At 56.0% G+C, this 112002-nt stretch carries 118 protein-coding genes and 6 tRNA genes (2 of these 124 cut by a window edge); 77 read left to right on the forward strand and 47 right to left on the reverse strand.

Annotated features, from left to right (window positions below):
* From ldtA to WFO70_RS02340, 5 genes are all read left to right on the forward strand, one after another.
* A protein-coding gene (gene ldtA, locus WFO70_RS02320; RefSeq protein WP_337014501.1) for a L,D-transpeptidase crosses the window boundary here: on the forward strand, positions 1-908 show its 3' portion. It extends 49 nt beyond the left edge of the window; only the last 908 of its 957 coding nucleotides appear in the window; the start codon falls outside the window, past its left edge; it ends in the stop codon at positions 906-908.
* A gap of 172 nt (positions 909-1080) precedes the next feature.
* Positions 1081-1758: a fimbrial biogenesis chaperone gene (locus WFO70_RS02325; protein WP_337014502.1), complete on the forward strand. Its 678-nt coding sequence runs from the start codon at positions 1081-1083 to the stop codon at positions 1756-1758.
* Positions 1759-1767: 9 nt separating this feature from the next.
* Positions 1768-4302, forward strand: coding sequence for a fimbria/pilus outer membrane usher protein (locus WFO70_RS02330; protein ID WP_337014503.1), 2535 nt, complete (start codon positions 1768-1770; stop codon positions 4300-4302).
* Positions 4286-5242, forward strand: a complete 957-nt coding sequence (locus tag WFO70_RS02335; RefSeq protein ID WP_337014504.1) for a fimbrial protein — start codon at positions 4286-4288, stop codon at positions 5240-5242. Before WFO70_RS02330 ends, WFO70_RS02335 begins: the two co-directional genes overlap by 17 nt.
* A gap of 40 nt (positions 5243-5282) precedes the next feature.
* Complete coding sequence (locus WFO70_RS02340) at positions 5283-5810, forward strand: fimbrial protein (RefSeq protein WP_337014505.1); 528 nt, start codon at positions 5283-5285, stop codon at positions 5808-5810.
* Between the two features lie 60 nt (positions 5811-5870).
* Here WFO70_RS02340 and WFO70_RS02345 read toward each other — a convergent pair.
* Positions 5871-5946 (reverse strand) — tRNA-Asn (locus WFO70_RS02345).
* Positions 5947-6265: 319 nt separating this feature from the next.
* Between WFO70_RS02345 and nac the strand changes: the two genes are divergently transcribed.
* From nac to WFO70_RS02375, 6 genes are all read left to right on the forward strand, one after another.
* Positions 6266-7183, forward strand: coding sequence for a nitrogen assimilation transcriptional regulator NAC (nac, locus tag WFO70_RS02350; protein WP_337014506.1), 918 nt, complete (start codon positions 6266-6268; stop codon positions 7181-7183).
* A 96-nt stretch (positions 7184-7279) separates the two neighbouring features.
* Complete coding sequence (cbl, locus tag WFO70_RS02355; RefSeq protein ID WP_337014507.1) at positions 7280-8230, forward strand: HTH-type transcriptional regulator Cbl; 951 nt, start codon at positions 7280-7282, stop codon at positions 8228-8230.
* 195 nt (positions 8231-8425) lie between these two features.
* Positions 8426-8779: a type II toxin-antitoxin system RelE/ParE family toxin gene (locus WFO70_RS02360; RefSeq protein ID WP_337014508.1), complete on the forward strand. Its 354-nt coding sequence runs from the start codon at positions 8426-8428 to the stop codon at positions 8777-8779.
* A gap of 3 nt (positions 8780-8782) precedes the next feature.
* On the forward strand, positions 8783-9085 hold the full coding sequence (locus WFO70_RS02365; RefSeq protein WP_106993446.1) for a helix-turn-helix domain-containing protein: 303 nt from the start codon (positions 8783-8785) through the stop codon (positions 9083-9085).
* Between the two features lie 114 nt (positions 9086-9199).
* Positions 9200-9457 carry an AbrB/MazE/SpoVT family DNA-binding domain-containing protein gene (locus tag WFO70_RS02370; protein ID WP_337016569.1) on the forward strand — a complete coding sequence of 86 codons (258 nt, stop codon included), beginning with the start codon at positions 9200-9202 and terminating at the stop codon, positions 9455-9457.
* Positions 9458-9790, forward strand: coding sequence for a type II toxin-antitoxin system PemK/MazF family toxin (locus tag WFO70_RS02375; protein ID WP_337014509.1), 333 nt, complete (start codon positions 9458-9460; stop codon positions 9788-9790).
* Between the two features lie 58 nt (positions 9791-9848).
* Here WFO70_RS02375 and WFO70_RS02380 read toward each other — a convergent pair.
* Together WFO70_RS02380 and mtfA are read right to left on the reverse strand one after the other, a co-directional pair.
* A tRNA-Asn gene (locus WFO70_RS02380) sits at positions 9849-9924 on the reverse strand.
* Between the two features lie 100 nt (positions 9925-10024).
* Positions 10025-10822: a DgsA anti-repressor MtfA gene (gene mtfA, locus WFO70_RS02385; protein WP_337014510.1), complete on the reverse strand. Its 798-nt coding sequence runs from the start codon at positions 10820-10822 to the stop codon at positions 10025-10027.
* 93 nt (positions 10823-10915) lie between these two features.
* Between mtfA and WFO70_RS02390 the strand changes: the two genes are divergently transcribed.
* Positions 10916-11005 (forward strand) — tRNA-Ser (locus WFO70_RS02390).
* 163 nt (positions 11006-11168) lie between these two features.
* Here WFO70_RS02390 and dcuR read toward each other — a convergent pair.
* The 3 genes from dcuR to WFO70_RS02405 all read right to left on the reverse strand — a co-directional run bounded on the left by dcuR (position 11169) and on the right by WFO70_RS02405 (position 14714).
* Positions 11169-11894: a two-component system response regulator DcuR gene (gene dcuR, locus WFO70_RS02395; protein WP_337014511.1), complete on the reverse strand. Its 726-nt coding sequence runs from the start codon at positions 11892-11894 to the stop codon at positions 11169-11171.
* Complete coding sequence (locus WFO70_RS02400) at positions 11891-13504, reverse strand: sensor histidine kinase (protein WP_337014512.1); 1614 nt, start codon at positions 13502-13504, stop codon at positions 11891-11893. Before WFO70_RS02400 ends, dcuR begins: the two co-directional genes overlap by 4 nt.
* Before the next feature lie 133 nt (positions 13505-13637).
* Complete coding sequence (locus WFO70_RS02405; protein ID WP_337014513.1) at positions 13638-14714, reverse strand: porin; 1077 nt, start codon at positions 14712-14714, stop codon at positions 13638-13640.
* A gap of 647 nt (positions 14715-15361) precedes the next feature.
* Here WFO70_RS02405 and drpB point away from each other — a divergent pair.
* From drpB to WFO70_RS02425, 4 genes are read left to right on the forward strand one after another with little or no spacing between them, the layout of a single operon-like run.
* Entirely contained in the window at positions 15362-15634 is a 273-nt protein-coding gene (gene drpB / locus WFO70_RS02410; protein WP_337014514.1) for a cell division protein DrpB, read from the forward strand.
* A gap of 41 nt (positions 15635-15675) precedes the next feature.
* Positions 15676-16371: a phosphohydrolase gene (locus tag WFO70_RS02415; protein ID WP_337014515.1), complete on the forward strand. Its 696-nt coding sequence runs from the start codon at positions 15676-15678 to the stop codon at positions 16369-16371.
* 50 nt (positions 16372-16421) lie between these two features.
* Positions 16422-17852, forward strand: coding sequence for a DNA cytosine methyltransferase (locus WFO70_RS02420; RefSeq protein WP_442913344.1), 1431 nt, complete (start codon positions 16422-16424; stop codon positions 17850-17852).
* Positions 17836-18327, forward strand: coding sequence for a very short patch repair endonuclease (locus tag WFO70_RS02425; protein ID WP_337014516.1), 492 nt, complete (start codon positions 17836-17838; stop codon positions 18325-18327). The genes WFO70_RS02420 and WFO70_RS02425 overlap by 17 nt, the downstream gene beginning before the upstream one ends.
* On the opposite strand, the gene yedA is transcribed toward WFO70_RS02425, so the two are convergent.
* Positions 18299-19213: a drug/metabolite exporter YedA gene (gene yedA, locus WFO70_RS02430; RefSeq protein WP_337014517.1), complete on the reverse strand. Its 915-nt coding sequence runs from the start codon at positions 19211-19213 to the stop codon at positions 18299-18301. The two genes, WFO70_RS02425 and yedA, sit on opposite strands and share 29 nt — an antisense overlap.
* Positions 19214-19391: 178 nt before the next feature.
* Here yedA and WFO70_RS02435 point away from each other — a divergent pair, with 178 nt between their 5' ends.
* The 3 genes from WFO70_RS02435 (at position 19392) to dgcQ (ending at position 22369) form a co-directional block, all read left to right on the forward strand.
* A complete protein-coding gene (locus WFO70_RS02435; RefSeq protein WP_337014518.1) occupies positions 19392-20309 on the forward strand; it encodes a DUF808 domain-containing protein in 918 nt (305 codons plus the stop codon).
* A 78-nt stretch (positions 20310-20387) separates the two neighbouring features.
* Positions 20388-20570 carry a YodC family protein gene (locus tag WFO70_RS02440; protein WP_159339547.1) on the forward strand — a complete coding sequence of 61 codons (183 nt, stop codon included), beginning with the start codon at positions 20388-20390 and terminating at the stop codon, positions 20568-20570.
* A 113-nt stretch (positions 20571-20683) separates the two neighbouring features.
* A complete protein-coding gene (dgcQ, locus tag WFO70_RS02445) occupies positions 20684-22369 on the forward strand; it encodes a cellulose biosynthesis regulator diguanylate cyclase DgcQ (protein WP_337014519.1) in 1686 nt (561 codons plus the stop codon).
* Here dgcQ and WFO70_RS02450 read toward each other — a convergent pair.
* Both WFO70_RS02450 and yodD read right to left on the reverse strand, forming a co-directional pair.
* Positions 22354-23166: a mannosyl-3-phosphoglycerate phosphatase-related protein gene (locus WFO70_RS02450; protein WP_337014520.1), complete on the reverse strand. Its 813-nt coding sequence runs from the start codon at positions 23164-23166 to the stop codon at positions 22354-22356. The genes dgcQ and WFO70_RS02450 overlap by 16 nt on opposite strands.
* Positions 23167-23464: 298 nt before the next feature.
* Entirely contained in the window at positions 23465-23692 is a 228-nt protein-coding gene (gene yodD / locus WFO70_RS02455; RefSeq protein ID WP_039032546.1) for a YodD family peroxide/acid resistance protein, read from the reverse strand.
* A 127-nt stretch (positions 23693-23819) separates the two neighbouring features.
* Between yodD and dsrB the strand changes: the two genes are divergently transcribed.
* Positions 23820-24008 (forward strand): protein DsrB, encoded by a 189-nt coding sequence (dsrB, locus tag WFO70_RS02460; RefSeq protein WP_039032547.1) that lies wholly within the window; start codon positions 23820-23822, stop codon positions 24006-24008.
* Between the two features lie 102 nt (positions 24009-24110).
* Here the strand turns inward: dsrB and rcsA are convergent, their stop codons facing one another.
* The 14 genes from rcsA to fliF all read right to left on the reverse strand — a co-directional run bounded on the left by rcsA (position 24111) and on the right by fliF (position 35621).
* On the reverse strand, positions 24111-24734 hold the full coding sequence (gene rcsA, locus WFO70_RS02465) for a transcriptional regulator RcsA (RefSeq protein WP_337014521.1): 624 nt from the start codon (positions 24732-24734) through the stop codon (positions 24111-24113).
* A 293-nt stretch (positions 24735-25027) separates the two neighbouring features.
* On the reverse strand, positions 25028-25813 hold the full coding sequence (fliR, locus tag WFO70_RS02470) for a flagellar biosynthetic protein FliR (RefSeq protein ID WP_191152482.1): 786 nt from the start codon (positions 25811-25813) through the stop codon (positions 25028-25030).
* Positions 25814-25815: 2 nt separating this feature from the next.
* Entirely contained in the window at positions 25816-26085 is a 270-nt protein-coding gene (gene fliQ / locus WFO70_RS02475) for a flagellar biosynthesis protein FliQ (protein WP_337014522.1), read from the reverse strand.
* Between the two features lie 10 nt (positions 26086-26095).
* Complete coding sequence (gene fliP / locus WFO70_RS02480; protein WP_337014523.1) at positions 26096-26833, reverse strand: flagellar type III secretion system pore protein FliP; 738 nt, start codon at positions 26831-26833, stop codon at positions 26096-26098.
* Complete coding sequence (gene fliO, locus WFO70_RS02485) at positions 26833-27207, reverse strand: flagellar biosynthetic protein FliO (RefSeq protein ID WP_337014524.1); 375 nt, start codon at positions 27205-27207, stop codon at positions 26833-26835. The genes fliP and fliO overlap by 1 nt, the downstream gene beginning before the upstream one ends.
* Positions 27208-27209: 2 nt before the next feature.
* A complete protein-coding gene (gene fliN, locus WFO70_RS02490) occupies positions 27210-27623 on the reverse strand; it encodes a flagellar motor switch protein FliN (RefSeq protein WP_106993425.1) in 414 nt (137 codons plus the stop codon).
* Positions 27620-28624: a flagellar motor switch protein FliM gene (fliM, locus tag WFO70_RS02495; protein ID WP_337014525.1), complete on the reverse strand. Its 1005-nt coding sequence runs from the start codon at positions 28622-28624 to the stop codon at positions 27620-27622. Before fliM ends, fliN begins: the two co-directional genes overlap by 4 nt.
* Before the next feature lie 4 nt (positions 28625-28628).
* A complete protein-coding gene (fliL, locus tag WFO70_RS02500) occupies positions 28629-29096 on the reverse strand; it encodes a flagellar basal body-associated protein FliL (protein ID WP_337014526.1) in 468 nt (155 codons plus the stop codon).
* Positions 29097-29208: 112 nt separating this feature from the next.
* Entirely contained in the window at positions 29209-30408 is a 1200-nt protein-coding gene (fliK, locus tag WFO70_RS02505; protein WP_337014527.1) for a flagellar hook length control protein FliK, read from the reverse strand.
* The gene (fliJ, locus tag WFO70_RS02510) at positions 30405-30848 is read right to left on the reverse strand and encodes a flagellar export protein FliJ (RefSeq protein WP_333849025.1); all 444 of its coding nucleotides are present in this window, start codon (positions 30846-30848) and stop codon (positions 30405-30407) included. Before fliJ ends, fliK begins: the two co-directional genes overlap by 4 nt.
* A 20-nt stretch (positions 30849-30868) precedes the next feature.
* Positions 30869-32239, reverse strand: a complete 1371-nt coding sequence (gene fliI / locus WFO70_RS02515; protein ID WP_337014528.1) for a flagellar protein export ATPase FliI — start codon at positions 32237-32239, stop codon at positions 30869-30871.
* Positions 32239-32946, reverse strand: a complete 708-nt coding sequence (fliH, locus tag WFO70_RS02520) for a flagellar assembly protein FliH (RefSeq protein WP_337014529.1) — start codon at positions 32944-32946, stop codon at positions 32239-32241. Before fliH ends, fliI begins: the two co-directional genes overlap by 1 nt.
* A complete protein-coding gene (fliG, locus tag WFO70_RS02525; RefSeq protein WP_156264144.1) occupies positions 32939-33934 on the reverse strand; it encodes a flagellar motor switch protein FliG in 996 nt (331 codons plus the stop codon). The genes fliH and fliG overlap by 8 nt, the downstream gene beginning before the upstream one ends.
* Positions 33927-35621, reverse strand: a complete 1695-nt coding sequence (gene fliF, locus WFO70_RS02530; protein WP_337014530.1) for a flagellar basal-body MS-ring/collar protein FliF — start codon at positions 35619-35621, stop codon at positions 33927-33929. The genes fliG and fliF overlap by 8 nt, the downstream gene beginning before the upstream one ends.
* A gap of 224 nt (positions 35622-35845) precedes the next feature.
* Between fliF and fliE the strand changes: the two genes are divergently transcribed.
* Complete coding sequence (gene fliE, locus WFO70_RS02535; RefSeq protein ID WP_337016573.1) at positions 35846-36163, forward strand: flagellar hook-basal body complex protein FliE; 318 nt, start codon at positions 35846-35848, stop codon at positions 36161-36163.
* A 69-nt stretch (positions 36164-36232) separates the two neighbouring features.
* Complete coding sequence (gene yedD, locus WFO70_RS02540; RefSeq protein WP_262673471.1) at positions 36233-36646, forward strand: lipoprotein YedD; 414 nt, start codon at positions 36233-36235, stop codon at positions 36644-36646.
* Positions 36647-36693: 47 nt separating this feature from the next.
* Here the strand turns inward: yedD and amyA are convergent, their stop codons facing one another.
* The 4 genes from amyA to fliD all read right to left on the reverse strand — a co-directional run bounded on the left by amyA (position 36694) and on the right by fliD (position 40481).
* Positions 36694-38181 (reverse strand): alpha-amylase, encoded by a 1488-nt coding sequence (gene amyA / locus WFO70_RS02545; protein ID WP_337014531.1) that lies wholly within the window; start codon positions 38179-38181, stop codon positions 36694-36696.
* 102 nt (positions 38182-38283) lie between these two features.
* Entirely contained in the window at positions 38284-38643 is a 360-nt protein-coding gene (gene fliT, locus WFO70_RS02550) for a flagella biosynthesis regulatory protein FliT (protein ID WP_166182882.1), read from the reverse strand.
* A complete protein-coding gene (fliS, locus tag WFO70_RS02555) occupies positions 38643-39053 on the reverse strand; it encodes a flagellar export chaperone FliS (protein ID WP_262663647.1) in 411 nt (136 codons plus the stop codon). Before fliS ends, fliT begins: the two co-directional genes overlap by 1 nt.
* A gap of 24 nt (positions 39054-39077) precedes the next feature.
* Complete coding sequence (fliD, locus tag WFO70_RS02560) at positions 39078-40481, reverse strand: flagellar filament capping protein FliD (RefSeq protein WP_337014532.1); 1404 nt, start codon at positions 40479-40481, stop codon at positions 39078-39080.
* 235 nt (positions 40482-40716) lie between these two features.
* On the opposite strand from fliD, the gene WFO70_RS02565 reads away from it, so the two are divergent.
* The 12 genes from WFO70_RS02565 to sdiA all read left to right on the forward strand — a co-directional run bounded on the left by WFO70_RS02565 (position 40717) and on the right by sdiA (position 52048).
* Positions 40717-41688: a flagellin N-terminal helical domain-containing protein gene (locus WFO70_RS02565; RefSeq protein WP_337014533.1), complete on the forward strand. Its 972-nt coding sequence runs from the start codon at positions 40717-40719 to the stop codon at positions 41686-41688.
* A gap of 182 nt (positions 41689-41870) precedes the next feature.
* Positions 41871-42761: a flagellin N-terminal helical domain-containing protein gene (locus WFO70_RS02570; RefSeq protein WP_337014534.1), complete on the forward strand. Its 891-nt coding sequence runs from the start codon at positions 41871-41873 to the stop codon at positions 42759-42761.
* A gap of 177 nt (positions 42762-42938) precedes the next feature.
* On the forward strand, positions 42939-43862 hold the full coding sequence (locus WFO70_RS02575) for a flagellin N-terminal helical domain-containing protein (protein ID WP_337014535.1): 924 nt from the start codon (positions 42939-42941) through the stop codon (positions 43860-43862).
* Positions 43863-44049: 187 nt separating this feature from the next.
* Entirely contained in the window at positions 44050-45033 is a 984-nt protein-coding gene (locus WFO70_RS02580) for a flagellin N-terminal helical domain-containing protein (protein WP_337014536.1), read from the forward strand.
* A gap of 181 nt (positions 45034-45214) precedes the next feature.
* A complete protein-coding gene (locus WFO70_RS02585; protein ID WP_337014537.1) occupies positions 45215-46192 on the forward strand; it encodes a flagellin N-terminal helical domain-containing protein in 978 nt (325 codons plus the stop codon).
* 163 nt (positions 46193-46355) lie between these two features.
* Positions 46356-47075 (forward strand): RNA polymerase sigma factor FliA, encoded by a 720-nt coding sequence (gene fliA / locus WFO70_RS02590; protein WP_191152498.1) that lies wholly within the window; start codon positions 46356-46358, stop codon positions 47073-47075.
* 55 nt (positions 47076-47130) lie between these two features.
* Positions 47131-47682, forward strand: coding sequence for a flagella biosynthesis regulatory protein FliZ (fliZ, locus tag WFO70_RS02595; RefSeq protein ID WP_191152499.1), 552 nt, complete (start codon positions 47131-47133; stop codon positions 47680-47682).
* An 88-nt stretch (positions 47683-47770) separates the two neighbouring features.
* A complete protein-coding gene (gene tcyJ, locus WFO70_RS02600) occupies positions 47771-48571 on the forward strand; it encodes a cystine ABC transporter substrate-binding protein (protein ID WP_337014538.1) in 801 nt (266 codons plus the stop codon).
* A gap of 107 nt (positions 48572-48678) precedes the next feature.
* Positions 48679-49665 carry a D-cysteine desulfhydrase gene (dcyD, locus tag WFO70_RS02605; protein ID WP_337014539.1) on the forward strand — a complete coding sequence of 329 codons (987 nt, stop codon included), beginning with the start codon at positions 48679-48681 and terminating at the stop codon, positions 49663-49665.
* A gap of 21 nt (positions 49666-49686) precedes the next feature.
* The gene (gene tcyL, locus WFO70_RS02610) at positions 49687-50355 is read left to right on the forward strand and encodes a cystine ABC transporter permease (RefSeq protein ID WP_337014540.1); all 669 of its coding nucleotides are present in this window, start codon (positions 49687-49689) and stop codon (positions 50353-50355) included.
* Positions 50352-51104: an L-cystine ABC transporter ATP-binding protein TcyN gene (gene tcyN / locus WFO70_RS02615; RefSeq protein ID WP_191152503.1), complete on the forward strand. Its 753-nt coding sequence runs from the start codon at positions 50352-50354 to the stop codon at positions 51102-51104. The genes tcyL and tcyN overlap by 4 nt, the downstream gene beginning before the upstream one ends.
* 221 nt (positions 51105-51325) lie before the next feature.
* Positions 51326-52048: a transcriptional regulator SdiA gene (sdiA, locus tag WFO70_RS02620; RefSeq protein ID WP_337014541.1), complete on the forward strand. Its 723-nt coding sequence runs from the start codon at positions 51326-51328 to the stop codon at positions 52046-52048.
* A 66-nt stretch (positions 52049-52114) separates the two neighbouring features.
* Here the strand turns inward: sdiA and WFO70_RS02625 are convergent, their stop codons facing one another.
* On the reverse strand, positions 52115-52339 hold the full coding sequence (locus WFO70_RS02625; RefSeq protein ID WP_337014542.1) for a DUF2594 family protein: 225 nt from the start codon (positions 52337-52339) through the stop codon (positions 52115-52117).
* A gap of 472 nt (positions 52340-52811) precedes the next feature.
* Between WFO70_RS02625 and uvrY the strand changes: the two genes are divergently transcribed.
* The 6 genes from uvrY to WFO70_RS02655 all read left to right on the forward strand — a co-directional run bounded on the left by uvrY (position 52812) and on the right by WFO70_RS02655 (position 56354).
* Positions 52812-53468, forward strand: coding sequence for a UvrY/SirA/GacA family response regulator transcription factor (gene uvrY, locus WFO70_RS02630; RefSeq protein WP_337014543.1), 657 nt, complete (start codon positions 52812-52814; stop codon positions 53466-53468).
* Complete coding sequence (gene uvrC / locus WFO70_RS02635) at positions 53465-55297, forward strand: excinuclease ABC subunit UvrC (RefSeq protein WP_337014544.1); 1833 nt, start codon at positions 53465-53467, stop codon at positions 55295-55297. Before uvrY ends, uvrC begins: the two co-directional genes overlap by 4 nt.
* A gap of 56 nt (positions 55298-55353) precedes the next feature.
* On the forward strand, positions 55354-55902 hold the full coding sequence (gene pgsA, locus WFO70_RS02640) for a CDP-diacylglycerol--glycerol-3-phosphate 3-phosphatidyltransferase (protein ID WP_032612063.1): 549 nt from the start codon (positions 55354-55356) through the stop codon (positions 55900-55902).
* A gap of 152 nt (positions 55903-56054) precedes the next feature.
* Positions 56055-56130, forward strand: a tRNA-Gly gene (locus WFO70_RS02645).
* Between the two features lie 51 nt (positions 56131-56181).
* Positions 56182-56255, forward strand: a tRNA-Cys gene (locus WFO70_RS02650).
* 12 nt (positions 56256-56267) lie between these two features.
* Positions 56268-56354, forward strand: a tRNA-Leu gene (locus tag WFO70_RS02655).
* A 146-nt stretch (positions 56355-56500) separates the two neighbouring features.
* Here the strand turns inward: WFO70_RS02655 and WFO70_RS02660 are convergent.
* On the reverse strand, positions 56501-56905 hold the full coding sequence (locus WFO70_RS02660; protein ID WP_337014545.1) for a DUF6979 family protein: 405 nt from the start codon (positions 56903-56905) through the stop codon (positions 56501-56503).
* A gap of 90 nt (positions 56906-56995) precedes the next feature.
* On the opposite strand from WFO70_RS02660, the gene WFO70_RS02665 reads away from it, so the two are divergent.
* Positions 56996-57691, forward strand: coding sequence for a hypothetical protein (locus tag WFO70_RS02665; RefSeq protein ID WP_337014546.1), 696 nt, complete (start codon positions 56996-56998; stop codon positions 57689-57691).
* A 74-nt stretch (positions 57692-57765) separates the two neighbouring features.
* Here the strand turns inward: WFO70_RS02665 and WFO70_RS02670 are convergent, their stop codons facing one another.
* From WFO70_RS02670 to WFO70_RS02690, 5 genes are read right to left on the reverse strand one after another with little or no spacing between them, the layout of a single operon-like run.
* Entirely contained in the window at positions 57766-58110 is a 345-nt protein-coding gene (locus tag WFO70_RS02670; RefSeq protein ID WP_337014547.1) for a cupin domain-containing protein, read from the reverse strand.
* 20 nt (positions 58111-58130) lie between these two features.
* On the reverse strand, positions 58131-59096 hold the full coding sequence (locus WFO70_RS02675) for an ABC transporter permease (RefSeq protein WP_337014548.1): 966 nt from the start codon (positions 59094-59096) through the stop codon (positions 58131-58133).
* Entirely contained in the window at positions 59093-60073 is a 981-nt protein-coding gene (locus WFO70_RS02680; RefSeq protein WP_337014549.1) for an ABC transporter permease, read from the reverse strand. The genes WFO70_RS02675 and WFO70_RS02680 overlap by 4 nt, the downstream gene beginning before the upstream one ends.
* Positions 60066-61547, reverse strand: a complete 1482-nt coding sequence (locus tag WFO70_RS02685; RefSeq protein WP_337014550.1) for a sugar ABC transporter ATP-binding protein — start codon at positions 61545-61547, stop codon at positions 60066-60068. Before WFO70_RS02685 ends, WFO70_RS02680 begins: the two co-directional genes overlap by 8 nt.
* Before the next feature lie 57 nt (positions 61548-61604).
* Positions 61605-62588 (reverse strand): autoinducer 2 ABC transporter substrate-binding protein, encoded by a 984-nt coding sequence (locus tag WFO70_RS02690; protein WP_337014551.1) that lies wholly within the window; start codon positions 62586-62588, stop codon positions 61605-61607.
* A 403-nt stretch (positions 62589-62991) separates the two neighbouring features.
* Here WFO70_RS02690 and WFO70_RS02695 point away from each other — a divergent pair, with 403 nt between their 5' ends.
* The 4 genes from WFO70_RS02695 (at position 62992) to WFO70_RS02710 (ending at position 66605) form a co-directional block, all read left to right on the forward strand.
* On the forward strand, positions 62992-64137 hold the full coding sequence (locus tag WFO70_RS02695; protein WP_337014552.1) for a transglutaminase-like domain-containing protein: 1146 nt from the start codon (positions 62992-62994) through the stop codon (positions 64135-64137).
* Positions 64115-64471 (forward strand): mercuric transporter MerT family protein, encoded by a 357-nt coding sequence (locus WFO70_RS02700; protein WP_225758510.1) that lies wholly within the window; start codon positions 64115-64117, stop codon positions 64469-64471. Before WFO70_RS02695 ends, WFO70_RS02700 begins: the two co-directional genes overlap by 23 nt.
* A complete protein-coding gene (locus tag WFO70_RS02705; RefSeq protein ID WP_156264106.1) occupies positions 64468-64749 on the forward strand; it encodes a heavy-metal-associated domain-containing protein in 282 nt (93 codons plus the stop codon). The genes WFO70_RS02700 and WFO70_RS02705 overlap by 4 nt, the downstream gene beginning before the upstream one ends.
* A gap of 284 nt (positions 64750-65033) precedes the next feature.
* Entirely contained in the window at positions 65034-66605 is a 1572-nt protein-coding gene (locus WFO70_RS02710) for a phosphoethanolamine transferase (protein ID WP_337014553.1), read from the forward strand.
* Between the two features lie 38 nt (positions 66606-66643).
* Here WFO70_RS02710 and WFO70_RS02715 read toward each other — a convergent pair whose 3' ends face one another.
* From WFO70_RS02715 to WFO70_RS02735, 5 genes are all read right to left on the reverse strand, one after another.
* Positions 66644-67360 (reverse strand): ABC transporter ATP-binding protein, encoded by a 717-nt coding sequence (locus WFO70_RS02715; RefSeq protein ID WP_337014554.1) that lies wholly within the window; start codon positions 67358-67360, stop codon positions 66644-66646.
* Entirely contained in the window at positions 67357-68232 is an 876-nt protein-coding gene (locus WFO70_RS02720; RefSeq protein ID WP_337014555.1) for an ABC transporter ATP-binding protein, read from the reverse strand. Before WFO70_RS02720 ends, WFO70_RS02715 begins: the two co-directional genes overlap by 4 nt.
* Positions 68229-69530 (reverse strand): high-affinity branched-chain amino acid ABC transporter permease LivM, encoded by a 1302-nt coding sequence (gene livM, locus WFO70_RS02725; protein ID WP_337014556.1) that lies wholly within the window; start codon positions 69528-69530, stop codon positions 68229-68231. Before livM ends, WFO70_RS02720 begins: the two co-directional genes overlap by 4 nt.
* A 10-nt stretch (positions 69531-69540) precedes the next feature.
* Positions 69541-70455, reverse strand: a complete 915-nt coding sequence (locus WFO70_RS02730) for an ABC transporter permease subunit (RefSeq protein WP_059309089.1) — start codon at positions 70453-70455, stop codon at positions 69541-69543.
* Positions 70456-70555: 100 nt separating this feature from the next.
* On the reverse strand, positions 70556-71677 hold the full coding sequence (locus tag WFO70_RS02735; RefSeq protein WP_337014557.1) for a branched-chain amino acid ABC transporter substrate-binding protein: 1122 nt from the start codon (positions 71675-71677) through the stop codon (positions 70556-70558).
* Between the two features lie 429 nt (positions 71678-72106).
* Between WFO70_RS02735 and WFO70_RS02740 the strand changes: the two genes are divergently transcribed.
* Entirely contained in the window at positions 72107-72775 is a 669-nt protein-coding gene (locus tag WFO70_RS02740) for a YecA/YgfB family protein (RefSeq protein ID WP_337014558.1), read from the forward strand.
* Between the two features lie 78 nt (positions 72776-72853).
* On the opposite strand, the gene tyrP is transcribed toward WFO70_RS02740, so the two are convergent.
* Entirely contained in the window at positions 72854-74065 is a 1212-nt protein-coding gene (tyrP, locus tag WFO70_RS02745) for a tyrosine transporter TyrP (protein WP_337014559.1), read from the reverse strand.
* Positions 74066-74281: 216 nt separating this feature from the next.
* Between tyrP and WFO70_RS02750 the strand changes: the two genes are divergently transcribed.
* On the forward strand, positions 74282-74521 hold the full coding sequence (locus tag WFO70_RS02750) for a YecH family metal-binding protein (RefSeq protein ID WP_337014560.1): 240 nt from the start codon (positions 74282-74284) through the stop codon (positions 74519-74521).
* Between the two features lie 33 nt (positions 74522-74554).
* Here the strand turns inward: WFO70_RS02750 and ftnA are convergent, their stop codons facing one another.
* Positions 74555-75052, reverse strand: coding sequence for a non-heme ferritin (gene ftnA / locus WFO70_RS02755; RefSeq protein WP_337014561.1), 498 nt, complete (start codon positions 75050-75052; stop codon positions 74555-74557).
* Between the two features lie 209 nt (positions 75053-75261).
* Entirely contained in the window at positions 75262-75600 is a 339-nt protein-coding gene (gene yecR, locus WFO70_RS02760) for a YecR family lipoprotein (protein WP_337014562.1), read from the reverse strand.
* Positions 75601-75894: 294 nt separating this feature from the next.
* Between yecR and WFO70_RS02765 the strand changes: the two genes are divergently transcribed.
* Positions 75895-76533, forward strand: coding sequence for an RpiB/LacA/LacB family sugar-phosphate isomerase (locus WFO70_RS02765; RefSeq protein WP_337014563.1), 639 nt, complete (start codon positions 75895-75897; stop codon positions 76531-76533).
* Between the two features lie 42 nt (positions 76534-76575).
* On the opposite strand, the gene WFO70_RS02770 is transcribed toward WFO70_RS02765, so the two are convergent.
* A complete protein-coding gene (locus tag WFO70_RS02770) occupies positions 76576-77997 on the reverse strand; it encodes an MFS transporter (RefSeq protein WP_337014564.1) in 1422 nt (473 codons plus the stop codon).
* 212 nt (positions 77998-78209) lie between these two features.
* Between WFO70_RS02770 and azuC the strand changes: the two genes are divergently transcribed.
* Both azuC and WFO70_RS02780 read left to right on the forward strand, forming a co-directional pair.
* The gene (gene azuC / locus WFO70_RS02775) at positions 78210-78293 is read left to right on the forward strand and encodes a stress response protein AzuC (protein WP_098946254.1); all 84 of its coding nucleotides are present in this window, start codon (positions 78210-78212) and stop codon (positions 78291-78293) included.
* Positions 78294-78390: 97 nt separating this feature from the next.
* A complete protein-coding gene (locus WFO70_RS02780) occupies positions 78391-78642 on the forward strand; it encodes a DUF2766 family protein (protein WP_106993370.1) in 252 nt (83 codons plus the stop codon).
* 80 nt (positions 78643-78722) lie between these two features.
* On the opposite strand, the gene WFO70_RS02785 is transcribed toward WFO70_RS02780, so the two are convergent.
* Together WFO70_RS02785 and WFO70_RS02790 are read right to left on the reverse strand one after the other, a co-directional pair.
* A complete protein-coding gene (locus WFO70_RS02785; protein WP_337014565.1) occupies positions 78723-80066 on the reverse strand; it encodes an anaerobic C4-dicarboxylate transporter in 1344 nt (447 codons plus the stop codon).
* Between the two features lie 170 nt (positions 80067-80236).
* Positions 80237-80740 carry a non-heme ferritin-like protein gene (locus WFO70_RS02790; RefSeq protein WP_337014566.1) on the reverse strand — a complete coding sequence of 168 codons (504 nt, stop codon included), beginning with the start codon at positions 80738-80740 and terminating at the stop codon, positions 80237-80239.
* A 543-nt stretch (positions 80741-81283) separates the two neighbouring features.
* Here WFO70_RS02790 and WFO70_RS02795 point away from each other — a divergent pair.
* The 6 genes from WFO70_RS02795 (at position 81284) to otsA (ending at position 88106) form a co-directional block, all read left to right on the forward strand.
* Positions 81284-81841 carry a DJ-1/PfpI family protein gene (locus WFO70_RS02795; RefSeq protein ID WP_337014567.1) on the forward strand — a complete coding sequence of 186 codons (558 nt, stop codon included), beginning with the start codon at positions 81284-81286 and terminating at the stop codon, positions 81839-81841.
* 314 nt (positions 81842-82155) lie between these two features.
* Positions 82156-83145, forward strand: a complete 990-nt coding sequence (araF, locus tag WFO70_RS02800) for an arabinose ABC transporter substrate-binding protein AraF (protein ID WP_337014568.1) — start codon at positions 82156-82158, stop codon at positions 83143-83145.
* A 70-nt stretch (positions 83146-83215) separates the two neighbouring features.
* Entirely contained in the window at positions 83216-84730 is a 1515-nt protein-coding gene (araG, locus tag WFO70_RS02805; protein ID WP_337014569.1) for an L-arabinose ABC transporter ATP-binding protein AraG, read from the forward strand.
* A 14-nt stretch (positions 84731-84744) separates the two neighbouring features.
* Positions 84745-85725, forward strand: coding sequence for an arabinose ABC transporter permease AraH (gene araH, locus WFO70_RS02810; RefSeq protein WP_337014570.1), 981 nt, complete (start codon positions 84745-84747; stop codon positions 85723-85725).
* Positions 85726-85900: 175 nt separating this feature from the next.
* Positions 85901-86707: a trehalose-phosphatase gene (gene otsB / locus WFO70_RS02815; RefSeq protein ID WP_337014571.1), complete on the forward strand. Its 807-nt coding sequence runs from the start codon at positions 85901-85903 to the stop codon at positions 86705-86707.
* Positions 86682-88106, forward strand: a complete 1425-nt coding sequence (gene otsA / locus WFO70_RS02820; protein WP_337014572.1) for an alpha,alpha-trehalose-phosphate synthase — start codon at positions 86682-86684, stop codon at positions 88104-88106. Before otsB ends, otsA begins: the two co-directional genes overlap by 26 nt.
* A 20-nt stretch (positions 88107-88126) precedes the next feature.
* Here otsA and uspC read toward each other — a convergent pair whose 3' ends face one another.
* Complete coding sequence (uspC, locus tag WFO70_RS02825; protein ID WP_337014573.1) at positions 88127-88555, reverse strand: universal stress protein UspC; 429 nt, start codon at positions 88553-88555, stop codon at positions 88127-88129.
* A 788-nt stretch (positions 88556-89343) separates the two neighbouring features.
* Between uspC and flhD the strand changes: the two genes are divergently transcribed.
* The 6 genes from flhD to cheW all read left to right on the forward strand — a co-directional run bounded on the left by flhD (position 89344) and on the right by cheW (position 94762).
* On the forward strand, positions 89344-89694 hold the full coding sequence (gene flhD, locus WFO70_RS02830) for a flagellar transcriptional regulator FlhD (protein ID WP_337014574.1): 351 nt from the start codon (positions 89344-89346) through the stop codon (positions 89692-89694).
* Positions 89695-89696: 2 nt separating this feature from the next.
* Positions 89697-90275, forward strand: coding sequence for a flagellar transcriptional regulator FlhC (gene flhC / locus WFO70_RS02835; protein WP_333849078.1), 579 nt, complete (start codon positions 89697-89699; stop codon positions 90273-90275).
* Between the two features lie 122 nt (positions 90276-90397).
* Complete coding sequence (gene motA, locus WFO70_RS02840) at positions 90398-91285, forward strand: flagellar motor stator protein MotA (protein WP_333849079.1); 888 nt, start codon at positions 90398-90400, stop codon at positions 91283-91285.
* A complete protein-coding gene (motB, locus tag WFO70_RS02845) occupies positions 91282-92211 on the forward strand; it encodes a flagellar motor protein MotB (protein ID WP_337014575.1) in 930 nt (309 codons plus the stop codon). Before motA ends, motB begins: the two co-directional genes overlap by 4 nt.
* Positions 92212-92215: 4 nt before the next feature.
* Positions 92216-94237, forward strand: a complete 2022-nt coding sequence (cheA, locus tag WFO70_RS02850) for a chemotaxis protein CheA (protein WP_337014576.1) — start codon at positions 92216-92218, stop codon at positions 94235-94237.
* Between the two features lie 21 nt (positions 94238-94258).
* Complete coding sequence (cheW, locus tag WFO70_RS02855) at positions 94259-94762, forward strand: chemotaxis protein CheW (RefSeq protein WP_032611989.1); 504 nt, start codon at positions 94259-94261, stop codon at positions 94760-94762.
* Positions 94763-94858: 96 nt separating this feature from the next.
* Here cheW and WFO70_RS02860 read toward each other — a convergent pair whose 3' ends face one another.
* Complete coding sequence (locus WFO70_RS02860) at positions 94859-96118, reverse strand: dicarboxylate/amino acid:cation symporter (protein WP_337014577.1); 1260 nt, start codon at positions 96116-96118, stop codon at positions 94859-94861.
* Positions 96119-96560: 442 nt separating this feature from the next.
* Between WFO70_RS02860 and WFO70_RS02865 the strand changes: the two genes are divergently transcribed.
* From WFO70_RS02865 to flhA, 15 genes are all read left to right on the forward strand, one after another.
* Positions 96561-97112 carry an SCPU domain-containing protein gene (locus tag WFO70_RS02865; protein ID WP_442913364.1) on the forward strand — a complete coding sequence of 184 codons (552 nt, stop codon included), beginning with the start codon at positions 96561-96563 and terminating at the stop codon, positions 97110-97112.
* Positions 97113-97196: 84 nt separating this feature from the next.
* Complete coding sequence (locus tag WFO70_RS02870) at positions 97197-97676, forward strand: Csu type fimbrial protein (RefSeq protein ID WP_337016576.1); 480 nt, start codon at positions 97197-97199, stop codon at positions 97674-97676.
* Positions 97677-97692: 16 nt separating this feature from the next.
* Positions 97693-98451 (forward strand): fimbrial biogenesis chaperone, encoded by a 759-nt coding sequence (locus tag WFO70_RS02875; protein ID WP_442913345.1) that lies wholly within the window; start codon positions 97693-97695, stop codon positions 98449-98451.
* Positions 98427-100811 carry a fimbria/pilus outer membrane usher protein gene (locus tag WFO70_RS02880; protein WP_337014579.1) on the forward strand — a complete coding sequence of 795 codons (2385 nt, stop codon included), beginning with the start codon at positions 98427-98429 and terminating at the stop codon, positions 100809-100811. Before WFO70_RS02875 ends, WFO70_RS02880 begins: the two co-directional genes overlap by 25 nt.
* Entirely contained in the window at positions 100808-101773 is a 966-nt protein-coding gene (locus tag WFO70_RS02885; RefSeq protein ID WP_337014580.1) for a Csu type fimbrial protein, read from the forward strand. The genes WFO70_RS02880 and WFO70_RS02885 overlap by 4 nt, the downstream gene beginning before the upstream one ends.
* A gap of 83 nt (positions 101774-101856) precedes the next feature.
* Complete coding sequence (gene tar / locus WFO70_RS02890; protein WP_337014581.1) at positions 101857-103512, forward strand: methyl-accepting chemotaxis protein II; 1656 nt, start codon at positions 101857-101859, stop codon at positions 103510-103512.
* Between the two features lie 44 nt (positions 103513-103556).
* Positions 103557-105158 carry a methyl-accepting chemotaxis protein IV gene (gene tap, locus WFO70_RS02895; RefSeq protein WP_337014582.1) on the forward strand — a complete coding sequence of 534 codons (1602 nt, stop codon included), beginning with the start codon at positions 103557-103559 and terminating at the stop codon, positions 105156-105158.
* A 19-nt stretch (positions 105159-105177) separates the two neighbouring features.
* Entirely contained in the window at positions 105178-106047 is an 870-nt protein-coding gene (gene cheR / locus WFO70_RS02900) for a protein-glutamate O-methyltransferase CheR (protein WP_262663595.1), read from the forward strand.
* Positions 106044-107093: a protein-glutamate methylesterase/protein-glutamine glutaminase gene (locus WFO70_RS02905; RefSeq protein WP_337014583.1), complete on the forward strand. Its 1050-nt coding sequence runs from the start codon at positions 106044-106046 to the stop codon at positions 107091-107093. Before cheR ends, WFO70_RS02905 begins: the two co-directional genes overlap by 4 nt.
* A 16-nt stretch (positions 107094-107109) precedes the next feature.
* The gene (gene cheY, locus WFO70_RS02910; RefSeq protein ID WP_032611971.1) at positions 107110-107499 is read left to right on the forward strand and encodes a chemotaxis response regulator CheY; all 390 of its coding nucleotides are present in this window, start codon (positions 107110-107112) and stop codon (positions 107497-107499) included.
* Positions 107500-107509: 10 nt separating this feature from the next.
* Positions 107510-108154, forward strand: a complete 645-nt coding sequence (gene cheZ, locus WFO70_RS02915) for a protein phosphatase CheZ (protein ID WP_142486242.1) — start codon at positions 107510-107512, stop codon at positions 108152-108154.
* A 339-nt stretch (positions 108155-108493) separates the two neighbouring features.
* Positions 108494-108718 carry a hypothetical protein gene (locus WFO70_RS02920; protein WP_337014584.1) on the forward strand — a complete coding sequence of 75 codons (225 nt, stop codon included), beginning with the start codon at positions 108494-108496 and terminating at the stop codon, positions 108716-108718.
* Positions 108719-108796: 78 nt separating this feature from the next.
* A complete protein-coding gene (locus WFO70_RS02925) occupies positions 108797-109360 on the forward strand; it encodes a helix-turn-helix transcriptional regulator (protein WP_337014585.1) in 564 nt (187 codons plus the stop codon).
* 131 nt (positions 109361-109491) lie between these two features.
* On the forward strand, positions 109492-110640 hold the full coding sequence (flhB, locus tag WFO70_RS02930) for a flagellar biosynthesis protein FlhB (protein WP_337014586.1): 1149 nt from the start codon (positions 109492-109494) through the stop codon (positions 110638-110640).
* Positions 110633-112002 carry the 5' portion of a flagellar biosynthesis protein FlhA gene (gene flhA / locus WFO70_RS02935; protein ID WP_337014587.1) on the forward strand. Its footprint extends 709 nt past the window's final position, so the window shows 1370 of its 2079 coding nt (coding positions 1-1370); the start codon lies at positions 110633-110635; its stop codon lies off the right edge, out of view. Before flhB ends, flhA begins: the two co-directional genes overlap by 8 nt.

Below are 112002 nucleotides of genomic sequence, written 5' to 3' on the forward strand. Positions count from 1 at the left end.
GTCAGAGTGCGCTGGCGGTGAGCTATCCGTTGCCACCTGAAGGGAGTCGTCTGGTGGGGAGCCCGCAGGTCATCACCGTTCCGGCTGACAACAAATTGCCGCTGGAAGCCTTTGCCGCGCAGTACGGGCAGGGGTTGAGCAATATGCTGGAGGCTAACCCGGGGGCCGATCCGTTTTTACCCAAATCCGGCTCGCAGCTGGTGGTGCCCCAGCAGATCATTCTGCCGCCGACGGTGCGGGAGGGCATTGTGGTAAACGTGGCGGAAATGCGCCTTTACTACTATCCACCGGGCAGCAACACCGTGGAGATCTTCCCGATCGGCATAGGCGAAGCCGGGCGGGAAACGCCGCGTAACTGGGTAACCGCCGTCGAGCGCAAGCAGGACGGCCCGACCTGGTCACCAACGCCGAACACCCGTCGCGCCTACGCCAAAGAGGGCAAAACCCTGCCTGCCTTTGTTCCCGCCGGCCCGGATAACCCGATGGGGCTGTACGCTCTCTATATCGGCAGGCTGTACGCCATCCACGGTACCAATGCCAACTTTGGCATCGGACTGCGCGTCAGCCAGGGCTGTATTCGTCTGCGCAACGACGATATTAAGTACCTGTTTGACAACGTCCCGGTCGGGACGCGCGTGCAGCTCATCGATCAGCCGGTGAAAGTGACCAACGAGCCGGACGGCAGCCGTTGGGTGGAAGTCCACGAACCGCTGTCGCGTAATCGTGCGGAGTTTGAATCGACCAATAAAGTGCCGCTGCCGATGACGGCAGGATTACGCGCCCAGCTCAACGGATCGGATGTGGATGCCGTGCGGGTCAGCGGCGCGCTGGAGCGCCGCTCAGGAATGCCGGTAAATGTCAGCTTCGGGGGGCACAGTACGCCGCTGACGATGACGTCCGGCCAGTAAGCCAGGCCGTTAAAGCAAAGCCCGCTTAAGTCTCCTTAAGCGGGCTTTGGCGTTTTAAGCAGGTAAAGCCTTTATTTGCGTAAAATCAGGCTGCGTTTTCATTGTTGGCCTCGGCGAAAAGAGAAATACTTTCTTCAGTTAAATATCTGCTTATCAAAGCCACAGGTTTTTTATGCAACGTTTCAGGAATAACCTTTTGCCAGGTTTGCTGGCGTTATTTTGCGTATCGGCAGCCCACGCCGGCGTCAATATCGGCGGCACCCGCGTCATTTATGATGGCGGGAAAAAAGAAGCGGCAATCGACGTCTCAAATCCTGACAACGTTCCTTATCTTATTCAGTCATGGTTTGATAATCAGGACAACAGCAGCGCAAAAATTCCCTTTATTATTACGCCTCCGCTGTATCGCCTGGATCGCGGTCATGAGAATATAATGAGGATCGTTCGCACCGGGAAATTACCGGACAATAAAGAATCTATGTACTGGTTGAATATCAAAGCCATACCTGCAGCGGAGAAAAAGGCAAATTCGCTGCAGATTGCGGTGAAAACGCGCATTAAATTAATTTATCGCCCGGTTTCATTAAAAAGAGATGCTCCCGAGGATTTTGCTAAACAGCTGATATGGAAAATTTCTGCGCATCAGATTTCGGTCAGCAATCCGGGAAAATATTATATGAATTTTAATGAGATTACCGTCGCGGATAAAAAAGTGCCGGAACCGACCTATGTTGCACCGGGGGCGTCGGCATCATTTTCACTCCCGGCGGGCGTCAGCTCCGGACCGATCGCATTTAAACTCATTAATGACTTTGGTGGCGTCGGGCCGACCCATCACGCCGCTATTTAAAAACTTATTATGCGGACGATATTATACTCCTGGTCGCCACCGACTCGTCTGGCCTTTCTTATTGCCCTGGCGTTGTCCGCTGTTATACAGAGCGCCTCGGCAGAGGAGTATTTTAATCCGGCACTGCTTGAAGTGGATAATCCCGCCATGAAAGGGGTCGATCTCTCATCCTTCACGCGCGGCGCGCAGGTTCCGGGTAAATATCGCGTTGAGGTAGTGGTAAACGATCAGTCGGTGGATACCCGGGAAATTGAATTCAGGTCGGTTGCCGCCACCCGGGGCGATACGGCTCTTACGCCTTGCCTGTCGTCAGGTTTGCTACAAAGCTATGGGGTCAAAACCGATCTCTTTCCCGCACTCGATAATAAAAGCGAATGCGTCAATATTGCCGCCATTCCGCAGGCCTCTGCCGATTTTATTTTTGGCGCGCAAAAGCTGCTGTTGAGTTTTCCGCAGGCTGCACTTACTTCTCAGGCGCGCGGCTATGTCGCGCCGGAAATGTGGGATGAAGGGATTAACGCCCTGCTGCTGAACTACAGTATCAGCGGGGATAATACCTGGGGCAGAAACAGCACCACCAACAACAGTCAAAGCCAGTACGCCAACCTGCGCCCGGGAATCAATATTGGCCCCTGGCGTCTGCGCAATTACACCACCTGGCGGCGCGATACCGACGGTCAGGCGCAGTGGGATTCGGTTTACACTTATGTCCAGCGCAACATCGTCTCTCTGAAAAGCCAGCTGACGCTCGGTGACAGCTCTTCTCCTTCCGACGTCTTTGACAGCATTCCCTTTCGCGGCGGTCAGCTGGCCTCCGACGATGAGATGCTGCCGGACAGCCAGAAAGGCTATGCGCCCGTGGTGCGCGGCATTGCGCGTACTAACGCGCAGGTGGTGATCCGCCAGAATGGCTACATCATCTACCAGAGTTATGTTGCGCCGGGCGCATTTGAAATCACCGATATGTACCCGACCGGGGGAGACGGGGATTTAAGTGTTGCCGTTAAAGAAGCGGACGGCAGCGAGCATGATTATGTGGTGCCCTATGCCTCGGTGCCCGTCCTGCAGCGAGAGGGGAGGCTGAAATACAGCCTGACGGGGGGCCAGTATCGCCCGGGTGACAGCCAGGTGGAAAAGCGTTCGCTCATGCAGGGCACCGCGATTTATGGTCTGCCGAAGGGCATCACCCTCTACGGCGGAATCGAGGGATCTCGTCCGTATCAGGCCACGGCCATCGGCGTCGGTAAAAATATGGGGGAGGCCGGCGCGTTGTCCGCCGATGTCACCCAGGCCTGGTCGAGTCCTGAGACGCGGAGCAAAACCAGCGGCCAGGCCTGGCGCGTGCGCTACAGCAAAAACTTTATTGATACCGGAACCCATTTCTCGGCCACCAGCTATCGCTACTCCACAGCAGGTTATTACGGCATGCAGGAGGTGCTGGACGCTGACAGCGAGAGTGATTCGTTGCAGGATCATCGACGCAACCGCGCGGAACTGACGCTGAGTCAGTCGCTGGGGCCCGCCTTCGGCTCCCTCACCGGCAGCGCAATCCGGGAGGCGTACTGGAATGCTGACAAGACGATGAGCTCGTACAGCGTCAGCTACAACAATGCGTGGAACGGCATCACCTGGGGGGTGAGTTATACTTACAGCAACAATGCGAGCGCAGAGGACAGCAGCGGGGAGAAAACCGACGATAAAGATCAGATCCTGGCAGTCAATATCAGTATCCCTCTGGATCGTTTCCTGCGTAATACCTGGGCCAGCTACAGTCTGAATACCAGTAAGAAAGGGGACACCACCCATACGCTGGGTCTGAGTGGCACGGCGCTCCAGGAAAATGCCCTGAGCTGGAGCGTGCAGCAAGGCTATGGCAATGACGGAGCAGGTCATACCGGGAATCTCAGCGCGGATTATCGCGGAACCTATGGCGAAGTCACCGGCGGCTACAGCACCGATGAGAATATGCAGCGCATGAACTACGGCCTCAGTGGCGGCGTGCTGGTTCACGCAGACGGCGTGACCCTGGCGCAGCCTTTTGGTGAAACCATCGCGCTAATTAAAGCCCCGGGTGCCCCGGGCGTGGGCGTCACGGGCCAGACCGGGGTGAAAACCGATTTTCGCGGTTATACCGTCGCCAGCAATGTGTCCCCGTACCGCAAGAATAGCCTGAGCCTGGACACAGAAACGCTGCCTGACGACGTTGAACTGCAATTAACCACCCGGACGGTCATTCCCACTCGCGGGGCGGTGGTCAGAGCGAAATATATTGCCAGCGTGGGGACCCGCGTATTAATGACCCTGACCCGGGGCAACGGGCAACCCGTACCCTTCGGGGCGACAGTAACACGTTCTGCAGATGAAAACTCCGCCGGATTTATTGTCGGGGATCAAGGCCAGGTCTACCTGACCGGGCTGGAAAACAGCGGCACGCTACTGGCGCGTTGGGGCCAGCAGTCGCATCAGCAATGCCGCATTAATTATGTGCTTCAGGGATCGGAAGGTGATTCCGGCGTGGTATTAAGCAATGAAAGATGCAAATAAAATTATCGGCGGGAAAATCGCTGGCGCATTATCGATCGTGGTATTTTGCTGTGCCAGCTTCAATGCCCTTGCGGAGTGCGTATTTGCCGACGGCCAGGGACCCCAGATGCTAAATTTTGCTCCCGGCAACGTTATCGTGCAAAGAGATATACCCGTAGGCTCAGCAATCTATTCAGGTTCATCGGGGTTAGGTCCGACGCTGCTGGAATGCGGCGGTAGCACTAACACTAACGTCTATAAAATGACGTACCTCGGCGGCGTAGCGACATCAATTGCCCATGCCTACGCGACCAATATTCCTGGGGTGGCTATTGAAGTCGATCTTTCGTGGGGATATCTGGACAATCCGCCGTCCACCGATAATACGGGAGCGGGTTCCGTCAACCTCCCTCCGATTCGTTATAAATTATATAAAACGGGCGATATTCAGTCCGGTCAATTAAGTCCGGGACAAATTGGCACCTGGTCGGTGTCAGGCATAACGCCAGTGACCATTAACATGAGCGAGGGGAGTATTACCCAGGTGGCCTGTGCAATAACGACGCCTGAACTCACGTTCCCGATAGGTACGCTGTCGAAAGCGGATTTTGGTACAACGCCAGGCTTTACACCTGCAAAAACCAGCACCCAGAATCTCGGATTAGATTGCGACCGCGCCGCCAATATCAGTGTCACCCTGAATGGCCAGCAAAATCCGGATGTCAGTGATGCCAGCGTTTTGGCGTTAAATAATCAAGGCAGCGCCAGTACCGCAACAGGGGTTGGCGTACAGTTATTATATGAGGGTAAACCGCTGATTATTAATACCCGACTCGCATTAAAAACATCCAGCGGCGGGAAAGAGTCATTCCCTGTGACTGCCCGTTATTATCAAACCAGAAATTCCGTTACCGTCGGTGAAGCCAATACGTCCGCAACGCTGACGCTGACATATCAATAACATTAAGTAATGACTTAATATCATGCCAAGGTGGGCTAAAATGAAAAAACGTTTATGTTATTTAACCGCATCCCTGTCAGCGGCTCTTTTTGCTGGCAATATTTATGCAGGCGATACGGTTAATATCAATGTCACGGGAAAAGTGATTGCTTCTCCCTGTAAAACCCTTAATGGGGGCTCCGACACGTTAAACGTGGACTTAGGACAAGCCATTCAGGCCTCTTCTTTAATGGCGGCCGGTTCGGGTTCGGCAATGACGATGTTTGACTTACCGGTGACCGACTGCCCGGCAAGCACTACTAACGTAAAAGTGACCTTCACCGGCACCCCGGATGCAACAGAGGCTACCATGTGGGCCAACAATGCGGCGCAGCCGGCGGCCAATACGGCCGTTGAGTTATCTCAGCAAAGCACGGGAACCATTTTGAGTAATAACAGCTCATTAATCGGTGCCGTTGACGGGGGTAATACCACCTTTAAACTTCAGGCGCGGGTTTATTCGAAGGCGGGGGTCGCCATGCCCGGGGACGTTTCTTCCGCGATAGTGGCCTCTTTCGAGTACCAGTAAACCCGGTCGGCATCAAAGCAAAAAGCCCGCTTAAGTTTTCTTAAGCGGGCTTCTTTAATTTGGCTCCTCTGACTGGACTCGAACCAGTGACATACGGATTAACAGTCCGCCGTTCTACCGACTGAACTACAGAGGAATCGTGTGAACGGGGCGAATATTAGCGGCGTCGCCTGCACTTGTCAAAGGGTGATCCCACCTGCGTGGATCGTTTGCTGACAAAACCAGCAAAGTGGCGGTTTCCACAACGGTTTGCACGTTTTTGGTGCACCTCTACCTCCAATGGGGCAGATCATAAACCGCTGTTTCATGTTTGAAACCGACGGCAACGATTAGATTTCCTTATTTTCCGCCACTTAGCGGACATATCGGACCTCTTTGCAAAACTGGCAAGCATCTTGCAAAAACCTCAGTACATTCGCGCCGGAACCGGCAATGCATTTCGTACAGGGGGCAAAATGAACTTAAGACGACTGAAATACTTCGTAAAAATCGTCGATATCGGTAGCCTGACCCAGGCCGCTGAGGTGTTGCATATCGCACAGCCGGCACTGAGCCAGCAGGTGGCCACTCTGGAAGGTGAACTGGATCAGCAGCTGTTGATCCGCACGAAACGCGGCGTTACCCCTACCGAAGCGGGCAAGATCCTCTATACCCACGCACGTACCATTTTGCGCCAGTGCGAACAGGCGCAGCTGGCGGTGGGCAATGTCGGGCAGACGCTGAGCGGGCATGTCTCAATCGGCCTGGCCCCGGGAACGGCGGCCTCGTCGGTCACTATGCCGCTCCTGCAGGCGGTGCGCGCGGAGCTGCCGGAGGTGTTGGTCTATCTCCACGAGAACAGCGGTTCAGCGCTGAACGATAAATTGCTCGGCGGACAGCTGGATATGGCGGTGCTTTACGACCGTTCACCCGTGGCCGGGATCACCAGCCAGCCGCTGCTGAAAGAAGATCTCTTCCTGGTGGGGACGCGCGACTGCCCGGGGCAGAGCGTGGATTTAACCGCGGTAGCCGAGATGAATCTGTTCCTGCCGCGCGATTACAGCGCCGTGCGTTTGCGCGTCGATGAAGCTTTCTCCCTGCGCCGTCTGACTGCCAAAATCATCGGTGAGATCGACTCTATCTCCACCCTGACTGCGGCTATCGCCAGTGGAATGGGGGTGACGGTCCTGCCTGAATCCGCAGCCCGCTCGCTCTCCAGCGCTGCCAACGGCTGGATGGCACGGATCTCCTCGCCGTCAATGAGCCTGCCGCTGTCGCTGAACGTCTCGGCGCGCGGTGCCCTGTCGCCGCAGGCGCAGGCGGTAAAAGAGATCCTGATGTCGCTGGTTAGCCGTCCGTCACTGGAGAACCGCGAACTGCAGCTGGTCAGTTGATATTCCATAAAGGTATAAGTTGCGGGTTTTTATTATTTGTTCTCGCGGCGGGCACACTCTAACAATAGCGTCATGTCAGATGCGCCGGAGTGAACCGTGAATTTCCAGCAACTTAAAATTATCCGTGAGGCGGCCCGTCGGGATTACAACCTGACCGAGGTCGCCAACATGCTCTATACCTCCCAGTCGGGCGTCAGCCGCCATATTCGCGAGCTGGAGGAAGAGCTGGGCATTGAGATCTTCATTCGTCGCGGCAAGCGCCTGCTCGGCATGACCGAGCCCGGCAAGGCGCTGTTAACCATTGCTGAACGCATTCTTAATGAAGCCAGCAACGTGCGTCGTCTGGCCGATCTCTTTACCAACGATGCCTCCGGCGTGTTGACCATCGCCACCACCCATACCCAGGCCCGCTACAGCCTGCCGCCGGTGATCAAGGCGTTCCGCGAGCTCTTTCCGGAGGTGCGTCTGGAGCTGATCCAGGGCACGCCCCAGGAGATTGAAGTCCTGCTGCAAAACGGCGGGGCGGATATCGGCATCGCCAGCGAGCGCTTAAGCAACGACCCGCTGCTGGCGGCGTTTCCGTGGTTCCGCTGGCATCACAGCCTGCTGCTGCCTGTCGACCATCCGCTGACGCAGGTCTCGCCGCTGACCCTGGACGATATCGTCAAATGGCCATTGATTACCTATCGCCAGGGCATTACCGGGCGTTCCCGCATTGATGAGGCCTTTAACCGCAAAGGCCTGACGCCGGATGTGGTGCTCAGCGCCCAGGACTCAGACGTCATCCGCACCTATGTCGAGCTGGGGCTGGGGATTGGGCTGGTGGCGGAACAGTCCGGCGGTGAGCGCGAGCAGGGGAGCCTGGTGCGCCTCGATACCCGTCACCTGTTTGACGCCAACACCGTCTGGCTCGGGCTTAAGCGTGGTCAGCTACAGCGCAACTACGTCTGGCGCTTTATCGAACTCTGCAACGCCGGACTCTCGGTGGATGAGATCAAACGTCAGGTCATGGAGCCGGAAGAAGTGGCGATTGACTATCAGATTTAGCCCAACCAACCCCGCATCGCGGGGTTTTTTCTGCGCCGGTTCCGGCGTTGACCACCGTTACATTTCATGATGAATGTTCTTGCGAAGCCCCGTCCCGTTCTCTTCAATCACGCTTTTTTTGTCGCCTGCCAAAAGATATTTTTAATATAGGCTTTAACCTATATAGATTTTAACCTATATTGTCAGGGAGGCACCGTGTGGAAGATTGAAACGACGGACACGTTTGATCGTTGGCTGAGTTCGCTGGATGACCGGGAACGTAGCGGTATGCTGGCTGCGTTAATTGTACTGCAGACGAAAGGGCCGCTACTGCCGCGCCCCTGGGCGGACACCATCAAGCGTTCCCGTTATCACAATATGAAAGAGTTACGGGTGCAGTGTGGCGGTCAGCCCCTGCGGGCATTTTTCGCATTCGATCCGTTCCGTACCGGGATCATTCTTTGCGCAGGTAACAAAGCCGGCAACGAAAAACGCTTCTATGACGAGATGATACCGCTGGCAGATCGCGAATTAACGGCTTATCTGGATAACAAAGAAAGAAAGGAGTGAGGTATGGGCAGAACGCTGGAACAGCTGCTTGCAGAGGAAAAACCTGAAGTAGTGGAGGCCGCCAAAGCCATCGCGGAGGAGATGCTCCTCAACATCCATCTGGCCGAACTGCGTGAGAAAGTGAACAAAACGCAGAACGAAATGGCCCAGGCGCTGGGCTTGAAGCAGCCGACAGTGGCTGGGATGGAAAAGGCCGGGCGCGACATCAAGCTCTCTACCCTCAAACGCTATGTTGAAGCGGCTGGAGGCAAACTGCGCGTCGAGGTCGATCTGCCGGATGGCTCGCATTACGGCTTTGCGCTTTAAACTGCTTTAAACTAGATAAATCATTGCACTAAGGAGAGCGTGATGATCCTGTTTGAAAAATGTACGTCATTACCTCCAGATGTTATATTTAAATATAATATCTGGAGGGATTCTATGTACATAACACGTCTGAAAAAAGTGGGGGGTTCCGTCATGCTGGCCGTGCCTCCCGCGGTTTTAAAAACGCTGGGCCTGCAACCAGACAGCGAGGTCGCGGTGACTATTGAGAAGGGTTGCCTGATCGTTGAACTGCAAAAACGCCCGCACTGTTCGCTGGCTGAACTATTGGCGCAGGGCGATCCGCAGGCCGAACTCAGTAAAGAAGACCGGGAATGGATTGATGCACCTGCTGTAGGCAAGGAGATCCTGTAAATGGACAGAGGGGAAATCTGGCTCGTTTCACTTGATCCTACCGCCGGGCATGAACAAAGCGGAAAACGCCCGGTGCTTATTGTCTCCCCGGCTGCGTTTAATCACCTTACCCGTCTGCCTGTTGTAGTTCCGGTCACCACTGGCGGTAAGTTTGCTCGTACTGCGGGTTTTGCCGTATCCCTGAATGAAGCGGGCTCGAAAACCACAGGCGTGATTCGCTGCGATCAGCCCCGAACTATCGACATGGATGCGCGTCATGGCATTAAACTCGAGCGCGTGCCGGATAGCATCATGAATGAGGTCCTGGCCAGGCTGGAAACCCTGCTGACATGATGAGAAAGGTTAAAAGCAAAAAGCCCGCTTAAGTTTCCTTAAGCGGGCTTCTTAAATATGGCTCCTCTGACTGGACTCGAACCAGTGACATACGGATTAACAGTCCGCCGTTCTACCGACTGAACTACAGAGGAATCGTGTGAACGAGGCGCATGTTAATGGCCCCGCTATTTTGTGTCAACACTAAATTCAACGCGCTGATTCAATTGATTAATTAAGCCTCAGAGTGTTGATTTAGTGTACTTGCGCGGCGGGATCTCCGCCAGGACCGTCATTCTCACGTAACCGTTGCAGCGGGTCCTGCTGGTAAAACTGGCAAAAACGCTGCCACAGCGCCGGGAAACGGGGGGCGAAAAGTTCGGGGGCGCTGAAGAAATATTCTGATAACACCGCAAAGCACTCGGCAGGATCGGTGGCGGCATAGGCGTCAATGCTGGCTGCGCTTTCGCCGACCAGATCGATCTCATCCTGAATGTTGTTCATCGCGGCATGCAGATCGTGTTCCCAGCCAGCCACTTCGCGCAGTGGGATAAAGGGGACGCCGCTGGCGCGATCGCCATTGCGGGTGTCCAGCTTGTGCGCCACTTCATGAATGATGAGGTTGAACCCGGAGGCGTCGAACGAGTCCTGAATGTCGAGCCAGTTGAGGATAATGGGCCCCTGCTGCCAGCTCTGGCCGGACTGCACCATGCGCTGACTGTGCACCAGCCCAATGTCATCTTCCCATTCGTCGTCCACCACAAAGGGCGCCGGGTAGATCAGCACCTCATGGAAACCGTCCAGCCATTCGATACCCAGCTCCAGTACCGGCAGGCAGAAGAGCAGGGCGATACGGGTGCTCTTGCGATCGTCGAGTTCAAAACCCTGTAGCGGGACCAGACGTTTTTGCTGTAAGAATCGCATGGCAAGCTGCACCAGACGCGATTTATCCTCATCCGATAAAGTGGACAGGACGGGGATCGCCAGCGCCTCTTCCCACGGCAGCGCCGCGCTACGGGCGGATTCATTCGATTTCCAGGGCCACTTAATCATCGCTTTGCTCGCAAACTCGTCACTTGAACAAAATTGACCGGTTATGGTCTGTTAAAATGCCAAATTACCCGGCATGATGGCAACCATCAAAACGGAGAGATGCCGGAGCGGCTGAACGGACCGGTCTCGAAAACCGGAGTAGGGGCAACTCTACCGGGGGTTCAAATCCCCCTCTCTCCGCCACTTCATCTCTTCAGTCAGTCTTCCCGCTCGCTTTCTCGTCAGACATCCTGTGCGCTGGGTACCTTATCATTCCGCTTACGGGAAGTAACAGCCCTTTACCGCTGCAAAACAATATATGTGAGCTAAATCAGGATGTTTACCCGAAGAGGTTGTATTGCGGGCGTTACTCCTGGTGACAATATTGCCGCAGCAGGGCAACCTGCTCGGAACGCAGACGATAGCGATACACGGGCCGACCGGTGGCACCATAATGAATACTGGTGTGCAGAATATTGACCTGCGCCAGCCAAATCAGATATTTGCGGCAGGATACCCGGGAAATATTCACTGCATGCGCCAGATCGTCGGTTGAAAACTCCGTCCCCGGATGCGCATCAATCCACAGGCACAGCGTGCGCAGCGTCTGTGGGGTGAGCCCTTTCGGCAGGCGTCGATTGTCTGCCAGCCCTGGGGCACCTCCGCGCAGCAGCCGGTCAACATCGGCCTGATCGTGATACTGGTGCGACGCCATCAGGACCTTTTTCTCACGCCAGCCGTTCAATGCCTCTTCGAAGCGCGGGAACTGGAAGGGTTTGATCAGATAGTCCACCACTCCATAGTGCATGGCAGTCTGAATGGTGGCGGCATCGGAGGCCGAGGTGATCATGATGACATCGGTGTCGCGTCCGGTGGCCCGGATAACCGGTAGCAGGCTCAGGCCATTTTCGCGCTGCATGTAAACGTCCAGCAGGATCAGATCGACCTGCCGGGCAGGGGCGTTCAGCACGTTCCCGGCCTCGGCCAGCGAAGTGGCCACGCCGCAGCAGCAGAAACCGTCCACCCGGTTTACATACTGGCGGTTAAGATCGGCCACCATGGCATCATCATCGACAATCAAAACATGTATCACGAGCTTTTCCTTTCACTGTCCCAGGGGATCTGAACAAAAAACTGGGTAAACACGCCCGGTTCAGATTCGACGGCAATCTCCCCGCCCAGATTCTCAATGTGCTGACGGGCGAGGAACAGGCCCACGCCCCGATTTTCCCCTTTAGTGGAAAACCCTTTGTTAAAAATGGCCTGCAGATGGTCGGGCGCAATGCCGGGACCGTCATCACTCACTTCCGCGCTGAGCCAGCCCTGCTGATAGTGCAGCAGCAGGCCGATCTCTCCCTCGGGCTGCGCGGCCATGGCATCCAGCGCATTCTCGATCAGATTCCCGAGCACGGTTACAAGCCCGGCGACCTGCTGTTCATTCGGATTATCCGGTACCTCGCTGGCATCGGAGAGGGTCAGGCTAAACCCCAGCTCCCGGGCGCGGCTGATCTTGCTCAACAGAAAGCCGGCCACCACCGGCGATTTGACGTTGCGCTGCAGCGTGCCGACATCGCTCTGCCAGGCACTGGCGGTCTGCACGACGTACTCTTCCAGTTTGGCATAGTGCTTCATATGCAGTAGTCCGAGGATCACATGTAGCTTATTCATAAACTCATGGGAGTGGCTGCGCAGCACATCGAGATAACTTACCATCCCGTCCAGGCGCTGCAGCAGCTGGCTAATCTCGGTCTTATCGCGGAAGGTGGTAATAGCACCCATCAGCTGATTCTCGCTTTTGACGGGCAGGGTGTTGCAGAGCAACAGCCGACCGTGACAGTTGATCTCCTGATCCTGACGCGGCTTCCCGGTGTGCAACACCTCGCGCAGGTTCGCCAGCAACGGCGCTTCATGCAGGGCGTGGCTGCTGGCGCGGGCATTCAGGATCTGCCGGGCGGCGTGGTTTATCATCGTCACATGTCCCTGCTGATCCACCGCGATCACCCCCTCGCGCAGGGAGTGCAGCATCGCCTGGCGCTGTTCCAGCAGGGCGGAGATCTGATATGGCTCCAGGCCAAACAGCACGCGCTTCAGCATTCGCACCAGACCCCAGGCACCGAGCGCGCCGAGCAGGGCGCTGAACAGCACCAGCCAGATGGCATCCCAGCGGTTACGGGCGATCTGCTGCTCCACTTTATCCAGGGAGATCCCCACCGCGACGACCCCAATCTGCTGATGCCGGGCGTTATAGACCGGCGTAAACACCCGCAGCGCCTCGTCGAGCACCCCGTGGTTAATGGCGACATTCTCTTTATCCTCCAGCGCAGGTCGAAGATCGTCGCCGATAAAGGCTTTGCCGAGCAGGGCGCTGTTAGGGTGCGAATAGCGGATCCCACGCATGTCGGTGACAACGGCAAACAGCAGGTTGTTGCGTTGCATCACCGCCCGGGCGACAGGTTGAATGAGGTTACTGTCCGGAGGTAAGGACAAGCCGCGGATCACCTCCGGACTGTCAGCCAGGGTACGGGCAACCGCCAGGGCGGTATCCCGCACGCCATCGCGCGTGGCCCGGGTGATTTGCGCAAAATAGAGCACGAAAATCACCACCAGGATCGCGCCCGTCACGCTGTAAACCATCAGCGTGACCAGAGTGTTCAGTTTCATTGGGCGCTGGTGCGTGGGGGGAAGGGGCGGCAAATCGCGCATTGAAACTCCAGGGCATGCGGAAAAGCGGGCATTATCGCTGATGACGCTAATTTGTTAAAGCGATGTAAATCTGGCGGGGGCAGAAAGCAAAAAGCCCGCTTTGCAGCGGGCTTAACGTATGACTGTCAATCGATCAGAACTGATAGACGATACCCAGCGCGAACTGGTCGTCGGCGTGGCCACCGGCTTTAGCCGCGTCGTCTTCATCCAGCAGGTTGAATTTGTACGCGGTGTAGACGTTCATATTCTTGTTGAAGTAGTACCAGGTACCCAGCTCAACATAGTTCACGAGGTCGGCGTTAAAGCCGCGAACGCCTCTGCGTTCAGTCAGATCTTTGCCTGTGGAATAGACGTAGCCCAGGGAAGGGCGCAGGCCGAAGTCAAACTGATACTGCACCACGGCTTCCACGTTCTGGGTTTTGTTGGCGAAACCAACATTGCCGCCTGCCCAGGTCATATTGCGGGTTTCACCGTACATCACTGCAGCGTACAGGTTGTTGGCATCGTATTTTGCCGCCAGCGACCAGATTTCAGCGGTATCGCCATAGCCGTCGGCAGACTGCTTGTTGGTGCGGTCGGACTTGCCGTAGACGCCCACGAAGCCGAAGCCATCAAAGTTGTAGGACAGTGAGGTGCTGTAACCGTCGCCGTTGGCTTTTTTCACCTGGCTCTCGTGGTTTTTACCCTGGTACTGCAGCGCAAAATCCAGGCCTTCAACGGCACCGAAGAAGTCCGAGTTGCGATAGGTCGCCACGCCGGTGGTACGGCCGGTCATAAAGTTATCGGTGTGAACCCAGGAGTCGCCACCCCATTCCACCAGCATATCGGTGTAGGCACCGGCGTCATAAGCCACGCCGTAGTTACGGCCATAGTCAAATGAACCGTAGTCACCGAATCTCAGGCCGGCGAACGCCAGACGGGTGCTCTGTTCCTGTTCGCCTTCCGGTGAGCTGGCGGTCATGTTGTATTCGAACTGGCCGAAGCCGGTCAGCTCGTCGTTGATTTTCGTTTCGCCTTTGATGCCGAAACGGGCGTAGGAGGTATCAGCGTTTTCACTGTTGCTATCGTCGGTTTTGTCCCAGATGTGCTCCCCGACCATCTTTCCGTAGAGATCGAACTTATTGCCGTCTTTGTTATAGATTTCTGCCGCATTTACTGCGCCGGCGCTCAACATAACAGGGACGAGAACTGCCAGAACTTTTCTTTTCATTATATATTCCCTTCAATGTATTTTCTTAATGAATATACGCAACCCTCTCCGGGTTACGGGCTCAATACTATTTCAGGGGATGATTTTACCGTTTAAAAATAAATGTAACTAAATCATTTGGATTATTTCAAAATATTAATAAGAGTGTCGTTATATGTTATTTTTATGAGTTCCTGAATGGCATATTTTTGGTGTATTGATATGTATATCATGTATTTATTATTCTTGAAGAATTATTGATTAGGTTTATTGGTGAGGCAGGGGTAGGAGCATAAAAAAGCCCGATAAGATTATCGGGCGAAAAATAAAGGGGAATGTAAGAGTATTTATGGTGTAACGAAAAAAAGCGCATAACACCGTTATCATTGCACAGTAGTTTTTTTAATAAAATATGTTTTGCGGATAAAAAGAGTGAAATAGGTGTTTCATGTCCTTTACTCAGGTCCAGGATATTTTTGTGGTGCATAAATACGCGACAACGATAAATGTGCTAAATATAAAGTTGCGGAAGAGCACCTTAACGCAAACTGGCAGCGGAAAATCTGCACCGGGAGAGTGCGTTTTATTGAGAAATGTGATTTATTTCACGGTTTGTATTGGCGATGTGAATGCGGCGAGAAAACTGCCGCGACAAGGAAAAGGACAACATGGAACAAAAACACGATCGCAGCCTCGGAGGCAAGCTGGCCCTGTGGGTATTTTACGCCTTTTGCGGCTATTTCATCTGGGCGATGGCGCGCTACTTCTGGATCGTCAGTAAAGTCAGTTCGGTATCAGGGCCGCTGATTGAGGACGATCTCGGCTCAACGTCCGGCAAATGGCTGAGTGCCCTGTGCGGTTTTCTGCTGTTAGGCGCGGTGGGGGCAATCCTCGGGGCCATTGCCTGGTATACCCGGCCACGTGATGTGTCAGAGGACTAAATAATTGCTATTGTACGGCTTTTCACTTCAGGGAAAGCGTTATGGAACTCGTGCAATGGCAGCAACGTTTTGAAGACTGGCTGAAGGCGCATCATGCCACCGATGATACTGCCCATGATATCTCCCATTTTCGTCGGGTCTGGAACACCTCACAGCGGCTGATGAAGGATCAGCCGGTTGAGGCGCTGGTTATCCTGACGGCCTGTTATTTTCACGATATCGTCAGCCTGCCGAAAAACCATCCGCAGCGGGGCCGCTCGTCGCTGCTGGCCGCCGAGAGAACGATGGCCATCCTGCGCGACGACTTTGCCGATTTTCCTGCCCATCACTATGCCGCAATCCAGCATGCCATTGCGGCGCACAGCTTCAGCGCGGGGATAACCCCCCTTACCGCCGAAGCGAAAATTGTGCAGGATGCCGACCGACTGGAGGCCCTGGGTGCCATTGGCCTGGCGCGCGTCTTTGCCGTCTCCGGCGCGCTGGGGGTGCCGCTGTTCGACCCGGAGGATCCCTTTGCCGATGAGCGTGAGCTGAACGACCGGGCCTTTGCGCTGGACCATTTCCAGACCAAACTGCTCCGTCTGCCCGAAACGATGCAGACCACCGCCGGGCGGCAGCTTGCACGACAGAGTGCCGATGTGCTGATTCAGTTTATGGCCCGGCTCAGCGCTGAGCTACGCGGCGATTACGACGGCATCGACGCCGCGGTACTGCAGCGTTTCCGCGACAGTCTGTAGTGCCTTTCTGTGTTACTCTCTTTTCAGTCCTTTTTGGCCCGGTTAAATCTATGCAGGAAAATGTATCAGTGATGGAGTCCGCGCGCGTGCTGGCAGAAAAATCAACGGCGTCAGTCCAGGCGTTATTGTGCCAGCTGCTGGAAATTTACGATGCCAGGACGCTGGCTCATCTTCTGAATGCCCATGGTGACAGCCACTGGAGCCCGGCTATCCTCAAGCGACTGGTGACCAGCGAGCGGGCAGGCCGTCGCCTCAGCGACGGTGAATATGAGGTGCTGCAAAACCTGCTCCCGCGCCCCCCGGCCTGTCATCCACACTATGCGTTCCGCTTTGTCGATCTGTTCGCCGGAATTGGCGGCATTCGCCACGGCTTTGAGGCGATTGGCGGCCAGTGCGTGTTTACCAGCGAATGGAACAAGCACGCAGTGCGCACCTACAAGGCTAACTGGTATTGCGACCCGGACGCGCACCAGTTCAACGATGACATCCGCGAAGTGACGCTCAGCCACCAGAGCGGCGTCACGGATGCTGAAGCAGCGCAGCACATCCGCAACGCCATTCCGGCGCATGACGTGCTGCTCGCGGGCTTCCCCTGCCAGCCGTTTTCCCTGGCCGGGGTATCAAAGAAAAACGCCCTGGGCCGCGCGCACGGTTTCGCCTGCGACACTCAGGGGACGCTGTTTTTCGACGTGGCGCGCATTATCGACGCCCGCCGCCCGGCGATCTTCGTGCTGGAAAACGTGAAAAACCTGAAGAGCCACGACGGGGGCAAAACCTTCCGCATCATCATGCAGACCCTTGATGACCTGGGCTATGACGTGGCAGATGCCGCCGAGAGCGGGCCTGACGATCCGAAGATCGTCGACGGCAAACACTTCCTGCCTCAGCACCGCGAGCGCATTGTGCTGGTGGGCTTTCGTCGCGATCTCAACCTGAAGGGCAACTTCACCCTGCGCGATCTGCCGGGGCTGTGGCCGACACGCAGACCGACGATTGCCGATCTGCTCGAGCCCGTGGTGGACGCAAAATTCATTCTCACCCCGGTGCTGTGGAAGTACCTCTATCGCTATGCGAAGAAGCATCAGGCGAAGGGCAACGGATTTGGCTTCGGGATGGTCGATCCCACCAACCCGCACAGCTTCGCCCGCACCCTGTCGGCGCGCTACTACAAAGACGGGGCCGAGATCCTGATCGACCGCGGCTGGGATAAAGCCCTCGGCGAGCGGGATTTTGACGATCCGCAAAACCAGCGCCACCGTCCTCGCCGCCTGACCCCGCGCGAGTGCGCCCGCCTGATGGGCTTTGAAACCCCGCAGGGGTACCAGTTCCGTATTCCGGTGTCGGATACCCAGGCCTACCGCCAGTTTGGTAACTCGGTGGTGGTCCCGGCGTTTGCCGCCGTCGCCCGCCTGCTGGAGTCGCGTATTCTGCAGGCGGTACAGCAACGCAAGGCTGAGACTGCTGATGGCGGACGTTCATAACAAGGCCACCCGCAGCAAAAACATGCGCGCCATCGGCACGCGGGATACGGCCATTGAAAAACGGCTGGCTGGCCTGCTGACGCAGGTCGGTTTTGAGTTCCGCGTGCAGGATGCCAGCCTCGCCGGACGGCCCGATTTTGTGGTTGATAGCCACCAGTGCGTGATCTTCACCCACGGCTGTTTCTGGCATCGCCACGACTGCTATCTGTTTAAGGTTCCCGCAACCCGCACCGACTTCTGGCTGGACAAAATTGGTAAAAATGTGGCCCGTAACCACCGCGATATTGCCCTGTTGCAGCAGCAGGGCTGGCGGGTGCTGGTGGTGTGGGAGTGCGCGCTGCGCGGCAGGTTAAAGCTGGATGATACGGCGCTCACCGAGCGGCTGGAGGAGTGGATCTGCGCTGGCGGAGAGAGCGCGCAGATCGACACTCAGGGCATTCGCCCGCTCAGGGTTTCTCCGCCTGACACGGCGTAACCACCGGTTTGACCGGTAACAGATACTTACCTAACGTCACCAGCACCACCGCCATAATAATGATCCCCAGCGCCATCCACTCTATCGCGGAAAGCGATTCCCCGCCGAGGCCGGTACCCAGCAGTACGGCGACCACCGGATTGACGTAGGCATAGCTGGTGGCCACCGCCGGTGAAACGTTGCGGATCAGGAACATATAGGCATTAATCGCAATCACCGAGCCAAATATCGCCAGATAGCCCACCGCCAGGAAACCGGACAGGTCGGGCAGGGCGGTCAGCTTCTCGCCGGAGAGCAGCGATGCCACCAGCAGTACGATCCCGGCGGTGACCATCTCAATGGCCCCGGCCATCATCCCTGTGGGTAATTCGATGCGCGAGCCGTATACCGAGCCAAACGCCCAGCTCAGGGAACCGATCAGGATCAGCACGGCTCCCCAAGGGTTGCCGCTCAGGTTACCGCCGCTGTTGAGCAGAATGATGCCCGCCATTCCGATGGCGATCCCCAGCCACTCCAGCTTGCGCGTTTTGATGCCAAACAGGCGGCTGAAGCAGAGGGTGAACAGCGGCACGGTGGCGACCACCACCGCCGCGATCCCGGAGGGCACGTTCTGATGCTCCGCCAGGGTGACAAAGCCATTCCCGACCGCCAGCAGCAGGACGCCAATCAGCGCGGCGTTGAGCAGCGGGCGCAGCGGCGGCAGCTTGTGGCCGCGCAGGAACAGAAACGCCAGCAGCAGCACCCCCGCTGAGAGGAAACGTACCCCCGCCATCAGCAGCGGCGGCCAGCTCTCCACGCCGATCCGGATCACGAAGTAGGTGGAACCCCAGATGATATAGAGCGCAAACAGTGCGCCCGCTAATGGTAAGACTTGCCTGAAACGCATACTCCCTCACGGCGTAATAGAAAGGACCCGTATAGTTAACGTGAAAACGATTACGCTGGCGAGCCCTTTAATTGTTCAACAGTTGTGAATTATTTGTTGACTTAAACGGGATAGTTTCGGGGTTTCGGGTTTTACTCCATACTGTTCAGGTTATTAACAAAAAAGAAGGAACGTAATTTTGGCGGGAAGTAGCTTATTAACACTGCTGGATGATATTGCCACGCTGCTGGACGATATTTCGCTGATGGGAAAACTGGCGGCCAAGAAGACCGCGGGCGTGCTGGGTGACGATCTCTCCCTCAACGCCCAGCAGGTCTCGGGGGTGCGCGCTAACCGGGAGCTGCCGGTGGTCTGGGCCGTGGCGAAGGGGTCTTTACTCAACAAAGTGATCCTCGTGCCGCTGGCGTTGCTGATCAGCGCCTTTATTCCGTGGGCCATTACGCCGCTGCTGATGGTTGGCGGGGCGTTTCTCTGCTTTGAAGGGGCAGAGAAAATATTGCACTCGCTCGAATCGCGTAAAAATAAAGAGAAGGAGAGTCCGGCGGCACGGCAACAGCGTCTGGAGGCGCTGGCAGCGCAGGATCCTGTCACCTTTGAGCGGGATAAAATTAAAGGCGCGATCCGCACCGACTTTATCCTGTCGGCTGAAATTGTGGCCATCACCCTCGGAATCGTGGCCGATGCCCCGCTGCTGAACCAGGTGCTGGTGCTCTCCGGGATCGCCTTTGTGGTCACCCTGGGGGTTTACGGCCTGGTGGGGATCATCGTTAAACTCGATGACATGGGCTACTGGCTGAGTGACAGAACCAGCGCCCTGGCGAAGGCGACCGGTAAAGCCCTGCTGGTGGTTGCCCCCTGGCTGATGAAGTCTCTGTCGGTGATCGGCACCCTGGCGATGTTCCTGGTCGGCGGCGGGATTGTGGTGCACGGTATTGCCCCGCTGCATCATGCCATCGAACACTTCGCCCAGGCGCAAGGTGCTGTTATTGCAACCGTTTTACCTACCCTGTTGAATCTGGTGCTCGGTTTGATCATTGGCCTGATTGTGGTCGCCGTCGTAAAACTCGTGGAAAAAATGCGAGGCCGATCACATTAATAGCTTCCAGCTATACCAGGCATAACTGTTATTCCTCGACTAAATTGATACAGTTTCACACTGATAAAGGAGGCGGTTATGGTCTTTCTGGTCAGCGATGAAGTTAAGCCAAAAAACGGCGGTCCACGTATGGTCGTTACCGGCTATGCAAGCGGAATGGTGGAGTGTCGCTGGTACGACGGTTACGGCATCAAGCAGGAAGCGTTTCGTGAAGATGAGCTTCAGCATGGTGATGGCACCCGGCGACAGGACAAGGCTTAAGTCACGCTACGCCCGGCTATGCCGGGCGTTTTTGTGCACTATAATCGCTTTCAGGCAGTAACATTGCCGTTCCCGCGCATGCGGATGGCGCAGGTGGCTTTCAGGGAGTGTGTGTGCAGCCCGACGATATTGTAAGAAAAGAGGTTTTTTCGGCACGTCATCATTTTCATCCGGGCCGGGTTGTTAATATTTGCTTTATTACCGTCCTCATCTTCTCCACGCTGTTGACCTGGCGCGAAGCGGTGGTGCTGGAAGATGCCTACGCCGCCACTCAGCATACCCATCTCGAAAACGTGGTTAACTCGCTGGATCGCCAGCTGCAGTTCAGCGTCGAAAAACTGCTTTTCTTTCGCAACGGCATGCAGGATGCGCTTGAAACCCCGCTGGCCTCAACGGTGCTGCGCGATACCGTCTCGCGCATCAGCGACCTGCGGGGAAAAACCTTCTGGGATCTGACCTTTGACGCACGGCGCACCTTAACCCTGTATGGCGTCTCCGATGCTTTTGTCGCGCAAACCAACAGCCTGGTCCGCGATGACGACCGGCTGGAGCGGGAGATGAGCGCTGCCTTCGAAATGGGCTATTTGCTGCGGATCAATGCCCCTGCGGCACATGCCCGGCGCGTCGTCTACGTCTCCCGGGCGGGGTTTTACGTTTCGACCGAGCCCCACGAAGGGGAGCGGGACATTACCTCCCGCTACTATCATCTGGTGACCAGCCCATGGTTTACCCGCCAGTCGGAGCGTGACAATCGGGCCCGCAGCGTGCGCTGGTTTACCCACGCGGTGTTATCCGATTTTCAGCGCGAGCAAATCGTGACCGTCAGCGTGCCGGTTGATTATCAGCACTACTGGTACGGTGTGCTGGCCATTGATTTCACCCTCCAGGGGATCAAGGACCTGCTTCAGGAGGCCGTAGACGGTAATGGCGAAGGGGAGTTCCAGCTCTACGACAATGCGTTTAATCTCCTCGCCACTTCCGAAAGCGTTTCCGGAAAGAGTAACCGTTTCGACGCGCGCGAGCGGGCGCAAATTGCCGGTGCCATGGAGAAGGATACCGAAGGCGAACTCCGGCTGGGGAGCCGTTACGTTAACTGGCAGCATCTGAACCACTTCGACGGCGTCCTGCTGCGTATCCACACCTTCAGAGAGGGAGCGCACGGCGACTTTGGCAGCATTACGATTGCCCTGACGCTGCTGTGGCTGCTGTTTACCGGGATGCTGGTTGTCTCCTGGTTCGTGATCCGCCGGATGGTCAGCAACATGTATCGCCTGCAACACTCGCTCCAGTGGCAGGCCTGGCACGATCCCCTGACGCGAATCAATAACCGTGGCGCGCTGTTTGAGCGGGCGAAAGCGCTGGCGAAGCGATGCGAGCAGCAGCAGCAGCCTTACTCGGTGATGCAGCTTGACCTCGACCATTTTAAAAACATTAACGACAGATATGGGCATCAGGCGGGTGACAAGGTGCTCACCCATGCGGCCCGGTTAATCACCAGCACCATACGCGAGGCCGATGTCGCCGGGCGCGTGGGGGGAGAGGAGTTTTGCGTGGTGTTACCGGGGGCCGGTCCTGAAGAGGCGATGCAGATTGCCGAGCGGATCCGCGCGCGCATCAACGATCGTGAAATGCTGGTGAAAAAGAGCCAGACGGTGCGTATCAGCGTGTCGATCGGCGTCAGCAGCGCGCTGGAGTGCGATAATTACGACTTTGAGCAGCTGCAGTCCATGGCTGACGCCCGGCTCTACCAGGCGAAACAGCGAGGACGCAACCAGGTGGTCGGTCAGGACGAGAAGTAGTGATCCAGCCCCTCACGCCAGCCCGCCGGGCCGGGCTGGTGGGTATGGTACACCCGCGCCGGGTCGTCGTTTTTCAGCTGGACGCCCTGGCGGTTAATGCCTTTGACCACCACCGCCAGATCCACGCTGTCCAGCAGCGGTGCGTCGTTTGGCCCGTCGCCCAGCCCCAGGGTGGTGGGCAGCATGCCATCGCGCTGCAGGTACTGCTCGTTGAGCCAGTTGATGGCCTGATCTTTCCCGCCCCGGGCATCAAGGATATGCCAGAAGCGTGCGCCCTGAACGAACTTCAGTCCCAGCGCGTCCAGCGCCGCCGCAAAAGCCGCCATTTTCTCGTCGCTGTCGCGCCAGATCAACGTCGCCGAGGCCTCATGCAGCCGCGCCAGCATCGCTCTGTCGCGGTTTAGCCCGGTCCATTCGCTAATCACCCGGTCGTCGACATCATCAAAGGTAGTGAACTTGTAACCCGCGTCGGCGCGCAGCTGATTGATCACCTGGACGATATCGGCATGAGGGACCCCGTTGATCAGCCGCGGGGCATCGGGATGATCGTTCCAGCGCACGTCCAGCTGGATCACCGCGCCGTTTTCGGCAATAAAGGGCAGGCCATCCAGGCCGAGATCGCTCTGGATCTCCAGCATCTCTGCCGCGGTTTTGCTGCTACAGAGAATGACCGGGATCTGATGATCCTGTAAGGTCTCCAGCCAGCCGCTGGCGGGCTGCCAGTCGTAGGTGTGAATGTCCAGCAGGGTGCCATCCAGATCGCTATAGATGAGCAGCGGGTCTTCAAGTGAAGGCATAGCATCTCCCGTAACGAAACAAGGTTGCCGTTAAGATTTTTCTTAAAAAATTATCGCAATAACGCCAGGCCGTCTGGAACCGATCCCGTTCAGGCCGCGTCCCTGGCGTGTTGGCAATCATAACTAAAACTTTAATTTCGTGTAGCAACTATAAATGTGCAAAATATATTCTTGTCTTACAAAAATTTTGCAGATAATGTCTACCCGACATCAGATTTCCTGGTGTAACGAATTTACAAGTGCTTCTTGCATAAGCAAGTTTGATCCCGGTCACCCCATGACCGGGATTTTTTTCGTCTCAACGGTTCACTTCCGTCACGCTGAAATCATGAATATCGAGCTCAAAGGCCTCAGCCAGCTCGCGCCAGGTGTGGTAGTCCCGATCGTTTACCCTCACCCGGGTGGGGTCATCTTCAATCCGCTTAACTTCGCTCTCGCTGATTTCATTGATCGCGGCGAGCAGGGCATCGACGTCAACATTCACTTCCCGTTTTGCCGTTTCGCTGTACTCTTTTGCGGTCTTCATCACTCACTCCTCATGCAGGGTGTCCATCTGTAAGTATAGACCGTTGATAAAAGCGTCAATCGCGCGGCAACACGCTGCCAGTTTTCACGTTTTGTTCTACACTGGCTCAAAACCAGAGGAGGATTCTATGAATGTTAACGATCGGGTGACAGTCAAAACGGACGGCGGGCCGCGCCGCCCGGGTGTGGTACTGGCGGTTGAGCAGTTCAATGAAGGGACGATGTATCTGGTCTCGCTGGAAGACTACCCGCTCGGGATCTGGTTCTTTAACGAGCTTGGGCACCCTGACGGCATTTTTGTCGAAAGCCAGGAGTAACCTCTGTGTCGGGGTAGCCCGGGCTGGCCCGACCCGCACTGCGCAAAGGGGAAAAATCTCTGGCATAGCCAGAGATCGGGAAACAAGAGAAAAGGGGAGGGGTTAACGCAGGTTAACGTAAATACCGTTGGTCACATTGTCTGTCAGACGAACGACATGATAGATCACTTGCTTATTATGCGTTTTTATCTTCCTTTTAATATTTCCCTTATGTGACGATACGGTCTTGGCTTTGATATTCATCTGATCCGATATCTGAATGGTTCCCTGTCCGGCCATCCACATTCGCAGCATACTGGATTCAGTCCGGCTTAATGATAAAGTCGGAAAATTAAATTCCGCTACATTCTTTATCTCTTTGCTTAAATAATCCCCCACCAGGTCATCCAGTGATTCAGGCTTAATAGATTTCGAACTAATCAGAAGATTCTGACGGACCCGTAAATATTCGTCGAAATGAAGATTAGCAATTGCCATAAATACAATAAACAACGTGCCGGGATGTTGATTAATGATGTGCTTTATTTGCTGACTGTTGGCGGGATCATGAATGAAACAGTCCTCATTAATAAACACCACACCTGGCGACAGGGCTTCACAGGCGGCGGCAAGTTCGTCAACGTTATGTACGTCGTTGATGTCCTTTTTCTTAACCCCTCTGCTGGCCAGATACCCGGTTAACCCTAGCCGGGTGTAACTGCATAAATCCATAATGATCGTTGACATGGCATACCCTCACTCAATGCATAACGATAATTTACCACCTGCCTGAGAGCTCTATAACAGCCATACGGGATGGAATAAATAATTACCTGTGAGCATTACAAGGACTTTCAGGCGAACTCACTATCCCGTAAAGTTACGTATAATTTGCCAGGAAACATCTTAAAGTAAAGTAAATGTTGAATATTGTGAGGTGGGTAAAAACAATCAGGCCGCGCCAGATATATCCTGGTAGATGTTTCGCGTTTCTTATTTTAGGAATATCCTCAGAGAGACAATATAAAACCCAGGGGTAATTACTTCGCGGAGAGTTCGCTCAGGATATTGCTCAGCAGATTAAATACCTCACTGAATAAACGCTCGCAGAACGGCGCAATAAGCGGCATTAACAGGGAAATAAGCAAAATGCCGACGGTCAGAGTGATCGGGAAACCAATTACAAATACCGACAGCTGCGGTGCCATACGGTTCAGCAGACCCAGCGCCAGGTTGACGGTCAGCAGCAGGGTGATGAGCGGCAGCGCCAGCATCAGGCCGTTGAGGAAGATCAGCCCGGCCGCGCGGGTCAGGGCCATAAAGGCGTTGCTGTTCACCGCATCGCCGCCAATGGGCAGAGAGTGGAAGGTATCCACCAGCATCGAAATCAGCCACAGATGGCCGTCAAAGGCCAGAAACAGCAGCAGCGCCAGCAGGTCGATAATACGGGCGATGATCGGCATGTTGAGCCGGCTGCCCGGGTCAAAGAAGGTGGCGAACGACAGGCCCATCTGTAGACCAATCAGCTCCCCGGCCATGCGCACGGCGGCAAAGGCGAACTGCATGGTAAAGCCGATCGCCACGCCAATCAGGATCTGCTGTAGCCCGACCCACAGCGCCGGGGCTGAGAAAATCGGCACGTTCACCGGCGGCAGCGTCGGAGCCACGATAATGGTGATCAGAATGGCAAGGCCGATTTTCACCCGCTTGGGGATCGCCCGTTCACTGAGGATCGGCGCGGTGGAGATCAGGGCCAGAATGCGCAGCAGGGGCCAGAAGTAGAGGCCGAGCCACTCAAGCCATTGATCGCTGGTGATCTGCAGCATGGCTAGCCGATGATGTACGGCAGGTTGGTAAACAGATTACGCATGTAATCCAGCAGCAGGTTCAGCATCCACGGCCCGGCAATAACGATCGCCACGAACACGGCGATAATTTTCGGGATAAATGACAGGGTCATTTCGTTAATCTGGGTGGCCGCCTGCAAAATACTGATGATAAGACCGGTGACCAGCGCCACCAGCAGCAGGGGAGCGGCCACGGAGATCGCCACTTTCATCGCCTCCGTGCCCATCATCATGACCGATTCTGGCGTCATTGCGCGCTCCTCAACTGTAGAAACTTTGCGCCAGCGAGCCGACCAGCAGCTGCCAGCCGTCCACCAGCACAAACAGCATCAGCTTGAAGGGCAGGGCGATGGTTGCCGGAGGCACCATCATCATCCCCAGCGCCATCAGCACGCTGGCGATCACCAGGTCGATAATCAAAAACGGAATGAAAATGGTAAAACCGATCTGGAAGGCGGTTTTCAGCTCGCTGGTGACGTAGGCCGGCAGCAGAATGCGCATCGGCACCGCTTCCGGGCCCTGAATCGGACCGGCGTTAGCCAGACGGGCAAACAGCGCCAGGTCGGCTTCACGGGTCTGACGCAGCATAAATTCGCGCAGCGGCTGCGCCCCTTTCTCCAGCGCCACCTGCATCGAGATTTTGTCTTCGCTGAACGGCTGATAAGCATCGACATAAATCTTGTCGATCACCGGCGACATAATGAAGAAGGTCAAAAACAGGGACAGACCGAGCAGCACCTGGTTTGGCGGTGCCGACGGGGTGCCGAGGGCGTTACGCAGCAGACCAAACACGATGATGATACGGGTGAAGCTGGTCATCATCAGCAGGATCGCCGGGATAAAGGTCAGCGAGGTGATAAACACCAGCGTCTGAACCGGCAGGGTCCAGCTCTGGCCGCCACCGGCCATCGGCGTCGAGATCAGGCCTGGCAGTTGGGCGTACACGGCGGGAGCGAACAGGCCAACGCCTGCAAGCGCAAGGGATAAAACACGGCGCATCACGATCTCCCGGAACGCTTAAGCAAACTCTTCATCACGGACTGAAAATCCGGTGGAACCTCTGTACCGCTCTCCTGAGAGACCGGCGCAGGCGGCAATGTATGCAGCAGTGAAATGTTCGAGGCGGTCACCCCCAGCACCAGCCGGGCGTCTTCCACTTCCACGATCACCACGCGTTCGCGTGGCCCCAGCGAGGTGCTGGCCGCAAGCTTTAGCCCGCGCGCCCCGGCGGTTTTGCCCGCCAGGCCAACGCGTTTTGCCAGCCAGGCGACAATCAAAATAAAGGCAATGATCCCCAACAGCGCACCGCTGACCTGAAGCAGCGGCGAGCCTGGAACGGCCGAGGGTTGTGAGACGATTGCCTGGGTTTTCATGCTTAGCGGCTCAGACGACGCATACGTTCGGACGGGGTAATGATGTCGGTGATACGCACGCCGTATTTATCGGCGACCACCACCACTTCACCCTGGGCAATCAGGTAGCCGTTGATCAGAATATCCAGCGGCTCACCCGCCAGACCATCCAGTGCTACCACGGAACCCTGGGTCAGGCGCAGCAGCTCTTTGATGGTCATCCGGGTACGGCCCAGCTCCACGGTCAGCTTGACCGGGATATCCATAATCAGATCGATATCCTGCAGCGTGCCGCTGACGTCACCGCCGCCCAGCTGCTGGAACACCGCATCGGCGACGCTTTTGCTGGCCGGTGCCTGTTGTTCGTTTAACGCCTCAGCCCACAGATCGTCCAGTGCTCCGTTGTTGTCATCGGACGGATTGTTCATATCACTCATTTGGGCTGTTCCTCATTCAGAGAATTCAAAATCGGGTTAATCAGGTGCTCAACGCGTAAGGCGTATTGATTGTTCACGGTGCCATACTGGCTGGTCAGCACGGGCACGCCATCCACATGGGCAATGATGCGATCGGGTTTTTCGATCGGCAGCACGTCACCGGGTTTTAATTTTAAGATCTGCGACAACCGCAGCGGGACGTCGGCAAAGTTCGCCACCAGCTCCAGCTGGGAGTGCTGCACCTGGCGGACCAGGTTCTCGCGCCAGTTCTGGTCTTCATGGCGGGAGTTTTCCAGCGGCGGGTTCACCAGCACTTCGCGCAGCGGCTCAATCATGCTGAACGGCAGGCAGATATTGAACTCACCGGTCAGGTTGCCGATCTCCACGTGGAACGGGGTGTTAACCACGATGTCGTTTGGCGAGGTGGTGATGTTGGTGAACTTCACCTGCATCTCGGAACGGACATACTCCACGTCCAGCGGGTGAATCGCTTTCCACGCGTCGCTGTAGCCCTCAAGGGCCAGCTTCAGCATGCGGTTGATTACGCGCTGTTCGGTATGGGTAAACTCGCGGCCTTCTACTTTGGTCGGGAAACGGCCATCGCCGCCGAAGAGGTTATCCACGGCGATAAACACCAGGCTTGGCGAGAAGACGAACAGGCCGGTGCCGCGCAGCGGTTTCAGATGGATCAGGTTGAGGTTCGTCGGCACCGGCAGGTTACGGGCGAACTCATGATACGGCTGAATGCGGATCGCACCGACGGTGATATCCGGGCTACGACGCAGCAGGTTAAACAGCCCCATACGGAACTGACGGGCAAAACGTTCGTTGATGATCTCCAGCGCCTGCAGACGCTCGCGCACCACGCGACGCTGGGTATTGGGATCGTAGGGGCGAATGTTGCTGTCGCCCGCCGCACCCGGTTTTGGTTCGTCGGATTTATCGCTGTCGCCGTTGAGCAGCGCATCGATTTCCGCCTGAGAAAGAATACTGTCGCCCATGTCGTTACCGCAGAATGAAAGCTGTATACAGAACGTCAGTGACTTCCTGCTTAGGTTGACCGCTAATCAGAGGTGCGGCCAGCGTTTGCTTAATGTCAGCCACCAGTTTTTGTTTACCTTCATCGGTAGACAACTGCGCGGCATCCTGGCGAGAAAACAGCAGCAGCAGACGGCTGCGCACTTCCGGCAGATATTCACTCAGACGGGTACGGGTGGCGTCGTCTTTCAGACGCAGCGTAATGCCCACGTAAAACACGTGCTCGGCATCACCCAGGTTAACGGTAAAGGTATCCAGCGCGAAAAAGACCGGGGCCGCCGGCGGTGGTGGCTCCGCTTTGGCTGCGGCTGACGGTGCTTTATTCATGCGCCAGTAGCTGTAACCTGCGGTAGCGCAGGCGGCGAGCGTAATTAACACCAGAAGCGGGATCCAGATGGAACGCTTACTTTTCTTGGTGATGGCGGAGTCAGTCATCTGATTCGTGCTTCCTGTTTCGGAACTGCTGATGGAGATGATTATCCCGTGTCCGCTCGCCGTCAAAGGGTCGAAAAGACGGGGATAATCACGCTACCTCTGGCGTTTAGGTTTAGGCGAAGATATCGACAGCGTTGTTTCCACGTGCCGCGGACTGCAGGGAGGCAGGCACCGCCAGCAGCTCGTCGCTCTCTTCATCAAATCCAGCGGCATTGCCGGAGCGGGAGGCCTGCTGCTGATGCTGAGAAGACGCCTGCTGCTGACCGTTGAAGTTTTCACTGCTGATGCTGCTTTGCGTCAGCTCAATGCCGTTTTCCGCCAGTTGGGTACGCAGCACCGGCAGGGCCGCTTCCAGCGCCGCACGCACGTGGCTATGGCCGGAGATCATCTGCAGCTGCGCCTGGTTATCATCCAGTTTCAGGGAGATCTGGACCTGGCCCAGATCTTCCGGGTGCAGACGCAGCTCGGCGCTCTGCTGGCCCTGACGGGTGAACAGGGTGATGTGCTGGCTGATGGTCTGCTGCCATTCGTTGCTGCCCAGCTGGGCGCTGACCACCGGCGCGGCGGCCAGGGTCGGCTGCACCGAGGTGTGGTTGCTGACAATCGGTCCCAGGGCGACGGTCGGCCCGGTCGGTGACGACGTGCTCTCTGCTGCTTGACGGGTGGCCGTCGCGGCAGCGGCTGGCGTCAGCTGGGTGCTGGAGGCCAGCCCGGCATCTTTATCTTCCACCACGGCTTTGGCAGTGCGCAGGGCATCAGTGTCCAGCGCAGGCTGACGGCCAGGGTCGCGGGCCAGGGAGGCCTTAACGTCAATGCCGCCGGTGCTCACCGGCTGAGGCGCGGCGGCAGTGGCGGTCTGCTGGTGGGGCAGCATCGCCATCAGGGCGCTGAGTCCTGCCAGCTCTTCCTCGGTGAGATCGGTTTTGCTGTCGGCCTCTTTGGCCGCCTGGGTCAGGCTCTTCAGCACGTCGCCTTTGACAGCAGGCAGCAGCCCGGAGGTCAGGCCTGGCTGGGTGAGCGTTTCATCGGTGGCGGGGAGATCCTGACGCGCCAGCAGTTCGGCCAGTTTTCCGGCGTCGGTGTCGGCATCTAAATCGGTCGCGTCGGCTTTCAGCGCCACGCTGGCCCGCTTGCCGCCCGCGGTCTGCAGATCGTTCAGCGTCAGCCCGGCCTCTTTGCCCTGGCCTTTGGCATCGCCTAGCGCCCCTGCCAGCAGGGCAAGAAAGTCCTGCGCGCCGTCGGCCGCTTTTCCGCCCCGCGCGCCACCCGTAAGCTCGGTGTCGGTCGAAAGCAGTTGTTGAAGGGTGATCATTCCGGTGTCCTCATTGTTGCGCGCTGGGCAAATTCATCCATTTTTTTCTGATCGAGACGGCTTTCCGCCAGATTCGCTGCGGCAAGCTGGCGATCCTGCAAGGTTTGCCAGGCCTGTAAACGCTGTTTCTTCTCGCGCCAGAAGTTCAGGGCCCGATCCACTTTCTCGGTCCACTGAAGCACCTGCTGGCGATGCTGTTCTATAGCTTTCTCCAGCGTCTGGATGAACTGTTGATAGTTGATCCAGCGCTGGCTGCCGATGCCCTGCGCCATATCCGTGTTGAGGTTGGTACGATACTCATGCTGGTAGTCGATCAACATCTTCAGCTGCTCTTCCGCCTGCTGATATCCGCGGCGCATCGCGCCAAGCTGCTGCGCGGCATTATCAACGTCTTTCTCGGCCAGATCTTTCAGCGTGGTTAATGCGCCGTGTTGTGCCATGACATTCGCCCTCTACTCGGTTACACCTGCGGGAAAATCATTTCCAGAGCCTGGATCGAGCTTTCCCAGTCGGCTTTCTCAAAAATGCCCTGCTGCAGATACGCCTCCAGGTGCGGCCAGAGGGCAATCGCCTTGTCGAGCATCGGGTCGCTGCCTTTGGCATAGGCACCGACGCTGACCAGATCGCGGTTGCGCTGGAAGCTGGAGAGCAGCTGCTTGAAGTTACGCACCCGGGCGTAATGCTTCTCGCTGATCAGGGAGGTCATCGCACGGCTGATCGAGGCTTCGATATCGATCGCCGGATAATGCCCCGCTTCGGCCAGACGGCGCGACAGGACGATGTGACCGTCGAGGATCGCACGCGCCGAGTCGGCAATCGGATCCTGTTGGTCATCGCCCTCGGTCAGCACCGTGTAAAACGCGGTGATCGAGCCGCCGCCGCTGATGCCATTACCCGCGCGTTCCACCAACGCCGGTAATTTGGCGAAGACCGAAGGTGGATAGCCTTTGGTCGCCGGGGGTTCCCCAATCGCCAGGGCGATCTCACGCTGCGCCATCGCGTAACGGGTCAGGGAGTCCATGATCAGCAGGACGTGCTGACCCCGATCGCGAAAATCTTCCGCAATGCGCGTGGCGTAGGCGGCACCCTGCATACGCAGCAGGGGAGAGACGTCCGCCGGGGCGGCGATCACCACCGACCGGGCGCGTCCTTCGGCACCAAGGATATTCTCGATAAAATCTTTTACTTCACGGCCACGCTCGCCAATCAGCCCCACCACAATGACGTCGGCCTGGGTGTAGCGGGCCATCATCCCGAGCAGCACCGATTTGCCGACGCCGGAGCCGGCAAACAGGCCCATACGCTGGCCGCGACCGACGGTCAGCAGGGCGTTAATCGGGCGCACGCCGGTATCCAGCACATGCTCGATCGGCGTGCGTTGTAACGGGTTAAAGGGCTGTGTGATCAGCGCCCCGGTTTCGGTGGTATCGGGGGAGGGCAGACCGTCCAGCGGTTTACCGGCCCCGTCCAGCACCCGTCCGAGCAGCGCCGGGCCAAGCGGAAGCTGTTTGCCGCTGTGCAGTCCGTCGCCGGATAAATTTTTGGCGTACACGCGCGCGCCAGGCAGCACGCCTTCGACCTCTTCCAGCGGCATCAGGAACAGACGCTGGCCGTTAAAGCCCACGACTTCGCTCTCGACTTCACGGATCTCGTTGCCGTCCTGACGTTCGATAATGCAGGTGGCCCCCAGCGGCAGCTGCAGGCCGGTGGCCTCCAGGACCAGGCCGGTAGCGCGGGTTAAACGGCCATAGCGGCGAACGGACGGCAGCTGCGCCATCTTCGCTTCAAAATTGTCGAGGGTGGTGAGCCAGCGGGTCAGGCGTGCGGTCATCAGATGACTCCCGGTGCTGCCAAGCGGCACAGTTCCTGCCAGCGGGTGGCTACGCTGGCGTCCAAATCGCCTTCATCGGCAGAGACTTTGCAGCCGCCGTGATGCAGGGTCGGGTCGCCGCGCAGACGCCAGCCGTGCAGACTCAGGGTCGCGCCGAGCATCTCTTCTACCCGCTGCAGATCGTCCGGGTGGACGCGCAGCTGCGGTTTGCCGCTGAACAGCGGCTCCTGCTGCAGCAGACCCTGAATCTGTTTGATCAGCGATGAGTTATCCACCGGCGGAGTGTGACCGATAACCTGGCGTGCCGCTTCCAGTGCCATCTGCATCAGGCGCGAGGCGATCACGCTGTCCAGCGCGTCCAGCGTATTCTGGAACTCGCTGACCAGCTGCTGCATCCGGGCGTGGATCGGCGCCTGCTGGGCACGCGCCTGCTCTAAACCTTGCGCCAGCCCCTGGGCCAGCCCTTCCTGATAGCCCTGATCATGACCTTTCTGGCGGCCTTCGTTCATGCCGGCAGCGTAGCCCTGATCGTGCGCCTGCATCTGGATCTGCGCCAGCTGCTGGGCGCGCTGCTCCTCTTCGCTCAGCTCAGGCTCTGCGTCATCCTCACCGGCCTCGGCAGGGGTGATGCTCGCAGGCACAAATTCTGCGCGAGGAGGGGAGAGATCGTCCGGTGTCCAGATCTTCCACGGCAGTTCATCAGACATAGGTATCCTCGCCGCTGCCTACCACCATCTCGCCGGTTTCGGCCAGACGACGCACAATAAGGAGGATCGCTTTCTGTTCGTTTTCCACCTGAGACAGACGCACCGGGCCACGGTTGGCAAGGTCGTCGCGCAGGATATCCGCCGCACGCTGGGACATGTTGCGCAGGAACTTCTCGCGCAGCGGCTGTTCGGCGCCTTTGAGGGCGATGAGCAGCGATTCGGAGTCCACTTCCTGCAGCAGGCGCTGGATACTGCGGTCGTCCACGTCGACCAGGTTTTCGAACAGGAACATCTCGTCGATAATTTTCTGGGCCAGTTCACCGTCGAATTCGCGCACTGCGGTAATGACCGCCTCTTCCTGCTGCGTTTTCATCAGGTTGATAATTTCTGCCGCCGTTCTCACGCCGCCCATTTTGCTGCGCTTGAGGTTCTGGCCGTCGAGCAGGCCGTTCAGCACTTCGGTCAGTTCCGCCAGCGCTGCCGGCTGGACGCCGCCGAAGGTGGCGATACGCAGCATCACATCGTGACGCAGACGTTCGTCGAACAGGGCCAGAATATCCGCCGCCTGGCCACGCTTGAGGTGAACCAGGATAGTAGCGATGATCTGTGGATGCTCGTCGCGAATCAGGTCGGCAGCGGTCTGCGGCTCCATAAAGTTGAGCGTTTCGATACCGCTGGCGGTATCGCGGGTCTCAAGAATATCCTCCAGCAGGCTGGCGGCACGCTCTTCGCCCAGCGCCTTGACCAGCACCGAACGCAGGTATTCGTTGGCGTTGACGTTGAGCGCCGCAAACTGTTCGGCTTCCTGCTCAAACTCCGCCAGTACTTCGGTCAGCTGCTTGTTGGAGATCTGACGCACGTTAGCCATCGCCGAGCTGAGAACCTGCACTTCGCGCTGGGAGAGGTGTTTGAACACCTCTGCCGCCCGGTCCTCGCCAATGGTCATCAGCAGGATGACGCTTTTATCCGTTCCGGTAAGGTTACTCATTTTCTGTACTCATCCACTGGCGAATGACCAGCGCCACGACGCGCGGATCGTTATCTGACATTTCGCGAATACGCTGGCTCATCACCTCAGCGCCCATGCGCTGGTTAGCACGGCGCTGCTGCATCTGTTCGTCTTTGCTGAGGCGCACTTCCACCGCTTCCTGCGTCTCTTCGCGCAGCAGGGCTCGCTCTTTCAGCGCTTTCGCCTCTTCGGCGCGGCGAGTGAGCTGCGGACGTACCGCTTTACGCCACAGCAGCCAGGCGACAATCACTACCAGCAGCCAGCGACCGGCTTCAAGCATCTGATCGATAAACGACTGGGTTTTCCAGAACGGCAGTTCACCACTGGTATCGTCAACGGCGCTGAACGGCGAGTTCACGACGTTAAGGGTGTCGCCACGCTTCTCGGAGTAGCCCATGGCTTCACGGGTCAGATTTTCGATCTGCTTCATCTGCTCGGCGGTCAGCGGCAGAGGCTTCCCGTCCGGCAGGGTCTTGTAGTTGACGACTACCGCCACGGAGAGACGCTGCACATCACCGGTGTTCATTTTGGTGTGACGAATGGTGCGATCGACTTCGTAGTTGGTGGTTTCGTTATGGCTGGTGCTACGCGGACCGGCGCTGGCCGCGGTTTGCTGGGCCCGTGCCTGCTGACCATTCTGCTGGCCGTTTTGTTGACCGTTCTGTTGGTTTTGTGCAGGGGCATTTATTGGCGCGGTATTCGCCGGGGCCGGCTGGTTGGAGAGCGCACCCGGTACACCCCCCGCAGCGCCACCGACCTGTTCGGAGTTATTGACCTGACGCGAACGCATCACGGCCTGGGCGGCATCGCCGTTTGGACGATACTGCTCTTCCGTCTGCTCTTTATCTGCAAAATCGATCTGCGCGGTGACCTGGGCGTGGACATTGCTGGTGCCGACGATTGGGCCAAGAATGGCTTCGATGCGGCTCTGAACGCGGTTTTCCACGTCAGTGGCATATTTCAGCTGCGCGTCATTGAGATCGCGATCGCTGGTATTGGATTTGGTTAACAGGCGACCCATCTGATCCACCAGGGTCACGTTACCCGGCGGTAAACCCGCTACGGCGCTGGAGACCAGATGCACCACGGCGCTAATCTGCCCTTCATCCAGCGCACGGCCAGGCTGCAGATTCACGGTGACGGAGGCCGATGGCGCTTTCTGTTCACGGACAAACAGGGTCGGTTTTGGCATCGCCAGGTGCACGCGGGCGCTTTTCAGCGGGCCGAGCGTTTCGATGGTGCGGGCCAGTTCACCTTCCAGCGCGCGCTGGTAGTTAACCTGCTCGCTGAACTGGCTGATGCCGAATTTTTCCTGATCCAGCAGTTCAAAGCCTACCGCGCCGCCTTTCGGCAGGCCTTGCTGGGCAAGACGTAAGCGGAGTTCGTGAACTTTATCGGCAGGGACTTCCAGCGCGCCGCCATTATCCGAGAAGCGGTAAGGGACGTTCATCTGGGTTAACTGGGTGACGATAGCACCGCCATCCTGGTCCGAAAGGTTGCTGAACAGCGTGCGATAGTCAGGCTGTTTGGCCCATAAGACCATAGCGACAACGATAGCGATAGCGGCAGCACCTGCCACGATCAACGGCACTTTAGGGTTCGCGCGCAGGCGGCTCATCCATTCGAGAGATTTAGTTTGAGGGGCTGATGTTGCTGACGCACTCATTGCGCACCTCGTGACTCATCGTGGATTACATTATTCGTGTGGAGAAACAAAACAGGCTCCCGGGTCGGCAAACACAACAAAAATTCCATAATCATGGCTGTGCCATTATTTGATGAAACGGGAATTTCTATGCGTCAAATAACCTGGTTTTTTCACGCTATTTAGCGCCTTTATCTCATTGACAGGCTGATACTCTTAAGCGGGTAAAAATCCATCAGGGGAAAATCATGGCAATACAGGGGATTGAAGGCGTCATCAGCCAGTTGCAGGCAACAGCAATGACGGCCCGAAATCAAAACGTGCCTGACGTGCAGTCCACCGTCAGCTTCGCGGGTCAGCTGCATGCGGCTCTGGATCGGATCAGCGACACGCAAACCGCGGCGCGCGTGCAGGGTGAAAAATTCACCATGGGCGTGCCGGGCATTGGTCTCAACGATGTGATGACCGATTTGCAAAAAGCCTCGGTATCGATGCAGATGGGCATTCAGGTGCGTAACAAACTGATGCAGGCGTACCAGGACGTTATGTCGATGCAGGTTTAGCCCTTCTGGTGCTGGCGACCCGAGCGCTTTAATGCCACACTCTTTTTTTTCGACATAGACGGAACAATGATGAAAAAAATAGCAATTATCGCGGGGCTGCTGGCGTTAACCGGATGCGTGCAGGTCGACAGATATCAGGACGTGATCAAGCATCCCGTCCCGGCTGAACTGGCAGGGTACTGGCAGTCGAAAGGGCCGCAAAGCAAAATGGTCAGCCCGGAGGCGATCGCCACGCTGGTGGTGACGCAAGAAGGAGACACCCTGGACTGCCGTCAGTGGCAGCGCGTGGTGGCCGTGCCGGGGAAAATTATGCTGCGCTCGGATGATTTTTATAACGTCACCCGCAAACTGGATATCTATCCGCTGGAGCGTGAAGGTAGCGCCATTGAGTATGACGGGATGATTCTCCAGCGCGTCGATCGTCCGACCGTTGAGTGTGCGAACTACCTCAGCAAACATCCGCTCGACAGCAAGCTGCCATAAGTGATTTGTCGGCCGGGCAAGCATAGCGCCGCCCGGCTTTCAACCCGTTACAACACCTCTTCCAGAACCCACACGCTGACGCTGCCGCCGTTGCAGGTAAACACGCCGGTACCGGTTTCGTCGGTCGTTACACACTCTTCGCGGTTGCCGAGGAAATCTTTCCAGTTTTTATTGCCGTAGTTCTCGCCCAGCGTAATCGTCTTTTCACCCTCGTCACCGTTAGAGAGCACCACCACGCAGCCCGGATCCTCGTCGGTGCCGCTGCGGCTGAAGGCAATGCAGTTAGGGTGATCGAACCACAGGGTCTGAACGCCATGGGCAAAACGCTGGCGGGCGAGGATCAGCTGATCGAGCTGCTCAATCACCGGCATGTCGATGTGATACGTCTCGCCATCGCCGCCGGTGTCGTCATAGCTCGCCCCGAAGAGATCGGGATAGAAGATGCTCGGCACCCCGTTTTCACGCAGCAAAATCAAGGCATAGGCCAGCGGTTTAAACCAGGCTTCGACCGGGGCCTCCAGAGCCTGTAACGGCTGGGTGTCGTGGTTAGCCACCAGCGTTACCGCGTGGAAGGGATCGGCCTCGACCAGGGTGCCGGTAAAGATCTGGCTCATGTCGTAATCACGTCCCTGCAGCGAGGCTTCGTGAAACTTCATGTGCAGCGGGGCGTCAAACAGCATGGTTTTACCGTCCACCTGATCGATATACTGCTGCAGTTTGTCGACATCGGGGGACCAGTATTCCGCCACGATAAACAGCGGTTTCGGCGCGACTTCCTGCACGTGCTCGATCCACTCTTTATAGAACCAGGCCGGAATATGTTTCACCGCATCCAGACGGAACCCGTCGCACTGGGTCTGCTCCATCAGCCAGCGCGCCCAGTATTTGATCTCCTCGGTTACCGCACGGTTACGAAAATCGATGTTCTCGCCCATCAGGTAATCAAAGTTCCCCAGCTCGTTATCGACCTGATCGTTCCAGCCATCGCCGGTGTAATCATTGACGATCTTAAAGATGCCGTCTTCATCGGGATTTTCGATATGATCGATGCCGCTGAAGCATTTGTAATCCCAGACGAACTCGGAGTACTGTCCGGCCCGCACAGGGAAGGTGTAGCGGGTCCAGGCTTCGCATTCAACGATCTCGTCGTGGATCTGATTACGATCGTCGGCATTGACCCGCTGAACGCGGATGGTCTCTTTCTCATCGGCACCCATTTTGTGGTTGACCACCACGTCCATCAGCACCGCGATGTTGTTGCGTTTTAACGCCCCGATAGCGGCCAGCAGCTGGGCTTTGTCACCGTATTTGGTGGGAACAGATCCTTTTTGATCGAACTCGCCGAGATCGAAGAGATCGTAGGAGTCGTAACCGACAGAGTAACCGCCGGAAGCCCCTTTATATGCCGGGGGCAGCCAGACCATGTTGATACCGATATCGTTTAAAAGGTCGGCGCGCTCGGCTACTTCTGGCCAGAGTTGACTGCCTTCAGGGTAATACCAGTGGAAGAACTGCAAGAGAGTGGGGTTTTTCATCTTCCGTGCTCCAGTTTAAGAACACAGACAGTATGAGCGAGGCGGAGGAAGTTAGCGGGTGAAATAACGAAATATATTCACCCGCCTGTCATTATCCCCGGATTAGAGGTCGGCGGGGAAAAGAATATTGCCAGAAAGACGTCCATAAGTTGCATTCAGATTATGTTGTCGGGAGGAGTGCCCAACCAAAGTTCTCAGCTCGTCCATACGCTGCTGCAGCAAGGCCTTAAGCTCAATTTCGTTATCAATGATCTGCCTCAGCATCGGGCGAATTTGCGCCTGCACGTGCGGCGCAATCTCATTCGCATCCTGGAACTGGGTCAGCTTTTCAACGGCGCTCAGGTATTTCACTTCGAAGGTAATAAGTTCATCCCAACGCCCTGATTTTGACATAGCCAGCATCGCGGCGCTGGTGGTTAAAAGCTGCTGATAGTGTTGGAGCAATCCCAGATTGGCTTCCATTAGTCATTGTCCCGCATATGTTGAGAATTGGGTCCTATCTCTTTCCAGGCATCCGCGATGTTGTTCAGCAACCCCACCACTTCATTGATGGCGTCAATATCGTTATGGATATTGGCCTGTAAAAGACGCCGCGTCATATAGTCGTAGAGGCTGTCGAGGTTGGTGGTCAACTCGCCACCCACCTCGTGATTCAGCCCTGACTGCAGACCGTTACTGATAATATTGATGGCTTTTCCCAGCGCCTGCCCTTTACCGGGAATGTCCCCTTGCTCAATCAATATCATGGCCTTTTTCATGGCGCTTAACGCGCCATCAAAAAGTAAAACCACCAGTTGATGCGGGCTGGCACTCAGGACGGCACTCTCAACGCTTACCTGCGCATAGGCCTGAATTCCCGATTTTGTATACATCTTAAAACCTCAACTCATCATTCATTAACTGTTCATGGCGTTGAACTGTTGGGTCAGATAGCTTCCGGTTTGATCCATAGAGGAAACAAGCTGACTCAAGCTGGTAAATTGCGTTTTGTAACGCGCCATGGTGGCGGTAATTTGCGTGTTAACACGGTCATACTGATCGGACAGGTTTTTCAACGTCTTGTTAATGCCGTCGGTGGCATTCTTAACCGAGCCGTCTGTCCCTAACATATCTTTCAGCAGGTTACTAGTCTGCGTCGCTAAGCCGGTTGTTTTTCCGTCGCCGGACAGGAGTGCCAGCACGTCGGTAGACTTTTCGGTCAGGGCTTTGCCTAACTTGGTGCTGTCCACGGTCAGTTTGCCGTTAATATCCTGAGTAATACCTAACTGCGACAGCGTCGACAGAGAGCCGGAACCCTGTGCAGAGGAGACCACAGAGCGCAGGCGCGTCTGGATATTACGCAATGTGCCATCGCCCAGCAGGTCGCCGTTGCTGGTATCCTGAGCGCCATCACCCTGTTTTACCGCGGTATATTTGGTCTGGTTGCCGATAGTGGTCTGCAACGAGTTATACGCATCGACAAACGCCTGAATCGCATCGGTCATCGGCTGGTTGTCTTTCACAATCGACAGCGTTTCCGGGCTACCGACATTGGTCTTAGTCAGGTTGAGCGTTACGCCTTCTGGAGCATCGGTAATGGCGTTGCTGCTACGCGTAATCTTAATACCGTTAATATTGACGATGGCATCTGCGGCAGGGACCTGAACCTTCATCCCTGTCGACGTATCGAGCGGATCGTGGCTGATGTATTTCGCCAGCTCGCTGTCGTCGGTAGTGATCGTCATCTCATTGGCGACACCGCTGTCACGCGAGGTCAGTGACAGATAGTAACTGTTGTCATCCGCTTTAATGATGCTGGCGGTGACGCTGCCTTGTTTGGCGTTGATCGCATCGCGCACGTCCGCAAGGCTGGTTTTGTCGCTGGCCAGCGTCACCGTCAACGGATCTTTCTGACCCGGCTGCGTGATGGTGATGGTGCGCGAGCTCAGGCTACTGTCGCCCAGATCGGTATCTTTGCTCGCCACTTTCGGGCTCAGCAGCGTCTGCGCGGCCGCCAGCTGTGTGACTTCTATCGAGTACGAGCCGGCTGAAGCACTGCTCGCCAGGGTCGCATTGAATGCAGTATTGGTACTGGTGACTTTTGACTGCGCAATCGCAGAGGTGTTTTTCAGCGCGTCTGCAGCAGTTTGAAACTTGGTCAATGCAGTCTGCACTACGCCCCATGCGGTTAGCTTCGCTTTATAGGAGGTCTGCTGCTGCGTGATCGGCGTGAGTTTGGTCTGTTCCGCGGTCTGTAAATTGTCATATAACGTATTGAGATCCAGACTGGTACCTGCACCGAGTGAACTAACACTTGCCATTTTTTTCATCCTTTATTGTGACAGTCGCTGGATGCTCTATCGGCAGACGCGGGAAAAAGATTAGCGTTTTTTGCAGTTATCAATGCGGAAATAAAGCGGATAAAGATCGGGCAGTTTGCCCTTTTAAAAAAATGCGCTTTTGTCTAAAGGTTAAAACGAGGATGACGATAATCAGGTTAGCGGTGAGAAAGCCGTAGGCAGATGCCTGAATCCCAAACTTTTTAAGGAACACCCCATGGCTGTTATTAATACTAACACCTTGTCTCTGATGACTCAGAGCAACCTGAACAAATCTCAGTCTTCTCTGGGGACCGCGATTGAGCGTCTGTCCTCCGGCCTTCGTATCAACAGCGCGAAAGATGACGCTGCGGGCCAGGCGATTGCTAACCGCTTCACCTCTAACATCAACGGCCTGAACGTTGCGGCGCGTAACGCCAATGACGGTATCTCTCTGGCGCAGACTGCTGAAGGCGCGCTGAGCGAAATCAACAACAACCTGCAGCGTGTGCGTGATCTGACCGTACAGGCGCAGAACAGCTCAAACTCTGCTTCCGATCTCGATTCTATCCAGTCTGAAGTTAATCAGCGTATGGCTGAAATCGACCGTGTGACAACACAGACTGATTTCAACGGTATCAAAGTACTTAACAATGCGACCGCTGCAGCTTCTAATTACAATTTCCAGGTTGGCTCAAAAGATGGCGAGACAATTGGGATTGCTATTAACAGTGCAGCCGGTTGGAATCTGGCGTCCTCTAGCAGTGCGGCAGGCGCAGCAGGTACAACAACTGCTGTTACTGCTGGCGGGGTATATGCTAACACCGTTGCAGCCGCTACTTTGACTGATGTCAATGGCGTTGCTGGTAACCGTTCAGTTGCTGCTGTTGGGTTTGACGTGAGAAGTGGGAAAGTCACTGCTGCAGCGTTGGGTGCTGGAAACCCTCTTGATGATATCGATAAAGCCATCAAAGCTGTTGATACGCAGCGTAGTTCTCTGGGTGCTTCGCAGAACCGTTTTGAATCTACCGTTACTAACCTGAACAACACTGTGAACAACCTGTCTGCTGCCCGCAGCCGTATTCAGGATTCTGACTACGCCACTGAAGTTTCCAATATGTCCCGTGCGCAGATCCTGCAGCAGGCTGGCTCTTCAGTACTGGCGCAGGCCAATCAGGTTCCGCAGACCATGTTGTCTCTGCTGCGTTAATAACGTTATCACTTCTTTTAAAGCGCCACTTGTAGGCGCTTTTTTTATGTAAAATAATTACATATCTGAATTTTAGTAATTCTATTAAAGTTTGAGTTTGTCATGACGATAACTGTTAGGAAGGCGATGAAGCCGCAGGCCACAGGCCGTATCTTAATGACAAATATTGAAGGATAATAATCATGGCAGTGATTAACACTAACACTCTGTCGCTGATGACCCAGAGCAATCTGAACAAATCTCAGTCTTCCCTGGGAACTGCGATTGAGCGTCTGTCGTCTGGTCTGCGTATCAACAGTGCGAAAGATGACGCTGCGGGCCAGGCAATTGCTAACCGTTTCACCTCCAACATCAACGGCCTGAATGTTGCTGCACGGAACGCCAACGATGGTATCTCTCTGGCGCAGACTGCAGAAGGTGCTCTGAGCGAAATCAACAACAACTTACAGCGTGTGCGTGACCTGACCGTACAGGCGCAGAACAGCTCTAACTCCGCTTCCGACATCGACTCCATTCAGTCTGAAGTGAACGAGCGTATGAAAGAGATCAACCGCGTTGCTACCCAGACCGATTTTAACGGTATTAAAGTACTGAACAATACTGCGTCCAAAACCTTTAACTTCCAGGTCGGTTCAAAAGATGGCGAGCAAATCGGCATCACTATGAACGATAAAACCGCATGGGATAAGTATACCGCTACGACCACCGCTGGTATTGCTAGTCTTGACGGGAACATTGTTGCTGGCGATCGTAAAGTAGCAAGCAATGGCTATGATGTACTGCAGAACGACGGTACTACCAGCACTGGCTTAAAAACTATTGACGATGCAATCAAAGCTGTTGATACGCAGCGTAGTTCTTTGGGTGCATCCCAGAACCGATTTGAATCCACCATCACTAACCTGAACAACACCGTGAACAACCTGTCCGCTGCCCGCAGCCGTATTCAGGATTCCGACTACGCCACTGAAGTATCCAACATGTCTCGTGCGCAGATCCTGCAGCAGGCCGGCTCTTCAGTACTGGCGCAAGCCAATCAGGTTCCGCAGACTATGCTGTCTCTGCTGCGTTAATCCTTTTAATACAACCTGTAAAAGCGCCGCCTGTCGGCGCTTTTTTCTTTCAGAATCAGCTAATAAATCACGTGTTTTTTAATAAAACTAAAGTTTGAATAAGTCCTGTCGATAACTTTTGTGAAGGCAATGAAGCCGCATTCCGTAATTCATGAATAATATTGAAGGATATATACTATGGCAGTGATCAACACTAACACCTTGTCGCTGATGACCCAGAGCAACCTGAACAAGTCTCAGTCGACTCTGGGCACCGCGATTGAGCGTCTGTCCTCCGGCCTGCGTATCAACAGTGCAAAAGATGACGCAGCAGGCCAGGCAATTGCTAACCGTTTCACCTCCAACATCAACGGCCTGAACGTTGCAGCACGTAACGCCAACGACGGTATCTCTCTGGCGCAAACCGCTGAAGGTGCGCTGAGCGAGATCAACAACAACCTGCAGCGCGTACGTGACCTGACCGTACAGGCGCAGAACAGTTCTAACTCGGCTTCCGACATCGACTCCATTCAGTCTGAAGTTAACCAGCGTATGGAAGAGATCAACCGCGTTACGAACGAAACTGACTTCAACGGTATTAAAATTCTGGATAATGCTGCGTCTAAGAAATTCGACTTTCAGGTCGGTTCAAAAGATGGTGAGAAAATTTCCATTACCATGGATACCAGTGATTTCAGTGATACTGGTGGTTGGGATATGTATGATGCGACGGGCACTGCTGCTGCGGGGTTGGCACAAGTTAACTCTGTCGCACGTACCGTCGATGCAAAAGGTTTTGATGTGCGTAAAGTAGCTACCCTTCCGTATGACGCAACAGATACAGATACATGGGGTGCATTGCAGACTATTGATGCAGCAATCAAATCCGTCGATACCCAGCGTAGCTCTTTAGGTGCTTCTCAGAACCGTTTTGAGTCCACGATCACTAACCTGAACAACACTGTGAATAACCTGTCCGCTGCCCGCAGCCGTATTCAGGATTCCGACTACGCGACCGAAGTGTCCAACATGTCTCGTGCGCAGATCCTGCAGCAGGCTGGCTCTTCTGTACTGGCGCAGGCCAACCAGGTTCCGCAGACCATGCTGTCTCTGCTGCGTTAATAGGCATAATACTCTATCAAAAAGCGCCTCCTATCGGCGCTTTTTTCGTTTTTATAATTTCTAAAAAAAATAAAATGCTTTTCAAAAAAGTTAAAGTTTGCCCCTGTCCAGTCGATAACTTTTGTGAAGGTAATGAAGCCGCAGGCCGCATGCCGTAACTCATGAATAATGTTGAAGGATACATACTATGGCAGTGATTAATACTAACACTCTGTCGCTGATGACTCAGAGCAACCTGAACAAATCGCAGTCTTCCCTGGGAACTGCAATTGAACGACTGTCCTCCGGCCTGCGTATCAATAGCGCGAAAGACGACGCTGCTGGCCAGGCGATTGCTAACCGTTTTACCTCCAATATCAACGGCCTGAACGTTGCAGCACGTAACGCCAATGACGGTATCTCTCTGGCGCAAACCGCTGAAGGTGCGCTGAGCGAGATTAACAACAACCTGCAACGTATCCGTGACCTGACTGTACAGGCACAGAACAGCTCCAACTCCGCGTCTGACATTGACTCCATTCAGTCTGAAGTTAACCAACGTATGGAAGAAGTTGATCGTGTAACACGTGAAACGGATTTTAACGGTATTAAGATCCTTAACACGAAGGCTGCAACAAAGGATTACGCTTTCCAGGTTGGCTCTAAAGATGGGGAGCAAATCAATATTTCCTTGAATTCAAGCGATGGCTGGAATCTCGCGGCGACGGGGCAGGCAGGAACAACGCTGAATAAATATGTTAATACTGTAACTATCGCAACCGCAGGTTCGCCAACAGCAGCTGAAATTACATCTGCACAAGCGGTTAATGAAGCTGTTAACGGACAACTTCGTACCGTTCAGGCTGAAGGTTTTGACGTTCTGAATGGCCAGGTTGACGCTTCAGGTGTAGCAACGAGTAAAAAGCCGCTGACAGACATCGATGCTGCCATTAAAGCGGTAGATAACCAGCGTAGCTCTCTGGGTGCTTCCCAGAACCGTTTTGAATCCACCATCACTAACCTGAACAACACCGTGAACAACCTGTCCGCTGCCCGCAGCCGTATTCAGGATTCTGACTACGCCACTGAAGTATCCAACATGTCTCGTGCGCAGATCCTGCAGCAGGCTGGTTCTTCAGTACTGGCGCAGGCCAATCAGGTACCACAGACTATGCTGTCTCTGCTGCGTTAATTCTTTTTACGCAACCGATAAAAGCGCCGCTAGTCGGCGCTTTTTTAATTCATTGTCTGCCGAAAAAATAAGGCATTTAAAACATTAAAGTTTGCCTCTATCCAGTCGATAACTTTTATGATGGCAATGAAGCCGCAGGCCGCATGCCGTAACTCATGAATAAAATTGAAGGATATATATTATGGCAGTGATTAACACTAACACCTTGTCGCTGATGACCCAGAGCAACCTGAACAAGTCTCAGTCGACTCTGGGCACCGCGATTGAGCGTCTGTCCTCCGGCCTGCGTATCAACAGTGCAAAAGATGACGCAGCAGGCCAGGCAATTGCTAACCGTTTCACCTCCAACATCAACGGCCTGAACGTTGCAGCACGTAACGCCAACGACGGTATCTCTCTGGCGCAAACCGCTGAAGGTGCGCTGAGCGAGATCAACAACAACCTGCAGCGCGTACGTGACCTGACCGTACAGGCGCAGAACAGCTCAAACTCTGCGTCTGATATTGACTCCATTCAATCTGAAGTTAACCAACGTATGCAGGAAGTGAACCGCGTAACTAAAGAAACTGATTTTAATGGTATCAAAATTCTGGATAACCGTGCTGCTACCGCTAAAAATTATGATTTTCAGGTTGGTTCTAAAGATGGTGAGAAAATCAGCATCGGAATCAATGGCAGTGCTGGCTGGAACCTGGCAACTGCAGGTGCAGCAGGTGTCGATACCGCAGTAGAAAATAAATATGTGTTCACTGAAAGCGCTGCAACACTGGCTGCAGCTACAACCAAGAAAGAAGCCGTTAATGGTCAAATGCGTACCGTAGCAGCAGTTGGATTTGATGTTCTGAAAGGAAATGTGACCGGCGGTGCAACGGGTGTTGCAGGGGGCACAACTCCGCTGACCGATATCGATGCAGCAATCAAATCCGTCGATACGCAGCGTAGTTCTTTAGGTGCTTCACAGAACCGTTTTGAGTCCACGATCACTAACCTGAACAACACCGTGAACAACCTGTCCGCTGCCCGCAGCCGTATTCAGGATTCTGACTACGCCACTGAAGTCTCTAACATGTCCCGCGCGCAGATCCTGCAGCAGGCTGGCTCTTCTGTACTGGCGCAGGCTAACCAGGTACCACAGACCATGCTGTCCCTGCTGCGTTAAGTTAAAATTAAACTGCAAACCCCGCTTCGGTGGGGTTTCTTTATTATCGTCTTCACTCGTAAATCCCAAATAACCCCCCATTTCCCCCCCTTTTCACACGATTAAAAACCCTCCAGAAACGGATAATCATGCCGATAACTCAACTAACGCAGGGCTGTTTATCGTGAATTCACTCTATACCGCTGAAGGTGTAATGGATAAACACTCGCTGTGGCAGCGTTATGTTCCGCTGGTGCGACATGAAGCATTGCGGCTTCAGGTGCGGCTACCAGCGAGTGTGGAACTGGACGATCTGCTACAAGCGGGCGGTATCGGGTTATTGAATGCAGTTGACCGGTACGACGCTCTGCAAGGAACGGCATTTACGACTTACGCAGTACAACGTATTCGTGGTGCGATGCTCGACGAACTGCGCAGCCGGGATTGGGTGCCGCGCAGCGTTCGACGCAATGCACGCGAAGTAGCGCAAGCAATGGGGCAGCTGGAGCAAGAGCTCGGACGTAACGCGACGGAAACCGAAGTTTCGGAGCGTCTGGGGATCACTACGGCTGACTATCGCCAGATGTTGCTCGATACCAATAATAGCCAACTCTTCTCCTATGACGAGTGGCGCGAAGAGCATGGCGATAGCATCGAACTGGTGACGGACGATCATCAGCAGGAAAACCCGTTGCACCAGTTAATGGAAGGCAATGTGCGCCAGCGCGTGATGGAAGCCATCGAAGCTTTACCGGAACGCGAGCAGCTGGTGCTGACCCTCTATTACCAGGAGGAGCTCAATCTCAAGGAGATTGGCGCCGTGCTGGAAGTAGGGGAGTCGCGGGTTAGCCAGTTGCACAGCCAGGCCATTAAACGCTTACGTACCAAGCTGGGTAAGTTATAGGTGATCCATATCACCCGTTAAGTGCCGCACAACGTATTGACAACCAGGAGTTATCATGACGGTGCAGCAATCTAAAAGACGGCCATTAAGCCGCTACCTGAAAGACTTTAAACACAGCCAGACGCATTGCGCCCATTGCCATAAATTGCTCGACCGTATCACGCTGGTTCGTCGCGGTGAAATCGTCAACAAGATTGCGATTTCCCGTCTCGATACTTTGCTGGATGAAGCCGGATGGCTGGAAGAGCAGAAGGAGTGGGTGGCGTTGTGTCGTTTTTGTGGCGATCTGCACTGTAAAGAGCAGAGCGACTTTTTCGATATCATCGGCTTTAAGCAATTCCTGTTTGAACAAACAGAGATGAGCCACGGCACGGTGCGCGAATACGTCGTGCGTCTGCGTCGCCTGGGACAGCACCTGACCACGCAGCGTATCTCCCGTGATTTACTGACCAGCGGTTATCTGGATGAGAATCTGGAGCCGTGGCTGCCGGCGACCAGCACCAATAACTACCGGATCGCGCTGCGCAAGTATGCGCAATTTAAAACGCAAATGCCGGTGACGCCGAAGCAGAAAGTCCACCGCGAAACAACTTCTGATATATATTAAAAATGAATAACATGTAGCGGAGTCGTGTTTGACCTTGCGGCCGAACGCCCTACACTACAGTCAAAATTCCAATGATATCGGGGTACGTATGAAATTTGCACTTTTGGGTCGTCAGGCGCTGATGGGTGTAATGGCCGTTGCGCTGGTAGCCGGTATGAGCGTGAAAACGTTCGCGGCAGAAGGTCTGTTAAATAAAGTGAAAGAGCGCGGCACGCTGCTGGTTGGGCTGGAAGGCACTTATCCTCCGTTCAGCTTCCAGGGTGACGACGGTAAACTGACCGGGTTCGAGGTTGAGTTTGCCGAAGAGCTGGCAAAACACCTCGGTGTGAAAGCGTCGCTGAAGCCGACCAAATGGGACGGTATGCTGGCCTCGCTGGACTCCAAACGTATTGATGTGGTGATTAACCAGGTCACCATCTCTGACGAGCGTAAGAAAAAGTATGACTTCTCCACCCCGTATACCGTCTCCGGTATCCAGGCGCTGGTGAAAAAAGGCAATGAAGGCACGATCAAATCTGCCGCTGACCTGAAAGGTAAAAAAGTTGGTGTCGGTCTGGGGACCAACTACGAAGAGTGGCTGCGTCAGAACGTACAGGGCGTCGATATTCGTACCTATGATGATGACCCGACCAAATACCAGGATTTGCGCGTAGGCCGTATCGACGCCATTCTGGTTGACCGTCTGGCGGCGCTGGATCTGGTGAAGAAAACCAAAGACACCCTGGCCGTTGCCGGTGATGCCTTCTCCCGTCAGGAAGCCGGTGTTGCCATCCGCAAAGACAACGACGATCTGGTGAAAGCCATCGACGGTGCGATTGCTGAGATGCAGAAAGACGGCAGCCTGAAGGCGCTCTCCGAGAAATGGTTCGGGGCGGATGTCACAAAGTAAGCAGTTGAATGCAAAAAAAGGCGCTTTGATAAGCGCCTTTTTTATTTCCTCGCCAGCAACGTGCATAATAAAAAAAGACAGACTTAGACAGGGTTACGGAGGTTTTCATGTCATTACAGAATCTAACGCGTTTTCCGCGCCTCGAATTTATTGGCGCCCCGACGCCACTGGAATATTTGCCGCGCTTATCGGACTACCTCGGGCGCGACATCCTTATCAAACGTGATGACGTGACGCCGATGGCGATGGGCGGCAACAAACTGCGCAAGCTGGAGTTCCTCGCGGCGGATGCCCTGCGTGAAGGGGCCGATACGCTGATTACCGCCGGAGCGATCCAGTCTAACCACGTGCGTCAGACCGCCGCCGTGGCGGCAAAGCTGGGCCTGCACTGTATCGCCTTACTGGAAAACCCGATTGGCACCCAGGCAGAAAACTATCTCAGCAACGGCAACCGACTGCTGCTGGACCTGTTCAACGTGCAGATTGAAATGTGCGATGCGCTGACCGACCCTGTGGCGCAACTCAACGAACTCGCCACCCGCGTCGAAGCCCAGGGCTTCCGTCCGTATGTGATCCCGGTGGGCGGCTCGAACGCGCTGGGGGCGCTGGGCTACGTCGAAAGCGCGCTGGAAATTGCCCAGCAGTGCGAAGGGGCCGTGGGGATCTCCTCGGTGGTGGTCGCCTCCGGTAGCGCTGGCACCCATGCCGGGCTGGCGGTCGGGCTGGAGCAGTTAATGCCGGACGTCGAACTGATTGGTGTCACCGTATCGCGTAGCGTTGCGGACCAGAAACCGAAAGTGGTCACCCTGCAGCAGGCGGTGGCTCAGCAGCTGGAGGTGAGCGCCAACGCCGATATCATCCTCTGGGATGACTACTTTGCGCCGGGTTACGGCACGCCGAATGACGAGGGCACCGAGGCGGTGAAACTGCTGGCGCGCCTGGAAGGGATCCTGCTGGATCCGGTCTATACCGGAAAAGCGATGGCCGGCCTGATCGACGGCATCAGCCAGAAGCGTTTCAAGGATGAAGGCCCGATTCTGTTTATTCATACGGGCGGGGCGCCGGCTCTCTTTGCCTACCATCCTCACGTCTAAATCACAGGCAGAAAAACCATAATGCAAGAAAGTATTCAACTGGTGATTGATTCGCTGCCCTACCTGCTGAAGGGTGCGGTGTTTACGCTGCAACTGAGCATTGGCGGGATGTTCTTTGGCCTGCTTCTGGGCTTTATTCTGGCGTTGATGCGCATGTCGCCGGTACTGCCGGTGCGCTGGCTGGCGCGTTTTTATATTTCCATCTTCCGCGGCACGCCGCTGATTGCCCAGCTTTTCATGATTTACTACGGCCTGCCGCAGTTTGGCATTGAGCTGGACCCCATCCCGGCGGCAATGATCGGTCTGTCGCTGAATACTGCTGCCTATGCGGCGGAAACCCTGCGCGCGGCGATCTCCTCCATTGAGAAAGGGCAGTGGGAGGCCGCAGCCAGTATCGGTATGACCCCGTGGCAAACCCTGCGCCGGGCGATCCTGCCCCAGGCCGCACGCGTGGCGCTGCCACCGCTGAGCAACAGCTTTATCAGCCTGGTGAAAGATACCTCGCTGGCGGCCACCATTCAGGTGCCGGAGCTGTTCCGTCAGGCGCAGCTCATCACCTCCCGCACGCTGGAGGTCTTTACCATGTATCTGGCCGCCTCGCTGATCTACTGGGTGATGGCGACAGTGCTGTCGGCGCTGCAGAACTATTTTGAAAACCAGCTTAACCGCCAGGAGCGTGATCCAAAATGAGTGCTATTGACGTTAAAAACCTGGTGAAGAAGTTTCATGGCCAGACGGTGTTGCACGGGATCGACCTGGAGGTGCAGGAGGGCGAAGTGGTGGCGATCATCGGGCCGAGCGGCTCCGGTAAAACCACCCTGCTGCGCAGCATCAATCTGCTGGAGCAGCCGGAAGGCGGCACCATCCGCGTGGGTGAGATCACCATTGATACCGGCAAGTCCCTGAGCCAGCAAAAAAGCTTAATTCGCCGTCTGCGTCAGCACGTCGGTTTTGTCTTCCAGAGCTTTAATCTGTTTCCCCACCGTACGGTGCTGGAAAACATTATTGAAGGGCCGGTGATTGTGAAAGGCGAACCGAAAGAGGAAGCCACCGCCCGCGCCCGGGAGCTGCTGGCGAAAGTGGGGCTTTCTGGTAAAGAGACCAGCTACCCGCGGCGTCTCTCCGGCGGGCAGCAGCAGCGTGTGGCGATTGCCCGCGCGCTGGCAATGCGTCCTGACGTGATCCTGTTTGACGAACCAACCTCGGCGCTGGATCCGGAGCTGGTGGGGGAGGTGCTGAACACTATTCGTCAGCTGGCGCAGGAGAAGCGCACCCTGGTGATTGTCACTCATGAGATGAGCTTTGCCCGCGATGTGGCGGACAGGGCGATATTTATGGATCAGGGACGCATCGTTGAGCAGGGCCCGGCAAAATCACTGTTTGCCGATCCGCAGCAGCCCCGCACCCGCCAGTTCCTCGAAAAATTCCTCATGCAGTAGCATGTTTGCTCTCAATTGCTCCGGAAATATTCCCCGGAGCAATATATTCATCCCCTGTATTAGTTCTCACCTGATTTTATCCCGGAAAAACCGCTCTAAGTGCATAAAATATGTAGATAATTATCGCCGGGTCGATATTTTATACATATAAATAAGATTTATGTGTTAGTTTAAGAATCCATAATAATGATTATCTTTTACAGGGGCTTAATTCAGTCAGTATGAAGGATTTAGACTTTTTCACATGGCGGCGGGAATGCTTCCTACGTTTTCAGGAGATGACTTCTGCCGACGAGGTATATCCCGAACTGCAACGACAAACGCAGAACCTGGGATACGATTTCTTTTCGCTCTGCGTTCGCCATCCGGTGCCTTTCACGCGCCCTAAAGTCTCGGTGCATTCGAGCTATCCGCAACAGTGGATGGCCCAGTATCACGCGGAAAATTTTTTCGTCATCGATCCGGTGCTTAAACCCGAGAATTTCGTGCACGGACACTTACCCTGGAACGATGCCTTATTCGCAGAGGCGCAACCTTTATGGGACGGCGCGCGCGACCATGGGCTGCGAAAAGGGATCACTCAGTGCCTGATGCTACCGAATCATGCGATGGGATTCCTCTCGGTCTCCAGTACCAGTCTGTCAGTGAACCTCATGGCGGGTGAAGTGGTTGAATTGCGTCTGCAGATTCTGGTGCAACTGGCGCTGACCACGCTGCTGCGACTGGAACATGAAATGGTGATGCCACCGGAGATGAAATTCAGCAAGCGCGAGAAAGAAATTCTGAAATGGACGGCGGAAGGGAAGACCTCAGCAGAAATAGCCATCATTCTTTCTATTTCTGAAAATACGGTTAACTTCCATCAGAAAAATATGCAGAAGAAATTCAATGCGCCGAACAAGACGCAGATCGCATGCTATGCGGCCGCGACGGGGATTATCTGACTACATTTCTGTTCTGCGTGGCAGGCGAGTAAACGGCTGAAAGCACTGCGTTCAGCCGTTTTTGTTTTATTGACGGTAAGCTTGTTTGATCTGCTTAACGGTGCTGGAAAATACCTCGGCCTGAGCCTGGTCTTCCATCTGCGCAATCTGGCGTTCCATCTTAAGGATCACACGACCGGCGTCCGCCTGGCCCATCGCCTGCAGCATCAGGGTCAGCAGGGATTTCAGACAGGAAACTTCCTGCGCCAGTTGTTGGTTATTCTCCGCAGTGGCGAAATCAGGTGTGCTCATTTATTTTCCTCATGATAAAAACAGCGCTCGGGCGCATAGATCAAAGTTAAGGCGGCGGAGTATACCACAAGCCATTCAGAAAAACGCAGTGCTTGTTTTTTGTACGTTTAACCGTTTTGTTTATTCCGTTGAACAAGCATTCACTCTGAATTTTCTAAGACTTTAGCGTGAGTTAATTGTTTGATGAAGGTAGAACAGAGGTTAATTATTGTTACAAATTTATCGGGGCTATTTTTACATTAATAAAATAGCTCGGATAAATTTGTAAATTTTTGAAAACAACCACCCAAAAAAAGTGGCTAAGGGGGCATGGCGTAAGGCTTTCGTTTCCAGTTTATGTACAACTTAATTTCCAAAAAAAAGTGCTATTTCGACGGCATACATTTTTAAACATTTTAAGTTTCGGATAAAACCCGTTAATATGTGCCGAATTAACTGTCTGTAGCGTTATCCCTATTCTGGAGAATTTCCTTTGATCAACGTCCTTCTTGTTGATGACCACGAACTGGTGCGCGCAGGGATACGACGCATTCTTGAAGATATAAAAGGTATTAAAGTTGCCGGCGAGGCCTGCTGCGGCGAAGATGCCGTTAAATGGTGCCGGTCAAATACCGCTGATGTTGTCCTGATGGACATGAACATGCCCGGTATTGGTGGCCTGGAAGCGACGCGTAAAATCGCGCGTACCTGGGTTGATACCAAAGTGATCATGCTGACGGTTCACACTGAAAATCCCCTTCCTGCAAAAGTGATGCAGGCGGGCGCAGCTGGCTATTTAAGCAAAGGCGCGGCCCCGCAGGAGATGGTCAATGCGATCCGATCCGTCTATTCCGGGCAGCGCTATATTGCTTCAGATATCGCGCAACAGATGGCCCTCAGTCAGATTGAGCCAGAAAAGACCGAATCACCCTTTGCCAGTTTGTCTGAGCGCGAATTGCAGATTATGCTGATGATTACCAAAGGCCAGAAGGTGAATGAGATCTCCGAGCAGCTTAATCTCAGCCCGAAAACGGTGAACAGCTATCGCTACCGCATGTTCAGTAAACTGAACATTCATGGCGACGTTGAACTCACTCACCTGGCCATCCGCCATGGTCTGTGCAATGCCGAGACCCTAATTAGTCAGTGAGTGATGTGTTTGAATCCAGTGCTTTCCTGAAAACCGTTACCAGCCAGCCAGGCGTCTACCGGATGTATGACGCTGGCGGGACGGTTATCTATGTTGGAAAAGCGAAAGATCTTAAAAAGCGACTTTCCAGCTATTTCCGCAGCAATCTCGCCTCCCGTAAAACAGAGGCGCTGGTCGCCCAGATCCAGCAGATCGATGTCACTGTGACCCACACAGAGACCGAAGCCCTGTTGCTGGAGCATAATTACATCAAGTTGTATCAGCCGCGTTACAACGTGCTGCTGCGCGACGACAAATCCTATCCGTTTATCTTTCTCAGCAGCGACACCCATCCCCGTCTGGCGACCCATCGCGGTGCCAAGCATGCGAAAGGTGAGTACTTTGGCCCGTTCCCCAACGGCTATGCCGTGCGGGAAACGCTGGCTCTGCTGCAAAAGATTTTCCCGGTTCGCCAGTGCGAAAATAGCGTCTATCGCAACCGCTCCCGTCCTTGCCTGCAGTATCAGATTGGTCGTTGCCTCGGGCCCTGCGTGGAGGGGCTGGTCAGTGAAGAGGAATACGCGCAGCAGGTGGAGTATGTGCGCCTGTTCCTCGCCGGTAAAGACGATCAGGTACTGACCCAGCTGATTGCCCGCATGGAGAAGGCCAGCCAGGCGCTGAACTTTGAAGAGGCGGCGCGGATCCGCGATCAGATCCAGGCCGTGCGTCGGGTGACGGAAAAACAGTTTGTCTCCAATAATGGCGATGACCTGGACGTGATTGGCGTCTCCTTTGACGCGGGTATGGCCTGCGTGCACGTGCTCTTTATCCGTCAGGGTAAGGTGCTGGGCAGCCGCAGCTACTTCCCGAAAGTGCCGGGCGGCACCGAGTTGGGCGAAGTGGTGGAGACCTTTGTCGGCCAGTTCTATTTGCAGGGCAGCCAGATGCGCACTCTGCCGTCGGAAATCTTGCTCGACTTTAATCTGAGTGATAAGACGCTGCTGGCCGATTCGCTGTCGGAGCTGGCGGGGCGCAAGGTGAACGTTCAGACCAAACCGCGTGGCGATCGTGCCCGCTACCTGAAGCTGGCGCGTACCAATGCGGCGACGGCGCTCAGCACCAAACTGTCCCAGCAGTCGACCGTTCATCAGCGCCTGGCCGCGCTGGCGACGACGTTACAGCTGCCGGAAGTAAAACGGATGGAGTGTTTTGACATCAGCCACACGATGGGGGAGCAGACCGTTGCCTCCTGCGTGGTGTTCGATGCCAACGGGCCGCTGCGGGCGGAGTATCGCCGCTACAACATCACCGGTATTACCCCCGGGGATGACTACGCCGCCATGAATCAGGTGTTACGCCGCCGCTACGGCAAAGCTATTGAAGAGAGTAAGATCCCGGACGTTATCGTCATTGATGGCGGTAAAGGACAGCTCGGCCAGGCAAAAGCGGTGTTTGCCGAACTGGACGTTCCCTGGGATAAGCACCATCCGCTGCTGCTGGGCGTGGCCAAAGGTACCGATCGTAAAGCCGGGCTGGAAACCCTGTTCCTGGAGCCGGAAGGGGAGGGCTTTAGCCTGCCGCCGGATTCACCTGCACTGCATGTGATCCAGCATATCCGCGATGAGTCGCACGATCATGCGATTGGCGGCCACCGCAAAAAACGGGCGAAGGTGAAAAATACCAGTACGCTGGAGACCATCGAAGGGGTTGGGCCAAAGCGTCGTCAGATGCTGCTGAAATACATGGGTGGTTTGCAAGGATTACTCAACGCCAGCGTGGAGGAAATTGCAAAAGTGCCGGGTATTTCGCAAGGGCTGGCAGAAAAGATCTACTACTCGTTGAAACATTGAGGGCTCTGTAGCAACATAGGGCTAATAATTACTGACAACAAACAGTTACCGTCACTATGCGATTAAACATCCCTACGTTGTTAACGCTTTTCCGCGTCGTCCTCATCCCTTTCTTTGTGCTGGCGTTTTATCTGCCGTTCGTCTGGGCTCCCTTCGCCTGTGCGCTGATCTTTTTCGTCGCGGCGGTAACCGACTGGTTTGACGGCTACCTGGCGCGTCGCTGGAACCAGAGCACCCGTTTCGGTGCCTTCCTCGACCCGGTAGCGGATAAGGTGATGGTCGCCATCGCCATGGTGCTGGTGGTGGAACATTACCACAGCTGGTGGGTCACCCTGCCTGCCGCAACCATGATCGCCCGTGAAATCATTATCTCAGCCCTGCGTGAGTGGATGGCTGAACTGGGTAAACGCAGCAGCGTGGCAGTCTCCTGGATCGGTAAGGTGAAAACCACCGCCCAGATGGCGGCGCTGGTGTGGATGCTGTGGCGTCCGAACGAGTGGGTAGAGTGGGCGGGTATCGGCCTGTTTATGGTCGCCGCGGTGCTGACGCTGTGGTCGATGTTGCAATATTTGAACGCTGCACGCGGCGATTTGCTTGATCAGTGATCGTTTCGCCGTAATTTTCAGCAAACGATCTTGAGTTAAGAAAAATAACGTTGACTCAAAACGTCAGGTAAGTAGAATGCAACGCATCGAACGACGGCACGGTTCGTTAGTCGATAAGAAAATCAAGTGATTAGCATACTAGCTTGATGATTGCGGGAATAGCTCAGTTGGTAGAGCACGACCTTGCCAAGGTCGGGGTCGCGAGTTCGAGTCTCGTTTCCCGCTCCAAATTTAAGACAGTCGCACTTGCGGGTGTCAGTCGAAAGACAAAAGATTTAAGGCGCGTTAGCAAAGCGGTTATGTAGCGGATTGCAAATCCGTCTAGTCCGGTTCGACTCCGGAACGCGCCTCCACTTTCTTCCCGAGGCCGGATGGTGGAATCGGTAGACACAAGGGATTTAAAATCCCTCGGCGTTCGCGCTGTGTGGGTTCAAGTCCCACTCCGGCTACCATGGGAAAGCAAAGAATAATCAAAGCAATAAGCAGTGTCGTGAAACCACCGAAAGGTGGTTTTTTTGTGCCTGAAATCTTATTCTTCAGCATGAAAGGTAAGATGTAAGCGAAATACCGGATTGGACCCGGTTTGGACTTACGTGGTTCAATAAGGAACTGTTCCTTCAGTAAGCAATCCCGCCTCTTTGAGTGCAAGCACAACATTCATTTGCTGATTGTGGTTAGCAGCAGCCTGGATAAAGCCAGTTGTGATCACTGTCCACAATTGGCGAGGAGTGTAATCAGTTTCAGAATCAGCCAGAACAAGCTGGGCTGCACGGATTGCATAATCTTTATTAGGCCCGTTCAGTGCACGTGCAGAAAGATACTCTCCGGGTTGAACACCTTTCACCCAGCCAAACTGACACAACCCAAGAAATGCTGATTTTGGGCAGCCTTTTTCTTTTTCTGCTACAGCGCAAGACCACGCTTCGATCGGAGATAATTGCTGTCTGATAAGTTCAACGGCATTAAGGGTGATGACACCATAGCCACTTTGACTGATTACCATTATTTACCATGTTGATATTTTGGTTTGATTCATCCATGAATGATACCATTCGATGATGGCAAGTGATGGTTTTTTAACAGCGATTCAAAGATGCTGAAGCAATATGTAACGGGGCAGCGTAAAGCGTTATGGGATGCTTTCTGCCGACGGCAGGAAATCATTAAAAACAGTACACCTCTGTTCGATGTCGACCATGAATCAATTGTGCGTACCCGGAAGGTAGGGAAAACCTCAGTCAGAAATATTCTCTCGCGCAGTGAACTGATGGAATCTATGGTTGTTTCTCAGACAAACATTTTGCTGGATGATATTTCGCACAAACGAGATCGGTTTGATGGCCTTATCTATATGATGTTTACACGTGAGGATGATGATGTCATTCCACTGTATATTGGTAAAGCCGAATCAAAAGGACGCAGTAATCCGGTCTCAGCCAACATAAAAGATGTGGCTCGGGTAAAAGATAAGTTTGCCCGGTGGGGTGATAACTATCAGTACCATATCGGAGATCTGAGTGCATCCGTATTGCTTGGGCATGAAACGAAATACGTCACGCAGAAGTATCAGCAGTGGGCAGCAAGTCTGTTTGTTACTTATCCAGTTGAAAGACCGCAATTAAAAAAAGATATATGGTTCTGGTGCAAGGCATGGAACAGAAATGATGTTGGTATTTGGCCCGAGTTTGGTCCAACAAGATTAACGTTTCTGGAATACCTTTTGATCGGTGTGGCTAGTTCGTTGTTTCCGCAAGCGTTGCTTAACCGTGAAGGTCACAGCCGTAGCTAATGTCGACCTGGAGGACGAAGAAGCTTGGATGAGATATAGACATTAAGCAATCATACATTGCCCATTCTACAGACTCATGCTTCACCACACCCACAATAAAACACCGCCAGCCAAACCGTCGGTACATCGGGATCGGTCCACTCCACCCGGTGCCGGCATTGCGCGGGGATATGCACCGCATCCCCCGCATGCAGCACTCGGACCTCATTTTCCGCTTCGAATTTCACCCCCGCCGAGCCACGCAGAACGACCACCCATTCGTTTTCCGTCTGGCAGTACCAGAAGCCAGGCGGACTGGCTTGACCGGTGGAGAGGATGCGCTCAATTTTTAACCCCGGCGCTACAAGCAACGCGTCGAAGATTTCAGCCTCGTTACGAACGCCCGCCCCGGGCAGCTGTGAAAAGAGATTTAACGCCATTTGACTGCCTCCGCTGATCATCAGGACCTGTTGAACAGGCGCGAGAGCTGAGCCCCCTTGAGAAAAATAAACGCCAGCAGCAGGCCGCCCCACAGGGCCATGGTGATATAGCTACTCACCCCAAGAATGTTCAGCCCGCTCTCAAGCATCTGCAGCAGGATCAGCGCCATCACCATGCCAAAGACTTTGCCGAAGCCGCCATCGGGGTTCACCCCGCCCAGCACCGCCGCGAGAATTGATACCAGCAGATAAGACTCACCGTAAGAGGCCTTGGCCGAGTTCAGTTTGGACATCATCAGCAGCGCGGCAATGACGCACAACACCGAAGAGAGAATATAGACCCAGATAAGGGTCTTCCGGGTGTTGATCCCGGCGTAGTGGGTCGCCTGTTCATTAGAGCCAATCAGGTAGATCGTGCGCCCGAAGGCGGATTTTTCGAGGATCACCCACAGGATGACCACCACGGCCAGAAACACCAGTAACGGCAGCGGGATGCCGAGGAGATTGGTGCTGTTGATAACCAGCACGTAATCCGGGAAGTTCGCGATCGACGAGCCTTTGGAGATCAGGATATTTATCCCCTTCAGCAGGGTCATGATCCCGAGCGTCGCTAAAATCGGTGAGACCCGCACCACGGCGATTAAAAAGCCAATCACCGACCCAATCACGATCGCCATGGCTAACCCGGCCGCCAGTACCAGCAGCATACTGCTCAGCGTCGGGGGATAGTGGGTGGCGACCCAGGCCATCACCAGCCCGCAGGCGTTCATGGTGGCGATAATGGACAGGTTGATCCCGCCGGTGAGGATGGTCACCGCCATGGCTAACGCCAGCACGCCGAGGATCGGCATCTGCGAGGCGATGGACTGGAAGTTGGCTGACGACCAGAAGACAGAGGGGATGAGGAAGCTAAACGCGATCACGACGACAGCGATTAACAGACTCAGGTAAATCTCAACGCGATCCTGGGTTTTTCTGGCGCTCATGCTACTGCTCCCTCTCCTTTGCGCTGACTCCAGGCCGTCATACTGATGCTGGTGACGATCACCACCCCGGTAACGACCGTATGCCAGTAAGAGGAGACCCCTGTCAGATTGAGACCGTTTTGGATCACGGCCAGTAAAACCACCCCCAGCAGGGTGCCGAGTAAGGTGCCGCGCCCGCCGACAATGCTGGTTCCGCCCAGTACCACCGCGGCGAGCACCGTCAGCTCATAGCCCAGCAGGGAGTCGGGAGCGACGGTTAACACGGTCGCCGACTGAACCACACCGGCCACGCCGGACATCAGCCCCATATAGCCGTAGACAAACAGCTGCATCTTAAAGATGCCAAATCCCATGCGGGATGCCGCTTCGCGGTTGCCGCCCATGGCGTATATCATCCGGCCAATGCTGGTTTTGTTCATGATAAAGCCGGTTAACGCCACCACCACCAGCAGGGTGATGATCGGCAGGCTTAAGCCATAATCGTAGCCGTCGGCGGCCGTGAATTTAAACAGCATCACCCCCTCTTCAAACCACGCCGGATAGCTGTACAGCCAGACCCCTTTGGTCAGGTACAGCAGCAGGCCGTAAAAAATATTGAGGGTTGAAATGGTAATGATGATCGAGGGCACCTTGAGCCGGTTCACCAGCGTGGCGTTGACCAGCCCGAGGAGTAAACCCAGCCCGCCCGACAACGCAAAGGCCAGGGCGAAGTTGCCGCTGGTGCCCTGAATCAGGGTAACCATCACGTACTGGGAGATGATGGTCATGGCCGGGAAGGAGATATCGATCCCGCCGGAGATCAGGACAATGAACAGGCCGCAGGCGAGGATAGTTAACATGGCGTAGTTGTTGATCAGATCGTAGAGATTCCCCAGCGTCAGAAAATCGGCGCTGGCATACGACAGATAGCCGCCAATCAGGATAATGGTCAGACTGAGGAACAGTTCATGGGTTTTCACCCCGATTTTCTTAACCATTGACCACCTCTGCCAGCGCCGCCTCCGACGTCTTTTCCGGGAGGAGTTCGGCGACGATCTCGCCCTTACGCATCACTAAAATCCGGTGGCTGTTAAAGAAGGCTTCGTCGATCTCATCGGTGATCATCAGCACCGCAATCCCCTTGCGCGACAGGGCGGAGATGATCTGGTAGATACCCGCTTTGTTGGCAATGTCGACGCCGACGGTGGGGGAGTCGAGGATCAGCACTTTAGGGTTGATGGCCAGCCATTTGGCAATCGCCACGCGCTGGGCGTTGCCGCCGGAGAGGGTGTTGACGGGCAGATCCACGCTGCCAATCTTGATGCTCAGCTGTTCGATGAGATCGGTAACGATGCGGTCCGATTTTGCCCTGTCCAGCAGCCGGAACGGGGTTTTCAGCCGCGAGAGTACGGTGGAGATAATATTGTCATTGATCGACTGATCCATCACCAGACCGGTGCTCATCCGGTCTTCAGAGACGTAGCCAATTCCGGCTTTTACCGCATCCCGGTTGCTGGCGAAATGCACCGCCTTGCCCTCAAGGAGTATCTCGCCCGAGTCAGGTTTTGTGAGCCCGAACAGGCTCAGGCACAGCTCCGTGCGCCCGGCGCCCAGCAGGCCGGTAATGGCCAGGATCTCCCCCTGATGGAGCTGGAAAGAGATGTCTTTATACTGCTGATGTTTAGTGAGGTTCGTGACCTTAAGCGCCACCTCGCCAATTTTCTCAATCGGCGGCAGAACCGCATATGAGAACTCTTTGCCGGTCATCAGGAAGGCGAGTTTCTTATTGTTGATGTCGCTGGCGGGATAAGTACCGATCAGGCTGCCGTTTTTCAGGACGCTGATCCGGTCGGAGATCTCCAGCACCTCATCCAGCCGGTGGCTGACGAAAACCACGCAGATGTTCCTTTTTTTCAGGTCGCCGATCACCCGCAGCAGCCCCTTTACCTCCTGCATGGTCAGCGAGGCGGTGGGCTCGTCCATAATGATCAGCCGGGCTTCCTGCGCCAGCGCCCGGCAGATGGCGACGATCTGACGCTGGGCGATGGGCAGGGAGTCCACGTTGGCATCCAGGTCCAGTCTGGCATCGATACTTTTCATCGTCAGCCCGGCGATGCGGCGGATTTCCCGCTTGTTAACCAGCAGATTATGGTGGTGCTGGTGGATACCGATGTTTTCCGCGACGGTTAAATTGGGGAATAAGGAGAGATCCTGGTAGATCACCTGAATGCCCGCTTTGACGGAGTCGATGGGCGAAAGGTGCGCGTAGGGCTTATCCTCGATGGCGATCTCAAACCCGGGGTCGGGTTTATAGACGCCGGAGATGATTTTTATCAGCGTCGATTTGCCGCAGCCGTTCTGCCCGGCCAGGCAGTGCACTTCCCCGGGTAACAGCGTCAGGTTGATGTTATCCAGCGCTTTTACACCGTAGAAGGTCTTGCTGATCTTACCCAGTGAAATAAAGGGCTCCATGTCTACCTCTCAGGGGCTCAAGCCGCACGCCCCGGCAGGGCGTGCGGGTTCAAGGGATCAATACAGGCTATCGATATTCTCTTTGGTGACGCGCAGGACTTTATGGAATTTGATGATGCGTTTTTCGCTGTCCACGTCAGCCTTGCCGAGATTGGGGATCTCCAGCCCCTGGGAAATCTCTTCTCCTTTCAGGACTTTGTCGGCAATGGCGGTGATGGCATAACCCGCAGAGGCCGGATCGTAGGTGATGCCCATGGCGATATCGCCGCTTTTAATCAGTGAGGCGGCCTGGGAGGGGATCATCATGCCGTAGACAAAGACTTTGCCTTTCGCCCGTTTATCTTTCACCGCGCGACCCGCGCCGATAGGGCCCTGAGAACCAAATGAGACAATCCCTTTCATGTCGGGATGGGCTTTCATCAGATCGATGGTGGTGCGGCGGGCGTCGTCGATGTTTTCCGCAACTGGCATGCGGTTGGTGACTTCATGCATCTCCGGGTAGTGCTCTTTCTGATATTTGACGAACAAATCGGCCCACAGGTTATGCTGCGGCACGGTCAGGCTGCCGACATAAATGACATAACCCCCTTTACCGCCCATGGCTTTGGCCATCTCTTCGACGTTGTCGGCGGCAAATTTCTGGTTATCAATAATTTCTACATCCCAGTTAGCGCTGGGTTGCCCCGGAGATTCGTTGGTTAAAACCACGATGCCCGCTTCACGCGCCTTTTTAAATACCGGCTCGAGAACATCGGCGTCATTAGGCACGATACCGATGGCAGAAACTTTTTTAGCGATCAGGTCCTCAATGATTTTGACCTGCTGCGGGGCATCGGTACTGGACGGCCCCACCTGAGAGGCTTTAATTCCGAGATCGCTGCCCGCTTTCGTCACGCCTTCTCCCATCCGATTAAACCAGGGCATGCCATCTATCTTTGAAATATTGACCACTTCAATTTCTTTCGCCATTGCAGAGGTCGAGAAAACCATCAACCCGAGCAGGCTCGCGGACAATAATTTTGTTAAGCATATTTTATTCATCTCATACCTCTGTAGGGTGGTAAAAAATTAAAGGGACAATCTGGATGTGTTGTTATAAAGAGCCGTGTTCAAATTAATAGTAGGTGAGAATAATAATTCACCCTGGTGTTGATGAATAAAATCTGGGCACGATCGGCTTTCTCTCCATTCAGGGAGAGGGCTGGGGTGAGGGGGAGCAGGCTGCACACTCTTTAGACACTTTGGCACCCCAGCCCTGCAATTGTTGCGGTTATTACGGGTTTTTTGCCTTCATGCCTGTACAACGCCGCCAGAATGCCGCCTAATAACGGCGCTTATTCTTTCATTCACAGTTAACAGGTCTGTTATTGATGAATCATCTCTGTCACTACGCGCCAGCGCCTGTCTGCTGTGATGAACATTCATTTTCAAGGGACAGATAGCCATGCAGCGTCGACAATTTCTTAAATCCAGTGTTCTTCTTTCTGCCGCAGGCTTAGTTGGCCCGGCCGTCGCCAGCCAGACGGTGGTGCAAAACGGTGCGCCGCTGGCCGCGCCGGTAATGCGCCGTCGGTTTGTTCTGTCGCAAACTTATAAGCTGGCACCGCCGCAGGGCTCCAGCGGCGTGGTTAAACTCTGGATCCCGCTGCCGGTGGACACCGCCTTTCAGCAGATGACCGGCCTGTCGTTCAGCGGCAATTACCAGCAGGCGTATATCACCACCAACAACGCCTACGGGGCCAAAACGCTGTTCGCGACCTGGCCGAAATCCGACGGCGATCTGCTGCTCCAGCTCGACCTGGAGATCGAAACGGCAGACTGGGAGCCGCTGAAACATGACGCTCTGAAACACTGGCAGGCCCCGGAGCAGATTGTCTATCCCCTGGCGGTGAAGCCCTACCTGCTGCCGACGACGCATACCCCGGTTGATGGCCTGGTGCGCGAGACGGCGCAAAAAATCACCGCCGGTGAAACCGATCCGTTGAAGAAAGCCCGTCTGATCTACGAATGGGTCAGCAGCCATATGGAGCGCGATAACGACGTGATCGGCTGCGGCACTGGCGATGTGGCGACCATCCTGCAAAGCGGCAAGCTGAGCGGCAAATGCACCGACATCAGCTCGGTGTTTGTCGCCCTGGCGCGCGCCAGCGGCATCCCGGCGCGTGAGCTGTTTGGCATCCGTCTGGGCAAGGCCAACAAGCTGGAGCGTTACTCCGCCAGCGCCTTCGGCAAGGCCGACAGCGCGGGCGTGTCCGACGTCAGCGGCGGGCAGCACTGCCGGGCGGAGTTTTATCTGGCGGGCTACGGCTGGCTGCCGTGCGATCCCGCTGACGTCACCAAAATGCGGCTGGCAGAGAAAAAAGCCCATCAGGATCCCGATGTGCAGGCGGTGAATACCTACCTGTTTGGCAACTGGGAGATGAACTGGGTGGGCTTTAACTACGGGCGCGATTTTGAGCTGTACCCGGCGGCGGAGCAGGGGGCGGTGAATAACTTCGGCTACCCCTATGCCGAAGTGGACGGCGACCCGCTCAATTTTTACGATCCGAAGGTGTTCACGTATCACTATGTCTCAACAGAACAACGCTAAGGGCGCGGGGCTTACCCTGTTGACGGCGGCCGCGGCGGCCGTCACCGCCGGGCTGTGCTGCGTCGGGCCGCTGCTCTATCTGCTGTTTGGCATCTCGGCGGCCGGTTTTGCCGGGCTCAGCCAGCTTGAGTTCCTGCGGGTGCCGATGATCCTGCTGTCGGCAGGGCTGATGCTGCGGGTCTTCTGGCGGCTCTATTTTTCAACGCGGCCGTGGTGTACCGGGCGGATGACGCTGGGGCAAATGCGTCTGCTGTTCTGGCTCTCGCTGCCGGTACTGTTGCTGGTGCTGTTCTACCCCACTGTGGTGGCCTGGTATTATGAGGTGATGGAATGAAACGACTGCTGATAACCGCGAGTCTGTTACTGCCCCTGTGCGCGCAGGCCGCGAATGAAAAAGTGGTGCTCGACGTGCAGGGCATGACCTGCTCCCTGTGCGTGATATCGGTTAACCAGGCCCTGCGTGAAACGGAAGGGGTGGTAAAAGCCAAAGCGTCACTGAAGACGCGACAAACCGACGTCATTGTCCCGGAAGGCTTCCCGACCGAAACGTTATTACAGGCGGTGGCAAAAACGGGCTATACGGCAACTGTGAACCGTATAGAAAAACCCTAAATATCGTCATAACGCATGATGGTTTAATTATTATTGGCGGCTGTGCGTCTTGCTCAAATAAGGGGAAAGACGCACTGCATCACAATTATTAATAAATTATGATGATATTGCTGCAGTTTGATAAACATTACGTGACGAAACGTTGACCTGCCCATCCGTGCGCTCTATCTTATGATTAGTTTGTCCATAAATGCGCCATTTTTATCCCTATATCGCCGTTCCCGGCGATTTGTTGATCCTTAATGCCCGCATTTCGCTGCGGCTTATTGTGGATTACGCTCAAAATGAATATAACCGCGAGTAAATATACCCTCTGGATCCGCGATATAACCCTTAATCCCTGGGCTGCTTTTTATTTCCTGCAGTCGGTGTTGATTAATTTCTCATTGGGATATTCATTTAGCCTGCTCTATTCGGTGGCCTTTAGCTGCGTCCTGTTCGTCCTCTGGCGGATCGCGCCTCGCGTACAGAAAGGGTTTATTGCCCTGTGCAGCCTGCTGGCGGCCATCTACTTTCCGTTTGAGCAGGCCTATGGCGCACCGAACTTTAATACTCTGCTGGCGCTACACGCCACCAACGTCAATGAATCCGTTGAGATGCTGACGATATTCCCGTGGCACAGCTATCTGGTGTCGCTGGTTATTCTGGCGCTAGGCGGGGTGGCAATAGGGCGTAAAGTTACGCCAAAAACGCCGTGGCGCCGGGTGGATATGCTCTGTCTGGCCTTCAGCGTGGCCTGTTTCTTTATTACCCCGGCGAAAAACCTGGTCTACTGGGGTAACTTCACCCTGCTGGATGTGGGCTACCCGGTGTTCCGCTTTGTGAAGGACGTGGTCATCAACAACCGGGAAGTGGTGCAGGAAAAAGCGCGCATGCTGGAGCTGGCCAAAATGAAGGACGACTGGACCGTGCTGGCGGTGAAGCCCCGCTACCATAACTACGTGGTGGTGATCGGGGAAAGCGCGCGGCGGGATGCCTTAGGGGCCTTTGGTGGGCAGTGGAATAACACCCCCTTTGCCAGCTCCGTTAAGGGGACCCTGTTTACCGATTTTGTCTCTTCCAGCGCCTCTACCCAAACCTCGCTGGGTCTCTCCCTGAGCCGGGTGAGCGGGGGAAGTCCGGAGTATCAGAATAACTTCGTCACCCTGGCGAACCGCGCCGGGTTCCAGACCTGGTGGTTCTCCAACCAGGGCCAGATTGGCGAGAACGATACCGCTATCGCCAGTATTGCCAGGCGCGCGGATGAGGTGCAGTTCCTGCGCAAGGGCTATTACGAAGATGAAAACAACCCGCGGGATGAAGCCTTACTGCAGATGACCCAGCAGGTGTTGTCTACCCGCCGCACCGAACCGCGGCTGATCGTCCTGCATCTGATGGGCTCGCACCCGCAGGCCTGCGAGCGCACCCAGGGCAAATACGCGGAGTTTGTGCAGTCGAAGGAGACCTCCTGCTACCTCTACAGCATCACCCAGACTGACAGCCTGTTAAAACAGCTTTATCAGCAGCTGGAAAACACCGGCGACAGCTTCTCGATGGTCTACTTCTCGGATCACGGCCTGACCTATAAAGCCCGACTGACCGGGGGGCAATATATGGGTCATGGCGATGCTTTCCAGCAAAACTATCAGGTGCCCTTTATGATCGTATCGAGCGATGACCAAACGCATCGCCTGATTAAAGCCCGGCGTTCTGCCAACGATTTTCTCGATTTCTTCTCGGTCTGGACCGGGATCGAGGCCAAAGAGCTCACCCCGAAATACCCCTTTGTCTCGGAGCAGGAGGCGGGCAAGTTGTGGGTGACTAACTTTAAGCAACAGAAAGTGGACTACACGCAGCTTCCTGACGACCTCCACTGACGTCGCCGGTCAGGGCAACCTGACCGACGGGATCCCGCTCAGGCACCGCCCAGATAGGCTTTTCTGACCTCCTGATTGCCGAGCAACTCTTCGCCGCTGCCGCTCAGGCGGATCTGGCCGTTGACCATCACATACCCGCGATCCGACAGCTTCAGGGCATGGTGCGCGTTCTGCTCCACGAGGAAAATCGTCATCCCGTTGCGCGCCAGCTCCCGCAGGGTCTGGAAGATCTGCTTCACCACAATCGGGGCTAGTCCCAGGCTTGGCTCGTCAAGCAACAGCAGCTTGGGCCGACTCATCAGCGCCCGGGCGATAGCCAGCATCTGCTGCTCGCCGCCGGACATGGTCATCGCCCGTTGCTTGCGGCGCTCTTTAAGGCGTGGGAAGAGGTCAAACATGCTCTGCAGATCCTGAGCCGCATACTGGTTGCCGATGGGGATGGTGCCCATCAGCAGGTTCTCTTCCACGGTCATATCCGGGAAGATGCGTCGGCCTTCCGGGGCCTGGGCAATGCCGCCCGAGGCGACGTAGTGGGTCGATTTATGGCTGATGTCCTCCCCGCAAAACAGGATTTGCCCGTCGCGCACCCGGGGCTGGCCGAAAATCGACATCAGCAGGGTCGACTTGCCCGCCCCGTTAGCGCCGATCAGCGCCACGGTTTCCCCGGGATTGACCTGCAACGAAACCTGCTTCAGCGCCTGGATCACGCCGTAGTAGACATCCACCTGACGAAACTCCAGCATTGCCTCACTCATACCCTGACCTCGCTCTCATCGGTGCCCAGATAGGCGGCAATCACTTTTTCATCGTGCTGGATCTGCGCCGGTTTGCCCTGGGCAATCACATCCCCGTGGTCGAGGACGATGATGTGATCCGAAATTTCCATTACCATCCCCATGTCGTGTTCGATCAGCAGGACGGTGATCTCGTGGCGATCGCGCAGAAAACGGATGATGTTACTCAGGGTGTGGGTTTCCACCGGATTGAGCCCGGCGGCCGGTTCATCAAGACAGATCATCTCCGGCCCGGTACACATGGCGCGGGCAATCTCCAGCCGCCGCTGCTGGCCGTAGGACATCTCGCCCGCCAGCCGGTTTGCGCAGTCCACCAGATCCACCACCTCCAGCCAGTAAAAGGCCCGGTCGAGGGCGTCGCTCTCCGCCCGCCGGTAACCCGGGGTATTGAGCACCCCGGCCAGCAGGTTGCGGTTCACCCGCATGTGCTGCGCCACCAGCAGGTTTTCCACCACCGACATCTCACGGAACAGGCGGATGTTCTGGAAGGTACGCGCCAGCCCGGCGCGGTTGACCAGATGGGTGCCGCCAAACATCTTGTAGAACAGCCTCTGACCGAACTGCGCCGGGTTGATCCAGTCCCCCGGCTGGAACTTCTGTCCGAGGATCTGGATCACGTTGGTGGTCTTGCTCCGGGTGTTGAACAGAATATTGCCCCCGGAGGCTTTATAAAATCCGGTCAGACAGTTGAAGACCGTGGTTTTTCCCGCGCCGTTCGGCCCGATAAGCGCCGTGATGGAGCCGCGCTGTACCTCGAGATTGACGTCGTTGAGCGCCTTGATGCCGCCAAAGTGCATCATCAGATGTTCCACGCTTAAGATGGTCCCGTTCATGGCGCCACTCCTTTTCGCACCGCGAAGCCGCTGCGGTTGATGCGAATCAGCCCCCGCGGCCGCCAGATCATCATCACCACCATTAACACGCCAAACAGCAGCACCCGGTACTCGGCAAAAGTACGCAGCAGCTCCGGGGTCACGGTGAGCACGAAGGCGGCCAGCACCACCCCGAGGGTAGAGCCCATCCCGCCCAGCACCACGATGGCGAGGATCAGGGCCGACTCAAAGAAGGTGAACGAGGTGGGGTTAACAAACCCCTGATAGGTGGCGAAGAACACCCCGGCAATCCCCGCGGTAGAGGCCCCGAGGGTAAAGGCCGACAGCTTGACCAGCACATGGTTAAGGCCCATGGAGCGGCAGGCAATTTCGTCCTCGCGCAGCGCCTCCCAGGCGCGGCCTATCGGCATCCGCGTCAGGCGGTGCTTGATGTACAGCACCAGCAGCACCACCAGCAGCAGGATGGCGTAGATGAAGATGAACTTCAGATTGGGGTTAAATGTCAGGTTGAAGAACTCGTGAAACGGCACGCCGCCATCTTTGGCCCGACGGCCAAACTCCAGCCCGAAGAAGGTCGGGGGCGGGGCGGAGATACCGTTCGGCCCGCCGGTGAAGGTCAGCCAGTTATTCAGCACCAGGCGGATGATCTCCCCGAAGCCGAGGGTCACAATCGCCAGATAGTCGCCGTGCATGCGCAGCACCGGGAAGCCGAGCAAGGCCCCGGCCGCCGCGGCCATCAGCGCCGCCAGCGGCAGCATGGTCCAGAAGCCGAGTCCCAGATACTGATAGCCCAGCGCCAGGCCGTAAGCGCCAATGGCGTAAAAGGCGACATAGCCAAGGTCCAGCAGGCCCGCGAGCCCGACCACGATGTTCAGCCCGAGGCCGAGCAGGACGTAGATCAGGCCGAGGATCGCCACCGTCAGCACGTACTTGGTGGCGACGAACGGAAAACAGACCGCCAGGGCGATAATCAGCGGCAGGATCCAGCGCATCCGGCTTTTGTACTCCGGCGGACGGACGTAAACCCCGGCGTTATCGTTGTCGAAGCGGGCCATCACGCGTCGGCCCGGCGCGGTGGACAGAAAGGCGCTGAGTAAAAAACGGCCCGTCATCACCGTGGCGATGATCCACGCCAGCCGCCGCCCTTCGAAGTTAAAGCTGTAGCCGTCCAGCACCACGCCGGCGATGGGACCAAAAACGATCAGCGCCACCAGGCCGGCAAAAATGGCGTCGAGAAGACAGCGTTTAAGGGAAAAGCCCTCGTGGGACACGGGCTGTGAAACGATTTGTGCAGTCATCTTTTTTCCCTCACACCTTGGCCACGACAGGGCGGCCAAGCAGTCCCTGAGGACGGAAGATCAGGATCACCACCAGCAATCCAAAGGAGAACACGTCTTTATAGTCGGAGTTCACCATGCCGGAGAACTGCGCCTCGGCAATGCCGAGGATCAGTCCCCCCAGCATCGCGCCGGGCAGGGAGCCGATCCCCCCGAGGACGGCGGCGGTAAAGGCTTTAATCCCGATAATAAACCCGGCGTAAAAATCAAAGGTGCCGTAGTTCATGGTGATCAGCACCCCCGCCAGCCCGGCCATCGCCGCGCCAATCACGAACACCAGGGAGATAATCCGGTCGGTATTGATGCCGAGAATCGAGGCCATCTTGCGATCCTGCTGCACGGCGCGACACATCCGCCCCAGCCGGGTATTGCTGATGATCCAGGTGAGCAGCAGCATCCCGGTGAACGAGGCGATCAGAATGAAGACTTTGGTGTAGGTGATCTGCACAAAGCCCTCGCCAATATGAAAACGCAGCACCCCGTCGAGCATGGTAGGCACCCCCTGCTGACGCGGGCCCTGGCTGATCTGGGCGTAGTTTTGCAGGATCAGCGACATGCCGATGGCGGAGATCAGCGGTGCCAGGCGCGTGGAGTTACGCAGCGGTTTATAGGCGATGCGCTCGATGGTCCAGCCATACACCCCCGTCACCACGATAGTGAAGACCAGCGTGCCGAGGATCAGCAGCGGAAAGGATTCCAGCCCGAAGAAGGAGAGGAGCGCCAGGCCGATGGCGCAGAGATAGGCGGAGATCATATACACTTCGCCGTGGGCGAAGTTAATCATGCCGATAATGCCGTAGACCATGGTGTAGCCGATGGCGATCAGGCCGTAGACCGACCCCAGCGTCAGGCCATTGATTAACTGCTGCAGAAAGAAAGTTTCCATCATCGCGCGCTCGTGTTACAGGCCGCCCGTTGCGGGGCGGCCCGATGGTTATAGTGCGTCGGGTTGTCGCCATACCGACGTTGAGCGTGATTCCGTCCCGTTACTGCACTTCCTTATATTTACCCTTGTCGTCCCACTCATACACCACGTAGTCAGAGACTTTCAGGTCGCCTTTGCTGTCCCAGGATTTTTTGCCCATCACGGTATCCACCGAATTGGCCTTCAGCCACTCGCTGGCTTTGGCCGGATCGGCCCCGCCGGTGGCTTTAAAGGCCGCTGCAATGGCCTGGATAGAGGCGTAGGCGTAGAGGGTGTAGCCTTCCGGCTCGAATTTACTGGCGCGGAATTTGTCGATGACCGCTTTGCCTTCCGGGATCAGGCGCGGGTCTTTGCCGAAGGTCATATAGATGCCGTTGGTGTACTGCGGTCCCCCGGCGGCGGTGACCATCTCTTCGTTGACGATGCAGTCGCCGGAGAAGAATTTGGCCTGCACGCCCTGCTCACGCATCTGGCGCACCAGCGGCCCCGCTTCCGGGTGACAGCCGCCGAAGAAGACCACGTCTGGCTTCTGGGCGCCGATTTTGGTCACCAGCGCGTTAAAGTCTTTTTCACCGCGAGACAGGCCTTCATACATCACGTCCTTCACGTCGCGTTTCGCCAGCGCCGCTTTGGTGGCATCCGCCAGCCCCTGGCCGTAGGTGTCTTTGTCGTGAATGATCACCACCCGTTTGGCTTTCAGCTTATCAATAATGAAATCAGCGGCGACCTGGCCCTGCTGGTCATCGCGACCGCACATGCGGAACATGTCGCTCATGCCGCGCTCGGTGATCTGTGGGTTGGTGGAGCCGGGGGTAATAGCCAGTACGCCAGCGTCGTTATAGACCTCGGAGGCTGGCATGGTGGAGGAGGAGCAGAAGTGACCGACCACGGCTTTGACCTTATCCTGATCGACCAGACGGTTAGCGACCGAGACGGCCTGTTTCGGCTCGCAGGCGTCATCGCCCTGCACCAGTTTGATCTTCTCGCCATTAATGCCGCCCGCGGCGTTAATGTCTTCCGCGGCCTGGGTCGCGCCGTGCCAGTACTGGTCCCCGTAGGTGGCGTTCGGTCCGGTGAAGGGGCCCGCTACGCCAATAACGATATCAGCCTGGGCGGAAAACGCCGTCACCAGACACCCTGCCAGCACGATAGAGAGAGGACTTCTGATCAATTTCAGCGACATTATTATGTACCTTTTCTGAGTGGTTTTTGGCACAACCCTGTGTAGTCGAACGCCGGAGGCGTACCCAATCCAAAACGTATTCAAAACGTAATGCACTAAACGGACGACATACCGCAGAAACAGGCGAGATTGCCTGAGGGTTTTCACCCTCAGCACAACAGTAAGCAAAATGGTTGCCAGAACGGCAGCCAATTGCCGGTGTTTCGACAATTTTCAGTATAGAGCGCCGTTTTAAGCCACCCGGCACCACGCAGCGAAATTACAGCGGGGATCACATCTCATTAACAACAAAGCACATAAGTTGTGCAACGGTCACGATTTGGACCCTTTTGCACCACAAAAGCGCCCGGCAAGCGCAGGGGAATAGAATCGTGAAGGGCGGTTTCTGTGTTACCCTGCACGCAATTCTATTCTGCAGGAGATTTACCCATGACCGAAGGCCCGTTAAACGAAACCGAAATGGAGTGGCTGGAAGAGACCTTAATGACCTACGGTCATGACGGCGAGTCCGTGATGGACGTCTCGGAGCTCGACGGGATGCTGACCGCGGTGCTGTCTGGCCCGGTGGTGGTTGAGCCGGATCGCTGGCTGGTGGCGGTGTGGGGTGGCGAAAAATACATTCCGCGCTGGAAGAACGATCGTGAGATGAACCGCTTTATCGATCTCTGCTTCAAGCACATGAACGATATCGCCGAGCGCCTGAGCGATTACCCGGATCAGTTTGAACCTATGTTCGGCATGAATGATGTCGAGGGTGAGACCTATACCGTGGTGGAAGAGTGGTGCTTCGGCTATATGCGCGGCGTGGCCTTGACCGACTGGTCATCCCTGCCGGAGTCCCTGCGTGCCGATCTGGATTTGATCGCTCTGCACGGCTCAGAAGAGAACTTTGAGCGTCTGGATAGCTTCAGCGAAGAGGAGTTCCAGCAGAGCATCGAGAACATTCGCCCGGCGGCGCTGCGTCTGTACAACTACTGGATTGCCAACCCGCAGGAGCCGGTCGCCCAGCAGCCGGTGATCAACGGCACCAAAGTCGGGCGCAACGATCCTTGCCCGTGCGGCAGCGGTAAAAAGTTTAAGAACTGCTGTCTGCATTAACAGCGCCCGGCGGCGCTTCGCTTGCACGGGCCTACAATATTCGTAGGCCGGGTAAGCGCAGCGCCACCCGGCATTTATTTATCCCACTTCCGGTAATAGCCCCGCCGCAATCCCGAACTGCACCAGCACGATCGCAATCCCGCAGGCGAAGACCAGACACAGCGCCGGTTTCCCGCCGGGCACCCGGTAGTCACCTTCAGGATGATGCTTACGGCTCTGCCAGACCAGCAGCGACGGCAGCAGCAGCGCCAGTACCGCCAGTGCCACCCCCGCATACCCCAGCGCCATCACAAACCCACGCGGATAGAACAATGCAAAAGCCAGCGGCGGCAGGAAGGTGATCGCCCCGGTCTGAATACGTCCGCTGAAGGTGCGGCTGCGCTGGAACAGGTCGGCCAGATAATCGAACAGACCCAGCGCCACCCCGAGGAAGGAGGTCGCCAGAGCGAGGTCGGCAAACAGGTGTACCGCCAGCTCCACATGCGGCGAGGCGACCACTTCACGCAGGGCCTGGAGCAACCCGTTCAGGCCGGTATGGCTGGCCAGCATCCCCATAAAGGTGGATGAGTTGATGCTGCCAAGCGTTACCAGCTGCCAGAAGATATAGGCCACCAGCGGGATAGCGCTGCCGGTGATAAAGATCCAGCGCAGCTTGCGCACGTTGCCATTCATATAGCTGACGATGCTCGGCACGCTGCCGTGAAAGCCAAAGGAGGTAAAAATCACCGGGATGGCCGACAGCGCCAGCCCTTTCTCCAGCGGCAGGGTCAGTAAATTAACCTTATGAATGTGCGGTGCCAGCAGCGCCAGCATCACCACCAGGAAGAGGATTTTGGCCGAGAACAGAAAACGGTTGAACAGATCCACCAGCGAAGTGCCGACGCAGACCACGCCGCCGCCAATCAGGGTAAAGAAGATCACCCCGGTGGTGGGGGAGATATCGGCATTGAACCAGTCATTGACGCTGGAGGCGATAAGTTCACCCGCGCCGCTGATATAAGCCGCGGTCAGGGCATACATCAGGAACATCATGCTGAAGCCGGTGATCCACTGGCCGAAACGTCCAAGATAGCGCCCGGCCAGCGACCCTAGCCCGGTATCGGCGGGAACGTGCTGATACACCTCAAGCAGCAGCAGGGCGGTGTAACACATCAGCGCCCAGAGTACGCCCAGTAACACCAGCGTGACGCCAAACCCGACGCCTGCGGCCGCCAGCGGCATCGCCAGCATTCCAGCCCCAATCGTCGTTCCGGCGACGATGAAAATACTTCCCAGCGTTCTGTTCTTCACGTTTTCCTCTACGGCCTTGCTCTATCGCGACAAAATCTGCGGCGCAGGGTAAGGGAAAAACGCAGGTTCGTCAAACCGGCGTTACAAAGGCTGTAAAGCTATATTTACGATATTAATCAGGAGTCGTCAGGATGGAAATCAACAGCGATTCCTGCGCCAGCGCAAGGCGGGCAGGGGAGGAACCTGTCAGGCTGCATCTTTTATTCTGGAGGGGTTATGGCATCTGTTCATGGGCACGATGTGCTGACGATGATGATTGATTCCGGTGAGCAGTACACCGAAGAGAGTCTGGTGGCGGCAATTACCGCGCGGTTTGGTGAGGACGCACGTTTTCACACCTGTTCGGCGGCGGAAATGAGTGCGGCGGAGCTGGTGGCTTTTCTGGCGGCTCGCGGGAAATTTATTCCACTGGATAGCGGGTTTTCAACCCACGAAAGTAAAATCTGTCGTCATTAAAATAATGCGGCGCCGGAAGGCGCCGCAGTCATATTAATTTTGGGCATCGAGCGTCGACAGCTCTTTATCAATAAAGTACAGCCCTTCACCGGATTTCCCGGCCAGAGAAAGTTTATCGAGAACCGATTTAAACAGCTTCTCTTCTTCATGCTGTTCTGCCACATACCATTGCAGGAAATTAAAGGTGCCATAATCCTGGCTGGTCATGGCGGCATGCACCAGTTCGTTAATTTTCTGGGTGATCAGCTGCTCGTGCTCGTAGGTAGCGCGGAACAGTTCGTCCAGGGAGGTGTACTCTGCAAACGGCGAGGCCACCGGGTTAATGCGCGGCAGGCTGCCGGTATCGGTAAGGTAATCAAAGAGACGCTGCATGTGGGTCATCTCTTCCTGCGCGTGACGGCGCATGAAGGCCGCTGCCCCTTCAAAACTGTGGTAGCTACACCAGGCGCTCATCTGCTGATAGAGCAGAGAGGAGTAAAGCTCCAGATTCATTTGCTCATTAAGCTTGTCGATCATTTCATTTTTAAGCATGGTGTCGCTCCGGACTATTATTTAAAGGTCAACGTGAGCGTCACTATAATTTGTTATTTATTTATTTGCAAAAAGTAAAATAAATATTTAAACAATCATAATACGAATGGGAATAAAACGCATTGCGGCTGATTAAGTTATATTAATGAGAATTATTCTGTTTCGTGTTTAAAATATTATTGCCAGCGGGATCGCTGGCAACGGAATTATTACCAGGCGGACGTCGTGACGACGGGCGGCGGGGCATAGCCATAACATTTGTACTGGATGGTCATGGTTTCATTGAGGCACAGCGAGCCGCTAATCAGGCTACAGGTTTTAACCGGCTGACCGTAGGCCATCGCCGTGCTGTATCCCATGGTCTGGCATTCACGGGTTGCGGTGCCGCTGGTGACGTAATCATCATAGCGGGCGTTCTGCAACATAGCCTGATCGTAATTGAGCATGACGACGCCTGACGTGACGTCGACGCTGCTGACTTCTGCTTGCCGGGTGACGCCGCAGCCTGCCAGTAACAGGAGCAGGCCGCCAGTGCATAATCTCTTCATAGAACACTCTGAATGCGTTGAAATACCTTATACTAGCGGCTGATGTGCACCGCAATGCCAGGATTAAACACCTGTTCTGCCCTTTCTCTTTGCCACGACCGCTGGCTCCTTCAATTCTGTGCCATCTCGTCTTTCTCCGTGGGAAAAAATGCGCCTGAGTACAAAATTGTGAGCGCATCTTTGTTTTTTGAAACTATTTTTCACTTAATTTGAAAGTGTGTTTGCTTAGTAGTAAGGTTGAACAGGTAAGCTATTCACAGCGGGATGCCCCGCATCGCATTCAGGAGACGAAGAATGAAAATTGCACTGATGATGGAAAACAGCCAGGCGCCAAAAAACGCCATCATCCTCAAGGAATTGAACGCCGTTGCTGAAGAGAAAGGTTTCCCGGTCTACAACGTTGGGATGAGCGACGAAAACGATCACCACCTGACCTATATTCACCTGGGCATCATGGCGAGCATTCTGCTGAACTCGAAAGCGGTGGATTTCGTGGTGACCGGTTGCGGTACCGGCCAGGGCGCGCTGATGTCCCTGAACATCCACCCGGGCGTGGTGTGCGGCTACTGTATCGATCCGGCGGATGCGTTCCTGTTCGCCCAGATCAACAATGGTAACGCGCTCTCCCTGCCATTCGCCAAAGGCTTCGGCTGGGGCGCAGAGCTGAACGTGCGCTTCATCTTCGAAAAAGCCTTCACCGGGCGTAACGGCGAAGGTTATCCGCCAGAGCGTAAAGAGCCTCAGGTTCGCAACGCCGGCATCCTGAACCAGGTGAAAGCCGCGGTCGTTAAAGAGAACTATCTCGACACCCTGCGCGCGATCGATCCAGAGCTGGTCAAAACGGCAGTAACCGGTCAGCGTTTCCAGCAGTGCTTCTTCGAGAACTGCCAGGATAAAGAGATCGAAGCTTTTGTCCGCGGTCTTATCGGCTAAGTTGCCAGCACCTGTGAAAAAGCCAGCATACGCTGGCTTTTTTTATGCCTGTTTTCTGGATACCGCGCTGCCGGCATCTTTCACCAGCCGCAGGGTATCAAACATCCCCAGCAGACAGACCAGCGCAATCGCCACAAACGCCAACCGAAAGCTGATCCCCGGAAGCGCCGCTATCCCGAGCATCTCACTGCACAGCTCTCCGATACGGATCCCGATAGCACCCAGCGTGATCCCCAGCCCCACCGCCAGTTGGGTAGCGGTAGAGAACAGGGTATTGGCATAGCTCATCTGCGGGGAAGGGACGTCGGCAAAGGCGAGGGTGCTGATGGCGGTAAACTGAATGGAACGAAATACGCCGCCCAGATAGAGCACCAGCATGATCGCCCATACCGGCGTCTGCGGCGTCAGAAACGCGCAGGCCAGCAGGGCCAGCACGTTGAGCGCCCCGTTGATCAGCAGCAGCTTTTTAAAGCCCAGCCCGCGAATCAACGGCGTGGTCGCCGGTTTGATGGTCAGGTTGCCGACAAATACCGCCAGCACCAGCAGACCGGAGTGAAACGCGTCCATGCCGAATCCCACCTGGAACAGCAGCGGCAGTAAAAAGGGAACGGCGCTGATGGAGGCGCGAAACAGCGATCCGCCATACATCGTCACGCGAAAGGTGGGCACCTGTAGGGCGTCGAGGCGGATCATCGGCCATTCGGCGCGCCTGAAATGCCGCAGGGCATAGATCAGGGTAGCCATCCCGACAGCCAGCAGCGCGAAGGTGATTAGCGTATTTACCTCCTGCGCCCCCATCATCTCCATGGCACAGACCAGGCTCACCATCGCCACCGAGGTGGCAATAAAGCCCGGGGTGTCGAACGGGCGACGGGTCTCTTCATAGATGTCCGGGATAATGCGCAGCGCCAGCACGATGGCAATCAGCCCCAGCGGCACGTTAATAAAGAAGATCCAGCGCCAGTTGGCATAGCTGGTAATAAACCCGCCCAGCGGCGGGCCGATGATCGGTGCCACCAGCGCGGGCCAGGTGAGGGTGGCGATGGCGGTAATCAGCAGATGTTTCGGGGTGGTACGCAGCACCGCCAGCCGTCCGACCGGCACCATCAGCGCGCCGCCCATCCCCTGCAGGACGCGCATGGCGACGAACTGGTCGACGCTGGTGGCGAGGCCGCACAGCACCGAGGCGAGGGTAAAGATAGCCAGCGCAAGGGTGAAGACTTTGCGGGCACCAAAGCGGTCGGCGATCCAGCCGCTGGCGGGGATCAGCACCGCGAGGGTGATGAGATAGGCGCTGATGCCGATGTTGAGATCCACCGCCTGCACGCCAAAGCTTCTCGCCATATCGGGCAGCGCGGTAGCGATCACCGTCCCGTCGAGAAACTCCATAAAGAAGGCACCCGCTACCAACAGCGCAGCGGGAGAGATCCCGCTGGTCGCTTTACCGGAGATGTTTTCGGTCATTTTTCCTCTGCCACATCAAATTTTTTTTAAAAATTTACAGGAACAAACATGCTGCTAATGACATGATTTATATTTATTTTTAACAGGAACGCCGTTTTATTTTAAATAAACTGGCGTGATGAATATCACAAAATCATTGATTTTTGTGATGGGGGTCATATTATTAGCGCATCAACAATAACACCTGCATAACATTTAGCCGGAGCATAATGATGAAATTGCGCAAAATCCTGAAAAGCATGTTTGAATCCTACTGCAAGACCTTCAAGGACGTACCGCCAGGCGCGATGTTCTGATAAGAAAAAACCTGCTACGGCAGGTTTTTTTATGCCTGCAGGCCGCATCCGGGCGGCGGTTTTGCTACTATGGCGGCCTTTCAAACAGGAGAAGCCTATGTCTCAAAACCTGAGTGCCGATCAGGAACTGATCTCTGACGTCGTTGCATGCCAGCTGGTCATCAAACAAATCCTTGATGTCATTGAAATCATCGCCCCCGCTGAGGTGCGCGAGAAGATGTCCAGCCAGCTGAGAAACATCGATTTCGCCAGCAATCCTGCCTCGGCCGACCCCGTCACGCTGCGCGCCGTACAGAAAGCCATTGCCCTGATTGAACTGAAGTTCACCCCGCAGGGCGAGTCTCACTAAAATAAACCGACGTTTTGAATTTAGAAATGGTTTTGTGAGAATAATGTGAACGGGCGACCTGGGGTCGCCCGGAATGCGGGTTAGAGGAAGGTCTGCACCAGCAGGTAGCTCACCGCGCAGGCACAGCTTACCCCGATAAGCCCCGGCAGAATAAAGCTGTGGTTGATAATAAACTTGCCGATGCGCGTCGTGCCCGAGCGGTCAAAACCAATGCAGGCAAGGTCGCTGGGATAGGTCGGCAGAACGAAATAGCCATAAGACGCCGGGAAGAAGGCAATCAGCATCTTCGGATCGATCCCCAGCATTAACCCCATCGGCGCGACGGCGGTCAGGGCTGCCGCCTGGCTATTGACCAGCTTCGAGACCAGGAACAGCACAATGGCATAGGTCCAGGGGTGACTTTTTACTACCCCTTCCAGCGCCATCTTCAGCTCATCCAGATGCGCCTGGAAAAAGGTATCGCTCATCCATGCCACGCCAAAGACCGAGAAAATCGCCACCATCCCGGCCTTAAACACCGCCCCGTTGGAGATCGCCGCAGCATTCACTTTGCACACCATCAGCATCACCGCCCCGGCAATCAGCATCATCATCTGGATCACCAGGTTCATCGACAGCGCCGTCATTTTGCCTTTTACCTCAAAGGCAGGACGCAGCTCGGGCAGGGCACCCAGCACAACCACGACGGCAATCCCGGCAAAGAAGATCCACGTCGACCAGTAGGCCTGCTTCGGGAAGCGCTGATTCATCAAGGTGTCGGTGCTGCCATAGATGAATTTACGCTGCTCAGGATCCTGCAGCCGGGCCTGAAACTCCGCATCGTCGGCCAGATCTTTGCCGCGGCGCAGACTCCAGAGGGCGGCAATCGCTACCCCGGCCAGCGAGGCCGGGACAGAAATCGCGAGGATCTGCAGTATGCCAAATGCCTGACCCACCCCGTGCTGCGCGGCCAGAATGGAGACCAGCGAGACGACGGCCACCGACACCGGCGAGGCGGTGATCGCCATCTGCGAGGCAATGGATGCCACTGCCATCGGGCGCTCGGGGCGGATGCCTTTTTTCAGCGCAATATCGGCGATGATTGGGAACATGGTATAGACCACGTGGCCAGTTCCGCAGAGGAAAGTGAGCATCCAGGTGGTGAAGGGGGCGAGCAGGGTAATGTGTTGCGGATGTCGCCGCAGCAGCCGTTCGGCAAACTGCATCATCACGTTTAACCCACCGGCGGTCTGCAAGGTGGCCGCGCAGCCAATGACCGCCAGGATCGTCAGCATGACGTCCACCGGAGGCTTGCCGGGCTGGAGCCCAAAGACAAAACTGAGAATAAACAGACCAATACCGCTTATCAGCCCCAGTCCCATCCCACCGAACCGGGTGCCGATGAGCAGGCACAGAATAATGACAACAAATTCAACGGTAATCATACGTTTCCCTCGTCTGTGAAAATGAAATTTTCGCAAATCATTACACGGAGAAGGGTTATTCGGTGGGAGCCAGATCGGATTTGTTAAAGATTAATAAAAGCAAAGGGTTGGTTGCATTTTTGTAACAAACTTACCCGGCACAGGCCGGGTAAGAAACGTGAAGTGCAGAATCAGTGGTGCTGGCAGTTGACGACGTTAAGCAGGTGGCGATCGGTCTGTTCCAGACCCATACCGGTGCGACGCGCCTGGCGAACTTCATCGAGGATAGTTTTCAGTAATACCCCATCCTGCTGCTGCTCTTTTTCAATATCGTGCAGGAAGTTGAGCGTGGAGATATCCTGCATTTTTCGCGCTTCATCCGCCAGTTCATTCAGCGTCAGGCAGCGCTGTTCATACTCTTCCAGCGTGCGCTGGAACACCGCTTCCAGGCAGGTACAGTCTTCATCAGACATATCAACGGGTTTCACAACCGGCATAGCGCCCGATGCTTTCAGATAATCGAAAACGCGCATCATCTGGGTGACGTTGCTCTGCGCCTGGCTGCGCAGGAAGGTCGCGGAACCGGTCAGATGATGTTCAGAACACCACTCGCTGAGGTGCAAAGAGAGATTTGACGCGTGAAACTCCAGGTTCATCTGCGTGTTGAGCTTGTTAATCATATCCGAGACAGCCATATCCATTCCCTTTTCTTCGTTTATGTAACCTAAAAATAATCATCATTAACGATAGTTCACTACAGAATAAAAGCATTCTGTTTTCCCTGTATGTGATCTCTAATTCACTTCAGAAATCTCTTAAAAATATAATAACAGTAGAAGGGGCATAAGAAAATCCTCATAAATATATTCTTACTAAACCTTACTTCCTGGTGGGAATTACCAACAGTGAAGGATTCTGCGCGAGTCAGACAAAAACCAGCAACATACAAGTCATTGTTATTTATTGTTTTGTATGAATTTAGAACAGTTTAATTGATAATATTGATTTATCTTTCATCGTGTAGCAGCGAAAAATGCGCTTAGCAATTAAATGGATAATTATTTCTGCCAGGCGGGAGGAAGATAATTCTTGTTATGAGTAAAAACTTACATCTGAGGAAAATTGCGCAGGATCATTTTTGTAGAAAATAGTGCGATATGTGATCCCGCAGGAAGTTTACCGACCGGCACTCTGTGAAAATGAAACATTGTTTTATCTTCATAACTAGCGGAGTTCTTATGGCAAAGGTTGCGGTGCTGCTGGCACCCGGATTTGAAGAGGCGGAAGCGATCATCACCATTGATATCCTGCGCCGTCTCAACATTGAGGTAGAAACCCTGGCCTGCGCCGGGTCGCGCGCGGTGGTGAGCTACCATTCAATCCCGATGGTTGCGGACAGTACCCTGAGCGAGAAAATTGATACTTACTATGATGCCGTGGTCTTGCCGGGCGGGCCGCAGGGCAGCGTCAATCTCGCCGCCAGCGCCGACGTGGTGCGTTTTATCGCCGCCCATGACGAAGCGGGCAAGATTATCGCGCCGATCTGTTCCGCCGCCGCGCGGGTGCTGGGGGGGAACGGGTTGCTGAAAGGGCGTCGCTATGTCTGTTCAGGCGATCTCTGGCAGGGCGTTGAGGACGGCGTCTATGTCGATGCCCCGGTGGTGGAAGACGGCAACCTCATCAGCGGCAAAGGTCTGGGCCTGGCTTTCGACTTCGCGCTGACCCTCTCTGCGCGCCTGTTGAGGGATGAAGCCCCGGTGCGCGACCATGCCGAGCACATCTACTATCCCTGGTAAGATCGTTGGGCGCGCCTGCGCCCGTCTGACAAGGATATCTTAGCTGATCTTATGGACTAATCTGCTTTGCCCCTTTCGAATTGTCTGACAAATCCCCTTCGATTTATGTCATTTTTCGCTGAATGTATGTACGCAATTACTGTAATTCTGCCGTGTGATGGCGCTCTCTTATGGATGATTAATTTCCCGCTAAAACTATCTCAAGCTAATGCGGTTTAAACACGCATGGCGCTAATGCCTTGTTTTAAGTCCGATTAAGCAGAATTGAGATGTTGTTTCCCCTACATATTAGAACGCTAAAGCTGGAGTTAACCATGCACAAATTTACTAAAGCGCTGGCGGCCATCGGTCTGGCTGCCGTTATGTCACAATCCGCTATGGCGGAGAACTTAAAGCTCGGTTTCCTGGTGAAGCAGCCGGAAGAGCCATGGTTCCAGACGGAGTGGAAATTCGCTGATAAAGCCGGGAAAGATTTGGGCTTTGAAGTGATCAAAATTGCTGTACCGGACGGTGAAAAAACGCTGAACGCCATCGACAGCCTGGCGGCCAGCGGCGCGAAAGGGTTTGTCATCTGTACTCCGGATCCAAAACTGGGCTCCGCCATCGTGGCGAAAGCGCGCGGCTATGACATGAAGGTTATCGCGGTGGACGACCAGTTCGTCAACGCCAAAGGCGCACCGATGGACACCGTGCCGCTGGTGATGATGGCGGCGACCAAAATCGGCGAGCGTCAGGGCCAGGAGCTGTATAAAGAGATGCAAAAACGCGGCTGGGATGTGAAAGACACCGCCGTAATGGCCATTACCGCCGACGAGCTGGATACCGCCCGCCGCCGTACTACCGGTTCGATGGATGCCCTGAAAGCCGCCGGCTTCCCGGAAAAACAGATCTACAAAGTGCCAACCAAATCTAACGATATCCCGGGCGCTTTCGATGCGGCCAACTCCATGCTGGTTCAGCACTCTGAAGTGAAACACTGGCTGGTGGTCGGGATGAACGACAACACCGTGCTCGGCGGCGTGCGCGCTACCGAAGGCCAGGGCTTCAAAGCGGCAGACGTTGTCGGTATCGGCATCAATGGCGTGGATGCAGTGAGCGAACTCTCTAAAGCCCAGGCGACTGGCTTCTACGGCTCCCTGCTGCCAAGCCCGGACGTTCACGGCTACAAATCCAGCGAAATGCTCTACAACTGGGTCACCAAAGGGGCAGAGCCGGCGAAATATACTGAAGTGACCGACGTGGTGCTGATCACCCGTGACAACTTCAAAGCCGAGCTGGAGAAAAAAGGACTGGGCGGTAAGTAATTTACTGTGATTGCGCCCCCCGCAAGCCATGGGGGGGCCAGACGTTCACTACTCGATCCCCGGAGACGTTATGCAACAGTCTGAACCCTATCTCTCATTTCGCGGCATCGGCAAAACCTTTCCCGGTGTCAATGCGCTTACCGACATCAGCTTTGACTGCTATGCGGGTCAGGTCCATGCCCTGATGGGAGAGAACGGCGCTGGAAAATCCACGCTGCTGAAGATCCTCAGCGGTAACTATGCCCCCACGACGGGCACCCTGGCGTTACAGGGCAAAGAGGTCGCCTTTGCGGACACCACTGCCGCGCTGAACGCTGGCGTCGCCATCATCTACCAGGAGCTGCATCTGGTACCGGAGATGACGGTGGCGGAAAACATCTATCTCGGGCAGCTCCCGCACAAGGGCGGTTTTGTGAACCGTTCGCTGCTCAACTATGAAGCCGGTCTGCAACTTAAGCACCTTGGGCTGGATATCGACCCGCAGACCCCGCTGAAATATCTCTCCATCGGCCAGTGGCAGATGGTGGAAATCGCCAAAGCGCTGGCGCGCAATGCCAAAGTCATCGCCTTTGATGAACCGACCAGCTCTCTGTCGGCGCGCGAAATCGAGAACCTGTTCCGGGTGATCCGCGAGCTGCGTAAAGAGGGACGCATCATTCTGTACGTGTCGCACCGTATGGAAGAGATCTTCGCCCTCAGCGATGCAATCACCGTCTTCAAGGATGGCCGTTATGTTCGCACCTTCACCGATATGCAGCAGGTCAACCATGACCAGCTGGTGCAGGCGATGGTGGGTCGCGAACTGGGCGATATCTACCACTGGGAGCCACGCCAGTACGGCGGCGAACTGCTGCGTCTGGAAGAGGTGAAAGCTCCGGGCGTGCGCACCCCAATCAGCCTCACCGTGCGCAGCGGCGAGATTGTCGGCCTGTTCGGGCTGGTGGGGGCAGGGCGCAGCGAGCTGATGAAAGGGCTGTTTGGCGGCACCCGCATCACCGGCGGCCAGGTCTTTATCGACGGCCAGCCGGTCGATATTCAGAAACCGGCGCACGCCATTCGTGCGGGGATGATGCTCTGCCCGGAAGACCGTAAAGCCGAGGGGATCATTCCGGTGCACTCGGTGCGGGACAACATCAATATCTCGGCGCGCCGCAAGACCATTCGCGCAGGGTGTCTGATTAACGACACCTGGGAGGTCAGCAATGCCAATCACCACATTCGCTCGCTGAACATCAAAACCCCGGGCGCTGAGCAGCTGATCATGAACCTCTCCGGCGGGAACCAGCAGAAGGCGATCCTCGGCCGCTGGCTGTCGGAAGAGATGAAGGTGATCCTGCTGGATGAACCGACCCGCGGCATCGACGTGGGGGCGAAGCATGAGATTTATAACGTGATTTACGCCCTGGCAAAACGTGGCGTGGCGGTGCTCTTTGCCTCCAGCGACCTGCCGGAAGTGCTGGGTGTGGCCGACCGAATCGTGGTGATGCGTGAAGGGGCCATTGCCGGTGAATTGCTTCATGAACAGGCGAATGAACAGCAGGCGTTAAGCCTCGCCATGCCTAAAGTCAGCCAGGCTGTCGCCTGAGTAAGGAGAATAAGATGTCCTCTGTCACTACTTCCGGAGCGCCGAAATCGGCCTTCAGCTTCGGGCGGATCTGGGATCAATACGGCATGCTGGTGGTTTTCGCCGTGCTGTTCCTCGGCTGCGCCATTTTTGTACCTAACTTTGCCACCTTCATTAATATGAAGGGGTTGGGCCTGGCGATCTCCATGTCCGGGATGGTCGCCTGCGGGATGCTGTTCTGTCTGGCGTCCGGCGACTTCGACCTGTCGGTGGCCTCGGTCATCGCCTGCGCCGGGGTCACCACCGCGGTGGTCATCAACATGACCGAAAGCCTGTGGATTGGCGTGGCGGCCGGGCTGCTGCTCGGGGTGCTCAGCGGGCTGGTGAACGGCTTCGTGATTGCACGCCTGAAAATCAACGCCCTGATCACTACCCTTGCCACCATGCAAATCGTGCGCGGGCTGGCCTATATCATCTCTGACGGTAAAGCGGTGGGGATTGAAGACGAGCGCTTCTTCACCCTCGGCTACGCCAACTGGCTCGGTCTGCCTGCGCCTATCTGGCTCACCGTCGGCTGCCTGATTATCTTTGGTTTCCTGCTGAACAGAACCACCTTTGGCCGTAATACCCTGGCAATTGGTGGTAATGAAGAGGCGGCGCGTCTGGCCGGTGTTCCGGTGGTCCGCACCAAGATCATTATCTTCGTGCTCTCCGGCCTGGTGTCGGCGGCAGCGGGGATTATCCTGGCGTCGCGTATGACCAGCGGTCAGCCGATGACCTCCATCGGTTATGAGCTGATCGTCATCTCTGCCTGCGTTTTAGGCGGCGTATCGCTGAAGGGCGGCATCGGAAAAATCTCATATGTGGTGGCGGGGATCCTGATCCTGGGGACGGTAGAGAACGCCATGAACCTGTTGAACATCTCTCCGTTCTCGCAGTACGTGGTACGTGGCCTGATCCTGCTTGCAGCGGTGATCTTCGACCGTTACAAACAAAAAGCCAAGCGTACTATCTGACCCTTTTTCCTGCCTTTTGCGACCTAACTTTTAAGTGTAGTCGCGACCTTAACCCCCTTTCCAGCCGCAGCGGGAGGGGGGTTGTCAAATGGCGAGCGCCGTCACACTGTCTATACTTACATGGCTACTGAGATGTTAACAGTTTTTCATCTCGCCAACTGTAAGGAGGATCAGGGTGGCCGATACGTTAACTTCACCGCCGTTATTAGCTGAAAACTATGCGTACTTTTTTGACCTTGACGGAACGCTGGCAACCATCCAGCCGCATCCCGATGAGGTGGCGGTTCCCACCGAAGTGTTAGAGGCGCTGAATCAGCTTGCTGAGCTGAATCAGGGGGCACTGGCATTGATATCAGGGCGTTCAATGGCCGAGCTGGATCAGCTCGCCGGACCCTACCGTTTCCCGCTTGCCGGTGTACACGGGGCGGAGCGCCGCGACATCCATGGTCATTCGCAAACCGTTTCCCTTCCTCCCGATCTGGTCCAGACGCTGCATGCGCAGTTGACGACGGCACTGTTATGTCTGCCAGGTACCGAGCTGGAGGCCAAAGGGATGGCCTTTGCGCTCCACTATCGCCAGGCTCCCCAGTATCAACAGGAAGTGTTCAATCTGGCGGAGCAGATAGTGCATGATAATCCGCAGCTGTCGCTACAGCCGGGTAAATGCGTGGTTGAAATCAAACCGAGGGGCATCCATAAAGGGGAAGCTATCTCTGCCTTTATGCATGAAGCGCCGTTCCTCGGCAGAACGCCGGTGTTCTTTGGCGATGACCTGACCGATGAGCATGGCTTTGAGGTGGTCAACCAGCTTAAAGGGGTATCAGTGAAGGTCGGCGCGGGTGAGACCAAAGCCAGCTGGCGGCTGGCAACGGTACCCGACGTCTGGCAATGGGTAATAAAAGCCGCTAACCATCAACAAGAAAAAGAAATAGCGCAAATTAACAGGAGAAAACCTTATGGGTCGCTTGATCGTAGTTTCTAATCGCATCGCTCCCCCGGACGACAAAAAAGCCAGCGCAGGTGGCCTGGCTGTAGGGGTGCTGGGGGCGTTAAAAAGTACGGGGGGACTCTGGTTTGGCTGGAGTGGAGAGATTGGTGACGAGGACAAACCGCTAAAAAAGGTGACGCGCGGGAACATCACCTGGGCCTCGTTTAATCTCAGTGAACAGAATTATGATGAGTATTACAGCCAGTTCTCCAACGCCGTACTGTGGCCAGCATTTCACTATCGCCTCGACCTGGTGAAGTTTAAGCGCGAGGCCTGGGAGGGCTATTCGCGGGTGAACAGCCTGCTGGCTGATAAGCTGCAGCCGTTAGTCCAGCAGGACGACACGCTCTGGATCCACGATTATCATCTGCTGCCGTTTGCCAGCGAGTTGCGCAAGCGCGGCATCAACAACCGCATCGGCTTCTTCCTGCATATCCCGTTCCCGACGCCGGAGATCTTCAACGCGCTGCCACCCAGCGACGAGCTGCTTGAACAGCTCTGCGATTACGATCTGCTGGGCTTCCAGACCGAAAACGACCGCCTGGCCTTCCTCGACAGCGTGGCCAGCAAAACGCGGCTGACGGCCCATGACGATGACTCGCACTCCGCCTGGGGCAAGCGCTTCCGCACCGAGGTCTACCCGATTGGTATCGAGCCGGACGAGATTGCCGGGCAGGCCTCAGGGCCACTGCCGCCTAAGCTGGCGCAGCTTAAAGAAGAGCTGAAGAACGTTAAAAACATCTTTTCCGTTGAGCGTCTCGATTATTCAAAAGGGCTGCCCGAACGCTTCCAGGCCTACGAGACCCTGCTGGAGAAATACCCCGAGCACCACGGTAAGATCCGCTACACCCAGATCGCGCCGACCTCGCGCGGGGAAGTGCAGGCCTATCAGGACATTCGTCACCAGCTTGAAAACGAAGCCGGGCGCATTAACGGCCGCTACGGTCAGCTGGGCTGGACCCCGCTGTTCTACTTAAACCAGCATTTCGAACGTAAAATCCTGATGAAGGTGTTCCGCTATGCCGATGTCGGCCTGGTAACGCCGCTGCGTGATGGCATGAACCTGGTGGCGAAAGAGTACGTTGCCGCGCAGGATCCGGCCGACCCGGGGGTACTGGTGCTGTCGCAGTTTGCTGGGGCCGCCAATGAGTTGACCTCGGCGCTGATCGTCAATCCTTACGATCGGGATGATGTGGCCAATGCCCTGCACCGGGCGCTGAATATGCCGCTGACGGAGCGTATCTCACGCCACGCGGATATGATGAAGGTGATCCGCGAGAACGATATCGATCGCTGGCAGGCGCGTTTCATTGAGGATCTGAATCAGATCACCCCCCGCAGCGCGGAGAGCAACCTGCAAAAAAAGGTCGTAACCTTCCCTAAACTTGCCTGATAAATATTTCACTCAGCGCATTAAACTGCGCTGAGTGGAATTAACAGCACATCCACTTTACTGTTGCTAACGATTGTTTTCGCGGAACAGGCTGCACGAGAAAAAAAACTGTGGTTATGATTTCCGCAAATCACCAAATCTACGCTCTGCTTTTGACATATATCAAGTATCCGCGCGCTTAATTCGCCCGACGCACAAAGTGTTTGGGCAATGGGATATTCTGCGCGTGCAATTAAATCGTCCAGAAATTGCTGGGTTTCTTCCTGAATAACGCCACGAATATCTTCCAGCATGGGGGCGGCCAGTTGATTATACATCTCAGGATCGGCGGAAAGGGTGAGCAGGGTGATGCGTGCCTGGGTCGGTCGGGCGATTGACACCGCTTTGGCGACCAGTTGATGGCTTTCAGGAGAAACAGAAACGGAAACAAGGATATGGGAGTAACTCATTGTACCCTCCGGACGTATCTGTACATTAGCTATTCCTCAGCTTTAGCGCGATTTTTCTGCTGGCGCAAGGGGGGGTAGTGACATTCATGTGATACTTATCATAATTATTCATTAAATATTCTTATGTAATGAACAGCGCTAAACCCTCCTGAGGGGGGTACATTAGCGTTCTTAACGGAAATCATATATATAAATTCCCCGAAAAAACAAGGGGATTACCCCTCTGTAACACGCCTTCTGCCGTAAACGAAAGAAAATACTTCCGTATTTAAGCTTATTTTATTTCTTCAATTTCAATCGCTTAATTGAGTGTTTCTATCTTAGATATGTTATGCGGTTTTGCAAAATTGTAACTTGTCAACCCCCCGCAAGTAACGTGCCGGGTTTGTTCATACTTGTGCATGAATATTCGGCCATACAGAATATATCCGGCTGCTGTTTGCTCAAAATGTGAACAATTTAGAAGTGATACTGATGGATTTTTGGATCAGATTCACTTAAATTATGTGACGTAGGTCACATTTATTTTAAATTTTGGGCGGGGCTGCATTGTATGTCCTACATCGGACGGGTAGAGTTGCACCGAATTAGGAAAAGTCTTAGTTAAATGTAAGAAATGATAACTGCCAGGAAGCAATTTTTGTTTTTCTTTACGTGATTCATCAATACAGACTTTAATTCAACTATACGTTTTAGCCTTTTCTTCTTTTTTTTACCGGGGTTTTCCCGGCGACATCACGGGGTGCGGTCTACCGCACAAGAATAGAGTGTTATTCGGGAAGGAATAAATGAATACATCCGAATTGCTAAAACACATTTATGACATCAACCTGTCATATTTATTGCTTGCACAACGTTTGATTAGCCAGGACAAAGCCTCTGCCATGTTCCGTCTCGGTATTCAGGAAGAGATGGCGGCAACGCTTGGCGGATTAACGCTGCCGCAGATGGTTAAACTGGCTGAAACTAACCAACTGGTGTGCCAGTTCCGTTTCGATAATCACCAGACTGTCACCCAGCTGACGCAGGAGTCCCGCGTGGACGATCTGCAGCAGGTTCACACCGGTATTTTGCTTTCAACGCGTTTGCTGAATGAAATCAGCCAGCCTGATGACGCAGCCCGTAAGAAAAGAGCCTAATCATGAGTGAGAAGAGCATTGTTCAGGAAGCGCGTGACATTCAACTGGCGATGGAACTGATTACGCTTGGTGCTCGTTTGCAAATGCTTGAAAGCGAGACACAGCTGAGCCGTGGTCGTCTTATCAAGCTGTATAAAGAATTACGTGGTAGCCCGCCGCCAAAAGGCATGCTGCCCTTCTCCACCGACTGGTTTATGACGTGGGAGCAGAATATTCATGCTTCCATGTTCTGTAATGCCTGGCAGTATCTGCTCAAGACCGGCTTATGCAGCGGCGTTGATGCGGTGATTAAAGCGTACAAACTTTACCTTGAGCAGTGCCCGCAGCCTGAAGAGGGCCCTTTGCTGGCATTGACCCGCGCATGGACGCTGGTGCGTTTTGTGGAAAGCGGATTGCTTGAGTTGTCCCGCTGCAACTGCTGCAGCGGTAACTTTATCACCCACGCACATCAGCCCGCGGGCAGCTTTGCCTGCAGTTTGTGCCAACCACCGTCTCGCGCGGTAAAAAGACGTAAACTTTCCCGGGATGTTGCCGATAGTAATCCACAACTGCTGGATGAACAGATCAAACAGGCTGTTTAACCCGACCCTACGGGCAAGACTCCAGCAGCGGTAAGAAATTACCGCTGCTTTTTTTTGCCCCGCGGACGGCTAAACCCCGAACTCTGTCTCCTGGCTAAAGTCACTAGCGGAAGGATGATGTCGTGCTTATCGTATTAGGTTACCTGGTAGTTCTCGGTACAGTTTTCGGCGGTTATATGATGACCGGCGGGCACCTTGGGGCACTCTATCAACCGGCCGAACTGATCATAATCGGTGGTGCAGGGGTAGGGGCGTTTATCGTTGGCAACAACGGCAAGGCGATCAAGGGAACGTTAAAAGCGTTGCCGTTACTGTTCCGTCGTTCGAAATACACCAAAAGTATGTATATGGACCTGCTGGCGCTGCTCTATCGCCTGATGGCCAAGTCACGTCAACAGGGGATGTTCTCCCTGGAACGCGATATTGAGAATCCGAAAGAGAGCGAGATCTTCGCCAGCTATCCGCGGATCCTTGCGGATTCGATGATGCTCGAATTTATCGTCGACTATCTGCGTCTGATCATCAGCGGCAACATGAACACCTTCGAAATCGAAGCCCTGATGGACGAAGAGATCGAAACCCACGAAAACGAAGCGGAAGTGCCCGCCAACAGCCTGGCGATGGTGGGCGACTCCCTGCCGGCGTTCGGGATCGTTGCGGCGGTCATGGGGGTAGTTCACGCCCTGGCCTCTGCGGATCGTCCGGCGGCCGAGCTGGGGGCGCTGATCGCCCACGCCATGGTGGGGACCTTCCTCGGGATCCTGCTGGCTTACGGTTTTATCTCGCCGCTGGCGACCGTTTTACGCCAGAAGAGCGCTGAAACCACCAAGATGATGCAGTGCGTCAAAATCACGCTGCTCTCCAACCTGAACGGTTATGCTCCGCCGATTGCCGTCGAGTTTGGCCGTAAAACCCTGTACTCCAGCGAGCGTCCGTCGTTCATCGAACTCGAAGAGCACGTGCGCGCGGTGAAGAACCCAAACCAGCAGACGAGCACTGAGGACGCATGAAAAACCAGTCCCATCCCATCGTCATAGTCAAAAAGCGCAAGCACAAAGGGCATGGGGGAGGCTCCCATGGCTCCTGGAAGATCGCCTATGCGGACTTTATGACCGCGATGATGGCGTTCTTCCTGGTGATGTGGCTGATCTCTATCTCCAGCCCGAAAGAGCTGATTCAGATAGCTGAGTATTTCCGTACCCCGCTGGCAACGGCGGTGTCGACGGGTCCGCGTATCTCCAACAGCGACAGCCCGATCCCGGGCGGCGGAGATGACTACACGCAAAAGCAGGGTGAAGTAAAACGCGAGCCTAACGTTGATGAGCTGAAAAGACGCATGGAGCAGGCGCGCCTGAAGAAACTGCGTGGCGATCTGGATCAGCTGATCGAAGCGGATCCGAAGCTGCGTGCGTTACGTCCGCACCTGAAGATCGATCTTGTCCAGGAGGGGCTGCGCATTCAGATTATCGACAGCCAGAACCGTCCGATGTTTAAAACCGGCAGCGCCGAAGTGGAGCCCTATATGCGCGACATCCTGCGCGCCATTGCCCCGGTGTTGAACGGGATCCCTAACCGGGTCAGTCTCTCCGGTCACACCGATGATTTCCCTTACGCCGGTGGCGAAAAAGGGTACAGCAACTGGGAGCTCTCTGCGGATCGTGCCAACGCATCCCGTCGTGAGCTGGTGGTCGGCGGGCTGGACGATGGCAAGGTGCTGCGCGTCGTCGGCATGGCCGCAACCATGCGCATGACCGACCGCGGGCCAGAAGATGCCATCAACCGTCGAATTAGTCTCTTAGTGCTCAACAAGCAGGCGGAGCAGGCCATCCTGCACGAAAACGCCGAAAGTCAGAATGAGTCACTGGATGATTTAAAACAGCCAGACCCTGTGTCTTCGGCTGCCGTTCCAACATCGCCACCAGCCAATCCGAGGTGATAGCGTGAGCATGGATATTAGCGATTTTTACCAGACGTTTTTTGATGAAGCCGACGAACTGTTGGCGGATATGGAGCAACACCTGCTGGACCTGGTGCCTGAGGCACCGGATTCAGAGCAGCTCAACGCCATATTTCGTGCGGCCCACTCCATAAAAGGGGGCGCCGGGACGTTTGGCTTTACCATCCTGCAGGAGACCACCCATCTGATGGAGAACCTGCTGGATGAGGCCCGACGCGGTGAGATGCAGCTCAATACCGACATTATTAACCTGTTTTTGGAAACGAAAGATATTATGCAGGAACAGCTCGATGCCTATAAAAGCTCGCAAGAGCCGGACGCTGCCAGCTTTGAATATATCTGTCAGGCCCTGCGTCAGTTAGCGCTGGAAGCCAAAGGCGAGACGGCCGCCGTGGCCGTCAGCCCGGCGAAACTGAGCGTCGTGGACGCCGCGCCAACGGCCGCGCCAGCCGCAGATGACCGCGTGCGCGTGGTGCTCTCCGGCCTGAAAGAGAGCGAAGTGAATCTGCTGGAAGAGGAGCTGAGCAATCTGGCGACCCTGAGCAACGTGGTGAAGGGCAAAGACACCCTGGCGGCCACCCTCGATGGCGGCATCAGCAAAGATGACGTGGTCGCGGTGCTCTGCTTCGTTATTGAGCCTGAACAGATCGACTTTGAAGCGGTTGCGGATGCACCGGCTGCGGACGTCGCTGAAGTCGCTGAAGCTGCCCCTGCGGTGCCAGCCGTGGCACCGGCTGCGCCAGTGCTGAAGGCCGTTCCGGGTGAAGCGGCTGCGCCAAACCGTGGCGAACGTGAAAAACCGGCCGCCCGCTCCAGCGAATCGACCAGTATTCGCGTGGCCGTTGAGAAGGTGGATCAGCTGATCAATCTGGTCGGCGAACTGGTGATCACCCAGTCGATGCTGGCCCAGCGTTCTAACGAGCTGGACCCGGTGAACCACGGGGATCTGATCACCAGCATGGGTCAGCTGCAGCGTAACGCTCGTGACCTGCAGGAATCGGTGATGTCCATTCGTATGATGCCGATGGAGTACGTCTTCAGCCGCTTCCCGCGCCTGGTGCGTGACCTGGCCACTAAGCTGAACAAGCAGATTGAACTGACGCTGATGGGCAGCTCCACCGAGCTGGATAAGAGCCTGATTGAGCGCATCATCGACCCGTTAACGCACCTGGTGCGTAACAGCCTCGACCACGGGATCGAGCTGCCGGAAAACCGCGTGGCCGCCGGAAAATCCCCGGTCGGCAACCTGATCCTCTCTGCGGAACACCAGGGCGGAAACATCTGTATCGAAGTGACCGACGACGGCGCGGGCCTGAACCGCGAGCGTATCCTGGCGAAAGCGATGTCGCAGGGGATGGCGGTTAACGAGAACATGACCGACGAAGAAGTGGGCATGCTGATTTTCGCCCCGGGCTTCTCTACAGCCGAGCAAGTGACGGACGTCTCCGGGCGTGGCGTGGGCATGGACGTGGTAAAACGTAACATCCAGGAGATGGGCGGCCACGTTGAGATCAAGTCGAAGCAGGGTTCCGGGACCACCATCCGTATCCTGCTGCCGCTGACGCTGGCGATCCTTGACGGGATGTCGGTCAAAGTGGCGGATGAGGTATTTATCCTGCCGCTCAACGCGGTGATGGAATCACTCCAGCCGCGTGAAGAAGATTTACATCCGCTGGCGGGCGGTGAGCGCGTGCTGGAAGTGCGTGGTGAGTACCTGCCGCTGGTGGAGCTGTGGAAAGTGTTCGACGTGGACGGCGCCAAAACCGAAGCCACGCAGGGGATTGTGGTGATCCTGCAAAGCGCGGGCCGCCGCTATGCGCTGCTGGTCGATCAGCTGATTGGTCAGCATCAGGTGGTGGTGAAGAACCTTGAGAGCAACTACCGCAAGGTGCCAGGCATTTCAGCCGCCACCATCCTGGGTGATGGTAGCGTGGCGCTGATCGTCGATGTTTCGGCGCTTCAGGGATTAAATCGTGAACAACGTATGGCGCACACAGCCGCCTGATTCAGTTAAGAAGGTAAAAAAATGACCGGTATGAGTAATGTAACCAAGCTGGCCGGCGAGCCATCAGGGCAGGAATTCCTGGTTTTCACTTTAGGTGACGAAGAATACGGTATCGATATTCTGAAAGTGCAGGAAATCCGCGGCTATGATCAGGTGACCCGCATCGCCAACACGCCAGATTTCATTAAAGGTGTGACCAACCTGCGTGGCGTTATCGTGCCCATCGTCGACCTGCGCGTGAAGTTCAGCCAGGGCGACGTCGAGTATGATGATAATACCGTGGTGATCGTGCTCAATCTGGGCCAGCGCGTGGTGGGGATCGTGGTGGATGGGGTGTCTGACGTGCTGTCCCTGACCGCCGAGCAAATCCGCCCGGCACCGGAATTTGCGGTCACGCTGTCCACCGAATATCTGACCGGTCTTGGCGCGCTCGGTGACCGTATGCTGATTCTGGTGAATATCGAGAAGCTGCTGAACAGCGACGAGATGGCGCTGCTGGATGTGGCGGCGAGTCATGTAGCGTGATGAGGCTGGCCGCCAGGCTAACCTTTTAGTTTTGTAGGCCGGGTAAGGCGTAGCCGCCACCCGGCGTTTTATTGCTGCACGGTGCCTACGGGATTCTTAAGCCTCTTGCTCAACCAGCCCCGGTTCTTCTTCCAGCAGCCCCTCATTCTGCGCCAGCATCGCTGTCGCCACGCCGTTCCCCAGCACGTTAATCGCCGACCGTCCCATATCCAGGAAGTGATCGATCCCCATTAACAGCAAAATCCCGGCTACCGGAATATGGAAACTCGGGATCGTCGCCGCCAGCACCACCAGCGCCGAGCGCGGTACCCCGGCTATCCCTTTTGATGCCAGCATCAGGGTCAACATCAGCACCGTGATTTCCGAAAACGTCAGATGAATATTGTACGCCTGGGCGATAAACATCGAGGCAAACGAGCAGTACACCATCGACCCCACCAGGTTAAACGAATACCCGATCGGCAACACAAAGGAGACGATATTACGCGAACAGCCAAAGCGGGTCAGCTGCTCCAGCGTTTTCGGGTAGGCCGCTTCGGAGCTGCTGGTGGTAAAAGCCACCAGCACCGGATCCTTCAGCATGCCCACCAGGCGGAAGATCTCGTTTTTCAGCACCATGTAACCCACCGCCACCAGCACCAGACAGGTGAGGACGATCGCCAGATAGTAACCGCCAATAAACGAAGCGTAGTTCAGCAAAATCCCCAGCCCCTGGGTGGCGATCACCGAGGAGATGGCGGCGAAGATCGCCAGCGGCGCAACGTACATCACGTAGCCGGTCACCTTCAGCATGATGTGGGAAACCACATCCAGCGCGGCCACCAGCGGGGCGTTAAATTTCTCCCCCAGCGACGCGCCGCCGATGCCGAAGAACATCGAGAACACCACAATTTGCAGGATCTCGTTATTGGCCATCGCCCCGGCAATGCTGGTGGGGATAGTGTGGGAAAGAAAACCTTTCAGCGACATCCCGCTGGTCGCCAGCCCGGTCTCCACTGTCCCGGCCGGAACGGCCAGATTCAGGCCGCTGCCCGGATGTAACAGGGTGACAATAAACAGCCCGACCAGAATGGAGAGCACCGACGAGCTGATAAACCAGACCATCGCTTTACCACCCACCCGGCCAATAGTGGCGGTCTCGCCCAGACGCATAATCCCCACCGTCAGGGTGCTGAACACCAGCGGCGCAATGACCATTTTAATCAGGCGTAAAAAGATGTCGGTCAGTAATGTGATGTTGTCTGACCAGGCTGCGATCGCGTCGGCTGACGCATACTCATGAATAACTGCTCCGGACAGAATGCCCGCCAGCATAAAGACCACGATGAACATCGTCAGTCGGTTTGCACTTGCCACCAAAATACCTCATTAACAGAAAATGAAATTAATAAGCTGATGTATTTAATTTTTATTATTCAGCGTGTGAATGGTTCATAACCTACGTTGAAGTAAAAAAGCGGTCTTTTCAATATTTTTTTAATATTTATTAATTTTGTTAATAAATTTTTGGCGATATATTGTGATGCAGATCACATTTCAATCAATATATCTTCCCGCAACCCGGAAAACAGAGCGGATAACATTTCTTATCTATTTGTTTTTATTTGTAAACAGGTGTCAATACGGTAAAAGTATGAGTCAGGAGGTGAAAAGTGGTTGAGAACGAAACCTTAAACTAAATTTCACAATAACCACCCGGGCAACAGCATGATGGGTGCTAACAGACTGAGTGTTATCCAAAAAATGATAACCTCACGTGACATTTTCTGGAGGGTGGAAAATGAACAAAAAGCTTCTGATGCTGTTTACCGGTAGCGTTCTGGCGATGGCTGCCAGCAATAGCCAGGCTGTCACCAGCAGCGGCACCATTGGCGCAACCCTGACCTTGACCAACGGTTGCCTGATTAACGGCTCGCCAACGCAGGACGGCATTAACTTCGGTACTCTCGACTTCGGTACCCATCCGGCGACCTTCTCCACGCTGACCACCCAGTTGACCGGGGCCAGCGGCGGTAACACCTTCACCATTCAATGCACCACCGCCAGCTACACGGTGGCGATCACCGGTAACACCAACTCCACCGCCCCCGGCACCGTGGTGGGTACTCCGGGCACCCCGGCGCGCTATCTGGTAAATACCGCCAATACCAGCCAGGGCGTGGCCTACAGCCTGTTCAGCGACGGCGGGTTTAATAACATCATTGCCAACAACGCACCGCTGCCGGTGACCTCCACCGCCGGGGGCGTCAACAGCTACACGCTGTACGGCCGTATCACCGGCGGGGGCAACAGCGTCACCGTGGTGCCCGGCACCTACACCGACACCATCAACGTCAGCGTTACCTACTAGCGCCAGCAGCTTTTAATGAGCGCGGATAAGCAACAGCTCCATCACCGGGGAGAGGGAAAACTGCGCGCTCTTTTTGGCCTGAGCATGCTGCTGCTTGCGGCAGGAAGCGGCGAGGCGGTGACGACGCAATCCTTTCAGGTGAGCGCCACTATCACCCCCGGCTGTTCCGTCGCCGCAGGCAGCGGTGGCCTGCTGGGTACTCTGGACTTCGGCACCCATAGCGGGGTGGAGCGGGGATCGGTGAACACCAGCTTTGTGCCGAACGGTTCCCTGTCCATCGCCTGTACGCCAGGCGTGGCGCTGAGCATGAGCATCGACGGCGGTCAGCACTACACCTCGGTGCGCAATATGCAGCTGGCAGGAGGGACCAGCCAGGTGCCGTACCGCCTGTACAGCAGCAGCTCCCTGGCGGCCAACAGTGAGATCGGGGTTAACCAGGCGGTGTCGGTGGCTTACACCAACAGTAACAACATTGCGCTACCGCTCTTTGGTGTGGCGCTTCTGACCGGATTCAGCCCGGCCGGAAATTATTCCGATCAACTCACCGTGACCCTGTCGTGGTGACAAAGGGAGAAGGACGATGAAGGCATTTCCAGGCACTCGCGCGCTCTGTCTGCTGATGGCGCTGGGGGCGACGATCAACACCGCCAGCGGGGCGGCCACCATTCTGCTGTGGCCCATCGATCCCTGGCTGTCGGCAGATACCAACGCCACGGAGCTATGGGTGCAGAATCAGGGCACCAGCGCCACCACCATGCAGGTGCGCATTGTGCGCTGGCGGCAAGAGAACGGGCTGGAACGCTACACCGCCCAGCAGGAGGTGGTGGCCAGTCCGCCGATTGTCACCATTGCCAAAGGCAGCAAACAGTTAATCCGCCTGATCAAACAGAGCAAGGTACCGGCCGGCGTCGAGCAAGCCTACCGCATCATCGTGGATGAGATCCCCCAGCCGCAGGACAAGGCCACCCCGCAGATGGGACTGAAGCTGCAGATGCGCTACTCCATTCCGCTATTTGTCTACGGGCAGGGGATCGCCACCATTAAGGATGGGGCGCACCATGCCCTGGTTGAGACGCGGGATCTTAGCTGGCGGGTGATCCGCGAGAACGGCCATCCGGCCCTGCAGGTCCGCAATCAGGGCAATGTCCATGTCCGCCTCAGCCAGGTCACGCTGCAACAGGGGGGGCAGAATCGTACCCTCGCGGATGGCCTGCTGGGTTACGTGCTACCGGGCAGTGCCCGCAGCTGGCCGCTACCGTCAGGGATTGACCATCCGGGCCAGATGCGTGCGCAAATCAATGCCCGGGATACGCAATGGCAGTCGGCCCCCGTCAACTGAAGCCGTCGATGCTTATCCTGCTCTGCGTCAGCTCCGCAAGCTGGGCCGATCCCGGTGATGATATGTTGCCGCCACCGCCGGTGCCGCAGTCGGTGAATGACGAGGCGGTGTTCCAGCTGGCGCTGGTCGTTAACCATTACGACACCGGGCTGGTGGTGCCCGTCACCCGGCGGCAGGAGAAGTATCTGGTCGCCAGCGCCGATCTGCGCCGCGCCGGGTTGCCCGCCGAGCACGTCCCGCCGGGGGAGGTCAACGTCAGTCGCCTGGCGGAGGTGCGTACCGAGTACGACAGCACCGGGCAGCGGCTGCTGCTCAGCGTACCCCGGGAGTGGATCGGCGCGCGCGTCACCCCGTTCAGCGGCCAGATGGCGCGCAGCACGCCCCATTTTGGCAAAGGTGCGCTGCTCAACTACGACTTCTATACCAACCACACGGAGCACAGCGGTGGCCAGGCCGCTCTGTGGCATGAATTTCGCTATTTTGACGACCGGGGATCGTTATCTTCCACCGGCTACGTGCGGGAAAACTTGTCCGGCGACAGCGGACAACAGGAGGGGTATGTGCGCTACGACACCACCCTGATGATGACCGACGAAGAGGATGCCACCACCTGGACCGCCGGGGATGTGATCAGCGATGCCCTGAGCTGGAGCAGCAGCGTGCGCATGGGCGGCATCAGCTATGGCCGCGATTTCTCCCTGCGCCCGGATCTCGTCACCTGGCCATTACCTGAATTTTCCGGCGAGGCGGCGGTACCCACCTCGGTGGATCTGTTCGTCAACGGCTACCGGGCGGGCTCCACCCGTTTACAGCCGGGGCCGTTCACCCTCACCAATCTGCCCTACATTAACGGTGCGGGGGATGCGGTGCTGGTCACCACCGATGCGCTGGGTCGGCAGGTCAGTACCACCATGCCGTTTTACGTTACCAGCGATCTGCTCCGGCAGGGGCTCAGCGATGGAGCCATGACCCTCGGCAGCCTGCGGCGCAACTACGGCATCAAGAATTTTGACTACGGCCCGGCGGCGGGCAGCGGCTCGTACCGTTACGGCCTGACCGACTGGCTGACGCTGGAAGGGCACGTGGAAGGGGCCGAGGCGCTGGCGCTGGGCGGAGCCGGGACCATCGTCAAGCTCGGGCGCTTCGGGGTGGTAAACAGCGCCTGGACCCAGAGCAAGATGCGCGGCGATACCGGCGGGCAGGTCAACTGGGGCTACCAGTACAGCACCAACGCCTTCAGCATTGCCACCCAGCATAGCCGCCGGGATCGCGGCTTCGGCAACCTCGCACTCTACGATCAGCCCACCGTCTACGATGAACATAACCAGCCCATCGCCAGCCTGAGCCGCAACACCGATCAGTACTCCCTGACCTTTAACCTCGGCGACTACGGCAACATCGGCGCGGCGTGGATCGGCGTGCAGAGTTTCGACGACCAGAAAACCGAGCTGCTGAACCTCTCCTGGAGCCGTAACCTGTGGGGCAGCAGCAGTATTTACCTCGCCGCCAGCCGGGACCAACAGCAGGGCGACTGGACGGTGGCCCTGTCGCTGCAAATTCCGCTGGGGGAACGGGACAGCGCCGCCCTGACCCTGGAAAATACCCCGGATGCCGGCAGCACCCAGCGCCTCAACTATAACCACTCCATGCCCACCGATGGCGGCTTCAGCTGGAATATGGCCTGGGCGCGCCAGTCCCGGGCCAGCAACTATCAGCAGGCCACCCTGGGCTGGCGGAATAACAACATTGAATTGCAGGGCGGTGGCTACGGCGATCGCGACATGATGACCTGGTGGGGCGAGGCGATGGGTGCCCTGGTGCTGATGGACGGGGAGCTGTTTGCCGCCAACAAAATCAACGACGCCTTCGTGGTGGTCAGCACCGACGGCCAACCAGACGTGCCGGTCAGCTATGAGAACCAGCCGGTGGGCAAAACCAACCGCAACGGCTATCTGCTGATCAGCGGCGTCTCGGCCTACTACCCGGCCAGCTACAGCATCAACACCCTCAATTTACCCGCCGACACCCGCCTGAAGGAGACCGAGCGCCGCGTCGCCCTGCGGCGTAATAGCGGCTATCTGGTCGATTTCCCGATGGAGCAGGAGCGGGTTGCCAGCGTGATCCTCCACGACGGGGCCGGGGAGGCGATCCCCCTCGGCAGCCAGGTGCGTCGCCCGGGCAGGGAGCCGGTGGTGGTGGGCTATGACGGGCTTGCCTGGCTGGAAGATCTGGCCGACGTCAACCCGCTCGAGGTCATCACCCCGGAGGGCAAGGATTGTCACGTCACCCTGACCCTGACGGCGAACCCGGAGCATAAGCTGCAAACCTACGGGCCGCTGACCTGTCGGGTGGCACCATGAAACGCCTGCTGCTGGTGGCGATCCTGATGCTCTTTTCGGCCACCAGCTGGGGCGCGTGCCGGGTCAGCACCGTCAATGCCAGCTTTGGCAGCGTGACCTCTTTTGCCCTCAGCGGCAGCAATGAAGTGGCCACCACCGGCACGCTGGTGGTGAACTGCGATAAAGTGCTTAATTTGCTGACCAATGACTCGGTGACCCTCAACTTTACCGGGGCCACGATCACCGCTAACAGCCGCGGGACGATGAAGCGTACCGATAACGCCACCATCACCGACGTGATCCCCACCCGTCTGTGCGGCCAGAGCACGTGCAACAGCAGCAGCGAAGTGCAGATCGGCAAGGCTTACACCTGGAGCGGATCGTCGCTGTTAAGCCTGCTCGGTTCCACCCAGTACAACATCCCGCTCTATTTTCGCACCGTCGCCGGGCAGAACGTCAGCGCCGGGCCTTATCAGGTGACCCTTAATTTCAGCGTAAGCTACAGCGTCTGCTCGCTGGGGGCGCTGGGATTGTGCACCACGCCGCAAACCGGCACCGCCCTGACCAGCATCACCCTCAACATGACGGTGACCAACGACTGCAGCGCGATGACCACCCCCAACGTCAACTTTAACAGTGCGCCGCTGGTGCAGAACTTCCCGACCGTCTCCCAGGCCATCTCGGTGACCTGCACCAAGGGCAGCGTCTATACTATCGGCATTAATAACGGTGCAAACGCCAGCAATAACGTGCGCCGGATGGCCAGCGGTAACAACCGCATGAGCTATGAGATCTATAAAGAAGCCACCGCCAATCGCTGGGGCAGCAGCGGCAGCGAACGCTGGTCCAGCGGTGCCTCTTCCCAGGTAAGCGCCGACGGGCTGTTACGCAGCTATAACTACACCGCCCGCGTCCTGACTAATCAGACCACCCCGCCCGCAGGTAACTACAGCGACACCCTGGTCGTTGACGTCGCTTTCTGAGCCACGCTTTTCCCTTTCGCAAATGTAAAGTTCCTGTCAGTTGTGCCGATAACACCGAGAACAAATCTATGAGAAGGTGTTGTATGTTGAACCGTATGCGCGTTGTCACAATGCTGATGTTGGTGCTGGCTGTGTTCGCTGTGCTGCAGCTCGTTTCCGGCAGTCTGTTTTTCTCTTCTATTAAAGCTAACCAGGACAGTTTTGCGGTCTCCAACCAGTTCCGCGTTCAACAAAGTGAAATCACCTCCACCTGGGATTACCTGCTGCAAACGCGCATCAACCTGAGCCGCGCCTCCGCGCGCATGGCGACGGATCCCTCGAAGCCGCAACCTGAGCTGCTCAACAGCGCCCGCTCCACGCTGGCGGAAGCGGACAAACACTTCAAGGCCTACAGCGCCATCACGCCGCAGCCGTCGATGGCCCAGGTGAGCCAGACCATCAGCGACAAATATCAGGACTACGCCGCGGCGCTGACCGAGCTGATCCAGTTCCTTGAGAGCGGCAATATGGACGCCTATTTTGCCCAGGCCACCCAGTCAAAGCAGAACGCGCTCGGCACCGCCCTGCGGGACTATGTCTCCGCCTCTGACGCCCGTAACCAGGAGGCGTTCAACGCCAGCGTGGCGGATTACACCTTTGCCAAATGGCAGATGGGGATCCTCGCCCTGGCGCTGGCAATCGTGCTGGTGGGGGGCTGGTACGGCATTCGTCACACTCTGCTGAACCCGTTAAACCGCGTGATCGACCATATTCGCCAGATTGCCAGCGGCGATCTGACCCAGTCCCTGACGATTGCCGGACGCAGTGAAATCACCCAGCTGGCGATCACCGTTGACCACATGCAGCGCTCCCTGAGCGAGACGGTGGCTAACGTGCGCCAGGGCTCGGACGCCATCTACACCGGCACCAGCGAAATCGCGATGGGCAACAACGATCTCTCGTCGCGCACCGAGCAGCAGGCGTCGGCGCTGGAGGAGACCGCAGCCAGCATGGAGCAGTTAACCGCCACCGTGAAGCAGAATGCTGACAACGCCCGTCAGGCGTCCCAGCTGGCTAACAGCGCCTCGGAAACCGCTCAGAAAGGCGGCAAGGTAGTGGACGGCGTGGTGAAAACCATGCACGACATCGCCGGTAGCTCGAAGAAGATCGCTGACATCATCAGCGTGATCGACGGCATCGCCTTCCAGACCAACATCCTGGCGCTGAATGCCGCGGTAGAAGCCGCCCGTGCCGGGGAGCAGGGACGTGGATTTGCGGTGGTGGCCGGTGAGGTGCGTAACCTCGCCAGCCGCAGCGCCAATGCCGCCAAAGAGATCAAAGCCCTGATTGAAGATTCTGTCGCGCGCGTGGATACCGGCTCGGTGCTGGTGGAAAGCGCGGGAGAAACCATGAATGACATCGTCAACGCGGTCACCCGCGTGACCGACATCATGGGTGAAATCGCCTCGGCCTCGGATGAGCAGAGTCGTGGTATCGACCAGGTGGCCCTGGCGGTATCGGAGATGGATCGTGTCACACAACAAAACGCCGCGCTGGTTCAGGAGTCCGCAGCCGCTGCGGCGCAACTGGAAGAGCAGGCGAGCCGTCTGAAGATGGCCGTTTCGGCGTTTCGACTTACTTCTGCACCTGGAAAAACCGGGTTATCGCGTACCAGCCAGCAACCGGCAGCGCCGGTCAATGCTCCGGCTCAGGTACGCGCGCTGACTACCGGAAAAGATGAGAACTGGGAAACATTTTGATCGAACGTTAATTCGCGGCTGCTGGCCGCTAAATGGGAGCGTGGATGTTAAATCGTATTCGTATCTCGACCACCCTGTTTTTGATTTTGATTCTCTGTGGGGTGTTGCAGGTTGGCAGTAACGGCTTGTCGTTTTGGGCTTTTCGCGATGGTTATCAGAACTTGCAGGAGATGCAGAGCAGCAATCAGCAACGCGCGCTGCTTACCCAGAGCCGCGCCGTTCTGCTGCAGGCCAGCACGGCGCTGAATAAAGCAGGCACCCTGACCGCGCTGAGCTATCCGCCCGATGACATCAAGGCGCTGATGACTACCGCGCGCAGCAGCCTGAAACAGGCCGGCGATCTGTTCAGGACGTTTAACGAACAGGCGGCCATCAGCGCGAAAGACAGCGAGCTGAAAAAAGCCATGCAGGGGGCGTTCAGCCAGTGGTACAGCGATCTGGAACATCAGGCGACCTGGCTGGAAAACAACCAGCTGTCGGATTTCCTCACCGCGCCGGTGCAGGCGTCGCAGGCAGCGTTTGACGCCAGCACCGATGCCTGGCAGCAGGAGATTAACCAGTTTGTGCTGGCGGCAGGTAACGACAGCCGCACCAGCTACCACATGTCGGGCGTGGTCTTCGTCACCATGATTGTGCTGGCGGCCCTGCTGACCAGCGCCGCACTGTGGTGGTCACGCCGGATGATCGTCCAGCCGCTGGCAATCATCAGCAGCCACTTCGACAGCATTGCGAAGGGCGATCTGGCAAGGCCGGTGGCGGTGTACGGCAAAAACGAAATTTCGGCCATTTTCGCCAGCCTGAAAGCGATGCAGGGCTCGCTGCGCGAAACGGTGACCGAGGTGCGTCAGGGCAGCTATGCCATGCACACCGGGATCGCCGAAATTGCCGAAGGCAATAACGATCTCTCGTCGCGTACCGAGCAGCAGGCTGCATCGCTGGCGCAGACGGCGGCCAGCATGGAACAGTTGACCACCACCGTCGGGCAGAACGCCGACAACGCCCGTCAGGCTTCCGGCCTGGCGAAGAGCGCGGCGCAGACGGCGAAGAAGGGGGGCGATCAGGCTTCCCGCGTGGCGAACACCATGAATCAGATCGCCACCAGTTCGCAAAAGATTGGCGACATTATTAGCGTCATCGACGGCATTGCGTTCCAGACCAACATTCTGGCGCTGAACGCCGCGGTGGAAGCCGCCCGCGCGGGCGAGCAGGGGCGTGGCTTTGCGGTGGTGGCGGGTGAAGTGCGTAACCTGGCGAGCCGCAGCGCCAACGCGGCGAAAGAGATCAAGGTGCTGATTGAAGAGTCGGTGTCACGGGTACAGCAGGGGTCGGAGCTGGTGGATACCGCCGCGAAGACCATGACCGAGATCGTCAGCTCGGTCACTCAGGTCAACGACATCATGGGCGAAATCGCCTCGGCATCCGATGAACAGCGTCGCGGTATTGAGCAGGTGGCGCTGGCCGTCAGCCAGATGGATCAGGTGACGCAGCAGAACGCCGCGCTGGTAGAAGAGGCCGCGGCCGCCACCGACCAGTTAGCCAGCCAGGCGGATCATCTCACCTCGCTGGTCGCAGTATTTAATGTGAATGAACGCAGTGAAACAGTTAAAGAAGTCGGGCGGTCGCAGGCCGTTCCAGTCGGAACCTGAACGTGATTAAGAAGGCGCTATGACATCACCACTGCCCTCAGGGCAATCGTCATTATTGTTACAGATGACACAGCGCCTCGCGCTGTCCGATGCGCATTTCCGTCGGATATGTCAGTTAATCTACCAGCGCGCGGGGATCGTGCTTGCCGATCACAAGCGGGACATGGTCTACAACCGTCTTGTGCGTCGCTTGCGAACGCTCGAGCTGGATGATTTTGGTCGCTACCTGGGCATGCTGGAAGCGAACCCGAACAGCGCGGAGTGGCAGGCGTTTATCAACTCGCTGACCACCAACCTGACCGCCTTTTTCCGGGAAGCGCACCACTTCCCGGTGCTGGCGGATCATGCGCGTCGCCGCAGCGGCGGCGAGTATCGCGTGTGGAGTGCGGCGGCCTCAACCGGGGAAGAGCCGTACTCGCTCGCGATTACCCTGGCCGATACCCTGGGTACCGCGCCGGGTCGCTGGAAGGTGTTCGCCAGTGATATTGATACCGAAGTGCTGCAAAAGGCGCAGAGCGGTATCTATCGCCAGGACGAGCTGAAAACCCTGTCGCCACAGCAGCTTCAGCGCTACTTCATGCGCGGCACCGGTCCGCACGACGGGCTGGTGCGGGTGCGCAGCGAACTGGCGAATGCGGTGGAGTTCTCCATGGTCAATCTGCTGGAGAAGCAGTACAACGTGGCGGGGCCGTTTGACGCCATTTTCTGCCGTAACGTGATGATCTATTTCGACAAAACGACGCAGCAGGAGATCCTGCGCCGCTTTGTACCGTTGCTCAAGCCGGACGGATTACTGTTTGCCGGGCACTCGGAGAATTTCAGCAATCTCGTGCGCGAGTTCAGCCTGCGTGGGCAGACGGTATATGCGCTGAGTAAGGATAAAGCATGAGTAAAATCAGGGTCTTGTCAGTTGATGATTCGGCGTTAATGCGCCAGATCATGACCGAGATTATCAACAGCCACAGCGACATGGAGATGGTGGCGACGGCCCCCGACCCGTTAGTAGCCCGGGATTTGATCAAAAAATATAACCCAGACGTGCTGACCCTGGATGTCGAAATGCCGCGTATGGACGGCATCGATTTCCTCGAGAAGTTAATGCGTCTGCGGCCGATGCCGGTGGTGATGGTCTCTTCCCTGACCGGCAAAGGCTCCGAGATCACCCTGCGGGCGCTGGAGCTGGGGGCGGTGGATTTTGTCACCAAACCGCAGCTCGGCATCCGTGAAGGGATGCTGGCCTACAGCGAGATGATCGCGGAAAAAATTCGTACCGCCGCGCGGGCGCAGGTGGCCATGCACAAGCCGATGGCCGCACCGGTCACCCTGAAGGCGGGCCCGCTGCTGAGCTCGGAAAAACTGCTGGTGATCGGGGCCTCGACCGGGGGAACAGAGGCAATTCGCCATGTACTCCAGCCATTGCCGCTCTCAAGCCCCGGTATTCTTATTACCCAGCACATGCCGCCAGGCTTCACCCGCTCCTTCGCCGAGCGTCTGAACAAGCTGTGTCAGATCAGCGTGAAAGAGGCGGAAGATGGCGAGCGCGTTCTGCCGGGGCATGCCTATATCGCCCCGGGGGACAAGCATATGGAGCTGGCGCGCAGCGGCGCGAACTATCAAATCAAAATTCATGACGGGCCGCCGGTTAACCGGCACCGTCCGTCGGTGGATGTACTGTTTCATTCGGTGGCGAAACACGCGGGGCGCAACGCCGTTGGGGTGATCCTGACGGGGATGGGCAACGACGGGGCCGCCGGAATGCTTGCGATGCACAAGGCTGGCGCCTGGACCATCGCGCAGAATGAAGCAAGTTGTGTAGTGTTCGGCATGCCGCGCGAGGCCATCAATATGGGTGGCGTCAGCGAAGTGGTCGATCTCAGTCAGGTTAGTCAGCAGATGCTGGCAAAAATCAGTGCCGGACAGGCAATACGTATTTAACGAGGAGTGTAGTTTTATGGCGGACAAAGAGCTCAAGTTTTTGGTTGTGGATGACTTTTCCACCATGCGTCGCATCGTGCGCAACCTGCTGAAAGAGCTGGGATTTAACAATGTTGAAGAAGCAGAAGACGGTGTTGATGCACTGAACAAACTGAATGCCGGCGGCTTTGGTTTTGTCATTTCCGACTGGAACATGCCGAACATGGATGGTCTGGAACTGCTGAAAACCATTCGTGCGAATGCTGCGATGGCCTCTATGCCTGTGCTGATGGTGACGGCCGAAGCGAAGAAAGAGAACATTATTGCTGCCGCCCAGGCTGGCGCAAGCGGGTATGTGGTGAAGCCATTCACCGCTGCAACTTTGGAAGAAAAACTCGGTAAGATCTTCGAGAAACTCGGCATGTGAGGTACGGGAGATGATGCAGCCTTCGATTAAACCCACGGATGAGCATTCACCCGGCGACATAATTGCCCGGATCGGCAGTCTGACGCGCATGCTGCGCGACAGCCTGCGTGAGCTGGGTCTGGATCAGGCGATTGCAGAGGCGGCGGAAGCGATTCCTGACGCCCGTGACCGTCTTGATTATGTTGTGCAAATGACTGCCCAGGCGGCAGAGCGTGCGCTGAACAGTGTTGAAGCGTCGCAGCCGCACCAGGATGAGATGGAAAAGGGCGCGAAAGCGCTGACCAAACGCTGGGACGAGTGGTTCGAAAACCCAATCGAACTCTCCGACGCCCGCGAACTGGTCACCGACACTCGCCAATATCTGGGTGACGTGCCGGGCCATACCAGCTTCACCAACGCCCAGCTGCTGGAGATCATGATGGCGCAGGATTTCCAGGATCTTACCGGTCAGGTGATCAAGCGCATGATGGATGTGATCCAGGAGATCGAGCGCCAGCTGTTGATGGTGTTGCTGGAGAACATGCCGGAACCGTCCGCACGTCCGCAGCGCGAGAACGAGAGCCTGCTCAATGGCCCACAGCTCGACACCACCAAAGCCGGTGTTGTGGCAAGCCAGGATCAGGTCGACGACCTGCTGGACAGCTTAGGGTTCTGATACCCTGCGTTCTGCGGGAATTGCCTGGCGGCGCTGCGCTTGCACAGGCCTACGCGTTTTGTAGGCCGGGTCAGCGCAGCGCCACCCGGCACAAATGCCACCTTCGCAGGTGGCATTTTTCTTTGTGCATCTGTTTCACCCCTTATTACGACAATCCTTCCAGAATCAGCAACCTGCCACGACTTCTTTTATTTCAAATTTAGCCATTCTGATAGTCTCAGTAAGGTCTTTTGCTGGCCGTAGACAGCAAGCGGCAAGAGGGTGACGACACGGACGAGTGATAAAAATCACTGTTGACAGATGTCAACGCTCATAATAGGATCTCAATAACGGAGGCTAATGAAGAAACATCCGAACAAGCATATTCAGGAGGCGATTGAATACGCCCTGGGGAGAGGCTGGATTTGGGTTCCTCCCGGTCACTCAGCGCACTGTTTCTGCAAATTACGCTGTGGTAATCCAGAAGGTGAACATCGCTATCATCAAATGAGCGTATGGTCGACGCCGAAAAATGCTGAAAATCATGCCCTGCAAATCATCCGCAACGTAAAACGCTGCCTTTGATTTTGCCCGGTAAAGGGCAGCCACAGCTGCTCTTTACCGAATACGAGAAAATATCTGACGATAAAACAAAGAGGTATTATGGCGCTTTATAACTTCACTCTGACCCTCTCAGGCGTAACCTACGAGACTGAAGGGCTCGAAGATGCGCTGTACGCAAGCGGCTGTGACGATGCGCTGATCTGCGCATATGGCCGCTCCGTCTACGTTGAGTTTGACCGGGAAGCTGAGTCCCTGGATGTAGCCATCTCCTCGGCAGTCGACAATATCGAGCTGGCAAACATTGGCGCTACCGTAGAATCTGTCGACTCTGCCCTTGTGGGTTTGAGCGACATAGCCGAGATGACCAACATGTCGCGCCAGGCGATCGCTATGCTGAAAGACGGTACCCGCGGAAGCGGTGATTTTCCTTGCCCCATCCAGCGCATTAAAGGCCAGTCTCCGCTATGGGACTGGGGCGACGTAGCCCACTGGCTGGCAACCAATGGCCGCTTAAAACAGGACAGCGAGCTGGTGGTTAACGCACGCGTCCTCAGTAAATGGAACCTGGTGCTCCGCAATAGCGCCGCAACAGATTTTGAGGAGATTGAGTCTCTTGCCGCATCGCTGGTGGCACGCCGTCGCAAACAGGCTGCATCTGCATAAATAAACGCCTCCGATAACCCTGACGCCGCCGAAAGCCCTAAATCAGCCCTTTTATCGCCGCTAATTAACCCATTGTTCAGCGCCCGCTTTGGCATCATAGCGCCCAGACCTCTACCTGCGAGATGCTTGCCGTGGCAGAAGATAGCGACGACAAAACAGAAGCCCCCACACCCCACCGACTTGAAAAAGCGCGTGAGGAAGGGCAGATACCCCGATCCAAGGAACTCACCTCCCTGCTGATTTTACTGGTAGGTGTGTGCATTATCTGGATCGGCGGGGAGTCCCTTGCCCGCAGGCTGGCCGGGATGCTCTCGGCCGGGCTGCGCTTCGATCACAGCATGGTTAACGACCCGAACCTGATCCTCAGCCAGATTATCCTGCTGATCAAAAGCGCGATGGTCGCGCTGCTGCCGCTGATCGTCGGGGTGGTGCTGGTGGCGATCGTCTCGCCGGTGATGCTGGGCGGGCTGGTGTTTAGCGGGAAATCGCTGCAGTTTAAATTTTCCAAACTCAACCCGCTGCCCGGCATTGCACGCATGTTCTCCGCCCAGACCGGCGCTGAGCTGCTGAAAGCGTTGATGAAAGCCACGCTGATGGGCAGCGTGGCCGGCTTTTTTATCTGGCACAACTGGCCAGAGATGATGCGCCTGATCAGCGAGTCTCCCTTCGCCGCGATGCGCAACGCGCTCAACCTGGTGGGGCTCTGTTCGCTGCTGGTGGTGCTGGCCATTATCCCGATGGTGGGGTTTGACGTCTTCTTCCAGATCTACAGCCACATGAAAAAACTGCGCATGTCCCGTCAGGACATCCGCGATGAGTACAAGCAGATGGAAGGCGACCCGCACGTTAAAGGCCGCATCCGCCAGATGCAGCGCGCTGCCGCCCGTCGCCGGATGATGGAAGATGTGCCGAAAGCGGACGTCATCGTCACCAACCCGACCCACTACTCCGTGGCGCTGCAGTATGACGAAGACAAAATGAGCGCGCCGAAAGTGGTGGCGAAAGGGGCAGGGCTGATTGCCCTGCGGATCCGTGAAATTGGTAATGAAAACCGCATTCCGATGCTGGAGGCCCCGCCGCTGGCGCGTGCGCTCTACCGCCATGCGGAAATTGGACAACAAATCCCGGGCCAGCTGTATGCCGCTGTGGCGGAAGTGCTGGCTTGGGTGTGGCAGTTGAAACGCTGGCGTCTGGCCGGTGGGCAACGGCCTGTGAAACCTGAGAATCTCCCGGTGCCTGCAGCGCTGGATTTTATGAACGAGAAGGACTCTGATGGCTAATCTGGTGGCAATGTTGCGCCTCCCCGGCAACCTGAAATCGACTCAATGGCAGATTATGGCCGGGCCGATCCTCATCCTGCTAATTCTGTCGATGATGGTGTTGCCGCTCCCGGCATTCATCCTCGACCTGCTTTTTACCTTCAACATTGCGCTCTCGATCATGGTGCTGCTGGTGGCGATGTTCACCCAGCGTACGCTGGAGTTCGCCGCGTTCCCGACCATTCTGCTGTTCACCACGCTGCTGCGCCTGGCCCTGAACGTGGCCTCCACCCGTATCATTCTGATGGATGGGCATACCGGCGGCGCGGCGGCAGGTAAGGTGGTTGAGGCCTTCGGCCACTTCCTGGTGGGCGGCAACTTCGCCATCGGTATCGTGGTGTTTATCATCCTCGTGATCATCAACTTTATGGTTATCACCAAAGGTGCAGGGCGTATCGCCGAAGTGGGCGCGCGTTTCGTACTGGACGGGATGCCGGGCAAACAGATGGCGATCGACGCCGATCTTAACGCCGGGCTGATTGGCGAAGATGAAGCGAAAAAACGTCGTTCCGAAGTGACCCAGGAAGCCGACTTCTACGGCTCGATGGACGGTGCGAGTAAGTTCGTTCGCGGCGATGCCATCGCCGGTATTCTGATCATGGTGATCAACGTGGTGGGCGGCCTGCTGGTGGGTGTCCTGCAACACGGGATGGACATGGGCCATGCGGCAGAGAGCTATACGCTGCTGACCATCGGTGACGGCCTGGTCGCCCAGATCCCGGCGCTGGTGATCTCCACCGCGGCGGGTGTGATCGTGACCCGCGTCGCCACCGATCAGGACGTCGGCGAGCAGATGGTGAGCCAGCTGTTCACCAACCCGAACGTGCTGATGCTCTCTGCGGCGGTACTGGGGCTGCTGGGCCTGGTCCCGGGCATGCCAAACTTCGTCTTCCTGCTGTTTACCGCGGCGCTGCTGGGGCTGGCCTGGTGGCTGCGCGGGCGCGAAACCAAACCGAAAGCGGAACCTGCGCCGATTAAAATGCCGGAAAACACCCAGGCGGTGGAAGCCACCTGGAATGACGTCCAGCTGGAAGATTCCCTGGGGATGGAGGTGGGCTATCGCCTGATACCGATGGTCGATTCCCAACAGGATGGCGAACTTCTCGGGCGTATCCGCAGTATCCGTAAAAAATTCGCTCAGGACATGGGCTTCCTGCCGCCGGTGGTGCATATCCGCGACAATATGGATCTGCCCCCGGCGCGCTACCGCATCCTGATGAAAGGGGTGGAGATTGGCAGCGGCGACGCCTATCCGGGCCGCTGGCTGGCAATTAACCCGGGCACCGCGGCGGGGACGCTGCCGGGTGAACAGACTACCGACCC

Source organism: Leclercia sp. AS011 (assembly GCF_037152535.1).
Lineage (GTDB): Bacteria > Pseudomonadota > Gammaproteobacteria > Enterobacterales > Enterobacteriaceae > Enterobacter.

Excerpts from the sequence above, each read along its gene's own strand:
- WFO70_RS02795 (WP_337014567.1), top strand. The coding sequence starts at position 81,284 with ATGGCAAAGGTTGCGGTGCTGCTGGCACCCGGATTTGAAGAGGCGGAA.
- WFO70_RS02420 (WP_442913344.1), top strand. The coding sequence starts at position 16,422 with ATGCAGGAAAATGTATCAGTGATGGAGTCCGCGCGCGTGCTGGCAGAA.
- WFO70_RS02575 (WP_337014535.1), top strand. The coding sequence starts at position 42,939 with ATGGCAGTGATCAACACTAACACCTTGTCGCTGATGACCCAGAGCAAC.
- rcsA (WP_337014521.1), bottom strand. The coding sequence starts at position 24,734 with ATGTCAACGATCATTATGGATTTATGCAGTTACACCCGGCTAGGGTTA.
- WFO70_RS02740 (WP_337014558.1), top strand. The coding sequence starts at position 72,107 with ATGACCGAAGGCCCGTTAAACGAAACCGAAATGGAGTGGCTGGAAGAG.
- ftnA (WP_337014561.1), bottom strand. The coding sequence starts at position 75,052 with ATGCTTAAAAATGAAATGATCGACAAGCTTAATGAGCAAATGAATCTG.
- fliQ (WP_337014522.1), bottom strand. The coding sequence starts at position 26,085 with ATGACGCCAGAATCGGTCATGATGATGGGCACGGAGGCGATGAAAGTG.
- mtfA (WP_337014510.1), bottom strand. The coding sequence starts at position 10,822 with ATGATTAAGTGGCCCTGGAAATCGAATGAATCCGCCCGTAGCGCGGCG.
- WFO70_RS02715 (WP_337014554.1), bottom strand. The coding sequence starts at position 67,360 with ATGAGTGAGGCAATGCTGGAGTTTCGTCAGGTGGATGTCTACTACGGC.
- WFO70_RS02370 (WP_337016569.1), top strand. The coding sequence starts at position 9,200 with ATGTACATAACACGTCTGAAAAAAGTGGGGGGTTCCGTCATGCTGGCC.
- drpB (WP_337014514.1), top strand. The coding sequence starts at position 15,362 with ATGGAACAAAAACACGATCGCAGCCTCGGAGGCAAGCTGGCCCTGTGG.
- WFO70_RS02780 (WP_106993370.1), top strand. The coding sequence starts at position 78,391 with ATGTCTCAAAACCTGAGTGCCGATCAGGAACTGATCTCTGACGTCGTT.
- cheW (WP_032611989.1), top strand. The coding sequence starts at position 94,259 with ATGACCGGTATGAGTAATGTAACCAAGCTGGCCGGCGAGCCATCAGGG.
- WFO70_RS02685 (WP_337014550.1), bottom strand. The coding sequence starts at position 61,547 with ATGGAGCCCTTTATTTCACTGGGTAAGATCAGCAAGACCTTCTACGGT.
- tcyN (WP_191152503.1), top strand. The coding sequence starts at position 50,352 with ATGAGTGCTATTGACGTTAAAAACCTGGTGAAGAAGTTTCATGGCCAG.
- fliJ (WP_333849025.1), bottom strand. The coding sequence starts at position 30,848 with ATGGCACAACACGGCGCATTAACCACGCTGAAAGATCTGGCCGAGAAA.
- WFO70_RS02365 (WP_106993446.1), top strand. The coding sequence starts at position 8,783 with ATGGGCAGAACGCTGGAACAGCTGCTTGCAGAGGAAAAACCTGAAGTA.
- cheR (WP_262663595.1), top strand. The coding sequence starts at position 105,178 with ATGACATCACCACTGCCCTCAGGGCAATCGTCATTATTGTTACAGATG.
- WFO70_RS02770 (WP_337014564.1), bottom strand. The coding sequence starts at position 77,997 with ATGACCGAAAACATCTCCGGTAAAGCGACCAGCGGGATCTCTCCCGCT.
- uspC (WP_337014573.1), bottom strand. The coding sequence starts at position 88,555 with ATGAGTTACTCCCATATCCTTGTTTCCGTTTCTGTTTCTCCTGAAAGC.
- WFO70_RS02695 (WP_337014552.1), top strand. The coding sequence starts at position 62,992 with ATGCAGCGTCGACAATTTCTTAAATCCAGTGTTCTTCTTTCTGCCGCA.
- WFO70_RS02905 (WP_337014583.1), top strand. The coding sequence starts at position 106,044 with ATGAGTAAAATCAGGGTCTTGTCAGTTGATGATTCGGCGTTAATGCGC.
- fliF (WP_337014530.1), bottom strand. The coding sequence starts at position 35,621 with ATGAGTGCGTCAGCAACATCAGCCCCTCAAACTAAATCTCTCGAATGG.
- WFO70_RS02710 (WP_337014553.1), top strand. The coding sequence starts at position 65,034 with ATGAATATAACCGCGAGTAAATATACCCTCTGGATCCGCGATATAACC.
- WFO70_RS02680 (WP_337014549.1), bottom strand. The coding sequence starts at position 60,073 with ATGGTTAAGAAAATCGGGGTGAAAACCCATGAACTGTTCCTCAGTCTG.
- dcyD (WP_337014539.1), top strand. The coding sequence starts at position 48,679 with ATGTCATTACAGAATCTAACGCGTTTTCCGCGCCTCGAATTTATTGGC.
- WFO70_RS02690 (WP_337014551.1), bottom strand. The coding sequence starts at position 62,588 with ATGAATAAAATATGCTTAACAAAATTATTGTCCGCGAGCCTGCTCGGG.
- WFO70_RS02925 (WP_337014585.1), top strand. The coding sequence starts at position 108,797 with ATGGCGCTTTATAACTTCACTCTGACCCTCTCAGGCGTAACCTACGAG.
- WFO70_RS02450 (WP_337014520.1), bottom strand. The coding sequence starts at position 23,166 with ATGCCTTCACTTGAAGACCCGCTGCTCATCTATAGCGATCTGGATGGC.
- WFO70_RS02865 (WP_442913364.1), top strand. The coding sequence starts at position 96,561 with ATGCTGTTTACCGGTAGCGTTCTGGCGATGGCTGCCAGCAATAGCCAG.
- yecR (WP_337014562.1), bottom strand. The coding sequence starts at position 75,600 with ATGAAGAGATTATGCACTGGCGGCCTGCTCCTGTTACTGGCAGGCTGC.
- WFO70_RS02735 (WP_337014557.1), bottom strand. The coding sequence starts at position 71,677 with ATGTCGCTGAAATTGATCAGAAGTCCTCTCTCTATCGTGCTGGCAGGG.
- otsA (WP_337014572.1), top strand. The coding sequence starts at position 86,682 with ATGGGTCGCTTGATCGTAGTTTCTAATCGCATCGCTCCCCCGGACGAC.
- WFO70_RS02730 (WP_059309089.1), bottom strand. The coding sequence starts at position 70,455 with ATGGAAACTTTCTTTCTGCAGCAGTTAATCAATGGCCTGACGCTGGGG.
- WFO70_RS02585 (WP_337014537.1), top strand. The coding sequence starts at position 45,215 with ATGGCAGTGATTAACACTAACACCTTGTCGCTGATGACCCAGAGCAAC.
- nac (WP_337014506.1), top strand. The coding sequence starts at position 6,266 with ATGAACTTAAGACGACTGAAATACTTCGTAAAAATCGTCGATATCGGT.
- WFO70_RS02405 (WP_337014513.1), bottom strand. The coding sequence starts at position 14,714 with ATGAAAAGAAAAGTTCTGGCAGTTCTCGTCCCTGTTATGTTGAGCGCC.
- WFO70_RS02870 (WP_337016576.1), top strand. The coding sequence starts at position 97,197 with ATGCTGCTGCTTGCGGCAGGAAGCGGCGAGGCGGTGACGACGCAATCC.
- WFO70_RS02325 (WP_337014502.1), top strand. The coding sequence starts at position 1,081 with ATGCAACGTTTCAGGAATAACCTTTTGCCAGGTTTGCTGGCGTTATTT.
- WFO70_RS02720 (WP_337014555.1), bottom strand. The coding sequence starts at position 68,232 with ATGAACGGGACCATCTTAAGCGTGGAACATCTGATGATGCACTTTGGC.
- fliP (WP_337014523.1), bottom strand. The coding sequence starts at position 26,833 with ATGCGCCGTGTTTTATCCCTTGCGCTTGCAGGCGTTGGCCTGTTCGCT.
- fliG (WP_156264144.1), bottom strand. The coding sequence starts at position 33,934 with ATGAGTAACCTTACCGGAACGGATAAAAGCGTCATCCTGCTGATGACC.
- WFO70_RS02670 (WP_337014547.1), bottom strand. The coding sequence starts at position 58,110 with ATGGCGTTAAATCTCTTTTCACAGCTGCCCGGGGCGGGCGTTCGTAAC.
- cheZ (WP_142486242.1), top strand. The coding sequence starts at position 107,510 with ATGATGCAGCCTTCGATTAAACCCACGGATGAGCATTCACCCGGCGAC.
- fliH (WP_337014529.1), bottom strand. The coding sequence starts at position 32,946 with ATGTCTGATGAACTGCCGTGGAAGATCTGGACACCGGACGATCTCTCC.
- fliR (WP_191152482.1), bottom strand. The coding sequence starts at position 25,813 with ATGCTGCAGATCACCAGCGATCAATGGCTTGAGTGGCTCGGCCTCTAC.
- sdiA (WP_337014541.1), top strand. The coding sequence starts at position 51,326 with ATGAAGGATTTAGACTTTTTCACATGGCGGCGGGAATGCTTCCTACGT.
- tar (WP_337014581.1), top strand. The coding sequence starts at position 101,857 with ATGTTGAACCGTATGCGCGTTGTCACAATGCTGATGTTGGTGCTGGCT.
- WFO70_RS02425 (WP_337014516.1), top strand. The coding sequence starts at position 17,836 with ATGGCGGACGTTCATAACAAGGCCACCCGCAGCAAAAACATGCGCGCC.
- WFO70_RS02335 (WP_337014504.1), top strand. The coding sequence starts at position 4,286 with ATGAAAGATGCAAATAAAATTATCGGCGGGAAAATCGCTGGCGCATTA.
- WFO70_RS02665 (WP_337014546.1), top strand. The coding sequence starts at position 56,996 with ATGCTGAAGCAATATGTAACGGGGCAGCGTAAAGCGTTATGGGATGCT.
- flhC (WP_333849078.1), top strand. The coding sequence starts at position 89,697 with ATGAGTGAGAAGAGCATTGTTCAGGAAGCGCGTGACATTCAACTGGCG.
- WFO70_RS02785 (WP_337014565.1), bottom strand. The coding sequence starts at position 80,066 with ATGATTACCGTTGAATTTGTTGTCATTATTCTGTGCCTGCTCATCGGC.
- pgsA (WP_032612063.1), top strand. The coding sequence starts at position 55,354 with ATGCGATTAAACATCCCTACGTTGTTAACGCTTTTCCGCGTCGTCCTC.
- WFO70_RS02400 (WP_337014512.1), bottom strand. The coding sequence starts at position 13,504 with ATGCGCGATTTGCCGCCCCTTCCCCCCACGCACCAGCGCCCAATGAAA.
- yodD (WP_039032546.1), bottom strand. The coding sequence starts at position 23,692 with ATGAAGACCGCAAAAGAGTACAGCGAAACGGCAAAACGGGAAGTGAAT.
- WFO70_RS02565 (WP_337014533.1), top strand. The coding sequence starts at position 40,717 with ATGGCTGTTATTAATACTAACACCTTGTCTCTGATGACTCAGAGCAAC.
- dsrB (WP_039032547.1), top strand. The coding sequence starts at position 23,820 with ATGAATGTTAACGATCGGGTGACAGTCAAAACGGACGGCGGGCCGCGC.
- WFO70_RS02705 (WP_156264106.1), top strand. The coding sequence starts at position 64,468 with ATGAAACGACTGCTGATAACCGCGAGTCTGTTACTGCCCCTGTGCGCG.
- fliD (WP_337014532.1), bottom strand. The coding sequence starts at position 40,481 with ATGGCAAGTGTTAGTTCACTCGGTGCAGGTACCAGTCTGGATCTCAAT.
- WFO70_RS02765 (WP_337014563.1), top strand. The coding sequence starts at position 75,895 with ATGAAAATTGCACTGATGATGGAAAACAGCCAGGCGCCAAAAAACGCC.
- fliM (WP_337014525.1), bottom strand. The coding sequence starts at position 28,624 with ATGGGCGACAGTATTCTTTCTCAGGCGGAAATCGATGCGCTGCTCAAC.
- fliS (WP_262663647.1), bottom strand. The coding sequence starts at position 39,053 with ATGTATACAAAATCGGGAATTCAGGCCTATGCGCAGGTAAGCGTTGAG.
- WFO70_RS02340 (WP_337014505.1), top strand. The coding sequence starts at position 5,283 with ATGAAAAAACGTTTATGTTATTTAACCGCATCCCTGTCAGCGGCTCTT.
- WFO70_RS02330 (WP_337014503.1), top strand. The coding sequence starts at position 1,768 with ATGCGGACGATATTATACTCCTGGTCGCCACCGACTCGTCTGGCCTTT.
- fliT (WP_166182882.1), bottom strand. The coding sequence starts at position 38,643 with ATGGAAGCCAATCTGGGATTGCTCCAACACTATCAGCAGCTTTTAACC.
- WFO70_RS02625 (WP_337014542.1), bottom strand. The coding sequence starts at position 52,339 with ATGAGCACACCTGATTTCGCCACTGCGGAGAATAACCAACAACTGGCG.
- WFO70_RS02700 (WP_225758510.1), top strand. The coding sequence starts at position 64,115 with ATGTCTCAACAGAACAACGCTAAGGGCGCGGGGCTTACCCTGTTGACG.
- WFO70_RS02415 (WP_337014515.1), top strand. The coding sequence starts at position 15,676 with ATGGAACTCGTGCAATGGCAGCAACGTTTTGAAGACTGGCTGAAGGCG.
- araH (WP_337014570.1), top strand. The coding sequence starts at position 84,745 with ATGTCCTCTGTCACTACTTCCGGAGCGCCGAAATCGGCCTTCAGCTTC.
- yedD (WP_262673471.1), top strand. The coding sequence starts at position 36,233 with ATGAAAAAAATAGCAATTATCGCGGGGCTGCTGGCGTTAACCGGATGC.
- WFO70_RS02880 (WP_337014579.1), top strand. The coding sequence starts at position 98,427 with ATGGCAGTCGGCCCCCGTCAACTGAAGCCGTCGATGCTTATCCTGCTC.
- WFO70_RS02675 (WP_337014548.1), bottom strand. The coding sequence starts at position 59,096 with ATGAGCGCCAGAAAAACCCAGGATCGCGTTGAGATTTACCTGAGTCTG.
- WFO70_RS02875 (WP_442913345.1), top strand. The coding sequence starts at position 97,693 with ATGAAGGCATTTCCAGGCACTCGCGCGCTCTGTCTGCTGATGGCGCTG.
- fliL (WP_337014526.1), bottom strand. The coding sequence starts at position 29,096 with ATGACTGACTCCGCCATCACCAAGAAAAGTAAGCGTTCCATCTGGATC.
- fliZ (WP_191152499.1), top strand. The coding sequence starts at position 47,131 with ATGACGGTGCAGCAATCTAAAAGACGGCCATTAAGCCGCTACCTGAAA.
- WFO70_RS02790 (WP_337014566.1), bottom strand. The coding sequence starts at position 80,740 with ATGGCTGTCTCGGATATGATTAACAAGCTCAACACGCAGATGAACCTG.
- araG (WP_337014569.1), top strand. The coding sequence starts at position 83,216 with ATGCAACAGTCTGAACCCTATCTCTCATTTCGCGGCATCGGCAAAACC.
- araF (WP_337014568.1), top strand. The coding sequence starts at position 82,156 with ATGCACAAATTTACTAAAGCGCTGGCGGCCATCGGTCTGGCTGCCGTT.
- WFO70_RS02885 (WP_337014580.1), top strand. The coding sequence starts at position 100,808 with ATGAAACGCCTGCTGCTGGTGGCGATCCTGATGCTCTTTTCGGCCACC.
- cheY (WP_032611971.1), top strand. The coding sequence starts at position 107,110 with ATGGCGGACAAAGAGCTCAAGTTTTTGGTTGTGGATGACTTTTCCACC.
- WFO70_RS02570 (WP_337014534.1), top strand. The coding sequence starts at position 41,871 with ATGGCAGTGATTAACACTAACACTCTGTCGCTGATGACCCAGAGCAAT.
- WFO70_RS02920 (WP_337014584.1), top strand. The coding sequence starts at position 108,494 with ATGAAGAAACATCCGAACAAGCATATTCAGGAGGCGATTGAATACGCC.
- livM (WP_337014556.1), bottom strand. The coding sequence starts at position 69,530 with ATGACTGCACAAATCGTTTCACAGCCCGTGTCCCACGAGGGCTTTTCC.
- tap (WP_337014582.1), top strand. The coding sequence starts at position 103,557 with ATGTTAAATCGTATTCGTATCTCGACCACCCTGTTTTTGATTTTGATT.
- WFO70_RS02580 (WP_337014536.1), top strand. The coding sequence starts at position 44,050 with ATGGCAGTGATTAATACTAACACTCTGTCGCTGATGACTCAGAGCAAC.
- motB (WP_337014575.1), top strand. The coding sequence starts at position 91,282 with ATGAAAAACCAGTCCCATCCCATCGTCATAGTCAAAAAGCGCAAGCAC.
- fliI (WP_337014528.1), bottom strand. The coding sequence starts at position 32,239 with ATGACCGCACGCCTGACCCGCTGGCTCACCACCCTCGACAATTTTGAA.
- fliK (WP_337014527.1), bottom strand. The coding sequence starts at position 30,408 with ATGATCACCCTTCAACAACTGCTTTCGACCGACACCGAGCTTACGGGT.
- azuC (WP_098946254.1), top strand. The coding sequence starts at position 78,210 with ATGAAATTGCGCAAAATCCTGAAAAGCATGTTTGAATCCTACTGCAAG.
- flhD (WP_337014574.1), top strand. The coding sequence starts at position 89,344 with ATGAATACATCCGAATTGCTAAAACACATTTATGACATCAACCTGTCA.
- tcyL (WP_337014540.1), top strand. The coding sequence starts at position 49,687 with ATGCAAGAAAGTATTCAACTGGTGATTGATTCGCTGCCCTACCTGCTG.
- tcyJ (WP_337014538.1), top strand. The coding sequence starts at position 47,771 with ATGAAATTTGCACTTTTGGGTCGTCAGGCGCTGATGGGTGTAATGGCC.
- WFO70_RS02375 (WP_337014509.1), top strand. The coding sequence starts at position 9,458 with ATGGACAGAGGGGAAATCTGGCTCGTTTCACTTGATCCTACCGCCGGG.
- WFO70_RS02440 (WP_159339547.1), top strand. The coding sequence starts at position 20,388 with ATGGTCTTTCTGGTCAGCGATGAAGTTAAGCCAAAAAACGGCGGTCCA.
- fliO (WP_337014524.1), bottom strand. The coding sequence starts at position 27,207 with ATGAAAACCCAGGCAATCGTCTCACAACCCTCGGCCGTTCCAGGCTCG.
- fliN (WP_106993425.1), bottom strand. The coding sequence starts at position 27,623 with ATGAGTGATATGAACAATCCGTCCGATGACAACAACGGAGCACTGGAC.
- WFO70_RS02750 (WP_337014560.1), top strand. The coding sequence starts at position 74,282 with ATGGCATCTGTTCATGGGCACGATGTGCTGACGATGATGATTGATTCC.
- WFO70_RS02660 (WP_337014545.1), bottom strand. The coding sequence starts at position 56,905 with ATGGTAATCAGTCAAAGTGGCTATGGTGTCATCACCCTTAATGCCGTT.
- yedA (WP_337014517.1), bottom strand. The coding sequence starts at position 19,213 with ATGCGTTTCAGGCAAGTCTTACCATTAGCGGGCGCACTGTTTGCGCTC.
- amyA (WP_337014531.1), bottom strand. The coding sequence starts at position 38,181 with ATGAAAAACCCCACTCTCTTGCAGTTCTTCCACTGGTATTACCCTGAA.